The sequence below is a fragment of the Variovorax sp. VNK109 genome (genome assembly GCF_049445855.1).
In the GTDB taxonomy this organism is placed as follows: domain Bacteria; phylum Pseudomonadota; class Gammaproteobacteria; order Burkholderiales; family Burkholderiaceae_C; genus JAGOCV01.
In genome coordinates, this window is the sequence record NZ_JBMSDV010000001.1 from 1233535 (window position 1) to 1344136 (window position 110602).

Annotated in this window: 111 protein-coding genes, 1 tRNA gene and 1 pseudogene (2 of these 113 running past the window's edge); 54 read left to right on the forward strand and 59 right to left on the reverse strand. The window is 65.6% G+C overall.

What is annotated here, in order from left to right; genetic code table 11:
• Nucleotides 1-50 (reverse strand): annotated as a pseudogene (locus ACO2Q9_RS06090) (DUF2917 domain-containing protein); its annotated part reaches 301 nt to the left of the window's first position; the annotation flags it as partial.
• 55 nt (nucleotides 51-105) lie between these two features.
• Between ACO2Q9_RS06090 and ACO2Q9_RS06095 the strand changes: the two are divergent.
• The 5 genes from ACO2Q9_RS06095 (at nucleotide 106) to ACO2Q9_RS06115 (ending at nucleotide 5008) form a co-directional block, all read left to right on the forward strand.
• Entirely contained in the window at nucleotides 106-1089 is a 984-nt protein-coding gene (locus ACO2Q9_RS06095; RefSeq protein ID WP_423309313.1) for a LysR substrate-binding domain-containing protein, read from the forward strand.
• A gap of 14 nt (nucleotides 1090-1103) precedes the next feature.
• Complete coding sequence (locus ACO2Q9_RS06100; protein WP_423309315.1) at nucleotides 1104-2000, forward strand: LysR family transcriptional regulator; 897 nt, start codon at nucleotides 1104-1106, stop codon at nucleotides 1998-2000.
• 97 nt (nucleotides 2001-2097) lie between these two features.
• Nucleotides 2098-2973 carry a transporter substrate-binding domain-containing protein gene (locus ACO2Q9_RS06105; protein WP_423309317.1) on the forward strand — a complete coding sequence of 292 codons (876 nt, stop codon included), beginning with the start codon at nucleotides 2098-2100 and terminating at the stop codon, nucleotides 2971-2973.
• Nucleotides 2970-3776: an aspartate/glutamate racemase family protein gene (locus ACO2Q9_RS06110; RefSeq protein WP_423309319.1), complete on the forward strand. Its 807-nt coding sequence runs from the start codon at nucleotides 2970-2972 to the stop codon at nucleotides 3774-3776. Before ACO2Q9_RS06105 ends, ACO2Q9_RS06110 begins: the two co-directional genes overlap by 4 nt.
• Nucleotides 3773-5008 (forward strand): FAD-dependent oxidoreductase, encoded by a 1236-nt coding sequence (locus ACO2Q9_RS06115; RefSeq protein WP_423309321.1) that lies wholly within the window; start codon nucleotides 3773-3775, stop codon nucleotides 5006-5008. Before ACO2Q9_RS06110 ends, ACO2Q9_RS06115 begins: the two co-directional genes overlap by 4 nt.
• Before the next feature lie 28 nt (nucleotides 5009-5036).
• Here ACO2Q9_RS06115 and ACO2Q9_RS06120 read toward each other — a convergent pair whose 3' ends face one another.
• Nucleotides 5037-5621 carry a 5-formyltetrahydrofolate cyclo-ligase gene (locus tag ACO2Q9_RS06120; RefSeq protein ID WP_423309323.1) on the reverse strand — a complete coding sequence of 195 codons (585 nt, stop codon included), beginning with the start codon at nucleotides 5619-5621 and terminating at the stop codon, nucleotides 5037-5039.
• A 9-nt stretch (nucleotides 5622-5630) separates the two neighbouring features.
• Here ACO2Q9_RS06120 and ACO2Q9_RS06125 point away from each other — a divergent pair, with 9 nt between their 5' ends.
• Nucleotides 5631-7640 (forward strand): transglycosylase SLT domain-containing protein, encoded by a 2010-nt coding sequence (locus ACO2Q9_RS06125; RefSeq protein ID WP_423309325.1) that lies wholly within the window; start codon nucleotides 5631-5633, stop codon nucleotides 7638-7640.
• A gap of 21 nt (nucleotides 7641-7661) precedes the next feature.
• Here ACO2Q9_RS06125 and ACO2Q9_RS06130 read toward each other — a convergent pair whose 3' ends face one another.
• Together ACO2Q9_RS06130 and ACO2Q9_RS06135 are read right to left on the reverse strand one after the other, a co-directional pair.
• Nucleotides 7662-8765 carry a M14 family metallopeptidase gene (locus ACO2Q9_RS06130; protein WP_423309327.1) on the reverse strand — a complete coding sequence of 368 codons (1104 nt, stop codon included), beginning with the start codon at nucleotides 8763-8765 and terminating at the stop codon, nucleotides 7662-7664.
• Entirely contained in the window at nucleotides 8762-10009 is a 1248-nt protein-coding gene (locus ACO2Q9_RS06135; protein WP_423309329.1) for a M20 aminoacylase family protein, read from the reverse strand. Before ACO2Q9_RS06135 ends, ACO2Q9_RS06130 begins: the two co-directional genes overlap by 4 nt.
• 37 nt (nucleotides 10010-10046) lie before the next feature.
• Here ACO2Q9_RS06135 and argE point away from each other — a divergent pair, with 37 nt between their 5' ends.
• A complete protein-coding gene (gene argE, locus ACO2Q9_RS06140) occupies nucleotides 10047-11204 on the forward strand; it encodes an acetylornithine deacetylase (protein ID WP_423309331.1) in 1158 nt (385 codons plus the stop codon).
• Nucleotides 11205-11226: 22 nt separating this feature from the next.
• Here the strand turns inward: argE and ACO2Q9_RS06145 are convergent, their stop codons facing one another.
• The gene (locus ACO2Q9_RS06145; protein WP_423309333.1) at nucleotides 11227-12357 is read right to left on the reverse strand and encodes an ABC transporter substrate-binding protein; all 1131 of its coding nucleotides are present in this window, start codon (nucleotides 12355-12357) and stop codon (nucleotides 11227-11229) included.
• Nucleotides 12358-12414: 57 nt separating this feature from the next.
• Between ACO2Q9_RS06145 and ACO2Q9_RS06150 the strand changes: the two genes are divergently transcribed.
• Genes ACO2Q9_RS06150 through ACO2Q9_RS06165 form a run of 4 tightly spaced genes read left to right on the forward strand, consistent with a single transcriptional unit; the run spans nucleotide 12415 to nucleotide 17225 of the window.
• A complete protein-coding gene (locus tag ACO2Q9_RS06150) occupies nucleotides 12415-14523 on the forward strand; it encodes a molybdopterin-containing oxidoreductase family protein (RefSeq protein ID WP_423309335.1) in 2109 nt (702 codons plus the stop codon).
• Nucleotides 14520-15614 (forward strand): aminopeptidase, encoded by a 1095-nt coding sequence (locus tag ACO2Q9_RS06155; RefSeq protein ID WP_423309337.1) that lies wholly within the window; start codon nucleotides 14520-14522, stop codon nucleotides 15612-15614. Before ACO2Q9_RS06150 ends, ACO2Q9_RS06155 begins: the two co-directional genes overlap by 4 nt.
• 25 nt (nucleotides 15615-15639) lie before the next feature.
• Nucleotides 15640-15951 (forward strand): polyhydroxyalkanoic acid system family protein, encoded by a 312-nt coding sequence (locus ACO2Q9_RS06160; protein WP_423309339.1) that lies wholly within the window; start codon nucleotides 15640-15642, stop codon nucleotides 15949-15951.
• 5 nt (nucleotides 15952-15956) lie between these two features.
• Nucleotides 15957-17225, forward strand: coding sequence for a CaiB/BaiF CoA transferase family protein (locus tag ACO2Q9_RS06165; RefSeq protein ID WP_423309956.1), 1269 nt, complete (start codon nucleotides 15957-15959; stop codon nucleotides 17223-17225).
• Nucleotides 17226-17244: 19 nt separating this feature from the next.
• Here ACO2Q9_RS06165 and ACO2Q9_RS06170 read toward each other — a convergent pair whose 3' ends face one another.
• The 3 genes from ACO2Q9_RS06170 to ACO2Q9_RS06180 form a co-directional block, all read right to left on the reverse strand.
• Nucleotides 17245-17499 (reverse strand): acyl-CoA-binding protein, encoded by a 255-nt coding sequence (locus tag ACO2Q9_RS06170; protein WP_423309341.1) that lies wholly within the window; start codon nucleotides 17497-17499, stop codon nucleotides 17245-17247.
• Nucleotides 17500-17589: 90 nt separating this feature from the next.
• Nucleotides 17590-18354: a type III pantothenate kinase gene (locus ACO2Q9_RS06175; RefSeq protein ID WP_423309343.1), complete on the reverse strand. Its 765-nt coding sequence runs from the start codon at nucleotides 18352-18354 to the stop codon at nucleotides 17590-17592.
• 13 nt (nucleotides 18355-18367) lie between these two features.
• Nucleotides 18368-19036: a helix-turn-helix transcriptional regulator gene (locus ACO2Q9_RS06180; RefSeq protein WP_423309345.1), complete on the reverse strand. Its 669-nt coding sequence runs from the start codon at nucleotides 19034-19036 to the stop codon at nucleotides 18368-18370.
• An 81-nt stretch (nucleotides 19037-19117) separates the two neighbouring features.
• Between ACO2Q9_RS06180 and ACO2Q9_RS06185 the strand changes: the two genes are divergently transcribed.
• On the forward strand, nucleotides 19118-20431 hold the full coding sequence (locus tag ACO2Q9_RS06185; protein ID WP_423309347.1) for a sensor histidine kinase: 1314 nt from the start codon (nucleotides 19118-19120) through the stop codon (nucleotides 20429-20431).
• A 31-nt stretch (nucleotides 20432-20462) separates the two neighbouring features.
• Nucleotides 20463-21440 (forward strand): response regulator, encoded by a 978-nt coding sequence (locus ACO2Q9_RS06190; protein ID WP_423309349.1) that lies wholly within the window; start codon nucleotides 20463-20465, stop codon nucleotides 21438-21440.
• 3 nt (nucleotides 21441-21443) lie between these two features.
• Here the strand turns inward: ACO2Q9_RS06190 and cqsA are convergent, their stop codons facing one another.
• The 3 genes from cqsA to ACO2Q9_RS06205 all read right to left on the reverse strand — a co-directional run bounded on the left by cqsA (nucleotide 21444) and on the right by ACO2Q9_RS06205 (nucleotide 24713).
• On the reverse strand, nucleotides 21444-22685 hold the full coding sequence (gene cqsA / locus ACO2Q9_RS06195; RefSeq protein WP_423309351.1) for an alpha-hydroxyketone-type quorum-sensing autoinducer synthase: 1242 nt from the start codon (nucleotides 22683-22685) through the stop codon (nucleotides 21444-21446).
• Nucleotides 22686-22914: 229 nt separating this feature from the next.
• On the reverse strand, nucleotides 22915-24138 hold the full coding sequence (locus tag ACO2Q9_RS06200) for a GGDEF domain-containing protein (RefSeq protein ID WP_423309353.1): 1224 nt from the start codon (nucleotides 24136-24138) through the stop codon (nucleotides 22915-22917).
• 146 nt (nucleotides 24139-24284) lie between these two features.
• Nucleotides 24285-24713: a rhodanese-like domain-containing protein gene (locus ACO2Q9_RS06205; RefSeq protein WP_423309355.1), complete on the reverse strand. Its 429-nt coding sequence runs from the start codon at nucleotides 24711-24713 to the stop codon at nucleotides 24285-24287.
• Between the two features lie 167 nt (nucleotides 24714-24880).
• Between ACO2Q9_RS06205 and ACO2Q9_RS06210 the strand changes: the two genes are divergently transcribed.
• The 10 genes from ACO2Q9_RS06210 to psrA all read left to right on the forward strand — a co-directional run bounded on the left by ACO2Q9_RS06210 (nucleotide 24881) and on the right by psrA (nucleotide 39175).
• Nucleotides 24881-25990, forward strand: coding sequence for a TRAP transporter substrate-binding protein (locus tag ACO2Q9_RS06210; RefSeq protein ID WP_423309357.1), 1110 nt, complete (start codon nucleotides 24881-24883; stop codon nucleotides 25988-25990).
• 95 nt (nucleotides 25991-26085) lie between these two features.
• Complete coding sequence (locus ACO2Q9_RS06215) at nucleotides 26086-26718, forward strand: TRAP transporter small permease subunit (protein WP_423309359.1); 633 nt, start codon at nucleotides 26086-26088, stop codon at nucleotides 26716-26718.
• A complete protein-coding gene (locus tag ACO2Q9_RS06220; protein WP_423309361.1) occupies nucleotides 26715-28682 on the forward strand; it encodes a TRAP transporter large permease subunit in 1968 nt (655 codons plus the stop codon). The genes ACO2Q9_RS06215 and ACO2Q9_RS06220 overlap by 4 nt, the downstream gene beginning before the upstream one ends.
• Nucleotides 28683-28763: 81 nt before the next feature.
• Nucleotides 28764-32057 carry a fused isobutyryl-CoA mutase/GTPase IcmF gene (gene icmF, locus ACO2Q9_RS06225; RefSeq protein ID WP_423309363.1) on the forward strand — a complete coding sequence of 1098 codons (3294 nt, stop codon included), beginning with the start codon at nucleotides 28764-28766 and terminating at the stop codon, nucleotides 32055-32057.
• Between the two features lie 133 nt (nucleotides 32058-32190).
• Nucleotides 32191-34257 carry a DUF6600 domain-containing protein gene (locus ACO2Q9_RS06230; protein ID WP_423309365.1) on the forward strand — a complete coding sequence of 689 codons (2067 nt, stop codon included), beginning with the start codon at nucleotides 32191-32193 and terminating at the stop codon, nucleotides 34255-34257.
• A gap of 88 nt (nucleotides 34258-34345) precedes the next feature.
• Nucleotides 34346-35269 (forward strand): diacylglycerol/lipid kinase family protein, encoded by a 924-nt coding sequence (locus ACO2Q9_RS06235; RefSeq protein ID WP_423309367.1) that lies wholly within the window; start codon nucleotides 34346-34348, stop codon nucleotides 35267-35269.
• A gap of 101 nt (nucleotides 35270-35370) precedes the next feature.
• Nucleotides 35371-36180 carry a phosphonate ABC transporter ATP-binding protein gene (gene phnC, locus ACO2Q9_RS06240; protein WP_423309369.1) on the forward strand — a complete coding sequence of 270 codons (810 nt, stop codon included), beginning with the start codon at nucleotides 35371-35373 and terminating at the stop codon, nucleotides 36178-36180.
• Between the two features lie 43 nt (nucleotides 36181-36223).
• Nucleotides 36224-37183, forward strand: coding sequence for a phosphonate ABC transporter substrate-binding protein (gene phnD, locus ACO2Q9_RS06245; RefSeq protein ID WP_423309371.1), 960 nt, complete (start codon nucleotides 36224-36226; stop codon nucleotides 37181-37183).
• Nucleotides 37184-37210: 27 nt separating this feature from the next.
• A complete protein-coding gene (phnE, locus tag ACO2Q9_RS06250) occupies nucleotides 37211-38023 on the forward strand; it encodes a phosphonate ABC transporter, permease protein PhnE (RefSeq protein WP_423309373.1) in 813 nt (270 codons plus the stop codon).
• Nucleotides 38024-38047: 24 nt separating this feature from the next.
• Complete coding sequence (psrA, locus tag ACO2Q9_RS06255) at nucleotides 38048-39175, forward strand: iron-containing alcohol dehydrogenase PsrA (RefSeq protein ID WP_423309375.1); 1128 nt, start codon at nucleotides 38048-38050, stop codon at nucleotides 39173-39175.
• A 3-nt stretch (nucleotides 39176-39178) separates the two neighbouring features.
• Here the strand turns inward: psrA and ACO2Q9_RS06260 are convergent, their stop codons facing one another.
• Complete coding sequence (locus ACO2Q9_RS06260) at nucleotides 39179-40180, reverse strand: FHA domain-containing protein (RefSeq protein WP_423309377.1); 1002 nt, start codon at nucleotides 40178-40180, stop codon at nucleotides 39179-39181.
• Between the two features lie 2 nt (nucleotides 40181-40182).
• Nucleotides 40183-41565 (reverse strand): S1 family peptidase, encoded by a 1383-nt coding sequence (locus tag ACO2Q9_RS06265; RefSeq protein WP_423309379.1) that lies wholly within the window; start codon nucleotides 41563-41565, stop codon nucleotides 40183-40185.
• Between the two features lie 107 nt (nucleotides 41566-41672).
• Between ACO2Q9_RS06265 and gorA the strand changes: the two genes are divergently transcribed.
• Nucleotides 41673-43049: a glutathione-disulfide reductase gene (gorA, locus tag ACO2Q9_RS06270; protein ID WP_423309381.1), complete on the forward strand. Its 1377-nt coding sequence runs from the start codon at nucleotides 41673-41675 to the stop codon at nucleotides 43047-43049.
• A 30-nt stretch (nucleotides 43050-43079) separates the two neighbouring features.
• Here the strand turns inward: gorA and ACO2Q9_RS06275 are convergent, their stop codons facing one another.
• Nucleotides 43080-43382 carry a hypothetical protein gene (locus tag ACO2Q9_RS06275; protein WP_423309383.1) on the reverse strand — a complete coding sequence of 101 codons (303 nt, stop codon included), beginning with the start codon at nucleotides 43380-43382 and terminating at the stop codon, nucleotides 43080-43082.
• Between the two features lie 118 nt (nucleotides 43383-43500).
• On the opposite strand from ACO2Q9_RS06275, the gene ACO2Q9_RS06280 reads away from it, so the two are divergent.
• Nucleotides 43501-44994, forward strand: a complete 1494-nt coding sequence (locus ACO2Q9_RS06280; protein ID WP_423309385.1) for an AMP nucleosidase — start codon at nucleotides 43501-43503, stop codon at nucleotides 44992-44994.
• Nucleotides 44995-45001: 7 nt separating this feature from the next.
• On the opposite strand, the gene ACO2Q9_RS06285 is transcribed toward ACO2Q9_RS06280, so the two are convergent.
• The 3 genes from ACO2Q9_RS06285 to purT all read right to left on the reverse strand — a co-directional run bounded on the left by ACO2Q9_RS06285 (nucleotide 45002) and on the right by purT (nucleotide 48686).
• Complete coding sequence (locus tag ACO2Q9_RS06285; protein WP_423309387.1) at nucleotides 45002-46195, reverse strand: hypothetical protein; 1194 nt, start codon at nucleotides 46193-46195, stop codon at nucleotides 45002-45004.
• 45 nt (nucleotides 46196-46240) lie between these two features.
• Nucleotides 46241-47317 carry a hypothetical protein gene (locus ACO2Q9_RS06290; RefSeq protein WP_423309389.1) on the reverse strand — a complete coding sequence of 359 codons (1077 nt, stop codon included), beginning with the start codon at nucleotides 47315-47317 and terminating at the stop codon, nucleotides 46241-46243.
• Nucleotides 47318-47441: 124 nt separating this feature from the next.
• Nucleotides 47442-48686, reverse strand: coding sequence for a formate-dependent phosphoribosylglycinamide formyltransferase (purT, locus tag ACO2Q9_RS06295; RefSeq protein WP_423309391.1), 1245 nt, complete (start codon nucleotides 48684-48686; stop codon nucleotides 47442-47444).
• A 148-nt stretch (nucleotides 48687-48834) separates the two neighbouring features.
• Here purT and ACO2Q9_RS06300 point away from each other — a divergent pair, with 148 nt between their 5' ends.
• The 4 genes from ACO2Q9_RS06300 to ACO2Q9_RS06315 are packed head-to-tail and all read left to right on the forward strand — an operon-like array spanning nucleotide 48835 to nucleotide 52442.
• Nucleotides 48835-49758, forward strand: coding sequence for an ATP-binding cassette domain-containing protein (locus tag ACO2Q9_RS06300; protein ID WP_423309393.1), 924 nt, complete (start codon nucleotides 48835-48837; stop codon nucleotides 49756-49758).
• A 9-nt stretch (nucleotides 49759-49767) separates the two neighbouring features.
• Nucleotides 49768-50595: an ABC transporter permease gene (locus tag ACO2Q9_RS06305; protein WP_423309395.1), complete on the forward strand. Its 828-nt coding sequence runs from the start codon at nucleotides 49768-49770 to the stop codon at nucleotides 50593-50595.
• Nucleotides 50596-50613: 18 nt separating this feature from the next.
• Nucleotides 50614-51105, forward strand: a complete 492-nt coding sequence (locus ACO2Q9_RS06310; protein ID WP_423309397.1) for a hypothetical protein — start codon at nucleotides 50614-50616, stop codon at nucleotides 51103-51105.
• Complete coding sequence (locus ACO2Q9_RS06315; protein ID WP_423309399.1) at nucleotides 51102-52442, forward strand: GAF domain-containing protein; 1341 nt, start codon at nucleotides 51102-51104, stop codon at nucleotides 52440-52442. The genes ACO2Q9_RS06310 and ACO2Q9_RS06315 overlap by 4 nt, the downstream gene beginning before the upstream one ends.
• A 26-nt stretch (nucleotides 52443-52468) precedes the next feature.
• Here ACO2Q9_RS06315 and ACO2Q9_RS06320 read toward each other — a convergent pair whose 3' ends face one another.
• A complete protein-coding gene (locus tag ACO2Q9_RS06320) occupies nucleotides 52469-53248 on the reverse strand; it encodes a hemerythrin domain-containing protein (RefSeq protein WP_423309401.1) in 780 nt (259 codons plus the stop codon).
• 176 nt (nucleotides 53249-53424) lie between these two features.
• Here ACO2Q9_RS06320 and ACO2Q9_RS06325 point away from each other — a divergent pair, with 176 nt between their 5' ends.
• The 4 genes from ACO2Q9_RS06325 to ACO2Q9_RS06340 all read left to right on the forward strand — a co-directional run bounded on the left by ACO2Q9_RS06325 (nucleotide 53425) and on the right by ACO2Q9_RS06340 (nucleotide 56447).
• Nucleotides 53425-54273, forward strand: a complete 849-nt coding sequence (locus ACO2Q9_RS06325; RefSeq protein ID WP_423309403.1) for a 3-hydroxybutyryl-CoA dehydrogenase — start codon at nucleotides 53425-53427, stop codon at nucleotides 54271-54273.
• 142 nt (nucleotides 54274-54415) lie between these two features.
• Nucleotides 54416-54880: a MarR family winged helix-turn-helix transcriptional regulator gene (locus tag ACO2Q9_RS06330; protein WP_423309405.1), complete on the forward strand. Its 465-nt coding sequence runs from the start codon at nucleotides 54416-54418 to the stop codon at nucleotides 54878-54880.
• 43 nt (nucleotides 54881-54923) lie between these two features.
• Nucleotides 54924-55340, forward strand: a complete 417-nt coding sequence (locus tag ACO2Q9_RS06335) for an organic hydroperoxide resistance protein (protein WP_423309407.1) — start codon at nucleotides 54924-54926, stop codon at nucleotides 55338-55340.
• Between the two features lie 90 nt (nucleotides 55341-55430).
• Complete coding sequence (locus ACO2Q9_RS06340; protein ID WP_423309409.1) at nucleotides 55431-56447, forward strand: serine/threonine protein kinase; 1017 nt, start codon at nucleotides 55431-55433, stop codon at nucleotides 56445-56447.
• A 17-nt stretch (nucleotides 56448-56464) separates the two neighbouring features.
• On the opposite strand, the gene ACO2Q9_RS06345 is transcribed toward ACO2Q9_RS06340, so the two are convergent.
• The 8 genes from ACO2Q9_RS06345 to ACO2Q9_RS06380 form a co-directional block, all read right to left on the reverse strand.
• Nucleotides 56465-56863: a hypothetical protein gene (locus ACO2Q9_RS06345; RefSeq protein ID WP_423309411.1), complete on the reverse strand. Its 399-nt coding sequence runs from the start codon at nucleotides 56861-56863 to the stop codon at nucleotides 56465-56467.
• Between the two features lie 10 nt (nucleotides 56864-56873).
• Complete coding sequence (gene htpG / locus ACO2Q9_RS06350; RefSeq protein WP_423309413.1) at nucleotides 56874-58781, reverse strand: molecular chaperone HtpG; 1908 nt, start codon at nucleotides 58779-58781, stop codon at nucleotides 56874-56876.
• A 141-nt stretch (nucleotides 58782-58922) separates the two neighbouring features.
• Entirely contained in the window at nucleotides 58923-59288 is a 366-nt protein-coding gene (locus ACO2Q9_RS06355) for a DUF4148 domain-containing protein (protein ID WP_423309415.1), read from the reverse strand.
• 166 nt (nucleotides 59289-59454) lie between these two features.
• Complete coding sequence (locus tag ACO2Q9_RS06360) at nucleotides 59455-60840, reverse strand: ATP-binding protein (protein WP_423309417.1); 1386 nt, start codon at nucleotides 60838-60840, stop codon at nucleotides 59455-59457.
• Nucleotides 60837-61523, reverse strand: coding sequence for a response regulator (locus ACO2Q9_RS06365; protein ID WP_423309419.1), 687 nt, complete (start codon nucleotides 61521-61523; stop codon nucleotides 60837-60839). Before ACO2Q9_RS06365 ends, ACO2Q9_RS06360 begins: the two co-directional genes overlap by 4 nt.
• Complete coding sequence (locus ACO2Q9_RS06370; protein WP_423309421.1) at nucleotides 61504-61797, reverse strand: hypothetical protein; 294 nt, start codon at nucleotides 61795-61797, stop codon at nucleotides 61504-61506. The genes ACO2Q9_RS06365 and ACO2Q9_RS06370 overlap by 20 nt, the downstream gene beginning before the upstream one ends.
• Nucleotides 61798-61886: 89 nt before the next feature.
• Nucleotides 61887-62663, reverse strand: coding sequence for a pseudouridine synthase (locus ACO2Q9_RS06375; protein WP_423309423.1), 777 nt, complete (start codon nucleotides 62661-62663; stop codon nucleotides 61887-61889).
• 507 nt (nucleotides 62664-63170) lie between these two features.
• Nucleotides 63171-63896 carry a Crp/Fnr family transcriptional regulator gene (locus ACO2Q9_RS06380; RefSeq protein ID WP_423309425.1) on the reverse strand — a complete coding sequence of 242 codons (726 nt, stop codon included), beginning with the start codon at nucleotides 63894-63896 and terminating at the stop codon, nucleotides 63171-63173.
• Nucleotides 63897-63991: 95 nt separating this feature from the next.
• On the opposite strand from ACO2Q9_RS06380, the gene ACO2Q9_RS06385 reads away from it, so the two are divergent.
• From ACO2Q9_RS06385 to ACO2Q9_RS06425, 9 genes are all read left to right on the forward strand, one after another.
• Nucleotides 63992-65938, forward strand: coding sequence for an AMP-dependent synthetase/ligase (locus tag ACO2Q9_RS06385; protein WP_423309427.1), 1947 nt, complete (start codon nucleotides 63992-63994; stop codon nucleotides 65936-65938).
• 5 nt (nucleotides 65939-65943) lie between these two features.
• A complete protein-coding gene (locus tag ACO2Q9_RS06390; RefSeq protein ID WP_423309429.1) occupies nucleotides 65944-66768 on the forward strand; it encodes an ABC transporter ATP-binding protein in 825 nt (274 codons plus the stop codon).
• 12 nt (nucleotides 66769-66780) lie between these two features.
• The gene (locus ACO2Q9_RS06395) at nucleotides 66781-67710 is read left to right on the forward strand and encodes a branched-chain amino acid ABC transporter permease (protein WP_423309431.1); all 930 of its coding nucleotides are present in this window, start codon (nucleotides 66781-66783) and stop codon (nucleotides 67708-67710) included.
• 14 nt (nucleotides 67711-67724) lie between these two features.
• On the forward strand, nucleotides 67725-68789 hold the full coding sequence (locus ACO2Q9_RS06400; RefSeq protein ID WP_423309433.1) for a branched-chain amino acid ABC transporter permease: 1065 nt from the start codon (nucleotides 67725-67727) through the stop codon (nucleotides 68787-68789).
• Between the two features lie 52 nt (nucleotides 68790-68841).
• Complete coding sequence (locus tag ACO2Q9_RS06405; protein ID WP_423309435.1) at nucleotides 68842-70158, forward strand: ABC transporter substrate-binding protein; 1317 nt, start codon at nucleotides 68842-68844, stop codon at nucleotides 70156-70158.
• Nucleotides 70159-70290: 132 nt separating this feature from the next.
• Nucleotides 70291-71106: an ABC transporter ATP-binding protein gene (locus ACO2Q9_RS06410; RefSeq protein WP_423309437.1), complete on the forward strand. Its 816-nt coding sequence runs from the start codon at nucleotides 70291-70293 to the stop codon at nucleotides 71104-71106.
• A gap of 20 nt (nucleotides 71107-71126) precedes the next feature.
• The gene (locus ACO2Q9_RS06415) at nucleotides 71127-72398 is read left to right on the forward strand and encodes a phenylacetate--CoA ligase family protein (protein ID WP_423309958.1); all 1272 of its coding nucleotides are present in this window, start codon (nucleotides 71127-71129) and stop codon (nucleotides 72396-72398) included.
• 140 nt (nucleotides 72399-72538) lie between these two features.
• The gene (locus ACO2Q9_RS06420; RefSeq protein ID WP_423309439.1) at nucleotides 72539-73522 is read left to right on the forward strand and encodes a tripartite tricarboxylate transporter substrate-binding protein; all 984 of its coding nucleotides are present in this window, start codon (nucleotides 72539-72541) and stop codon (nucleotides 73520-73522) included.
• A gap of 307 nt (nucleotides 73523-73829) precedes the next feature.
• On the forward strand, nucleotides 73830-74786 hold the full coding sequence (locus tag ACO2Q9_RS06425) for a Bug family tripartite tricarboxylate transporter substrate binding protein (protein WP_423309960.1): 957 nt from the start codon (nucleotides 73830-73832) through the stop codon (nucleotides 74784-74786).
• A gap of 11 nt (nucleotides 74787-74797) precedes the next feature.
• On the opposite strand, the gene ACO2Q9_RS06430 is transcribed toward ACO2Q9_RS06425, so the two are convergent.
• Both ACO2Q9_RS06430 and ACO2Q9_RS06435 read right to left on the reverse strand, forming a co-directional pair.
• Nucleotides 74798-75124, reverse strand: coding sequence for a DUF1840 domain-containing protein (locus ACO2Q9_RS06430; RefSeq protein ID WP_423309441.1), 327 nt, complete (start codon nucleotides 75122-75124; stop codon nucleotides 74798-74800).
• A gap of 41 nt (nucleotides 75125-75165) precedes the next feature.
• Nucleotides 75166-76434, reverse strand: a complete 1269-nt coding sequence (locus ACO2Q9_RS06435) for a class I SAM-dependent methyltransferase (RefSeq protein ID WP_423309443.1) — start codon at nucleotides 76432-76434, stop codon at nucleotides 75166-75168.
• Between the two features lie 99 nt (nucleotides 76435-76533).
• On the opposite strand from ACO2Q9_RS06435, the gene ACO2Q9_RS06440 reads away from it, so the two are divergent.
• Genes ACO2Q9_RS06440 through ACO2Q9_RS06470 form a run of 7 tightly spaced genes read left to right on the forward strand, consistent with a single transcriptional unit; the run spans nucleotide 76534 to nucleotide 84051 of the window.
• Nucleotides 76534-78882 carry a bifunctional salicylyl-CoA 5-hydroxylase/oxidoreductase gene (locus tag ACO2Q9_RS06440; RefSeq protein ID WP_423309445.1) on the forward strand — a complete coding sequence of 783 codons (2349 nt, stop codon included), beginning with the start codon at nucleotides 76534-76536 and terminating at the stop codon, nucleotides 78880-78882.
• Nucleotides 78882-79358: a MarR family winged helix-turn-helix transcriptional regulator gene (locus ACO2Q9_RS06445; RefSeq protein WP_423309962.1), complete on the forward strand. Its 477-nt coding sequence runs from the start codon at nucleotides 78882-78884 to the stop codon at nucleotides 79356-79358. The genes ACO2Q9_RS06440 and ACO2Q9_RS06445 overlap by 1 nt, the downstream gene beginning before the upstream one ends.
• Nucleotides 79359-79396: 38 nt before the next feature.
• Complete coding sequence (locus ACO2Q9_RS06450; RefSeq protein WP_423309447.1) at nucleotides 79397-80251, forward strand: enoyl-CoA hydratase family protein; 855 nt, start codon at nucleotides 79397-79399, stop codon at nucleotides 80249-80251.
• A 1-nt stretch (nucleotide 80252) separates the two neighbouring features.
• Nucleotides 80253-81437: an acyl-CoA dehydrogenase family protein gene (locus tag ACO2Q9_RS06455; protein WP_423309449.1), complete on the forward strand. Its 1185-nt coding sequence runs from the start codon at nucleotides 80253-80255 to the stop codon at nucleotides 81435-81437.
• Between the two features lie 3 nt (nucleotides 81438-81440).
• Entirely contained in the window at nucleotides 81441-83087 is a 1647-nt protein-coding gene (locus ACO2Q9_RS06460; protein WP_423309451.1) for an AMP-binding protein, read from the forward strand.
• Complete coding sequence (locus ACO2Q9_RS06465) at nucleotides 83084-83479, forward strand: RidA family protein (RefSeq protein ID WP_423309453.1); 396 nt, start codon at nucleotides 83084-83086, stop codon at nucleotides 83477-83479. Before ACO2Q9_RS06460 ends, ACO2Q9_RS06465 begins: the two co-directional genes overlap by 4 nt.
• Nucleotides 83480-83538: 59 nt before the next feature.
• The gene (locus tag ACO2Q9_RS06470; protein WP_423309455.1) at nucleotides 83539-84051 is read left to right on the forward strand and encodes a Crp/Fnr family transcriptional regulator; all 513 of its coding nucleotides are present in this window, start codon (nucleotides 83539-83541) and stop codon (nucleotides 84049-84051) included.
• A gap of 41 nt (nucleotides 84052-84092) precedes the next feature.
• On the opposite strand, the gene ACO2Q9_RS06475 is transcribed toward ACO2Q9_RS06470, so the two are convergent.
• The 21 genes from ACO2Q9_RS06475 to glpK form a co-directional block, all read right to left on the reverse strand.
• Nucleotides 84093-84881, reverse strand: a complete 789-nt coding sequence (locus ACO2Q9_RS06475; RefSeq protein ID WP_423309457.1) for a metallophosphoesterase family protein — start codon at nucleotides 84879-84881, stop codon at nucleotides 84093-84095.
• A gap of 73 nt (nucleotides 84882-84954) precedes the next feature.
• Nucleotides 84955-85031 (reverse strand) — tRNA-Met (locus ACO2Q9_RS06480).
• A gap of 19 nt (nucleotides 85032-85050) precedes the next feature.
• Nucleotides 85051-85440 carry a 50S ribosomal protein L17 gene (gene rplQ, locus ACO2Q9_RS06485; protein WP_423309459.1) on the reverse strand — a complete coding sequence of 130 codons (390 nt, stop codon included), beginning with the start codon at nucleotides 85438-85440 and terminating at the stop codon, nucleotides 85051-85053.
• A gap of 92 nt (nucleotides 85441-85532) precedes the next feature.
• Nucleotides 85533-86522, reverse strand: coding sequence for a DNA-directed RNA polymerase subunit alpha (locus ACO2Q9_RS06490; protein WP_423309463.1), 990 nt, complete (start codon nucleotides 86520-86522; stop codon nucleotides 85533-85535).
• Between the two features lie 106 nt (nucleotides 86523-86628).
• The gene (gene rpsD / locus ACO2Q9_RS06495; protein ID WP_423309465.1) at nucleotides 86629-87252 is read right to left on the reverse strand and encodes a 30S ribosomal protein S4; all 624 of its coding nucleotides are present in this window, start codon (nucleotides 87250-87252) and stop codon (nucleotides 86629-86631) included.
• Between the two features lie 88 nt (nucleotides 87253-87340).
• Nucleotides 87341-87745: a 30S ribosomal protein S11 gene (gene rpsK, locus ACO2Q9_RS06500; RefSeq protein WP_423309467.1), complete on the reverse strand. Its 405-nt coding sequence runs from the start codon at nucleotides 87743-87745 to the stop codon at nucleotides 87341-87343.
• A 28-nt stretch (nucleotides 87746-87773) separates the two neighbouring features.
• A complete protein-coding gene (gene rpsM, locus ACO2Q9_RS06505) occupies nucleotides 87774-88139 on the reverse strand; it encodes a 30S ribosomal protein S13 (protein WP_423309469.1) in 366 nt (121 codons plus the stop codon).
• A 25-nt stretch (nucleotides 88140-88164) separates the two neighbouring features.
• Entirely contained in the window at nucleotides 88165-88278 is a 114-nt protein-coding gene (gene rpmJ, locus ACO2Q9_RS06510) for a 50S ribosomal protein L36 (RefSeq protein ID WP_028820150.1), read from the reverse strand.
• Between the two features lie 48 nt (nucleotides 88279-88326).
• On the reverse strand, nucleotides 88327-89646 hold the full coding sequence (gene secY, locus ACO2Q9_RS06515) for a preprotein translocase subunit SecY (RefSeq protein WP_423309471.1): 1320 nt from the start codon (nucleotides 89644-89646) through the stop codon (nucleotides 88327-88329).
• Nucleotides 89647-89676: 30 nt separating this feature from the next.
• Nucleotides 89677-90108, reverse strand: coding sequence for a 50S ribosomal protein L15 (rplO, locus tag ACO2Q9_RS06520; RefSeq protein ID WP_423309473.1), 432 nt, complete (start codon nucleotides 90106-90108; stop codon nucleotides 89677-89679).
• Nucleotides 90109-90120: 12 nt separating this feature from the next.
• On the reverse strand, nucleotides 90121-90303 hold the full coding sequence (gene rpmD, locus ACO2Q9_RS06525) for a 50S ribosomal protein L30 (RefSeq protein WP_198969227.1): 183 nt from the start codon (nucleotides 90301-90303) through the stop codon (nucleotides 90121-90123).
• Nucleotides 90304-90328: 25 nt separating this feature from the next.
• Nucleotides 90329-90847 carry a 30S ribosomal protein S5 gene (rpsE, locus tag ACO2Q9_RS06530; RefSeq protein ID WP_423309475.1) on the reverse strand — a complete coding sequence of 173 codons (519 nt, stop codon included), beginning with the start codon at nucleotides 90845-90847 and terminating at the stop codon, nucleotides 90329-90331.
• Nucleotides 90848-90864: 17 nt separating this feature from the next.
• The gene (gene rplR / locus ACO2Q9_RS06535; RefSeq protein ID WP_423309477.1) at nucleotides 90865-91230 is read right to left on the reverse strand and encodes a 50S ribosomal protein L18; all 366 of its coding nucleotides are present in this window, start codon (nucleotides 91228-91230) and stop codon (nucleotides 90865-90867) included.
• 11 nt (nucleotides 91231-91241) lie between these two features.
• Nucleotides 91242-91775: a 50S ribosomal protein L6 gene (rplF, locus tag ACO2Q9_RS06540; RefSeq protein WP_423309480.1), complete on the reverse strand. Its 534-nt coding sequence runs from the start codon at nucleotides 91773-91775 to the stop codon at nucleotides 91242-91244.
• A gap of 16 nt (nucleotides 91776-91791) precedes the next feature.
• A complete protein-coding gene (rpsH, locus tag ACO2Q9_RS06545) occupies nucleotides 91792-92187 on the reverse strand; it encodes a 30S ribosomal protein S8 (protein WP_423309482.1) in 396 nt (131 codons plus the stop codon).
• Between the two features lie 21 nt (nucleotides 92188-92208).
• The gene (rpsN, locus tag ACO2Q9_RS06550; protein ID WP_423309485.1) at nucleotides 92209-92514 is read right to left on the reverse strand and encodes a 30S ribosomal protein S14; all 306 of its coding nucleotides are present in this window, start codon (nucleotides 92512-92514) and stop codon (nucleotides 92209-92211) included.
• Between the two features lie 9 nt (nucleotides 92515-92523).
• The gene (gene rplE, locus ACO2Q9_RS06555) at nucleotides 92524-93063 is read right to left on the reverse strand and encodes a 50S ribosomal protein L5 (protein WP_423309487.1); all 540 of its coding nucleotides are present in this window, start codon (nucleotides 93061-93063) and stop codon (nucleotides 92524-92526) included.
• 11 nt (nucleotides 93064-93074) lie between these two features.
• Nucleotides 93075-93395: a 50S ribosomal protein L24 gene (gene rplX / locus ACO2Q9_RS06560; RefSeq protein ID WP_423309489.1), complete on the reverse strand. Its 321-nt coding sequence runs from the start codon at nucleotides 93393-93395 to the stop codon at nucleotides 93075-93077.
• Between the two features lie 13 nt (nucleotides 93396-93408).
• Nucleotides 93409-93777: a 50S ribosomal protein L14 gene (gene rplN, locus ACO2Q9_RS06565; RefSeq protein ID WP_208009698.1), complete on the reverse strand. Its 369-nt coding sequence runs from the start codon at nucleotides 93775-93777 to the stop codon at nucleotides 93409-93411.
• A gap of 175 nt (nucleotides 93778-93952) precedes the next feature.
• Nucleotides 93953-95569, reverse strand: coding sequence for an FAD-dependent oxidoreductase (locus ACO2Q9_RS06570; RefSeq protein ID WP_423309492.1), 1617 nt, complete (start codon nucleotides 95567-95569; stop codon nucleotides 93953-93955).
• A 40-nt stretch (nucleotides 95570-95609) separates the two neighbouring features.
• Nucleotides 95610-97163: a glycerol kinase GlpK gene (gene glpK / locus ACO2Q9_RS06575; protein ID WP_423309494.1), complete on the reverse strand. Its 1554-nt coding sequence runs from the start codon at nucleotides 97161-97163 to the stop codon at nucleotides 95610-95612.
• A gap of 15 nt (nucleotides 97164-97178) precedes the next feature.
• Here glpK and proC point away from each other — a divergent pair, with 15 nt between their 5' ends.
• Nucleotides 97179-98021, forward strand: a complete 843-nt coding sequence (proC, locus tag ACO2Q9_RS06580) for a pyrroline-5-carboxylate reductase (RefSeq protein ID WP_423309496.1) — start codon at nucleotides 97179-97181, stop codon at nucleotides 98019-98021.
• Nucleotides 98022-98042: 21 nt separating this feature from the next.
• On the opposite strand, the gene ubiA is transcribed toward proC, so the two are convergent.
• From ubiA to ACO2Q9_RS06595, 3 genes are read right to left on the reverse strand one after another with little or no spacing between them, the layout of a single operon-like run.
• A complete protein-coding gene (ubiA, locus tag ACO2Q9_RS06585) occupies nucleotides 98043-98918 on the reverse strand; it encodes a 4-hydroxybenzoate octaprenyltransferase (protein ID WP_423309498.1) in 876 nt (291 codons plus the stop codon).
• On the reverse strand, nucleotides 98908-99405 hold the full coding sequence (locus ACO2Q9_RS06590; RefSeq protein WP_423309500.1) for a Dps family protein: 498 nt from the start codon (nucleotides 99403-99405) through the stop codon (nucleotides 98908-98910). The genes ubiA and ACO2Q9_RS06590 overlap by 11 nt, the downstream gene beginning before the upstream one ends.
• Before the next feature lie 55 nt (nucleotides 99406-99460).
• A complete protein-coding gene (locus ACO2Q9_RS06595; RefSeq protein ID WP_423309502.1) occupies nucleotides 99461-100423 on the reverse strand; it encodes a LysR substrate-binding domain-containing protein in 963 nt (320 codons plus the stop codon).
• Between the two features lie 70 nt (nucleotides 100424-100493).
• On the opposite strand from ACO2Q9_RS06595, the gene ACO2Q9_RS06600 reads away from it, so the two are divergent.
• Nucleotides 100494-101228, forward strand: a complete 735-nt coding sequence (locus ACO2Q9_RS06600) for a glycosyltransferase family 2 protein (RefSeq protein WP_423309504.1) — start codon at nucleotides 100494-100496, stop codon at nucleotides 101226-101228.
• On the forward strand, nucleotides 101225-101953 hold the full coding sequence (locus tag ACO2Q9_RS06605; RefSeq protein ID WP_423309506.1) for a glycosyltransferase family 2 protein: 729 nt from the start codon (nucleotides 101225-101227) through the stop codon (nucleotides 101951-101953). The genes ACO2Q9_RS06600 and ACO2Q9_RS06605 overlap by 4 nt, the downstream gene beginning before the upstream one ends.
• A 22-nt stretch (nucleotides 101954-101975) precedes the next feature.
• On the opposite strand, the gene recG is transcribed toward ACO2Q9_RS06605, so the two are convergent.
• Nucleotides 101976-104123: an ATP-dependent DNA helicase RecG gene (gene recG, locus ACO2Q9_RS06610; protein ID WP_423309508.1), complete on the reverse strand. Its 2148-nt coding sequence runs from the start codon at nucleotides 104121-104123 to the stop codon at nucleotides 101976-101978.
• Nucleotides 104124-104167: 44 nt separating this feature from the next.
• On the opposite strand from recG, the gene queA reads away from it, so the two are divergent.
• Nucleotides 104168-105211: a tRNA preQ1(34) S-adenosylmethionine ribosyltransferase-isomerase QueA gene (gene queA / locus ACO2Q9_RS06615; RefSeq protein ID WP_423309510.1), complete on the forward strand. Its 1044-nt coding sequence runs from the start codon at nucleotides 104168-104170 to the stop codon at nucleotides 105209-105211.
• A gap of 11 nt (nucleotides 105212-105222) precedes the next feature.
• Here queA and ACO2Q9_RS06620 read toward each other — a convergent pair whose 3' ends face one another.
• Entirely contained in the window at nucleotides 105223-106146 is a 924-nt protein-coding gene (locus ACO2Q9_RS06620) for a FecR family protein (RefSeq protein ID WP_423309512.1), read from the reverse strand.
• 163 nt (nucleotides 106147-106309) lie between these two features.
• Between ACO2Q9_RS06620 and tgt the strand changes: the two genes are divergently transcribed.
• Nucleotides 106310-107476 carry a tRNA guanosine(34) transglycosylase Tgt gene (gene tgt, locus ACO2Q9_RS06625; RefSeq protein WP_423309514.1) on the forward strand — a complete coding sequence of 389 codons (1167 nt, stop codon included), beginning with the start codon at nucleotides 106310-106312 and terminating at the stop codon, nucleotides 107474-107476.
• An 11-nt stretch (nucleotides 107477-107487) separates the two neighbouring features.
• Here the strand turns inward: tgt and ACO2Q9_RS06630 are convergent, their stop codons facing one another.
• The 5 genes from ACO2Q9_RS06630 to ACO2Q9_RS06650 all read right to left on the reverse strand — a co-directional run.
• Nucleotides 107488-107835 carry a hypothetical protein gene (locus ACO2Q9_RS06630; RefSeq protein ID WP_423309516.1) on the reverse strand — a complete coding sequence of 116 codons (348 nt, stop codon included), beginning with the start codon at nucleotides 107833-107835 and terminating at the stop codon, nucleotides 107488-107490.
• Between the two features lie 126 nt (nucleotides 107836-107961).
• Entirely contained in the window at nucleotides 107962-108771 is an 810-nt protein-coding gene (locus ACO2Q9_RS06635) for a DUF2145 domain-containing protein (protein WP_423309518.1), read from the reverse strand.
• 8 nt (nucleotides 108772-108779) lie between these two features.
• A complete protein-coding gene (locus ACO2Q9_RS06640) occupies nucleotides 108780-109235 on the reverse strand; it encodes a hypothetical protein (protein ID WP_423309520.1) in 456 nt (151 codons plus the stop codon).
• Between the two features lie 12 nt (nucleotides 109236-109247).
• The gene (locus tag ACO2Q9_RS06645) at nucleotides 109248-109745 is read right to left on the reverse strand and encodes a YiaA/YiaB family inner membrane protein (RefSeq protein WP_423309522.1); all 498 of its coding nucleotides are present in this window, start codon (nucleotides 109743-109745) and stop codon (nucleotides 109248-109250) included.
• 142 nt (nucleotides 109746-109887) lie between these two features.
• Nucleotides 109888-110602 carry the end of a glucan biosynthesis protein gene (locus ACO2Q9_RS06650; RefSeq protein ID WP_423309524.1) on the reverse strand. 914 nt of this gene lie beyond the right edge of the window, so 715 of the gene's 1629 nt are visible here — the last part of the coding sequence; its start codon lies beyond the right edge, outside the window; the stop codon is at nucleotides 109888-109890.

Genomic DNA, 110602 nt, shown 5'->3' on the forward strand with positions numbered 1-110602 from the left:
CATTGGCAGTCCAATGAATTCGCGGTAATCTTTTGATGCCGGTTGCGCATCAATGCTCCTGACAGGAACGCGCCACAAGTCCATCCCTACTGCCACATTTCAGCCATGCAGCATTCACAGACGCACCTGCGCACGCGCCCCATTGCAGCCGGCCACCTGCGCGCTTTCGAGGCGGTGGCACGACACCTCAATTTCCGCGCGGCGGCCGAAGAGCTGGCCCTCACGCAGTCCGCCGTGAGCCGGCAGATCCAGTCGCTGGAGGAAGAGGTCGGGGTGCCGCTCTTCCTGCGGCACACGCGGGCGGTCGAACTCACCAGCGCGGGCGCGCAACTGCTCGCGGTGGCCGCGCCGTCGCTGGACCGCATCGACATCGCCGTGCGGCAGATCCGCCAGAGCGCCGGACGGCGCAGCGTGTCGCTCACCACCTTCGCGTCATTCGCGTCGATGTGGCTGATTCCCCGGCTCGAGGCCTTCCAGCGCGACAACCCGGACATCGACATCCGCATCGACGCTTCAGACTCCGCAGTGGATCTCGACGTCGCCGACGTGGATCTGGCGCTGCGCTACGGTCCCGCATCCAGCATGCCGCCCACCGCCATGCGCATGTTCGGCGAACAACTCACCCCGGTGCTCAGCCCCTGGCTGCTCAAGAGCGGGCCCAAGCTCAAGAAGCCGGAAGACCTCGCGCAGTTCGCGCTCATCGAAGCCGGCGACGCGCACCGCACCCACCTCGAATGGCTGACCTGGCGCCGCTGGTTCGACCTGCACGGCGCGCGCAAGCTGAGCCCCAAGCGCTGGCTCTACTTCAACTACGCCTACCAGATGGTGCAGGCCGCGCTCACCGGGCAAGGCGTGGTGCTCGCGCGGCTGCCGCTCGTAGCCGAAAGCCTGGGCAACGGCGACCTGATCGAAGCGCTGCCCCAGCACCGCATGGACTCGCCCATGGCCTACTGGATGATCGTCGGCCCGCGCAGCGCGGCGCGCCCGGAGATCAAGGCCTTCTGCGACTGGCTGATGCAGCAGTCGCGTGAGACGCGCGAGACCGTCGGCGAAGTGCCGGACCCGGACACCATCGACAACATCGACTGAAGGCCATCCAACGCATGCGTCTGCGGCATATCGAGATCTTCAACGCCATCCTCTCGGCTGGCACGGTCAGTGGCGCGGCACGCCTGCTCAGCCTCACGCAACCGGCCGTCAGCCGCACGCTGCAGCATGCCGAGATCCAGCTGGGCCTCACGCTGTTCCATCGCAGCAAGGGCCGACTGGTGCCGACGCCCGAGGCGCTGGCACTCAAGCCGCACATCGAGTCGCTGTTCCTGCAACTTGACGAAGTTCAGCGTCTTGCGGGCAACCTCAAGGCCGGACAGGCCGGGCAGGAGCTGCGCATCCTGGCCGTGCTGACCCTCAGCCACGTCGTGATCCCGCGCGCCATCCTGCTGATGCGAAAAAAGCATCCTGACGTAGCCGTGCGCGTGATGGCCGTGCATTCGTCGGAGCTCATCTCGGGCCTGGCGCTACAGGAGGCCGACGTGGGCCTGCTGCTCAGCCCGCTCTCGCATCCCGCATTGATCAACGAGCCGGTTGCCGAAGGCGAACTGGTCTGCGTCGCGCGCACATCGCTGTGGCCCGCGAAGCTCAAGCGGCGACGCAGCGCGAGCCTGCAGGACCTGGCCGGACTGCCCGTCATTGCGCTGGACGGCAACGATCCGCTGGGCCGCGACCTGATGCAGGTCTGCCGCGAGAACGACGTGCAACTGCGCAGCAGCGTGACGGTGCAGACCTACCACGCAGCGCTGGGCTTTGCGCACCATGGCGCGGGCGTTGCCATCGTCGACAGCTTTACCGCCCTGTCGGCCGATCCGAAAACCGTGACGGTGCTGCCACTGCGCCCGCACATCCCCGTCGGCCTGCACGCGCTGCGACCGGCAAGCAAGCCCCTGCCGCCCCTGGCGCGCCACTTCCTGTCCTGTGTGCGCGAGGTGCTGTCCAGCCCATAACCTGGCGGCATGGGGCGTAGGCAACTATTCATTCGACCCGCGCAATCACGCCCCGCACACTGCGGCTTCCCTTACCTCCGTTTTCAAGGAAGCCCAAATGAAAAAGTCCTGCCTGCTGCTGGCCCTCTGTGCTGCATCGCTGACCGTCCATGCCGACACGCTGAGGAAAGTGTCGGACTCCGGCAAGATCACGCTGGCCTACCGGGAGTCCTCCATCCCGTTCAGCTATGTCGTCGGCACGGGCAAGCCGGTCGGCTTCGCGGTGGAGATCAGCAACGCCGTGGTGGAAGAAGTGCGGCGCCAGACCGGCAAGCCTGTGCTCGAAATCGACTACGTGCCTGTCACCTCGGCCAATCGCATTCCGCTGCTGGTCAACGGCACGATCGACCTGGAGTGCGGCTCCACGACCAACAACACGGCGCGCGGCAAGGATGTGGCCTTCGCCATCAACCACTTCTACACGGGCACACGCCTGCTCGTGAAGAAAGCGTCCGGCGTGAAGAACTATGCGGACCTTGCGGGCAAACCGGTGTCCACCACCACCGGCACGACCAACCTGCAGGTGCTGCGCCGTTACGACCAGGAGAAGAAGCTCAACATGCAGTTCAGCTACGGCCGCGACCATGCGGAATCTTTCCTGCTGGTCGAGAGCAACCGCGCGCTGGCTTTCGGCATGGACGACATCCTGCTGTACGGCCTCAAGGCCAATGCCGCGAACCCGGCGGACTACGAGGTCGTCGGCGATTCGCTCCAGGTCGAGCCCTACGCCTGCATGCTGCGCAAGGACGACCCCAGATTCAAGGCGCTGGTCGACGGCGTGATCACCAGGCTGATGAAGACCGGTGAGTTCGAGAAGCTCTACAAGAAGTGGTTCCTCGACGCCATTCCGCCGAAGAACGCAGCCCTCGGTGTTCCGATGAGCGAAGAACTGCTGGCCAACATCAAGTCGCCGTCGGACAAGCCTGCCCAGTGATCGTCACCGCCGGTCCCTTGCAGCAGTTCGTGAGCCATGTCGAGCCTGTCGGTGTGCTCGGTGGCATGGGCCCGGCGGCCGGCGCGAATTTCATGCGCCTTTTCGTGCAGGCCTGCATGGACCTGATGGCCGAGCGCGGCATCGCCGTGCGCGACCAGAACTTTCCCGAGCACTGGCTGGCGCAAGTGCCGGTGCCCGACCGCAGCGCCCACCTGATGGACAGCGCTGCGCCCGGCGCCCTGCCGCTGGCGCACATGCTGCAGGCCGTCGGCCGGCTCACAGCACTGGGCGTGCGCGCCATTGCCATCGCATGCAACACCGCCCATGCGTGGCATGCGCCGCTCCAGCAGCGCTTTCCACAGGTGGAGATGCTGCACATCGCCGACGAAACGGCGATCGCCCTGCAGCAGGCCGGGATCACGCGGGTGGGCCTGCTGGCGACAGAGGGCACTTACGCATCGGGCATCTACGGGAAAGCCCTGCAAACTGCCGGTCTCGTCTGCCATTTGCCGCAAGCCGACGAGCGGCAGGTGCTGATGGCAGGCATCTACCAGGGCGTGAAAGCCGGACGCATGCGCTGGGCGGGCGAGCAGTTCGCCCAGGTCGCACTCGAGCTGGCACGGCGCCATGAGCTGCAGGCGCTGATCCTCGGCTGCACCGAAATTCCGCTGGCATTGCGCGCGCTGCCCGCCGCATCGCAGGTCCGCCTCGTCGATCCTTCGCGCGAACTGGCCCGCGCGCTTGCCCGGCGCGCGTACCTTCATGCTCAAATCCACACAACAACTCCTCCGGAAACGGCATGAAAGTCTGTGTCATCGGTGCAGGCATCGTCGGCTGCGCCTCGGCCTACGCGCTGGCATCTGCCGGCCATGAGGTCATCCTCGTCGACGAGGCGGAAGGCCCGGCGCGCAAGACCAGCTTCGCCAACGGTGCCCAGCTCTCCTACAGCTATGTCGAGCCGCTGGCCTCACCTTCGACGCTGCGCTCGCTGCCGTCCATGCTGTTGTCCGCGTCATCGCCGCTGACGTTCCGGCTGCGGCCCGATTGGCGCCAATGGCTCTGGGGCCTGGGCTTCCTGGCCGCGAGCACCCGGCGCACGGCATTGCGGGGCGCCGGGGAATTGCTGGCGCTTGCAGCGCTCAGCCGCGAGACGCTGGACGGCTGGCTGGCCGCCGAAGGCTGGGCATGCGATTTCGCCCGAAGGGGCAAGCTGGTGCTGTGCCCCGACGAGGCAAGTCTTGCGCATCAGCGTCGGCAGGTTGAATTCCAGGCGGGGCATGGCCGTGACCAGCAGGTGCTGTCACGTTCGGGCTGCGTGGCGCGCGAGCCTGCGCTCGCCAGCTATGCCGGCCACTTCGCCGGCGGCGTGTGGACGGGCGATGAATGCGTCGCCGACCCTCACGCGCTTGCGGCGGGCATGGCGAAGACGGTTGAAAAGCTCGGCGGCCAGATACGCTTCGGCTGGCGGGCCCGGGATTGGGTCACCCAGGGAACGACCGCACACAAGCTCGTACTCCAGTCGGTCGGCGACGCGCGAATGGAAGACCACATCGAGGCCGATGCCTTTGTCCTCGCCGCGGGGCCTGCTGTCGCATCACTGGCCGCGCAATTGCGAACGTACGTGCCGGTCTATCCCATCAAGGGTTACAGCATCACGTTGCCGATGCGGCCGGGCATCACAGGTCCGCAGGCCAGCGTGACCGACCTGTCGCGCAAGACCGTGTTCGCGCCGCTGGGCGGCAAGCTGCGCATCGCGGCACGTGCCGAAATCGTCGGCCATGACCTGTCGATCCCGCAGCGCTGCGTCGATGAAATGCTGGACGCGGTCGAAGCCGTGTTCCCCGGCGTGGCCGACGTGTCGGCCGATCCGCACGCCTGGGCCGGGTTGCGTCCCGCCACGCCGACGTCCACGCCCATCGTCGGGCGCGCGGGCTCATGGTCCAACGTGTGGCTGAACGCCGGGCATGGAGCCCTGGGGCTCACACTCGCAGCCGGCTCGGCGGCTTTGCTCTCCCGGCAGATCGCGGCCACTTGAGCCCGGCTCGCGCCGGCATCACACCGGATCACACCGGCCAAACCACCCCGTTGTCGTTGAGGATGGCGTCCAGCGGCATGTCGTGCGCCTCGGGCTCGAAGTCCGGCAGGAAGCCCTGCGTGAAACCGAGGCCCACCGTGAATGGCTTGGGTTCCAGGCTCGCGAGCGTTCGGTCGTAGAAGCCACCGCCATAACCCAGGCGATGGCCACCGGGGCCGTAACCCACACACGCCACGAACAGCAGCGTGGGAAAGATCACTTCGGTGTCTTTGGGCTTGGGAATGCCGTAGGCATCCTCCTCCATCGGACAACCGGGATACCAGGCGCGGAAGGTCAGCGTCTTGTGGACGCGGTCCACCACCGGCAGGCCGATGCGGCGGCGAAGCGGTTCGTCCAGCAGTTCGCCGTCTTCCTTCCATCGGTGCAGGGCCGGCAGCGGGTCGAACTCGCCCTTGATGGGCCAGTAGGCGCCGATGACGGTGTCGGGCCGGCCCACGAGCCAGATGCGCATGACCCGCTGTAACAAGTCGGCCTTCTGTAGGCGGTCGGGCATGTCGAGCCGTTGCTCGATCAAGGCTTTACGCAGGGCCTGCTTCTCTTGCGCTTTGTCCATAATCCCTAGATGCTGTTTCGAGCCATTCTGACATCGATTGCCGTTGCCGCCAGCGGCCTCGTCACGCCCTTCGCCATGCCTGTTGCGCTGGCGCAAGCCTCCAATGCCAGCACCGCCGCCGGCGACAGCGTCATCCTCGAGATGAACCAGGCCTACAAGCGCGGCGACAAGAAGCGCCTGTCCGCGTTGTTGCCGCAGGCGCGCGGCCATGCCCTCGAGCCCTGGGCGGCGTACTGGGAATTGCGCGCACGGCTCGATGAAGCTCCCATGGCGGAAGTGCAGGATTTCTTCACGCGCTACGCCGGCAGCTACCAGGAAGACCGCCTGCGCAACGACCTGCTGCTGCTCATGGGCCAGCGCCGCGACTGGACCAACTTCGCCGCGCTGCATCCGTCTTTCCGCATGGGCGACGACCGCGAGGTGCGTTGCTACGCGCTGCTGATCGAGCACATCGGCAAGGTCTCTGATGTCACCGCCGAGGTGCGGCGCCTGTGGCTGTCGATCCGCGAGGCCGACGACGGCTGCACCACCGCTGCGGACCGGCTGATCTCCGAAAAGAAGATGCAGCCTGAAGACGCCTGGCGCAAGGCGCGCCTGGCCATGGAAAACAATCGCCCGCGCGTCGCACGCAAGGCGGTGGAAATGGTCGCGCCGGAAGTCAGCAACCAGATCGACGAGATCAACAGCAATGCGGCACGCTACCTGACCTCGCGCGTCACGGCCGCCGCCAGGGTTCGCAAGGAACTGGTGCTGCTGGCGCTCATCAAGATGGCCGCGAGCGACCCGGGCGCGGCCGCATTGCAGCTCGAGAACAAATGGGGCCCGCAGCTGACCGCCGAGGAACGCAACTGGGGCTGGGGCACTATCGGCAAGCAGGCCGCCAACCGCCTGAGCCCGGACGCGCTGGCGCATTTCGCCAAGGTGAGCAAGGACGCGGACCTCACCGACGACATGCTCGGCTGGAAGGTGCGCGCCGCACTTCGCGCCGGCAGCACGCCGCGCTGGCCGCTGGTGAAGGAAGCCATCCAGGCCATGAGTGCCGAGGCCCGTCAGGACAGCACCTGGATTTACTGGAACGCCCGCGCGCTGCTGGCCACCGCGAAAAACGAGGCTGACAAAGCCGAAGCCACGAAGATGCTCGAGGGCATCGCCGGCATGCGGGGCTTCTACGAACAGCTCGCACAGGAAGACCTGGGCCGCAGGATCACGCTGCCCGCCAAACCCGCCGTCCTCACGGCCGATGAAATGGCCGCTGCACGCCAGAACCTCGGCTTGAACCGCGGCCTGTACGCCATCCTCATCGGCCTGCGCAGCGAAGGCGTGCGCGAGTGGAACTACGCCACCAACCTGCACACACCCGGCGGCATGAACGACCGCGAACTGCTGGCCGCGGCCGACTTCGCCTGCCAGCGCGAAGTGTGGGACCGCTGCATCAACACCAGCGAGCGCACGCGCGGCGTCATCGACGTGGAGCAGCGATTCCCCATGCCTTTCCACGACGCGGTGCTCAAGCGCACGGCCGAGATCGGCCTCGATCCGGCCTACGTGTACGGCCTCATCCGCCAGGAAAGCCGCTTCATCATGGATGCGCGCTCGGGCGTGGGCGCATCGGGCCTGATGCAGGTGATGCCAGCCACTGCGCGCTGGACGGCAAAGAAAATCGGCCTCAACAATTTCACACAGGACCAGATCACCGACCGCGACACCAACATCGCCATCGGCACCGGCTACCTCAAGCTCGTGCTCGACGACTTCCAGGGCTCGATGCCGCTGGCGGCCGCCGCCTACAACGCCGGCCCGGGCCGTCCGCGCAACTGGCGCAACGGCCCGATGCTGGAAGCCGCGATCTGGGCCGAGAACGTGCCGTTCAGTGAAACGCGCGACTACGTGAAGAAGGTGCTGTCCAACACCGTGGTGTATTCGGCGCTCATCACGCGCCAGCCGCAATCGCTCAAGGGCCGGCTGGGCACCATCGGACCGCGCGAGGGCGCAGCACCGGAGAACAAGGACCTGCCCTGACGGGCACGTCCAGGCGCTGCGTCAGGCGCGTCCGGACAGCCCGTCCACCGCCTGGAACATCGACTGCCGCGCCTGGCTGACGATCTGGCCCTTCCAGCTGTCGGTGTCGGTGTAGAACGCGTCCATCATGTCCTGCTTGATCTGCGCGGCCAGCGCAGCGGGCGCATGCGGGTGCTTGTTCAGCCAGTGGTCACCACGCAGCGCCTGCATCACGGCCAGAACCGGCTGCGTGCCGTACTCCATGGCGATGCCGGTGTACTCGGCCTGCGGGCATTCCTCGTACATGCAGTTCCACATCAGGCCTGTCAGGAAGGCCGAGGTGGATGAGCCGTCGTAGATCGACGTGATCGGTGTCGCACCGTTGCCACCCCACCACGCCTTGGCGCGCGCATAGGCAACGTCGTCGTCGCGGCAGGCGAAGATGCGCTCGCCGTGTCCGTTCGGGCCAAGACCGGTGTGAATGTCGATCCACGCCAGGCGCTCGACCTTCTGGCCATGCGCGCGCAGCACTTTGCGGATGGTCTGGTTGCTCCAGGTCGGCGCCTTGCCACCGAAGAACAGGCCATCCTCGAACTCGTACTGACCGCCGGAGATGGCCGACTGGTAGGCTTTCTCGCCGCGCTCGGCAATGAACTTGCCGATGGCCGCGATGTTGGCCTCATCGGGTGGCCACACCTCGGGCAGCAACAGCGAATGGATCTCGCGATAGCCGGCATTCACCGGAAGCGGCTTCGAGAAATCGTGGAAGTTGCGGTTGAGGTCCACGTTCTCTTGCGTCACGCGCCGCACATGCGAGAAACCGTAGGGATTGAGCGCGTGCACATAGAGCACAGCCACGCCTTGATCGAGCGCCTTCCTGCGCCACTCGGCGTCGTGCAGCGCATGCACCTGCACGCCCGTGCCGCAGTAGCCCTCGACACCATGGCAGGCACTCGTGATGACCAGCAGGCTTTTCGCGTCGGCAGGGCCTTCGCGCGCCACGTCCATGGCCAGCACCTCGCCATCACGCCCCTTGAGCGGATGCACATGCGACTCGACCTGCAACCCTGCCGCCGAGGCGGCTTCGAGGAACTTGGTACGGGCTTCGCGGTAGGAAGAGGAGAAGGATTCGACGACGCCGATCATGCCGCCACCCTGGCGGCCATCGATGCGGCGCTGGCTTGCGCGCCCTTGCGCGTCTCGTCGGTGGCGAACCATTGCTCGACCAGTTGCACCCAGTAGGTGGCCCCCAGCGGGATCAGGTCATCATTGAAGTCATAACTCGGGTTGTGCAGCATGCAAGGCCCGCCGCCGTGGCCCATCTCGCGGTGACGGCCGTCGCCGTTGGCGATGAAGCAGTAGGCGCCGGGCCTGGCCTGCAGCATGAAGGAAAAGTCTTCCGCGCCCATCGTGGGCTCCTGAACGGCGACGTTCTCCGCGCCGACGACGGAAGCCATCACCTTGCGGGCGAACTCGGCCTCGTTGTGCGAGTTGACCGTGGGCGGGTAGTTGCGGATGAACTCGAACTCGCAGGTCGCGTCGTGTGCCGCGCACACGTGCTCGGCCACCTGCTGCATGCGTTTCTCGATCAGGTCCAGCACCTCCAGCGTGAAGGTGCGCACCGTGCCCTGCAGCTCGCAGCTATCGGGAACGACGTTGGTGGCCTCGCCCGCATGGATCATCGTTACCGAGATCACGCCGGCGTCGATCGGCTTCTTGTTGCGGCTGATGATGGTCTGGAAGGCCTGCACCATCTGGCAGGCGATCGGCACCGGGTCGATGCCGTTGTGCGGCAGCGCGGCATGGCTGCCCTTGCCGCGGATCGTGATCTTGAACTCGTTGCTCGACGCCATGACCGGGCCCGGGCTCACCGCGAACTTGCCGACCTGCTCGCCCGGCCAGTTGTGCATGCCGAACACGGCTTCGACCGGGAACTGCTCGAACAAGCCGTCCTTGATCATCTCGCGCGCGCCGCCGCCGCCTTCTTCAGCCGGCTGGAAGATCAGGTAGACCGTGCCGTCGAAATTGCGGTGCTTCGCCAGATGCTGCGCGGCCGCCAGCAGCATGGCGGTGTGGCCGTCATGGCCGCAGGCGTGCATCTTGCCCGTGTGCTTGCTCGCGTGGTCGAAAGTATTGAATTCCTGCATGGGCAGCGCATCCATGTCGGCACGCAGGCCGATGGCCCTGTCGCTCGTGCCGTTCTTCACGATGCCCACGACCCCGGTGGTGCCCATGCCGCGGTGGATGGGGATGCCCCACTCCGTCAGCTTGGCCGCCACCAGGTCGGCAGTGCGGTTTTCTTCGAAACAGAGTTCGGGATGGGCGTGGATGTCGCGGCGGATGGCTGCGATCCCGGCCGCCTGGGTGACGAGGGAATCGATGACTTTCATGGTCACAGTCTATTCCCTTTGCAGCAAAATGGCTCTCATGCTTTCTTCTCACAGCCTCGAACTCGTGCAAACCCTCGTGCGCATGAACACGGTGAGCGACCGCTCCAACCTGGAACTGATCCACTTCATCCGCGACGAGCTCGCGAAGCTGGGCGTGAAAAGCCGGCTGACCTTCAACGCCGACAAGACCAAGGCCAACCTGTTCGCCACGCTGGGCGAAGGCAAACCGGCCGGCATCATCCTCTCGGGCCACACCGACACCGTGCCATGGGACGGGCAGGCCTGGACGGTCGACCCGCTGTCGGCCACGGTGAAGGACGGCAAGCTGCTCGGGCGCGGCTCGGCCGACATGAAGAGCTTCATCGCGCTCGCCGTCGCGCACGCGAAGGCGTTCCTCGAAAGCCCCGCGCCTTTTGCCATCCACTACGCATTCACCTATGAGGAAGAGATCGGCTGCTTCGGCGTGAAGGAGCTGATTGCCGACCTTCGCGACACCGGTGTGCAACCGCTGGCCTGCATCGTGGGCGAGCCGACGCTGATGATCCCCGCCATCGCGCACAAGGGCGTGTACCGCTACAAGTGCTGCGTGCGCGGCAAGGAAGCGCATTCGTCGCTCACGCCGCAATCGGTGAACGCCATCGAGATGGCCGCGCGCGTGATCGGCAAGCTGCGGGACATGGCCGAGGGTTTCGAGCGCGATGAACCGCGCTACGACGGTTTCGACGTGCCCTTCTCCACGGCGAGCGTGGGCCAGTTCCATGGCGGCATCGCCGACAACGTGGTGCCGCGCGATGCCGAATTCCGCTACGAATTCCGCGACCTGCCGACAGCAGATGCGCGCGCCATGCAATCCGAGGTGGTCGCCCATGCGCGCTCGCTGGAGCCGGGGATGAAGCGTGTCGCAGCCGATGCGGGCTTCAGCTTCGAGACGATCTGCGAAATCCCGAGTTTCCTCGGCTCGGCCTCGGACCCGGTGACGCGACTGGCGCAGCGTTTGTCTGGCGAGTCGGGCACGACGCTGGTGGCCTTCGGTACCGAGGCCGGGCTGTTCAGGCAGTCCGGAATTCCGACGGTGGTGTGCGGGCCCGGCAGCATCGTGCAGGCCCATCAGCCCGATGAGTTCGTGACGCTGGAGCAGCTCGAACGCTGCGAGAAATTCATGCTGGGGCTGGCCGGGATCCGCGAGATCGGCTGACCCCGCAGCGCGGCTTCGGGCCTCAGGTCCGCACCCGGCCGTCCCCGGTCAGCATCGACAGCTCGACGAAGGTGGATGCCACGTGGTTCTTCGAAGAGAACGACACGTTGAACCCGCCGAACTGCTGGTTCTCGATCGACTCCAGTGCGGAAATCATGCCGTCGGCGGTCGGCTTGCCGCTGGTGCGACGCAACCCTTCGGCAAACACCTTGGCGGCCAGGTAGCCCTCCATGCTCGAGAAGTTGGCCTGCGCCTCGCCGCCCGCCTTCTTCACCGCATCGACAAACTCGCGCGCAATCGCGCGGGCGGGGTTGTAGGGCGACGGCATGACCTGCGACACCACCACGCCCGCGCCGTCCTTGCCCAGCGCATCGGCCAGCGCCTGCGTGCCGACGAACGACACGTTGTGGAACGTCCCGCCATACCCCGCCTTGCGCGCGGCACGGATGAAGGCAGCACACGAGTTGTAGGCGCTGATCTGCACGACGGCATCGGGCGCAGCGGCGATGATCGTCTTCACGGCGGCATCGACGGCCACCGTGTTGCGCTCCACCGTGGCCGTGGCCACCGGCTTGAGGTTGAGGGCCTCGAGCGCGAGCGTCACGCCGTCGAGCCCGGCCTTGCCATAGGCGTCGTTCTGGTGGAAGACCGCGATCTTCTTCAGGCCGAGGTTGGTCAGCTGGCGGACGATGAGCGCCGTCTCGTCGTTGTACGAGGCGCGCAGGTGAAAGGCGTAACGATTGAACGGCTGGCGCAGACCCATCGCGCCGGTGAACGGCGCGAAGAATGGCACCTTGTCCTTGGTGGCCAGCGGCAACGCGGCCAGACTGGTGGGCGTGCCGATGTAACCGAACAGCGAAAACACGTCGTCGGCGATGAACTTGCGCGTGTTTTCGGCGCACCGGTCGGGCTCATAGCCGTCGTCCATGGTGCGGATTTCCACCTGGCGGCGTCCAGTGCCAGCCTGCGCGTTGTACAGGTCGAAGAAGACCTTGGCACCTTGGTGGAACTGGATCCCCAGTTGGGCTGCCGGGCCGGTGAACGGCGCCGATTGCCCCAGGATGATCTTCCCGTCGCCCTGGGCACGGGCCAGCTCGAAGCTGCCCACCAGGGCGGCTGCACCACCCACTGAAAAATGACGTCTGTTCAGCACGATTCCCCCGCTCTGCAATACGAGCCATACTTTGAGACCGAATGTAGACTAAAAACCATGCATCCCGCCACTGCCGATGCGACCGGTACTTCCGTCCGTGAAGTACTGGGCGCCTGCCCCCACGATTGTCCTGACACCTGTTCGTTCATCACCACGGTGAAGGACGGGCGCGCCATGCGCGTGCAAGGCAACCCGGCCCATGCACACACGGCGGGCGCGCTGTGTGCCAAGGTCTCGCGGTACGTGGATCGCACGTATCACCCCGACCGGCTCACCCGGCCGCTCCGGCGCACCGGGCCCAAGGGCTCGGGTCAGTTCGAGCCGGTGGGCTGGGACGAGGCGCTGGACGACATCGCGCAGCGCCTGTCCGCCATCGCACGGCGCGATCCGCAGGCCATCGTGCCCTACAGCTATGCGGGCACGATGGGCCTGGTGCAGGCCGAGGGCATGGCGGCGCGCTTCTTCCACAAGCTTGGCGCGTCGCTGCTGGACCGCACCATCTGCGCGGCGGCCGGCACCGAAGGTGTCACGCAGACGCTGGGCGGCAAGGTCGGCATGCGCGTCGAATACTTCGCCGAGTCCGAACTCATCCTGATCTGGGGCAGCAACTCCATCGCGAGCAACCTGCACTTCTGGCGCTATGCGCAACAGGCCAAGCGCAACGGCGCGCGGCTGGTGTGCATCGACCCGCGCCGCTCGGAAACGGCAGAGAAGTGCCACGAGCACATCGCGCTTCGCCCCGGCACCGACGCGGCGCTCGCACTTGCGCTGATGCACGAGCTCGACGTGAACGGCTGGCTCGACGACGACTACATCGCCAACCACACGCTGGGCTGGGACGGCCTGCGTGAGCGCGCGCGGCGGTGGCCGGTGGAGCGCGCCGCCGGCGTGTGCGGCGTTCCTGACGGGCAGATCCGCGCACTCGCGCGTGCCTGGGGCACCACGAAGCGTGCCGCCATCCGCCTGAACTACGGCATGCAACGCGTGCGCGGCGGTGGCAACGCGGTCCGGGCCATCGCCTGCCTGCCCGCGCTCACGGGTGCCTGGCGGCATCGCGCGGGCGGCCTGCTGCTGTCGAGTTCCGGGCAGTTCCCGGTGAACGGCGCGGCGCTGCAGCGGCGCGACCTGCTCGGCGGCCGCTCGCCGCGCACCATCAACATGAGCACCATCGGGAACGCGCTGCTCGAAAAAGGCTCGCCTGCGTTCGGCCCGAAGATCGAGGCGCTCGTCGTCTACAACAGCAACCCGGTCGCTGTGGCGCCGGAGTCCGGCAAGGTCGTGCAGGGCTTTTCGCGCGACGACCTCTTCACCGTCGTGCTCGAACACTTCCAGACCGACACGGCCGACTATGCGGACTACGTGCTGCCGGCCACGACGCAACTCGAACACTGGGACGTGCACCTGTCCTACGGCCATACCGACGCGCTGCTCAACCGGCCGGCCATCGCACCCGTCGGCGACTCGCGCAGCAACCACGACATCTTCCGCGCGCTGGCCACACGCATGGGTTTCGACGAGCCCTGCTTCGACGACACCGACGAGGCGATGTGCCGGCAGGCATACGGCGACGCGGTGGATTTCGACGTGTTGCTGCGCCAGGGCTTCGCCACCCTGCCACTGCCAGAAGCGCCCTTCGCGCACGGCAATTTCCCCACGCCCTCGGGCAAATGCGAGTTCCACAGCGAGCGGCTGGCGCGTGCGGGCATGGACCCGCTGCCCGACCATCTGCCCAACCATGAACTCGCCGGCACTTCGCCACACTATCCGCTGGCCATGATCTCCCCGCCCGCGCGCAACTTCCTGAATTCGACCTTCGTCAACGTGAAGAGCCTGCGCGACATCGAGCGCGAGCCGCTGCTCGAAATCCATGGGGACGATGCCGCAGCGCGCGGCATCGCCGACGGCTCGGTGGTGCGCGTGTTCAACGACCGCGGCGAATACCACTGCAAGGCACACGTGACCGACCGCGCGCGGCCCGGTGTCGTGCACGGCCTGGGCATCTGGTGGCGCAAGTTCGGACTGGACGGCACCAACGTCAACCAGCTCACGAGCCAGAAGCTCACCGACCTCGGCCGCGGCCCGGTGTTCTACGACTGCCTCGTCGAGGTGGCGCCCGTCGTCGATGCGCCCGTCATGGACGCGCCGGCCGCGAAAGTGACGGCATGACGCGAGGCAAGGGCCGTTGGCTCGTTGCGGCCAGTGCGGCGGGCATGGTCATCCTGGCCTTCTCGCTCAGCGGCTGCGCCAACCTGGGCTACTACTGGCAATCCGCCAGCGGACACATGAAGCTCATGAATGCCGCGCGGCCCGTGCCCGAATGGCTGGCCGACAGCACGACGCCTGAAGCATTGAAAGCGCGCCTCGCACTCAGCCAGCGCATCCGCGATTTCGCCGTGAACGAATTGCACCTGCCCGACAACCCCAGCTACCGCCGCTACGCCGACCTGCATCGCAGCGCCGCCGTCTGGAACGTCGTTGCGGCGCCGCCGTATTCGCTCACGCTCAAGACGTGGTGCTTTCCGGTGACGGGTTGCGTGGGCTATCGCGGCTATTTCGACCAGGCCGCCGCGCAGGCCGAGGCCGACGCACTGCGCGCAGAAGGAATGGAGTCGTCGGTCTACGGCGTGCCCGCGTATTCGACGCTCGGCTGGCTCAACTGGCTCGGCGGCGACCCGCTGCTCAACACCTTCATCGGCTACCCGGAAGGTGAACTTGCGCGCCTCATCTTCCACGAACTCGCGCACCAGGTCGTCTATGCGAAGGACGACACGATGTTCAACGAATCCTTCGCCACGGCCGTGGAGCGGCTGGGCGGCCAGATGTGGCTCGGCACGCGCGCATCCGATGCGGCGCGGCGCGAATACGAGCAGTTCGACACGCGGCGCAAGACCTTCCGCGGTCTGCTGCTGGACACGCGCCGGCAACTCCAGTCGGTCTACGGAGATGAGAGTGCCAGCACGCAGGACAAGGAAGCGCGCAAGCAACGCGCGATGGAAGACTTCCGCGCCCGCTACGCCCGGATCAAGCAGGGCTGGGACGGATTCGCGGGCTACGATCCGTTCGTCGCGCGCACCAACAACGCAACGCTCGGCGCGCAGGCGGTGTACGACGAACTCGTGCCCGGCTTCGAAGCCCTGTTCGAACGCGAAGGCCGCAACTGGCCGCGCTTCTATGATGCGGTGAAGAAGCTGGCGGAGCTGCCGCGCGCCGAACGCCATGAGCGTCTGACGGCCCCGATGAAAACACCCGCATCCTGAAACATCCGAGCACCTGGAGACTTCCTTGCCCGATATCCGAGTTCAACGCACCCACGACCTGGGAATCGACCGCGCACGCGACATTGCAGACCGGTGGGTCGACGAGGCACGCAACAAGTTCGGGCTGGAATGCACCTACGAAAAAGGCGAAGCACGGGACCAGGTGAGCTTTGCGCGGCCCGGCGTGAGCGGCACGCTGGTCGTGGCCGGCGACGAGTTCGCGCTCGACGCGAAGCTCGGCTTCCTGCTCGGCACCTTCAAGGACCGGATCGAGGAAGAGATCTCGCGCAACCTCGACGCACTGCTCGCCGGCGAGCAGCGCAACGGCGCGGCCTGAACATGATGATGAGCGCCGAGGCCACGAGCACCGCTGCAACCGTGAAGGGGCCGCTGGCCGGCCTGCGCGTCGTCGAACTCGGCCAGCTCATCGCCGGCCCCTTCGCGGCCAAGACGCTGGCGGACTTCGGCGCCGACGTGATCAAGATCGAACCGCCCGCGCCCGCCGGCAAGCCTGGCAGCGGCGGCGATCCGCTGCGCAAATGGCGACTCCTGAAGGACGGCACCTCGGTGTGGTGGCAGGTGCAGTCGCGCAACAAACGTTCGCTGGCGCTGGACCTGCGGCAACCCGAAGCACAGGACATCGTTCGCAAGCTGGCGGCCGAGGCCGACGTGCTTGTCGAAAACTTCCGGCCCGGCGCGATGGAAGGCTGGGGCCTCGGACCCGACGAGTTGCACCGCATCAATCCGGCACTCGTCATGCTGCGCATCAGCGGCTACGGCCAGACCGGGCCTTACCGCGACCGGCCGGGCTTCGGCGTGGTGGCCGAGGCCATGGGCGGGTTGCGCCACCTCACGGCGGAACCGGGCCACGTGCCGGTACGCGTGGGTGTTTCCATCGGCGACACGCTTGCCTCGCTGCACGGCGTGATCGGCGTGCTGATGGCGCTGCACCACCGCCAGAAAACCATCGCTGCGGACGCGCCGCGCGGGCGCGGGCAGGTGGTGGATGTGGCGCTGTTCGAAGCCGTGTTCAACTGCATGGAAAGCCTGCTGCCCGAGTACAGCGCATTCGGCGCCGTGCGCGCGCCTGCGGGCTCCGCGTTGCCGGGCATCGCGCCGAGCAACGCGTACCGCTGCGCGGACGGTGGTCATGCGCTGATCGCGGGCAACGGCGACAGCATTTTCCGCCGCCTCATGCAGTGCATCGGTCGGCCCGATCTCGCCGCGGACCCGCAGCTTGCCGACAACACCGGGCGCGTGCAACGCGTGGGCGAACTCGATGCGGCCATCGGCGAGTGGGCCGCAGCGCTCCCCGTCGACGCGGTCCTGGAAGCGCTCGCGGCAGCCGAAGTGCCGAGCGGAAAAATCTACACCGTCGCCGACATTGCCGCCGACCCGCACTATGCAGCGCGCGGCATGCTCCAGAACATCCGCATGGACGACGGCAGCACGCTGGCCGTGCCCGGCTTCGTGCCGAAGCTCTCGGCCACGCCCGGCGGTCACCGGCGCAATGCGCCAGCGCTCGGACAGGACACCGATGCGGTGTTGCGGGAAGTGGGATTGAGCGAAGAACAGATCGCCGCGCTGCGCGAGCGCGGCGTGGTGGGCTGAGTGCCCGCCGGCGACGGGGTCAGCTCAGCGATTCGATGAGATCGATATAGGCCTGCTTGGCATCGTCGGACGACTTGCCCTTGTTGGCATTCCACGCGTCCCATTTGGCGCGGCCCACCAGGTCGCTGAAGCCGGGCTTGGTTTCACCGTTGTCACCGGCAGTGGCCTGCTTGTACAGGCCGTAGATCTTGAGCAGCGTCGGATTGTCCGGGCGCTCGCTGAGGTTCTTGGAATTGGCGACAGCAGCTTCGAAAGCAGCGTTCAGATCGGCCATGTGTGGACTCCTTGGAAAGACGGCAAACAAAAACGTGAACGGCGAGTATGCCTGCGCAGCTACCTGCGGGGACATGCCGGACCTGTCGGTTCAGGCCCAGCGGGCCTGCGCGATGACCAGCAGGCCGTCGAAGATCAGGCTTTCCACCAGCTCGAACTGCACCGACATGCTGGGTGCCATCTTCCAGCCCGCGCCGCCCGTCATGTAGCAAGCCGGCTCCGCACCGCAGTGCGCGCGCACATGCTGCACCATGCGCTCGACCGCGCCGGCGATGGCGTACGTGCCGCCACTGGTGAGCGCGTCGCTGGTGTTGGTGGGAAAGAGCTTCACATCGCCCGTGGGCACATGCAGGCCGGCCGTGCCGGACTCGAGTGCGCGCAGCATGATGCCGTGGCCGGGCAGGATCAGCCCGCCGAGGAATCGGCCCGAGGTGTCGACGGCTTCGACCGTCACGGCCGTGCCCACCATCACCACGACCATCGGACGCGCAGCGCCGCGCGCCAGCATGCGATGGCGCGCACCGATCATCGCGACCCATCGGTCCGCGCCCAGACGTGTGGGATGGTCATAGCCGTTGACGATGCCGGCCTCGTCCGTACTGGGCACGACCCACTGAGGCGCGACATCCCACAGCTCCATCTGCTCCTGCACGCGGCGTTTGATCGCATCACCCGCCACCACGCAGCCCAGCATGCGTTGCGGCGCGGGCAGATCGCGCCAGGGGCCGTCGGCCAGCTTGTCGATGTTCTCCAGGAACTCCGCGCCGTACGACAGCAGCTTCGCGCCGGGCCGTGGCGAGTCGTAGAAAGCCCATTTCAGGCGGGTGTTGCCGATATCGAGCGCCAGGAAACTCATGCGGGCATTATCTTCAGATCGCGCCGATCCAGCAGGCGCGCTGGATGGCAGCTGCCTTGGTGTCCACCTTGAGCTTGGCCATTGCATTGCCCAGGTGCCACGCCACGGTGCGGTCGGTGCAGCCCATGCGCTGCGCGCTCTGGCGTGCGGTGAGTCCTTCGAAGGCCAGCACCAGGCATTCGATCTCGCGCGGGCTGAGCGTGCAGCGCGCGTTGGCCACAGTCCGCTTGATGACCGGCCAGACGTTCATGGCCGACCAGACCAGCGAGGTCGCTTCGGCGCGGTCGTGCAATTCGCGCGGACTGAACATGAAGCATTCGAATGCGCGGCCGGCCGGCAGCGAGAACTCCACCCGGACCACGGTCTGGTAGCCATGGGCCAGCCAGAGCGTGCGCCATCGGCTGGCATGCAGGGCGTCGGACTTGGCGATGTGCTGCCAGGCCACCAGCGGCGCATCGGAATCGCGCCACGACGCACCGAAGTCGCGGCTTTGCGCCAGCCCGCGCGCAGCCTCGGCCAGCATGGGCGGGTGAACGGCGATCACCTTGCGCTCGTCCGCGCCGCCGAACGGGTCGGGCCCGAGCACCACGACCGCATGGACCGCGAACTCGCGCAAGGCCGTGACCCAGTCACTCAGGACCGCATCCAGCGCCGAACTGTAAAAGTTGACAGGGGTGTCCATCGACATGGGCAGGGGGGAAACGGGACAATAGCATGACCTGTCACCCAAACACTTGCCCCTTCCGTGTCGCGACCCCAATCAATGAATGTGCGCCGACTCGCGCGCTCATGGTGGCCCCGCTGGGCCGGGCAACTGCATTGGCTGCGTGAATTGAGGGAAGAGCTTTTCGGTGCGCCGCTCGAACCCATCCTGCATGCCTCGCGCTGGCGGCTGCGCTGGGTCGGCCTGTTCCCCTTCCTCGGCCATCCTTTGTTCTGCTGGATCTGGCTGGTCTGGCTGCCCCAGCCGTGGGAAAGCCCGGCGCTGCGCGCCGCCGTGGCGGCCAGCTGCATTCCCGTGCTGCTGTGGCTGGGCAACACGGACCTCGCCTCGCGCCGTACCAAGATCATCTACAGCCTCTATTGCTGGTTGCAGTTGCCGGTGTTTTTCATCTGGATGTATCTGTGCAATGGTGGCAATACCGTCTGGCTGGCCAGCACCGTCGCCATGCTGCTCATCTACTACCACCTGACCGACTGGCGGCTGGCAACCCTGGGCGTGGCCAGTGCGGGTCTTGTCGCGTGGGTGGCATTCCAGCTGGTCGGGCCCGACACGATGCCGATGCCCACGGTGCAGATCCAGGTGAACGCCGTCGTCATCGCCTTTGCCTGGGCAGTGGCGGTGACGCTGGGCTTCTCGTCGGCGAACCTGCGGCGCGAACACCTGAAACACACGCTGTCCACCGTCGGCATCATGGCGCACGAGCTGCGCACGCCGCTGGCGACCATCGCTCTCGTGGGTGACGCCATGCGCGCCGAGGGCGAGCAGGTCGGTGGCGACACCCGGGCGCGCATGGACAAGCTGGCCCTGCGCGTGCAGACCATGGTGCGCAACATGAACCACCAGATCGACGTGCAGATCGCCAATGCGCGACTGTCACGCCTTCCGGTGAACCGCGAACCGCTGTCGGCCGCGCACGTGGTGCGCGAGGCCGTCATGAACTACCCCTTCCGCACCACCCGCGAAAAGGAATGCGTGGACGTGCTGGTCAGGCGCGACTTCCGTTTCATGGGTTCGCAGGCGCTGTTCCTGCAGGTGCTGGACAACCTGATGAAGAACGCGCTGAAGGCGATGGCCGCGACCAACGCGCCCGCGCGCCCGGGCGACCTGGTGCTGGAGGTGGGCGTACTCAACAACCGCGGCCGCATCTTCGTGAGCGACCAGGGCATCGGCATCGATCCGCAGCTCACGCCGCGCATCTTCGAGCCGTTCTTCTCCACCGACAAGGGCAGCGGCCACGGCCTGGGTCTCGCATTCTGCAAGCGCGTCGTGCACGCGCTGGGAGGCAGCATGCAGGTGCAGTCGGCACCGGGCAAGGGCGCCACGTTCATCATCGAACTGCCGCTGCTCAAATGAACAAGAACGACCGTCATCCGAGACATCCATCATGAGTTTTCCACTCTTTCATACGCCCGGCACCATCATCTTCCTGGACGATGACCCGGACTACCTGGACATGCTGGCGCTGGTGTTGCCGCCGCAATGGCACATCGAGCTGTACGTGCGCCCGCACGACTGCATCGAACGCCTGCACGTGGAGCCGCCGCGCTGGGAGGCCGACGCGTGGACGCAGCAGCAGATCATCGAGCGCTGGCGCGACGGCTCTCCGCTGATCCCGCAGATCCTGCGCTACTGGAACGAACATCCCGGCCGCTACGACCTGACGCGCGTGCTGGTGGTGGATTACTCCATGCCGGCCATGGACGGCCTGCAGGTGCTGGACGGCATCGTCGACTGGCCGGGCTCGCGCGTGCTGCTGACGGGCCAGGCCGATGAACAGATCGCAGTCAACGCGTTCAACCGCGGGCTCATCGACCAGTTCATCGCCAAGCAGATGCCCGACATCTCGCGCCGCCTGGTAGAGGCCGTGCAGCGCCTGCTGGTGAGCACCAGCGAACGGCAGTCGCGCAGCTGGCGCGCCACGCTCACACCCGAGCAGACGGCGCTGCTGCGCAGCCCGGCCGTGGTGCGCGAACTCAACGAAGGCGTGGCGAAGCGCTGGGTGGAGCATGTGGTGATCGGTGAACCCTTCGGCATCCTGGGCATGGATGCGCAAGGCACCGTGGACTGGCTTCAGCTCGAAGATGCCTCGCGCCTGGCTGACCTTGCGGAGCTTGCCGAAGCCGCAGACCTGCCCGGCCAGGCCGTGGCGGACATCCGCCAGGGACGCAAGCTGGCTGATCTGGAGCTGCGCCAGTCGCTGGGCATGCAGGGCCCCGCCGTACTCAGCCCTGCTTTCCCGCTCGGGCGGGAAGGCGCCCTGCTCGGCGCACTGTTCACCATCGACGCGACGCATGCCCCGCGACCGGAGAACTGCTACGCCGCGTGGCTCGCGCAGCAGCCGGAACGCACGGTGCGCGACTGAAGGCTAAGCGAGTGCTGCAGCGCGTTGACGGCGGGCGATGGGCCAGTCCCACGGTCGCACGCGCGGCGCGATCTCGCGCGCCACGTTCTCCACATGCGTCATCTCGGCTTCAGTGAGGGCAGCGCTGAGCGTCAGGCGCACCAGCGCACGGTTGCGGCTGGTGGCCGGTGCGCAGAACACGGCGCCGTAGACGTTGTTCTCCTCCAGCGTATCGCGCAGCGCGATGGTGTCGCGCTCGAGGCCCGCTTCGAGCGCGATGATCTGCTCGCTGCCCTGGCCGATGGGATAACCCAGGTTGTCGAATGCCGCGCGCAGGCGGCGTGTGTTGGCATGCAGGCGCACGCGCGCATCGTCGGCGCGCTTCACCACTTCCAGCGTCGCAGCCAGGCCCGCGATCTCGTGCGGCAACAGGCACGAGCTGAAGATGTTGGGAAAACTCTCGCTGAGCACGAAGTAGCGCATCTCGCGCGGCATGGTGAAGTAGCCCGCGCGCCCCGCAAAGGCCTTGGCCAGGCTTGCGGTGATGAAGTGCACGCGATGCGTCACGCCGAGTCCGGCGCACAGGCCTGCACCTTGCGGGCCGTGCGTGCCGAGCGAGTGCGACTCGTCCACCAGGATCATCGCACCGTGCTTCTCCACGACGTCGAGGGTTTCGACCAGCGGGCACAGCGCGCCGGTGGTGCTGTAGACCGAGTCGACGATCACGAGGCCGGGGCCGTGGCGCTGCAGCATGCGGTCCAGGTGCGCAGGATCGTTGTGGCGGAACGGATGACCCGGCGCATGCGCCGCGCGCACGCCCTCCCACAGCGAGGTGTGCGCCATGGTGTCGACGTACACCGGCGTGCTGGCATCGGCGATCGCCTGGAGCAGGCCCGTGTTCGCGGCGTAGCCCGACTGGCACAGCATGCCGTCTTCCTTGCCGATCCACGCGGCCAGCGATTGCTCCAGCGCATACGAAGGATGGTCGTTCAGCAGGAAAGCGCCCGACTGCACGACATGGCCGTGGTCCATGCGCAGCGCATCGACCTGCGCCTGCACGATCTGCGGATGGCCGCTCACCGCGAGGTAGTCGTTGCCGTCCAGCCGCACGGTCTGCGGTCCGGCGGGCTTGCCGTGCACGATGGGGCGGCTGCCCCATTCGTCGGTCCAGCGGGGAATGAAGTCGCGCGCGATGCGTTGGCGCAAATGAGGAGTCAGCGGCGGCTCGCCGCGTCCCTTGACGGGAGCGATGTCAATGGTCTGCATAAGGCACTTTCAGAGGGAATTGCCTGACCATTGAAGAGCGATTCCGGATTCGGCGCTCGCGACCCCCTGTCAAGATTGACAGGGGGGCTGTGCATAACTTTGACCAAATGGGCCAACGCCGATCGATAAGCGCACTTTCTCAGTACATGCTCATTGACCAATTGGTAGAAAAGCAACACCGGTGACATCAAACGTGCCGACGCCAGAGGCGTCGGGACCGGACGCCGATTCAATCGCGGGGTGACGTCGGGGGCGAGATGGGCAGCGTGCTCGGGCCACCCTGAACTTCGTTCCAGCGCGACGGGTCGTCGTCGAGCACCGGCTGCTTCCTGGCGGCCGGGTCCGAGGTCATCGTCGCCAGTTGCGCGGACGCCTGGAACTGCGACGGCGCCTCGCCCATCGGCTTGTCGCTGAAGTAGAAGTCGAGCATGTCGCGCACGGGTTCGAAGAAGTGCGCGAACGATGCAGTCCGCGCTTCGCTCTCCACCGCATGCACGTTGACGAGGAAGATGAGTTCGAAGCCGTCATCGTCGAGTTCGATCTGCGGCGGATGGCCCAGCTTGTCGCCCACGAAGTACATGGCCTGTTCGTGGCTCGCACCCGGCATGAAGAGCGCAAAGCGCTGGCCACCCAGCCGCGCCACGATGTTCTTGCCGGAACTGAGGGTCTGCAGCGAACGCAGCACCTTGTCGGCGGCCTGGCGGGCAATCTTCCCGCCGTACAAGGCCTTCAGGCGCGGCAGGTCGGGAACATCCAGGAACACCAGCGTGGCGGGCAGGCCCGACTTGCGGCATTCACCCCAGAGCTCTTCGCCGTAATCGACGAAACCGTATTCGTTGAGCATGCCGCTCGAAGCGTCGACGCGACGCGACTCCAGCAGTTCGTCCGTGCGACGCAGCACGGAGCCCATGCGGATGGCGGCAGCGGCAAACACGATGAGGAAGCCGGTGCGCGCAACCACCGAGCCGAATGGCACGTCGAAGCCGGAATAGAACATGGCGCCGAGACTCGCCAGCACGCTGAAGGCCAGCAATCCCCATGCGAGACGCGCCTTGAGCAGGAAAGCGTAGAACACCATGGGGACCGTGATCCAGAAAAAGAGCTGGCTGCCGGAACCACCGACGTCGAGGCCGCCTTGCGTGACGACGAGAAAGCCCAGCAACGCATACAGCACTGCACGGACCATGAGCTCGGACTGCTTGCGCGCAGGGCGGCGCCAACTCCATGCCGCCAGGGCCGCAGCAACCACGACATAGGCCCAGGGAAGAATCTGATCGCGGAAGCTCACCGCCACCAGCCAGGCGGTATAGAACGCAAGGCTGCCGCCGATCCACGGCTCGATCTGGCCGATGTGGCGCGGCACGCTGTCGTGCCCGCGCCTGGACCCGCGCGAAGGCAGCGGCAGCGGCGAGGTGGATGTACCCAGCAGGGAATCACCAAACGCGCTGTTCAAGCTTCTCTCCAATATGGAACGTGGTCATTCTTGTAGTTCCCCCAGCCGTCTAGTCTAGACAACCTGCGCCCCTTTGGCACGCGCGTCACGCGCCGTCGTGCCATCCTTCACGAATAAACATCGCAAACGTGGCTTATTTGGCAAGCTCAACCCTGCCGCCATGGCAGGCCGCGAAAACGCCAGCCGCCCTTGCGGCCGCGATGCCCCTCTTCATCGGCATCGCCTTCGAAGCCTTCGAGCACGTTGTACGCCTGGATGCCGAGCTCGGTGGCGCGCTTCGCCGCAGCGATGGAGCGCACGCCACTGCGGCACAGCAGCACGGCCTTGCCGCCTGCGGGCACCGCTGCACGGATGCCATCGTCGAAACCGGTGTTCATCGCCATGCCCGGCCACTGCTTCCATGCCAGCGCGACCGCGCCGGGCACGAAGCCGACCCACTCGCGCTCTGCGTCGCTGCGCACGTCGACCAGCACGGCTTCGCCGGACTGGACCCACTGCCATGCGAGTTGCGGCGACACATCGCCGGCATAGCCATCGGCGGCGCGCGGCATTTCGGTTGCTGGTGAATTCGTCATGCCTGCGATTCTGCCAGCGGGACGCACGCGGATGTTGCAGCGCGCAATGACCATCAAGGATGCATCGAACTCACCGCTTGGTGAAAACCCTCTTTCTGCGGCGCGCCCCTGCCTCAAAGATGCGTGTGGCTTTTCACACGCGCATCCCAACCAAAGAGGAGACAACCATGACAGAGAAAACTACCCGCCGTCGCAGCCTTCTGAAGGGCGCAGCAGTCGCGGCGGGCGCGATGTCCGCGCCGATGGTGGCGGTGGCCCAGACCACATCGTTCCGCCTGCAGAGCACCTGGCCGGCGAAGGATATCTTCCACGAGTACGCCAACGATTTCGCCAAGAAGGTGAACGACATGGCGGGTGGCCGCCTGAAGATCGAAGTGCTGCCCGCCGGCGCCGTCGTCCCGGCCTTCCAGTTGCTGGACGCCGTGAACAAGGGGACGCTCGATGCAGGCCACGGCGTGGTCGCCTACCACTACGGCAAGAACTCGGCGCTCGCGCTCTGGGGCTCCGGACCTGCTTTCGGCATGGACCCCAACATGGTGCTGTCGTGGCACTACTACGGCGGCGGCAAGGCATTGCTGGAAGACATCTACAAGTCCATCAACATGGATGTTGTGTCCTACCTCTACGGCCCGATGCCCTGCCAGCCGCTGGGCTGGTTCAAGAAGCCGGTGGCCAATGCCGCGCAGGTGAAGGGCCTGAAGTTCCGTACGGTCGGGCTTGCGGTGGACGTGTTCACCGAAATGGGTGCGGCCGTCAATCCGCTGCCCGGCGGGGAAATCGTCCCCGCGCTGGACCGCGGCCTCATTGACGCGGCCGAGTTCAACAATGCGTCGTCCGACCGCGTGCTCGGTTTCCCTGACGTGGCCAAGAACTGCATGCTGCAGAGCTTCCACCAGTCGGGCGAACAGTTCGAAGTGCTGTTCAACAAGACCAAGTACAACGCGCTGCCGGGAGAACTCAAGTCCATCATCGACTACGCGGTGCAGGCCGCGAGCGCGGACATGAGCTGGAAGGCCATCGACCGCAACTCGAAGGACTACATCGAGCTCAAGACCAAGGACAAGGTCAACTTCTACAAGACGCCCGACGCCATCCTGCGCACGCAGCTCGACGCCTGGGACAAGGTGATCGCCAAGAAGGCCGGTGAGAACCCGCTCTTCCAGAAGGTGCTCGATTCGCAGAAGGCCTTCGCCGAGCGCGCCGGCCAGTGGCAGAACGACTACACCGTCGATTTCAAGATGGCCTACAACCGCTACTTCTCGAAGAAGAAGGCCTGACGAAGGCCTCGGCCTGACGGGGGCGGCTGCGCATTCGTACAGCCGCCCTTTTTGTTGTACCTGCTGTAACCCAGTCCCTGGGCGGAAAAAACGACATGCAAAAAGTCCTGCTTGCGGTGGACCGTCTGTCCACATGGCTCGGGCAGCTGTTCTCCTGGGTCATCGTGGCCCTGACGCTGCTGATTTCGTGGGAGGTCTTCTCCCGCTACGTCCTCAATCACCCGCATGCATGGGCGCTGGACGTGCAGATCATGCTGTACGGCACGCTGTTCATGACGGCAGGCGCCTATACGCTTTCCAAGAACGGGCACGTGCGTGGCGACGTGCTCTATGGCTTTTTCCGGCCGCGCACGCAGGCCGCCCTGGACCTGACGCTCTATATCCTGTTCTTCCTGCCGGGCGTGATCGCAATGACCTGGGCAGGCTGGAATTTCTTCGTCGATTCGGTTGCGATCCGTGAGCAGACCTTCTCTGCCGAGGCGCTGCCGATCTATCCGTTCAAGTTCATCATCCCGCTCTCGGCGGCCATCCTGCTGCTGCAGGGTTGCGTCGAGATCGTCCGTTGCGTGCTGTGCCTCAAGCTCGGTGAATGGCCGTCGCGCGAGCAGGACGTGGAAGAAGTCGACGTCGACAAGCTCAAGGCCATGGTCAACGTGAAGGACGAGGACATCGCCGCGCTGGACCGCGTGGTCGGGCAGAAAGAACTGCGCGCGGAGGCACGGTCATGAAGATCCGCAAGGAACTCTGGTTCGGCTTCACGCTGATGGGGCTCATCGTGGCGGCCGCCATCTTCATGCTGGTGAGCGTGCCCCAGATCACCAACGGCCACATCGGCCTGCTGATGCTGTCGCTGGTCGTCGTGGCGATCATGCTGGGCTTTCCCACCGCATTCACGCTGATGGGCATGGGCATGATCTTCACCTGGCTCGCCTATGACCGGGACATCACCAAGACGCTCGACCTGATGGTGCAGTCGGCCTTCAAGGTGATGGGCAACGACGTGCTGATCTCCATCCCGTTGTTCGTCTTCATGGGTTATCTGGTCGAGCGCGCGAACCTCATCGAGTCGCTGTTCAGGAGCATCCATCTTGCGCTGGTGCGCTTGCCGGGCGCACTCGCCGTCGCCACGCTGGTGACCTGCACGATCTTCGCGACGGCCACCGGCATCGTCGGCGCCGTGGTCACGCTGATGGGCCTGCTCGCATTGCCGACCATGCTGCGCGCGGGTTACAGCGTGCAGATGTCGGCGGGCGCCATCACGGCCGGCGGATGCCTGGGCATCCTGATCCCGCCCTCGGTGTTGCTGATCGTCTATGGTGCGACAGCCGGCGTGTCGGTGGTGCAGCTGTATGCAGGCGCGTTCTTCCCGGGCCTCATGCTCGCGGGTCTGTACATCCTCTATGTGATCCTGATCGCGAAACTGCGGCCGTCGACGGCGCCGCCGCTCCCGGAGTCGGAACGTTTCGTGCCGTTGCCACCGCTCACCGAGAAGATCGCGCCGTCGCACAGTGCGCGTGCGCTGCCTGCGCTGCTCTCGGCCATCAAGGGCCGACGCAACCATGAAGTGCCGATGGGTCACCTGTTCAAGCAATTGCTCATCGTGCTGCTGCCAGCCATCGTGTTCGTGCTCATGGCACTCTGGGCCCACTCGGCGTTCACGCACGTAGAGGTCGAGGAAGAAGTGGCGATGGCGCGCATGGGCGAAGAGCCGTCTCCCATGACCGAGCGCAGCAGCGGTGGACTGCAGGAGCCGCCTGCCGGGCAGGACGGCGGACTGGCCGAGCCGCCGTCCGAAGACGCGAAGGATGATGCGCTGAAGGAACCGCCCTCCGACGAGCCGAAGGAAGCCGCCGCGTCCGCCGCCGCGGGCAGCGTGCAGGAGCCCCCCGATGCCGTTCGCGACATGCCGGCTGCGAAAGAAGCGCCTCCTGCCGAGCGCGCCGCGCCCACCGGCTACTGGATCGGTGTCGGTGCCGGGGCGATCTCGCTGCTGGTGTTCTACGCACTCCTGAGCTTCACGCGGCTCGAAGTCTTCAAGATGCTGCTGTCGAGTTTCTTCCCGCTCGTCATCCTGATTGCCGCCGTGCTCGGCTCGATCGTGCTCGGCCTCGCGACACCCACCGAGGCGGCCGCCGTCGGCGCGCTGGGCGGTGCGCTGCTCGCCGCGGCATACCGTCGGCTGAATTTCGCGGTCGTGAAGGAATCGGTTTTCCTCACTGCGAAAACGTCCGCCATGGTGTGCTGGCTGTTCGTCGGCTCCGCGATCTTCTCGGCCGCATTCGCCCTGCTCGGCGGGCAGGATCTGGTGGAGAAGTGGGTGCTGTCGATGGACCTCACGCCGGTGCAGTTCCTCGTCCTCGCGCAGGTCATCATCTTCCTGCTCGGCTGGCCGCTGGAGTGGACCGAGATCATCGTGATCTTCATGCCGATCTTCATCCCGCTGCTGGACAACTTCGGCATCGACCCGCTGTTCTTCGGGCTGCTGGTGGCGCTGAACCTGCAGACGGCCTTCCTCTCGCCACCGGTGGCGATGGCTGCGTTCTACCTGAAGGGGGTGAGCCCGCCGCATGTGACGCTCAACCAGATCTTCCTCGGGATGCTGCCGTTCATGGGCATCCAGATCGTCGCGATCGTGCTGCTTTACATCTTCCCGCAGATCGGACTCTGGCTTCCCCAGGTGCTGTACAAGTAGTAATATTGACGTTTACGTAAACGTCAACCTTCCCCGGCCTGCGCGAGCACTGCAGGCCGGCGGCGGTGCAGGAGACAGGCCATGACCGATCTGGCAGCGGAGTACCAGGCTCTCGCGAACTATCGCCCCACGAACAAGGTGCGCTTCGTCACCGCGGCCAGCCTGTTCGACGGGCACGACGCGGCCATCAACATCATGCGGCGCATCCTGCAGGGCATGGGCGCGGAGGTCATCCACCTCGGGCACAACCGCAGCGTGGACGAAGTGGTCACGGCCGCATTGCAGGAAGATGCGCAGGGCATCGCGATCAGCAGCTACCAGGGCGGGCACGTCGAGTACTTCAAGTACATGGTGGACCTGCTCAAACAACGCGGCGGCGCGCACATCCAGGTGTTCGGCGGTGGCGGCGGGGTGATCGTGCCGCCGGAAATCCGCGAACTGCACGCCTACGGCGTCGCGCGCATCTACAGTCCGGAGGACGGCCAGCGCATGGGCCTGCAGGGCATGATCGGCGAGATGGTGATGCGCTGCGACAAGGACCTGTCGCCGCATGCGCCGACGGACCTGGCCCACATCCGGGGCCATGGCGAATCGAACTGGCGCGCGCTGGCGCAACTCATCACGGTGCTCGAATCGGGCAAGGCCGATGCCGCGCTGGTGGAAAGCCTGCGCAAGGAGGCTTCGGCGCTGCGCACGCCGGTGCTCGGCATCACCGGCACGGGCGGTGCGGGCAAGTCGTCGCTGACCGACGAGCTCATCCGCCGGCTTCGGCTCGACCAGGACGACGCGCTGCGCGTCGCCGTGATCTCCATCGACCCGTCCCGCCGCAAGAGCGGCGGTGCGTTGCTCGGCGACCGCATCCGCATGAATGCCATCTCGCCGTGGAGCGCCGGTCCGCGCGTCTTCATGCGGTCACTCGCCACACGCGACTTCGGCAGCGAGATCAGCGCGGCATTGCCCGACGTGGTGGCCGCCGCCAAGGTCGCGGGTTTCGACCTCGTCATCGTCGAGACGTCCGGCATCGGCCAGGGCGATGCGGCCATCGTGCCGCATGTGGACGTGCCGCTTTATGTGATGACGCCGGAGTTCGGGGCGGCCAGCCAGCTCGAAAAGATCGACATGCTCGACTTCGCGGAGTTCGTGGCCATCAACAAGTTCGACCGCAAGGGCGCATCCGACGCGCTGCGTGACGTGGCCAAACAGGTGCAGCGCAACCGCGAAGCGTTCACGAAGCGCCCCGAAGAGATGCCGGTGTTCGGCACCATGGCCGCACGCTTCAACGACGACGGCGTCACCGCGCTCTACCAGGCGCTGCGCGTGCGACTCGCCGGGCTCGGTCTGAAGCTGTCCGAAGGCCGTCTACCCACGGTGGACGTGCGCCATAGCAGCAACCAGACACCGATCGTCCCGCCTGCGCGCACGCGGTATCTCGCCGAAATCAGCGACACGGTGCGCGGCTACAAGAAGCGTGCTCGCGCGCAGGCGAAGCTCGCACGTGAAATCCAACAGCTCAAGGCGGCCGCCGTGATGCTCAAGGAAGGCAAACCGGATCGCGCCCCCGCCGCCGAAGCCGTACTCGACCTGGCCGCACACCGCAAGGCCCGGCTCGACGCCGATGCGCGCGAACTGCTGGCCAACTGGCCCGACATGCAGAAGGCGTATTCGGGCGATGAGTTCGTCGTGAAGGTGCGCGACAAGGAAATCCGCACCGCGCTCACCACACGTTCGCTCTCGGGCACGGTGATCCGCAAGGTCGCACTGCCGCCCTACGAAGACGACGGCGAAATCCTCAAGTGGCTGATGCTGGACAACGTGCCGGGCAGCTACCCCTACACCGCCGGCACCTTCGCTTTCAAGCGCGAGGGTGAAGACCCCACGCGCATGTTCGCCGGCGAAGGCGATGCGTTCCGCACCAATACGCGCTTCAAGCTGCTGTCCGAAGGCATGGCGGCCAAGCGCCTGTCCACCGCGTTCGATTCGGTCACGCTGTACGGCAACGACCCGGATCTGCGCCCGGACATCTACGGCAAGATCGGCAACTCGGGCGTGTCCATCGCCACGCTGGACGACATGAAGGTGCTCTACAGCGGCTTCGACCTCTGCCAACCGAGCACCAGCGTGTCGATGACGATCAATGGCCCGGCCCCCAGCATCCTCGCGATGTTCATGAACACGGCCATCGACCAGAACCTTGACAGGTTCAGGGCCGAAAAGGGCCGCGAGCCGACGGCCGAAGAAGCCGCCGACATCCGCCAATGGGTCCAGGCCAATGTGCGCGGCACCGTGCAGGCCGACATCCTGAAGGAAGACCAGGGGCAGAACACCTGCATCTTCTCGACCGAGTTCAGCCTGAAGGTGATGGGCGACATCGCGCAGTACTTCGTGCAGCACAACGTGCGCAACTTCTACTCGGTGTCGATCAGCGGCTATCACATCGCCGAGGCGGGCGCGAACCCGATCAGCCAGCTCGCGTTCACACTCTCCAACGGTTTCACGTTCGTCGAGGCGTACCTCGCGCGCGGCATGCACATCGACGACTTCGCGCCGAATCTCTCCTTCTTCTTCAGCAACGGCATGGACCCGGAATACACGGTGATGGGTCGCGTGGCGCGCCGGATCTGGGCCGTGGCGATGAAGGAGAAGTACGGCGCGAACGAACGCAGTCAGAAGCTCAAGTACCACATCCAGACCTCGGGCCGAAGCCTGCATGCGCAGGAGATCCAGTTCAACGACATCCGCACCACGCTGCAGGCGCTGATCGCGATCTACGACAACTGCAATTCACTGCACACCAACGCGTTCGACGAAGCCATCACCACGCCGACCGAAGACAGCGTGCGCCGCGCGATGGCCATCCAGCTCATCATCAACCGCGAATGGGGTCTGGCGAAGAACGAGAACCCCAATCAGGGCGCATTCATCATCGAAGAGCTGACGGAACTGGTGGAGGAAGCGGTGCTGGCCGAGTTCGAGCGCATCGCAGAACGCGGCGGCGTGCTCGGCTCGATGGAGACCGGCTACCAACGCGGCCGCATCCAGGACGAGAGCATGCACTACGAGATGCTCAAGCACACGGGTGAGTTGCCGATCATCGGCGTCAACACCTTCCGCAATCCGCACGGCGACACGGTGGCAGAGAAGCTGGAACTCGCCCGCTCCACCGACGACGAGAAGCAGAGCCAGCTCAAGCGCTTGCACGACTTCCACGCCCGCCACGCCGACGAGGCGCCAGCGATGCTGCAGCGGCTTCAGCAGACCGTCATCGAGAACGGCAATGTGTTCGAGGTGCTGATGGACGCAGTACGCGTGTGCTCGCTCGGCCAGATCACGAATGCGCTGTTCGAGGTCGGCGGACAGTACCGGCGCAACATGTAGGCACACCCGCGTTGCCGCCACCGCTCAAATTACAGGCGGTTGCAAAAATAAGCGGGGACTTCACTTTCTTTGCGTCGCAGCGCGAACCCGGAGGAGGGCTGGTGCGTTCTCATTCACAGTAAGGAGACAAACCATGTCCTCACCGATGAATATCAACCCGTTCCGCCTCACCCGGCTTGCCCTGATGACCGCCATGCTGGGCGTCACCGCGCTCGCCCCGGCCCACGCGCAGGTGGCCACAACGACGGCGACTGCCAACGCCGAAATCGATCCGCCCGGCCGCGTGGCGCGCATCGGCTATTTCGACAACAGCGTGAGCTTCCTGCCCGCCGGCTCGCAGGAATGGGAATCGGCGATGCTGAACCGCCCCATCATCGCGGGTGACCAGCTGTCCACGGACGCCGGCGCGCGCGCAGAGATGCATGTGGGCTCCACGGCGCTGCGCCTGGGCCCGCAGACGCACGCAAGCTTCAGCCGGTTGGACGACAACGAGGCTTTCATCACCGTTCAACAGGGCACACTCAGCTTGCGCGTTCGCCAGCTGTTTCCCGGTGAGCATCTGGAGGTCAACACGCCGAACGTCGCCCTCAGCATCACGCAGCCCGGCGAATACCGTGTCGACGTGAACGCCGCAGGCGGCACCACCCGCGTGACGGTGCCTTCCGGCGGTGGTGTGCTGTATGGTGAAGGCGGGCAGACCGTGACCATCGGCTCACCTCAGCAACTGACGTTCGCCGGACGCGCGCTCGCACAGGTGAGCGCGCAGAACGCTGCGCCACGCGACGCCTTCGACCAGTGGACGATGGTGCGCGACCGCCAGGAAGACCAATCCATTTCCGCGCGCTACGTCTCGCGCGAGGTCGTCGGCTACCAGCAACTCGACGCGTACGGCGACTGGTCGACCGACGCCACCTACGGCAACATCTGGTACCCGCGCGTGACCGTCGCCAACTGGGCGCCGTACCGCTACGGCCAATGGCGCTATGTCGCGCCCTGGGGCTGGACCTGGGTCGACGACGCGCCCTGGGGTTTTGCACCGTCGCACTACGGCCGCTGGACACAGGTCGGTCCGCGCTGGGGCTGGGTGCCGGGCCCCATCGCACCCCGGCCGGTCTATGCGCCCGCCCTCGTGGCCTTCATCGGCGGCTCGAGCGGTGGCGTGAACTGGAATGTGTCGATCGGCGGCGGCGGTGGCCCGGGCGTGGGCTGGTTCCCGCTCGCCCCCGGCGAAGCGTACCGGCCTGCGTACCGTGCGAGCCCGCGCTATGTGACCAACATCAATCGCACGATCGTGGTGAACAACAACGTCACCAACGTGTACCGGTTCAACCGGCCTGAAACCGTGACGGCCGTTCCACGTGACGCGTTCCAGCGCGGCCGGCCCACGGGCGGCCTCTACCAGCGCATCGCACAGGCAGACCTGGATCGCGGACGCGTGGTGGATCGACCCGACGCCCGCCCCGATCCGCGTAACGCGTGGAACGACCGCAATGGCGATGGGCGGCCGGACAACAGACCTGATGGCCGCAACGACGACAGCGTCGCGGAACAGATCCGCCGCCGCCAGCAGGAAGCACTGCGCGGAGACAACCGCGAACGCGACAACATGACCTGGGAACAGCGCCAGCAACTGCAGAACCGCCGCGACCAGGAGCGCAATGCCATCGCAGAGCAACAGCAACGCACCCTGCAGGACGGTGCCCGTCGCCAGCAGCAGGAACAGGAAGAGCGCGTGCGCCGCCAGCAGGTGGAGCAACAGCAGCGTGTGACGCAGCAACAGCGCGAACAACAGGAGCGTGTGCAGCGACAACAGCAGGAGCAGCAGCAACGCGCCCAGCAACAGCAGATGGGCATGCAGGAGCGCATCCAGCGCCAGCAGGCCGAGCAGGCGGAACAGCAACGTCGTGCGCAGCAGCAGCGAGCCCAGCAACAGATGCAGCAACAGCGCGAGGCGCAACAGCGGGACAACCAGCAACGCGAGTTTCAGCAGCGCGCCCAACGCCAGCAGATGGAGCAGCAGGAGCGTGCGCAGCAACAGCAGCGGCAGATGCAGGAGCAGCGCCAGTCCCAGGAACGCCAGCGCCAGCAACAGGCCGAGAACGAGGCACGCGGCCGGGGGCAGTTCAATGGACAACAGGGTGGCCCGCCGCAGAAGCCGATGCGCCCGGGCATGCGCCCTGGAGACAACGACCGTTCCTGACCTGCGCGCATTTGCGCCGGCGTCCCGGGCGACGCATCCGGGATGATGCCGAGGCGGCCAAGTCGTTGCACGTGATCTACTGCGGGCCATGCCCGCGACGCTGCTCGTCCTCAATCCCAACGCCGCCGGTGGGCGTGCCGCGCGTCTCGCGCCGCTGCTGCAGCAGTGGCTGGCGCAGCATTCACCCGACACGGGATTCATTTCCGACGGCACCATCGTCCATGCACGCGAACGCATTGCGGCCCTGCCCCGCGGTTCGCGCATCGCCATCGCCGGGGGTGACGGCACCATCCATCAGTTCCTCCAGGTCCTGCATGACGGGGGGCATGTGCTGGGTGTGGTGCCTGCGGGCAGCGGCAACGACATGGCGCGCGCGCTCGGCGTGTTCGGCATGTCGTGGGAGCCTGCGCTTCAGCATGCCCTGAAGGGCGCAGCCTCGGCCATGGATCTCGGTCAGGCCGACTGGACCCGCACTGACGGCACGCAAGGCCGCGCAATCTTTGCATCCAGCCTCACCGCCGGCTTCGATTCGTCGGTGGTGCTGCGCACACAGCAGGGACCGCAATGGCTGTACGGCCTGCCGCGCTACCTGCTCGCCACGCTGCGCGAGCTGGCGCAGCTGCGCAACTGGCACTTGTGTGTGCAATCCGGCGGGCGCACCCTGCATGACGACCCCGCCCTTTTCTGTTCCACGCTCAACACACCCACTTTCGGCAGCGGCATGCCCGCAGTGCCGCATGCACGCATCGACGACGGCTTGCTCGACCTGCTTGTTGCAGGCCGGTTCGGCCGCCTGCCGACCCTGCTCATGCTTCCACGCCTGCTCGCAGGCTGGCACCTGGGGCATGCACGCGTGCAGACACATGCGCTGCAGGAACTGACGATCGACAGCGTGGACGCGCATGCACCTGTGCCGCTGGCCGCGGACGGCGAGTACCTGGGCGAGGCGCAGCAGGTTCAAATCCGCTGCCTTCCCCGCGCCCTCTCCGTCGTCCGCAAGGGTTTCCCCTGAAGCTTCCGTGACAGTGGCGTGACCCGCCTCATCTGTCACGAAATCGCCATATTGGCCGTCCAGAATCGCGCCCAGTTTCAAAACAGGCAAGAGGGGCTCCGATGGCGATCGCCGCAGTGGAGGTAACAGCGTTGAGCAAGTCGTTCCATGCGCGGCGCAAAGCGCTGGACGACGTATCGCTGCGCATCGCGCCGGGCGAGATGGTCGCATTGATCGGCGCGTCGGGCTCGGGCAAGTCGACGCTGCTGCGGCACCTGTCGGGCTTCGTCGCGGCGGAGCAGGGCGACATCGCCATCTTCGGCCGCACGGTCCAGCGCAACGGCCGCATCTCTTCCGAAGTGCGCGCCATCCGTTCGGACCTCGGCTTCGTCTTCCAGCAGTTCAACCTGGTCGGCCGCCTGCCAGTCATCACCAACGTGCTCACCGGCGCGCTGTTCCGCATGCCGCTGTGGCGCAGCCTGCTGATGCGCTTCGGCGTCGCGGAGACGCAGTCCGCGCTCGACGCGCTCGCATCGGTGGGGCTGCGTGAGCAGGCATGGCAACGCGCGAGCACGCTGTCCGGCGGCCAGCAGCAACGCGTGGCGCTGGCGCGCACGCTGGTGCAGAAGGCCCGCATCATCCTGGCCGACGAGCCCATCGCATCGCTCGACCCCGAGTCCGCGCGCAACGTGATGGACATCCTCGCGCGCATGAACCGCGAAGGCGGCCAGACGGTGCTGGTCTCGCTGCACCAGGTGGAGATGGCGCTTCGCTACTGCCCGCGCACCATCGCGCTGAACGGGGGCCGCGTCGTGTACGACGGCCCATCTTCCGCGCTCACGCCCGCGATGCTGCGCGAGCTCTACGGCACTGCCGTGGACGAGCTGTTCGCATCGCCCGAACCATTGCCGCATCTCGCACTGGCTGCCTGATTCCAGTTTCCGCAACGACCCCGAATCCTCAACAGGAGCACACATGAAACGCAAACTCGCCGCGCTGCTGGGCGCCGTCACGCTCGCGCTGGGCGCCGCACAGGCCATGGCCCAGGAAATCAACTTCGGCATCATCGCCACCGACTCCGCCGCCGCGCAGAAGGACAAGTGGCAACCGCTGTTCGACGACATGCAGAAGCAGACGGGCCTGAAGATCAACGGCTTCTACGCACCCGACTACAACGGCGTGATCGAAGCCATGCGCTTCAACAAGGTGCAGGTCGCGTGGTACGGCAACAAGGCCGCCATCGAAGCCGTGGACCGCAGCAACGGCGAAGTGTTCGCACAGGTGATGTTCGCCGACGGCAGCATGGGCTACAAGTCGCTGCTGATCGCGCACAAGGACAGCCCGGTCAAGTCGCTCGAAGACATGCTGAAGAGCGGCAAGCAGTACACCTTCGGCAACGGCGACCCCAACTCCACGTCCGGCAACCTGGTGCCCAGCTACTACGTGTTCGCGCAGAACAAGATCGACCCGACCGCGCACTTCAAGGCCGTGCGCGCCGGTAGCCACGGCGCCAACATGATGGCCGTCCTGAACCGCCAGCTCGACGTCGCCACCAACAACACCGAAGAGTGGGACCGCCTGAAGGCACGTCAACCCGAAAAGATCAACGACCTGCGCGTCATCTGGACTTCGCCGTTGATTCCCTCGGACCCGCTGGTCTGGCGCAAGGACCTCTCGCCCGAAGTCAAGAACAAGATCAAGACCTTCCTCACCACGTACGGCAAGGACGACCGCGAGAAGGCCGTGCTGAAGAACATCTACAACTACGGCGGCTTCAAGGCGTCGAGCGACCTGCAGCTGATTCCCATCCGCCAGCTGGAACTCTTCCGCGACCGCACCAAGGTTGAAGCCAACGCGAACCTGAACGCCACCGAGAAGACGGCCAAGCTCGCCGAGATCGACGCCGAACTCGCGTCGCTCAAGAAGCAGCAGTGAGCCCGCCGTAGCAGCACCGAAGCCAGCATGATGTCCGCCTCTGCCAATCCGACCCTCACTCCGGCGACGCTGCCCTCGGCACCACCACGCACGACGCTGGTCACGGCCTTCATGTGGGCAGGTGCGCTGGCCCTGCTCGGCTGGTCGTGGCAAGGCGCGGACATGCGGCCGCTGGACCTGTGGCGCGATTCGGCGAACATGCGCACATACCTCGCCGACTTCTTCCCGCCCAACTTCTCGGACTGGCGCATCTACCTGCGCGAGATGATCGTCACGCTGCACGTCGCCGTCTGGGGCACCGTGCTCGCCGTCATCTGCGCCGTGCCGATGGGCCTGCTCTCCTCGCACAACATCGTGCCGGCCTGGGTCTACCAGCCGGTGCGCCGCATGATGGACGCATGCCGCGCCATCAACGAGATGGTGTTCGCGATGCTGTTCATCGTCGCCGTGGGGCTCGGGCCTTTCGCCGGCGTACTCGCACTGTGGGTGCACACCACCGGCACGCTCGCCAAGCTTTTTTCCGAAGCGGTCGAAGCCATCGATCCGCGTCCGGTCGAGGGCGTGCGCGCCACCGGGGCAAATGCACTGGAAGAAATCGTCTACGGCGTCATCCCGCAGGTGTTGCCTCTGTGGATTTCGTACACGCTCTACCGCTTCGAATCGAACGTACGCTCCGCTTCGGTGGTGGGCATGGTCGGTGCGGGTGGCATCGGCGTCGTGCTGTATGAAGTCATCCGCGGCTTCCAGTACGCCGAGACCTGCGCGGTGATGATCATCATCGTCGTCTGCGTGACGCTGCTGGACATGATGTCGGCACGCGTGCGCAAGTGGGCGATCTGAAGCGCAACGTCTGACAAGCCGGACATGCGTATTCCCGGTTATCACAACCCGGTCCACATCCACATGGGAGCGGGCGCTCTCGCGTCGCTGGGAGCGCTCGTGCAGCATCGCACGGCAATGCTCGTCACGTTTCCCGAAGCACGCGGGCTGGGCTTGATCTCGCGCGTCGAAGCAGCACTCGGCAAGCCGCTGGCCGGCGTGATCGACCAAGTGCAGCCCAACCCCGACGTCATGGAACTCGCACCGATGTACGACGCGTTCTGGCGCGATCACGGCGACACGGAGGTCCTGCTCGCGGTGGGTGGTGGCAGTGCGATCGACACCGCCAAGGCGCTGATGACATCCACCGCTGAAGGTGGCTTCGATGCCCTGCTGGCAGGACTGCGCGGGCAACAGCCCTTGCGTGCGGCCCGCGCCAAGACCCTGATCGCGATTCCGACAACGGCGGGCACGGGCAGCGAAGTCACTCCGTGGGCCACGGTATGGGACCGCGCGGAACGACTGAAGTACTCGCTGCACCTGCCCGAGACCTGGCCGGCGCATGCGGTCATCGACGCGGAGCTGATGCTGTCGTTGCCTGCGTCGGTGACGCTGTCGAGCGCACTCGATGCCCTGTCGCATGCACTCGAGGCGATCTGGAACGTGAACGCCAATCCGCTGTCCGACACGTTTGCTGTCGCCGCCGTCCATGACGTGCTCGACGTGCTTCCGTTGCTCATGGAGCAACCACAGCGACTGGAGCTTCGCGAGCGCATGGCACTCGCCGCGCTGCGCGCGGGCATGGCGTTCTCCAACACACGCACGGCCCTCGCGCATTCGATTTCCTACGAGATGACCTTGCACCACGGCCTGCCACACGGCATCGCCTGCTCGTTCACGCTGCCGATGGTGCTGTCACGCGCACTGGGGCATGACGTCGGGCGTGACAGCGTATTGACGCAAGCGCTTGCGCCACTGATCGAGGCAAATGCCACCGGCTCGTCGCGCGACTTGCCCGCGGCCCTGGCAACCTTCATGGAAAGCCTGGGCGTGAAGACACGCTTTGCCGACTACGGCGTGAGCGACGATGACGCGGAACGGATGGTGGCGCACGCGATGCAGGGTGCACGCGGCCGCAACTTCATCGCCGCCGGACCTGTCGCGGCGAATTGACACCTACTCCTCTTCGGCGTCCGCCTCGGGCGCGTTGTCGTCGTCACCGTCCTTCAGCCGCGCATCGAGCTTCTCGCGCAATGCGCGTGCATCGTTCATGAACTCGGGTACCGGGACAGCGGGTGAGGCACGCAGGTCGGGCGGGAACAACGCAGCCATGTAGAGCTCGTTGGACAGGCGCTTGTTCTGCAGCCAGTTGGTGCCCAGCAAAGCGGGGATGCCGATCAGCATCAACCCCGCGACGGAGCTGGCAATCAGCATCCGGCGGCGCGGCGCGATCACGCCGAGATGCGCTGCCACACCGGTCGCAGCCACCAGCGCGGCGCCGATCCATGCAAAGCGCGACAGACTCTCCAGCGAAAACATGAAGGCCAGCAAATAAGCCAGCACCATGAGCACCTGCGTGGCGATGAACGCGACGCTTGCAATGCGCACATGCCGCCAGAAGAACAGCCGGCCGCTGAAGAGCTTGGTTGTCAGGGCCCAGAGCCCCGCCCACAGGGCGGTCGAGCCGAAGATCGCCAGCAGCAGGAACGGCAGTTGCTGCAGGAAGCGGCGCGTCTCGTCCGCTTCGAGCCAGCTCTGGCCGAGCTGCGAGGCCGTGGCCACGCCCAGCAGGCCGACGGTCCATGCCACGGTACCCCACGGAAAGCGCGGCAGCGGCTGCTCGGCAGGAATCGGAACATCGGCCAGGCGCAGCAGCAGGCGCACGCGGCCGATGCTGAGTTCCTGCCCCTGAGGCCACTCGAAACTCTCGCCGCGCGCATGCTGCTTGCCGCGCAGGCGCACGCCGTTGACGGTGTCCATCACCTGCACCGTCACCGCGCCGGGCGAGCCGTCTTCACGCGCAGGCCGGTCGATGCGCAGGTGGCCTTCGGCCACGTGCGGCTCGTCCAGCACCAGGTCGGCCGCGAGGCCGCGCCCCACCGTCACCGGCCATTGCTTGACGGCCAGCCGCCCGAGCAAGGCGCCATTGCGGTCGAACGCTTCGAGAAGGCCGAGCATGTTCATCGCTTGCTGCCCTCCCAGCGGAACGACGAGAGATAGTGCTCGACGATCTTCAATCCATTGTCGAAGCTCACGCCCTGCGCGTCGAGACGACCCTGCACGCCCTTGCGGGGTTCGTTGAGCGTGGCCACCAGCACGGAAACGTCATACAGCCCCGGCAGCTTGCGGTAGGCATTCATGCAGACCACGGCACGCATCGGCAGGCCCGACTGGTCGATGTAGCGTTCGGTGCATTCGGCCGGGGTCTTGCGGCGCGACCCGCGCATGGCGAAAACCTCGTTGCGGAAGCTTTGCGAATACATGGTCGAGAACCGCAGCGGATGGAAGTTCGGCGCGTCATATGCCTCGTAGCGCAGGCGCAGGAAGCCGGTATTGAAATCACCCGCGAAGAGATGGCTGTCGACCTGGCAATCGGTCCGCTCCAGGCTGAAGGCGCGGAAATCCGGGTCACGCCCCTGGCCCCAGCAACGCGCGAATGCGTCGTCGGGCACCGGCACCATGTAGCCGAAATGCGCCTGCCCCTTGAGGGGTTGCGCAAGGAAGCGTTGGGACAGAAGGTCCTGATGGCGCATCAGCTGGCGCGCCACTTCGGCATGCGCCGGCTTCGTGATGGGTTGTGCGTTGACGGCGCGCTCCACCAGCGCTTGCGCCAGCGCGGCAGGAATCAGGAAGCTGACCTGCTCGCCGTCGAGCCGCTTGGCGACGTTGACGCCGATCACGCGGCCCGACTCGTCGAGCGCAGGGCCGCCACTCATGCCGGGGTTGAGCGCCCCACCGAAGAAGATGCGCGGGTAGAAGCTGCGCTGCACCAGCCCGTTGTAGGTGCCCTCGACCACCGCAAAGCCGATGTCCAGCGGATTGCCCAGCGAATAGATACGCTCGCCCTGCGACAGCGGCTCGCTCGCCGGCCGGAAGTCGAGCACCGCGCGCGCCGCGTCGGCCGGCGCGCCTTCGGTGGGCTTGACGCGCAGCACCGCCAGGTCGTGCTGGACGTCGAAGGCCAGCAGTTCGACCTCGCCCTCCTTGCCGTCCACCGGCACATAGACGCCGCGGTGACGTTCCGGGTCCAGCGCGAGCTGGCTCGCCACATGGAAGTTGGTGACGATGACGCCGCGGTCGGACACGTAGAAGCCCGAGCCGACCGTGGATTGCGTGTTGGTGTTGCGCAGCAGCGTGCGGATCTGGACGAGCTTGGCGCGCGAACTCTCGTAGACGCGGCGCGCGTCACGCGAAACTGCGGCGGGAGGTTCGGGAGCGGGCGTTGCCGCCTGCGCACCGGGCAGGGTCGGGGCAGGTGGTGGCGCCTGACCGGTCTGCGCAAGCGCCGGCATGGAAACCAGCAGGGTAAGCAGGAGAGCCGGGGCAGGAAGCTTGAAGAACATAGGTCCGGCCATTCTAGGCGTGGGCACGCGGATCCGTGCCGCGAAGCCCTACCGGAAAGCGGTCCATCGCCTCGTGAGCCCGGCGGCCGGATGGTAATGTGTGCGCCATGAAGAAATCTGATTTCGATCTGTTCGTCATCGGTGGCGGCAGCGGTGGCGTGCGCGCCGCACGGATGGCTGCGCAGCGAGGCGCCCGCGTCGCGCTTGCGGAAGTGGCCGACCTGGGCGGCACTTGCGTCAACGTGGGCTGCATCCCGAAGAAGCTCTACAGCTATGCGGCGCACTACGGCGAAGGCTTTGCGGAGAGCGCGGGCTTCGGCTGGGAGATCAAGCCGCCCGTCTTCAACTGGAACCGGCTCAAGGCGAACCGCGCGCGCGAGATCGGACGCCTCAATGGCGTTTACCAGCAACTGCTGGAAGGCGCAGGCGTCACGTTGCTGCGCGGCTGGGCGCGGGTGACGGGCGCCCACGGCGTACGCGTCGATGACCAGGACTTCAGCGCGGAGCACATCCTGGTGGCCACCGGCGGCACGCCGTTCGTGCCGGACGTGCCCGGCCGGGAACACGTGGTCACATCGGACCAGATGTTCGATCTCGAACCCTTCCCCTCGCGGCTGGTGGTGGTGGGCGGTGGCTACATCGCCTGCGAGGCGGCGTCGATCTTCAACGGGCTGGGCGCGGAAGTCACGCTGGTGCAGCGCGGCGCCCGCCTGCTCAACGGCTTCGATGACGACATCAGCACGTTCGTCGCGAGCGAGATGGGCAAGGCAGGCGTCGATGTGCGGCTGAACGCAGGCGTGGCAAACATCGCTGCACGAAGAAGCAAGACATCGCCCCTGCTCGTCACCTTGTCCGGCGGCGCGCAGATCAAGGCCGACGCCGTCCTCTACGCCACCGGACGCAAGCCGAACACGCAGGGCTTCGGACTGGAAGAGGCTGGCGTGAAGCTCGACGAGCGCGGCATGGTCGTCGTCGACAAGGATTTCCGCAGCAGCGTGCGCAGCATCCACGCGCTGGGCGATGTGTCCACGCACAAGGCCCTGACGCCCGTGGCGCTGGCCGAGGGCATGGTGCTGGTGGATCGCCTGTTCGGCCCGGCGAAAGGCAAGCGCGAACGACAGATGGATTACGACTTCATCCCCACGGCTGTCTTCACGCATCCGAATGTCGGCACCGTGGGATTCACCGAAGCGCAGGCGCGGGAGCGGTTCGGCAAGGTGACGATCTACCGCAGCGAATTCCGCGCGTTGCGCCATACGCTCAGCGACAGCACCGAACGCACGCTCATGAAGCTGATCGTCGATGACGCGACCGATCGCGTGGTCGGCCTGCACATGGTGGGTGACGAGGCCGGCGAGATCGTGCAGGGCTTCGCTGTGGCGCTGAAGGCCGGTGCAACCAAGGCCACGTTCGACGCAACCATCGGCATCCACCCGACGGCTGCGGAAGAATTCGTGACGATGCGCGAACCCTCGCGGGACTGACTCCGCCGGATGAGTGCGGCGGACGTGTCTTCAGTTGAAGATGCGCGGGAAGCTCTGGTAGGTGTGCGAGCCGTCGATCGACTCGGACACGGGCATGTCTTCCGGCTCGAGGGTCTCTTCGGGTGCTTCGTCCAGCTCGGCATCGAACAGGGCCATCTCCGCATTGCTGGCGGGTGCGGTGGGCCGGTCCAGCAGCAGGTATTGCTGCTGGCGCAGACCACGCAAGGTGCGCGAACCCTGGACGGCGTCCAGGACCTGCTGGGGTTCGAGCATCAGCGCGAACGGGTTGCTGGCAATGGCGGGATTGACGGCGGTGATCGGGTTGGCGTTCATGATGCGAATCCTTTCTTGTCGGTGTGAACAAACTGTAAGGAAGGCATCACGGCGTGATCGTCAGGCCAGGGCGCAACGCCATGTAGGACGCAGTCCGACGACAGGCACAATAAAGCCTATGCCTTACGTTCCCCCATTCATCGCACCAGCCCGTTTCACCAATGCAGAAGCCGCCCTGGCGCAGGTGCAGGCCATCTACAACAACAGCCTCGAACACCTGCGCGCCGCCATGCAGCGCTTCGTTGCCGGCGAGACCCTGCCGGGGCATGTGAGGGCTTGCTATCCGTTCATCCGCATACATACGGAAACCGTGGCGCGCTTCGATGTCCACGAGGGCGCGGGGCTGAGCTACGGCTTCGTCGCGGGTCCGGGTCGCTTCGAGACCACGCTCACGCGACCGGACCTGTATGCCGACTACTACCTCGACCAGTTCCGTCTGCTGCTCGAAAACCACCACACGGAACTCGAAGTCGGCACCAGCACGTCACCCATCCCCATCCACTTCTCGTTCGCACAGCACGATCACATCGAAGGCACGCTCACCGCCGACCGGCGCATGCTGATGCGCGATGTGTTCGACCTGCCCGACCTGGGCGCCATGGACGACGGCATCGCCAATGGCACGTTCGAACCCGGACCGGGCGAGGCACAGCCCCTGTCGCTCTTCACCGCGTCGCGTGTGGACTATTCGCTGCACCGCCTGCGCCACTACACCGGCACCGCACCCGACTGGTTCCAGAATTTCGTGCTGTTCACCAACTACCAGTTCTACATCGACGAGTTCGTGCGGCTGGGACACGAAGCCATGGCCGACGAGAACAGCGAGTTCGTCGCGTTCGTCGAGCCGGGCAACGTCGTCACGCGCCGCAAGGACCTGCCGCCGCAGCCAGGCGATGAGCTGGGCCTGGCCCCGCCCCGTCTGCCGCAGATGCCGGCCTACCACCTGATGCGCGCGGACCGCAGCGGCATCACCATGGTCAACATCGGCGTTGGCCCGTCGAATGCGAAGACCATCACCGACCACATCGCCGTGCTGCGCCCGCATGCGTGGATGATGCTGGGCCACTGCGCCGGCCTGCGCAACAGCCAGCAACTGGGCGACTACGTGCTGGCCCACGCCTACGTGCGCGAAGACCACGTGCTGGATGAAGAGCTTCCGCTGTGGGTGCCGATCCCCGCGCTCGCGGAAATCCAGCTCGCGCTGGAACAGGCCGTCGAAGACGTGACCCAGGTGCGCGGCGCGGCGCTCAAGCGCATCATGCGCACCGGCACCGTCGCCAGCACCGACAACCGCAACTGGGAACTGCTGCCCAACAACGAACCGCAGCGCCGCTTCAGCCAGAGCCGCGCCGTCGCACTCGACATGGAAAGCGCCACCATCGCCGCCAACGGCTTCCGCTTCCGCGTGCCCTACGGCACGCTGCTGTGCGTGTCGGACAAACCGCTGCACGGCGAGATCAAGCTGCCCGGCATGGCCAACCATTTCTACCGGGAACGTGTGGACCAGCACCTTCGCATCGGCATGCAGGCCATCGAGATCCTGCGGCGCGAGGGCTCAGGAAGATTGCACAGCCGCAAGCTGCGGAGTTTTGCGGAGGTGGCGTTTCAGTAGAGCTGGCTCAGTTGCGGCCGATCTGCGCCAACTCCAGTGTTTCGTCCACGGCGAACGAACCACCACCGGCTCCGCCGCCTGTGCGGGTGGCCGCCGTGAAACGAACAACGCGCTGAAGTTCGTGCGAGTACCAGACAGTGGCCCTGTAGCGCGCCATTACCGGAGAACTGGCCACGCTGGATGCAATACGCGATGTCCAGCCTTCGATGTCGATCCGCACGGCATTCACCTGCCCGACCGGGATCGTGATACGCCCTTCCACGCTGGTGGTCGCCAGGAATTCGAAGCGGTACTCATTGCCGCCAGCACGTTTCATGAATTTGTACTCGGTCACGCCCTGCTGCACCTTGCCGTTGCGTGTCCAGCCACCGGGCGGCGTCGCCGCATCGAGTTCCAGCGCGATCGGTGCCGATGCCTCGACCAGATCGCCATTGGCGCGCGTCACCAGCGCACCGGCATTGAACTGGATCCGGTCGTCGGACACGCGATCGACCTTGTAGGTGATGGTCTGGCGCTTGCCTGTCATGTGGTCGACCTGGAGATAGTCGAACGCGTCGCCGGGTCGCATCGGCAGCGTCCACGCACCTGCGCGCGTTTCTTTGACGGCGGCGTCAGGCGCAGACGTTGCAACACGCAGCCCCTCGGTCACGCCTGCACCGGGTACCCCAACGGCGGCGGCAGGCGGACTCGACGCCATCACCAGTGTCGATGCAGGGGCTGCTGGCACCGCATTGATCTTCGTGGCTGACCCCGGCTTCGCGGCCATGGCATAACCATCCTTCTCCTCCTTTCGATCGAACACCGCGTATTCGCCAAACACCAGTCGCACCCATGACGGATACGTGTAAGCCGAGCCTGTGTTGTGATCCACAAGTGCCCCGATGCCGCCACCGATGATGATGTTGCCCGCCAGCCCCGCATTGGCACGCGACACCAGCTTCGCGCTGGCAGGCGGTTGCCCCGGACTCGTGCAGGTGATTTCCAGATCGCGCCCGGAGCGCTTCACCTGCGTGCCCTGGCCCGACAGCACGCGGATCGTGCCCAGCTCGGTGATCAGGTCGCACGGCGCACCGGCGATCACGTCGCCCTTGTCGGTTTCCGTGTCAATCCTCAGCGAGTGTGTGCTGCCTTGCGTCACCGACGCACAACCCACGCTGAAACAACAGGCAATCGCCATTACTACCCATACCAGGCATCTCATCAGTTTCTCCCTCTAGCTATTCAGTTATCCAGTCCGAACGCTGCCTCACCGGCGGCTCAATTCCGAAAGTTCCAGCGTCTCGTCGACCGCAAAACCACCCGAACTGCGCGAGCTTCTCGTCGTCACATTGAACTTGACGACCCGCTTGAGTTCGGGCGAGTACCAGATCGTTGCGCTATAGGGCGCACCGACCCTGAAATTGGTGGACGCCGCCGAGGAACGAGTGGTCCAGCCGCGCAAATCCAGCCGCACGGCATTCACCGGACCGACGGGCAGATTGATGACACCGGGTGGGCCGATGTATACGGTCAACTCGTACTGGAAATTCGTCTCCCCGAGTTTCTTCGTGAAATTCAGGCTGGACATCCCGGTCGACACGCTGCCGTTCTGCGTCCATCCACCTGGCGGCGTGACCGCATCGAGCTCCATGGCAACTGGCGCGGACAGTTCGAGCAGATCACCGTTCGCACGGATGGCCTGGGCCCCCGAATTGAAAACCACGCGGTCGGCAGACACGCGATCCACGCGATACGTGATGGTCTGGCGCAATCCAGTCATGTGATCGACGCTGACATAGTCGTAGGCATCTCCCACTCGCGCGCTCGACGCAAATTCCGTGGGAGAAGTTGCCGATGTCGGAACGGCAGGCGGAGATAGTGCCGCTGATTCGATATTTGACGCAGGCAGCGATGCAGGCGCAGGCATGGTGGGCACCACTGTGCCGGACGCGGCTGCTGCGGAGAGCTTTGTGGCAGAGCCGGCTTTCGCGGTCATGGCGAAGCCCTCCTTCTCTTCCTTGCGGTCGAACACCGCGTACTCCCCGAACACGAGCTTGACCCAACTGGGGTAGGTGTACGCAGAGCCCGTGTTGTGATCGATGACAGCGCCGATCGCCCCGCCAATGATGATGTTGCCCGCCATACCCGCATTCGCGCGCGACACCAGCTTCGCGCTGGCGGGCGCTTGGCCCGGAGTATTGCAATTGATCTCCAGATCACGCCCCGAGCGCTTGACCTGCGTGCCCTGCCCTGACAGAACGCGGATGGTGCCTAGCTCCGTGATCAAGTCGCATGGGGCACCCGTAATCACTTCACCCTTGCTGGTTTCGGTATCAATCCGCAAGGAATGTGTACTGCCTTGCGTCACCGACGCACAGCCCACACTCAAACCGCACGCAAGAACGAGCAATGCCCGCGCTAGGAGCCTCATCCCAACCTCCGACACGTAATATTTTGTTATTCAAATTCTAGCCATCCGACCTGGGTTTGACCAGCGAAGCCGCCTTCTTCGCCTGCCCCCGCGCCTTCTCCACATCTGAATCGTGCACCAGCGCCACACCCATGCGGCGCTTCACGAAGCTCTCGGGCTTGCCGAACAGGCGGATGTCGCAATTGGGCACGCGCATGGCTTCATCGACGCCGTCGAACACGATGCCCTTGGCTTCCACGCCGCCGTAGATCACGGCGCTGGCGCCCGGACTCTTGAGCGTCGTATCCACCGGCAGGCCGAGGATGGCTCGGGCGTGCAGTTCGAATTCGTTCTGCCACTGGGTGATCATGGTGACCATGCCGGTGTCGTGCGGACGGGGGCTCACTTCGCTGAACCACACGTCCTCGCCTTTCACGAACAGCTCGACGCCGAAGAGGCCGAGGCCCGACGATTCGCCATCCAGGCCGATGCCGAGGTTGTCCGTCACGGCCTTGGCGATCTGGCGCGATTTCTCCAGCGCAGCGGGATGCATCGGGTGCGGCTGCCAGCTTTCGACATAGTCACCCCCCACCTGCACGTGGCCGATGGGGTCGCAGAAACGGGTTTCCACCTGCCCGCCCGCACCGAGCGCGCGCACGGTGAGTTGCGTGATCTCGTAGTCGAAGTCGATGAAGCCTTCGACGATGACGCGGCCATGGCTCACGCGGCCGCCTGCCATGGCGTAGTCCCACGCTTTCTTCACGTCGGCGGGGCCGTCGATCTTGCTCTGGCCCTTGCCGGAGCTGCTCATCACGGGCTTCACGATGCAGGGGTAGCCGATGGCCTTGCGTCCACCGGTGCCGTCGATGGCAGCCTGCAACTCTTCCAGCGAGTCGCAGAAAAGATAGGGACTGGTCGGAAGCGCCAGCGTCTCGGCCGCCAGGCGGCGGATGCCTTCGCGGTCCATCGTCAGGCGCGCGGCACGAGCCGTGGGGATGACGCGCACCACGCCTGCAGCCTCCAGCTCTTGCAACACCGGCGTGGCGATGGCCTCGATCTCGGGCACCACCAGGTGTGGGCGCTCGGCTTCGATCAGCGCCTTGAGTTGCGCGGGGTCGCTCATGGTGATGGTGCGCGCATGGTGCGCGACCTGCTGCCCGGGCGCGTTCTCGTAGCGGTCGACCGCGATGGTTTCCACGCCCAGGCGCTGCAGTGCGATCAGCACTTCCTTGCCGAGCTCGCCGGAGCCCAGAAGCATGACTTTCGTGGCGTTGGGGGACAGGGGGGTTCCGAGGCGGGTCACGGCGATCTCCGGGATGTTCTGACGGTGGGCAAATGGGCAGCCAGAACTGTACTTCACACCGCGTTCATCGCGTCTCACGCCATGTTGTCAGCAGTTCGCCCCCGCGCGGTGGACACGCCACCCGGCCCGCAGCGAGAATCCCGGGCTCATGTCCGAAAAACTCTTCGAAGTCACACACCTCTCCAAACGATACGGCGACACCACCGTGGTGGACGACCTGTCGTTCGACATCGCACCCGGCGAATGCCTGGGCGTCATCGGCCCCAACGGCGCGGGCAAGACCACCACCATCCGCATGTGCCTGGGCCTGACGGCGCCAGGCGGCGGCCGCATCCAGGCGCTGGGGCTGGACATGCCGCAGGACGCGCTGGCGATCAAGGCGCAGCTCGGCGTGGTGAGCCAGTTCGACACGCTGGACCCCGATTTCACCTGCGCCGAAAACCTCATGGTCTATGGCCGCTACTTCCGCCTGCCCGACGCGCTGATCCGCGAACGCGTGCCGAAGTTGCTGGAGTTCGCCGCGCTGTCGCACAAGGCCAACGCCAAGCCGGGCGAGCTCTCCGGCGGCATGAAACGCCGTCTGTCGCTGGCGCGTTCGCTGGTCAACGACCCGAAGCTGCTGCTGCTCGACGAGCCCACCACGGGCCTGGACCCGCAGGCCCGCCACCTGATGTGGGAGCGGCTGCAACTGCTGCTGCAACAGGGCAAGTCCATCCTGCTGACCACGCACTTCATGGACGAGGCCGAACGCCTGTGCCACCGGCTGCTGGTGCTCGACCATGGCCGCAAGATCGCCGAGGGCAAGCCGCGCGAGCTGATCGCCGGGTATCTGGAGCCCGACGTCGTCGAGGTCTACGGCACAGGCGCACTTGCGCTGGCCGACTCGCCGGTGAAGGCACTGGCGTCGCGCACCGAGGTCAGCGGCGAAACCATCTTCTTCTACACGCAGCAGGCCAGGCCGCTGCTCGAAGCACTGTCGGCCTACCCGGCACTGCGCACGCTGCACCGGCCGGCCAACCTGGAAGACCTGTTCCTCAAACTCACCGGGCGGCAGATCCGCGCGGACGGCTGAAAGCGAATCATGGAGACGACTGCAACTTCCCCGGCATCGCAGACCCCATCGGTCTGGGCGCCGCCGCGCCTGTCGATGCGCTGGTGGCCCGTGTTCCAGCGGAACCTGCTGGTGTGGCGCAAGCTCGCCATCCCGAGCCTCATCGGCAACATCGCCGAGCCGCTGATGTGGCTCGTGGCCTTCGGCTACGGCATGGGTGCGCTGGTCGGACAGGTGAACTACGGTGGCACGCAGGTGCCCTACATCCTGTTCCTGGCCAGCGGCTCGATCTGCATGAGCGCGATGAATGCGGCGTCGTTCGAGGCGTTGTATTCGGCGTTCTCGCGCATGCACGTGCAGCGCACGTGGGACGGCATCATGAACGCGCCGATCGGGCTCGACGACATCGTGCTGTCCGAGATGCTGTGGGCCGGCTTCAAGTCGCTCTTCACCGTCACGGCCATCCTGTGCGTGATGCTGGCGCTGGGCATCAGCCACAGCCCCAAGCTCGTCGTCGCCTGGTTCGTGCTCGCCGGCGCGGGCGTGATGTTCTCCTGCATCGCGCTCATCTTCAATGCGCTGGCCAAGGGTTACGACTTCTTCACCTACTATTTCACGCTGGTGCTCACGCCGATGATGTTCCTCTCGGGTGTGTTCTTCCCGCTGGAGCAATTGCCCGAGGCCGTGCGCGCCGTCACCGCGTGGCTGCCGCTGACCAATGCGGTCGACCTGGTTCGGCCCCTGTTCATGGACCAGTGGCCGCGTGATGCGCTGCGCCACGGGCTCGTTCTGCTGGTCTACACCGTCGGTTCATTCTGGGTGGCGCTCGCGCTCACGCGGCGTCGCTTCAACAGCTGAGCCTGCAGCGCATACGCCATGACCGCCACGCTGCTCACACCGGAATTCATCGCGATCATCGATCGCGGTGTGTCGTCCATCGTGGCGTCGCGCAGCCTGGACATGAAGCCGAGCATCATGCGCGCAGTCGGTGCACGCATCACGCCCGACGGTACGCATGTGACGGTGTTCGTCTCGCGGCCGGCATCGCGCCAGCTATTGCAGGACATCGCCACCACCGGCACGGTGTCGGTGGTGTTCAGCGTGCCGTTCACGCACCAGACGGTGCAGGTCAAGGCCAGCCGGGGCGTTGAAATCCGTCCCGCTGGCGAGCAGGACCGGCCGGTGCTCGCGCGCTATCTCAAGTCGATGGAATTCGAGATCGGCCGCGTGGGCTATGGCCCGGCGTTCACGCGCAAGATGCTGTCGCACGACCTCGCGCAAACGGTTGCGATCGGCTTCACGCCCGAGCAGGCCTTCGACCAGACACCCGGTCCGCGCGCGGGGCGGCGCATGGAGCCGTCGGCATGACGCTCGCGCTCGAATCGATCCGCGAATGCTTCGAGGGTGCGCTGCCCGGCGTCATGGCCACCTGCAGCGCAGACGGCACGCCCAATGTCGCCTACATCTCGCAGGTGTACTACGCAGACCCGCAGCACGTCGCGCTGTCGTTCCAGTTCTTCAACCGCACGCGCGAGAACATCCTCGCCAACCCCTATGCGTCTGTACTGGTGCTGCATCCGGTCACGGTGCAGTTCTACCGGCTGCACATCCGGTACCTGCGTACCGAGACGTCGGGTCCGCTGTTCGAGCAGATGAAGGCACAGCTCGCGGGCATCGCGTCGTACAGCGGCATGGCCGATGTGTTCAGGCTGCTGGGCTCGGACATCTACGAGGTCCAGCAGATCGAGTTGGTGGAAGGCGACACCCTGCCGGCTGCGGCGCCGCACGGCAACCGGCTCTCCGCATTGCGCCTGTGCAGCGAGCGGCTCGCCCGCTGCACCACGCTGGACGAGTTGCTGCGCACCGCGCTCGCGTCGCTGGCCGACTTCATGGGCGTGCGTCATGCCATGGTGCTGATGCGGGACACGGCCACCGGCCACTTCTACACAGTGGCCAGCTGCGGCTACGCGGTGTCGGGCATCGGGTCGGAAATCGAACCCGGCGAAGGCGTGATCGGCGTTGCCGCGCGCGAGGCCACGCCCGTGCGCATCGGCCACATGGCCAATGCGTACAACTACCACCTGGCCGTGCGGCGCAGCTTCCGGGTGGAGACGCCCGGGTTGGCGCTGGCCACCGACATTCCCTACCCGGGCCTCGCAGCGCCGCACAGCCAGCTGGCGGCACCGATCATTTCATCCGGCGAAGTGCTCGGCGTGCTGTTTGTCGAGAGCCCGCAGGATCTGGCGTTCGGCTACGACGAGGAAGACATGCTGGTCACCATTGCCAGCCAACTGGGCGCGCGCATGGTCATGCTGCAGGCCGACGCCGACGCACCCGAGGCGCAGGTGGTGCCGACGCCGGAGCCTGCCACACAGGGTGCGCCGCTGGCCGTGCGGCGCTATTGCGTCAACGACAGCGTGTTCATCAACGACATGTACCTCATCAAGGGCGTGGCGGGTGCCATCTTCTGGAAACTGCTGTGCGACTACACGCAGCATGGCCGCACCGACTTCACGAACCGCGAGCTGCGGCTCGACCCATCGCTGCGCCTGCCCGATGTTTCCGACAACCTCGAAGCGCGCCTGCTGCTGCTCCAGCGCCGGCTGCAGGAAGCGGGCACCGGCGTGCTGATCGAGAAGACGGGGCGCGGTCGCTTCCGTCTCGCCGTCGCGCGGCCTGTCATGCTGGAAGACATCGGACGCTGAAGTCCGCTGCCGGCAGCCCCTGCGGCTCAGACCGTCACCAGGCCGGGCACAGGCGGCAGGCCGAGACCGCGCATGAGCTTGCCCCATTCGATGTCGCTCAGATGCGGGCGCGCGATCTCCAGCGCTGCCTCGAACGCGGGCGGCGGCGCGTGGCGCTGCATGTCGGCCATCATTTCCAGGCGCTCCGCCGGGTTCATGAACGGCACGAGCCAGCGCAGGACGAACATCATCTCCGCCGGGGGAATCGATGCGACCAGCCGGTTGTGGATGTCGACGAGTTCGGCATCGGTGTAGCGTGACCAGAGCACGGCGTTGTGCGCGGTTTCCTCGACGTGCATGTGCTCGAAGTTGTGCGCGATGAAGAGGGCCAGTTCCCGGTAGAGCGCCAGCGCCGGCACCGCACGTGCGTCGCCCGGCAGCTGCAGCAGACCCGTGGCAGCCCGCGCGATGCGGGAGATTTCCTTTTCGTGACCCTCATGATCCCGCGCGATCACGCCGCTGGCGCCGGACGCGCGGGCTTCGATGGCCGTGTGGATGAACTCGTTCTCGTGGCCAAGGTGGGCGATGCAGAAGTCCATGAGTTCCAGCACGCGGTGCGTGATCTGCGCGGTGTCCAAGTCGTCCGCCGTGTCCATGCGGCCGACCGCCACCAGCGTGTCCGTCATGAGCGCGCGCAACGCCTTGTGGATGCCGACGTACAGGTCCACGCGTGGCGCATGGGCGGGAACGGTGGCCGAGGTGGCTGAAATGGCGGGGGCGTTGGCCGCAGCGGCGACGCTGCGGGTTTCGTTGGAGTCGATTTTCATGAGGTGTCCTTGGGTGTTTCGTCATCCGCACCGGTCTTTGCGGCGCGTGCTTCGAAGTCTGTCGGAGCGCCCCATTCCGCACCTTTAAGAATTGCTTAGCGACTTCCTAAAAAAACCTTAATGGACGCACAGGCCTGCCGTAACATCGAATTTTTCACACTTCGAGCGAGGGCATCGTGAGCATTCAGACCGTCGGAATCATTGGCGCGGGGACCATGGGCAACGGCATTGCGCAGGCATGCGCCGTGTCGGGCCTGCAGGTGGTGATGGTGGACATTTCCGACGCGGCGGTCGCCAAGGGCGTGGCCACGGTCTCGGGCAGCCTGGACCGGCTGATCAAGAAGGAAAAGATCACGGAGGCCGACAAGACCGCCGCGCTCGCACGCATCAAGGGCTCCAGCAGCTACGACGACCTCAAGACCGCGCAGATCGTCATCGAGGCCGCCACCGAGAATTACGAACTCAAGCTCAAGATCCTCAAACAGGTGGACGCGCTGGTGGCGCCCGAGGTCATCCTCGCGTCCAACACCTCATCGATCTCCATCACCAAGCTCGCCGCCGCAACGACGCGCGCGGACCGTTTCATCGGCATGCATTTCTTCAATCCGGTACCGATGATGGCGCTGGTGGAGATCATCCGCGGCCTGCAGACCAGCGATGCCACGCACGACGCGGTGAAGACACTGGCAGAAGCGCTGGGCAAGTCGCCCATCACCGTGAAGAACGCGCCCGGCTTCGTGGTCAACCGCATTCTGGTGCCGATGATCAACGAGGCTTTCTTCGTGCTGGCCGAAGGCATCGCGACGCCGGAAGATATCGACGCCGGCATGAAGCTCGGCTGCAACCAGCCGATCGGTCCGCTCGCGCTGGCCGACATGATTGGCCTGGACGTCTGCCTGGCGGTGATGGATGTCTACCTCGCCGAGTTCGGCGACAGCAAGTACCGCCCCTGCCCGCTGCTCAAGGAGATGGTGGCTGCAGGCCGGCTGGGCCGCAAGACAGGGCGAGGTGTCTACAGCTATTGAGGCACGAGCGGAACTCTGGCGCTCCTGCCACAGCCTGCAAACGCCTGCAAGGCCGCACACGCTGCGGCCTTTTTCTTTTTCTTTTTCTTTTTCTTCCAAAATTAAATTGCACACAATTCAATTGCTCGCTACAATTCAACCCATGCCAAAAACCAGCGCCACCCATCACCCCGCGACGCCGGACGCCGCGCTGCTCCTGGACAACCAGGTCTGCTTCGCGCTGTACTCCGCCTCGCTGGCCATGACGCGGCTGTACAAGCCGTTGCTGGACGAGCTCGACCTCACCTACCCGCAATATCTCGCGCTGCTGGTGCTGTGGGAACAGGACGGTGTCACCGTGTCGCAACTTGGGGAGCGCCTCTCACTCGACTCCGGCACGCTCACACCACTGCTCAAGCGCATGGAAACGCAAGGCCTCGTCTCCCGCATCCGCGACGTTCAGGACGAACGCCGTGTGCTCATCACCCTGACTTCCGCAGGCCGCAAGCTCAAGACGCGTGCCGCGAAAATCCCGGGCTGCGTGCTGGCCGCCAGCCAGTGCTCCATCCCCGAACTGGTTTCCCTCACCCGCCAGATCCAGACGCTGCGCTCGCGCATCGCTGCCTGACGTTCATTCAACCGTTTCCACTTCAACCCCAAAGGAAAACACCATGGCCTCCCTCGAAAAAGTCCTCTACACCGCCAAGGCCCACACCACCGGCGGCCGTGACGGCGCCTCGCGCACCGACGACGGCCGTCTGGACGTGAAGCTGTCCTCGCCCGGCACGTCCGGCACCGGCACCAACCCCGAGCAACTGTTCGCCGCCGGTTACTCCGCCTGCTTCATCGGTGCCATGAAGGCCGTCGCCGGCATGCAGAAGATCAGCCTGCCGGCCGATCTGGCCATCGACGCCGAAGTGGACCTGGGCAAGGTCGGCCAGGGCTACGGCGTCGCCGCCCGCCTGAACGTGAGCCTGCCCGGCATGGACCGTGCCGCCGCACAAGCGCTGGTGGACGCCGCCCACCAGGTCTGCCCCTACTCCAACGCCACGCGCGGCAACATCGACGTGACCATCAACCTGGTCTGATCGCCGATCGGCGCGTTCTTCCGACCGCGTCATGAAGGCCTCCGGCGAATTGCCGGGGGCCTTTCCTTTTGCGATACCCGACAATCCGGCATGCCTGCGCAGACTCCTTCCACCGACGCCCGACATCCATACGACTCGCTCACACCCGATGTGGTGATGGACGCGCTGGCCACCGTCGGCCTCTTCGGCGACGGGCGTCTCATGGCCCTCAGCTCGTACGAGAACCGCGTTTACCTTGCGCATCTGGAAGACGGTAGCGCGGTGGTCGCCAAGTTCTACCGACCCGGCCGCTGGAGCGATGACGCGATCCGCGAAGAACACGCATTCGCGGCCGAGCTGATTGCCAGCGAAGTGCCCATCGCCGCGCCGCTCGTTCTCGATGGCCGCACCCTGCACCACCATGCGGGGTTCTCGTTCAGCGTGAGCCCACGGCGCGGCGGACGCCGGCCCGAACTCGACGACTTCGAAGTGCTGGAATGGACCGGCCGCTTCCTCGCGCGCATCCACAGCGTGGGCGCCGCGCGGCCGTTCGTGCATCGCCCTGTGCTGGGCCTGGACACGTTCGTGCGTGAACCCTACGACTGGCTGGTCGAACACGACAGCGTTGCGCCCGAAGTGCGCACCGAATGGAAGGCCGTGTTCAAGGACACGCTTGCGCTGCTGCAGGATGCCGTCCGCTGGGACGGTGCAGACGTCGAAAGTCCGCGACTGCTGCGCCTGCATGGCGATTGCCATCCCGGCAACATCCTCTGGACGCCGGACGAAGGCCCGCACTTCGTCGACCTGGACGATGCGCGCACAGGCCCTGCCGTGCAGGACCTGTGGATGCTGCTGGACGGCGAACGCGCGCAGCGCACGCAACAACTCGGTGCGCTGCTCGACGGCTACGAGCAATTCAGGAATTTCGACCGGCGTGAACTGGCCCTGATCGAGCCGCTGCGCACGCTGCGTCTGATCCACTACAGCGCATGGCTCGCGCGCCGCTGGGACGACCCGACGTTCCCGATGAATTTTCCGTGGTTCGGCAGCGCCGACTACTGGTCAGGCCAGGTGTTGATGCTCAGGGAGCAGATCGAGGCGATGCAGGAAGAACCGCTGTACGCCTGAGCGGGGTGCGTGCAAGATCAGGGCGCTTCCTGCTGGGCAGGCACCACGACGCCTTGTCGCACGCCGGCGGACGGCGCGGCGCGTTGTGCGTCCGGACGATTCGGGTCATAGAGCACGGTGCCGGTGCCGACACCCACGCCGACTCGCGCGCCACTGTTGCCCACCGGGGTCGACGCGCCGACACCGACATTACCCGTCACCTGGCCGCGCTGGTTGACGCCGACGCCTGCGCCGACCGGGCCGGCCCCCACACCGGCACCGACCGACACGCCGGTGTTGCTGACGCCCACACCCACCGACACGCCCGGGAAGATCGGCACGCCGATGCCCACACCCACGGAACTGCAGCCCGCCAGCAAGAGGGCCGCGGCAGCGAGGGCGAAGGACGCAAAGGGAAGGCGTTGTGTCATGGGCATCACCAACGCATTACAGCAGAAGCGCGTTGACCCTGCGCACGTAGGCAGCAGGGTCCTCCGGCATGCCGCCCTCGGCCAGCAGCGCCTGGTCGAACAGGATGTGCGCGAGATCGTTGAAATGCACCGAGCCGTCGAGCTTCTTCACCAGCGCATGGTCGGCGTTCACTTCGAGAATGGGTTTGGTCATCGGCACGTCCTGCCCGGCCTGCTTCAACATGCGCGCGAGCTGGGTGCTCATGCCATCATCGGCCACCACCAGGCAGGCCGGCGAATCCACCAGCCGCGTGGTCACACGCACGTCCTGTGCCTTGTCCTTCAGCGCCTCCTTCAGTTTCGCGAGCAGCGGTTTGAAGGCTTCGGCTGCGTCTTCAGCCGCCTTCTTTTCCGCTTCATCCTGCAGTTTGCCCAGATCCACCGCGCCGCGCGCGACGGACTGCAACGGCGTGCCGTCGAACTCCGTCAGGTAGTTCAGCGCCCACTCGTCCACACGGTCCGTCATCAGCAGCACCTCGATGCCCTTCTTGCGGAAGACTTCGAGCTGCGGGCTGTTCTTCGCGGCGGCCAGCGTGTCGGCGGTGATGTAGTAGATGGCGTCCTGGCCGTCTTTCATGCGGGCCTTGTAGTCGGCCAGCGACACGTTCGCCGCATCGCTGGAGGTCGATGCGAAGCGCAACAACTTCGCCAGGCGTTCGCGATTGGCCGAATCTTCGGCCAGGCCTTCCTTGAGCACGGCCCCGAAGGCGGCGTAGAACTTGGCGTATTTCGCCTTGTCGTCGGCCGAAGCGCCTTCGTCCTTCTCGGCCTTCGCCATGTCCTCCAGCATCGACAGCACGCGCTTGGTCGAGCCCTCTCGGATGGCGCGCACGTCGCGGCTTTCCTGCAGCAGTTCGCGGCTCACATTCAGCGGCAGGTCGGCCGAGTCGATCACGCCCTTCACGAAGCGCAGGTACACCGGCATCAGCGCCTCGGCGTCGTCCATGATGAACACGCGCTTGACGTACAGCTTCACGCCGGCCTTCTTGTCGCGGTTCCACAGGTCCATGGGCGCACGGGCGGGCACGTACAGCAATTGCGTGTATTCGGTGCTGCCTTCCACGCGGTTGTGGCTCCAGGCCAGAGGCGCCTCGAAGTCGTGACCAACCGTCTTGTAGAACTCGATGTACTGCTCGTCGGTGACGTCCTTCTTCGGCCGCGTCCACAAGGCGCTCGCCTGGTTGACGGTTTCCCATTCGTCGGTGACCACCATTTCACCGCCCTGGTTGTCCTCGCCTTCTTTCCACTCTTCCTTGCGCATGAGGATGGGCAGCGAGATGTGGTCGGAATACTTCGCGATGACCGACTTGAGCTTCCAGGTGGACAGGTATTCGGTGGCATCGTCGCGCAGGTGCAGCGTCACGCTGGTGCCTCGCTGCGCACGCTCGATGACCTCGACTTCGAAGTCCCCCGTGCCACCGCTCACCCAGCGCACGCCTTCGCTGGCGGGCAGCCCTGCACGGCGAGACTCGACCGTGATCTTCTCCGCCACGATGAAGCCGGAATAGAAACCCACGCCGAACTGGCCGATGAGTTGCGCGTCCGACTTCTGGTCGCCGGAGAGCTTGCTCATGAAGTCGCGCGTGCCGCTCTTGGCGATGGTGCCCAGGTTGTCGATGGCTTCCTGCTGCGACAGGCCGATGCCGTTGTCGGAGATCGTCAGCGTCTTTGCGTCCTTGTCGTAGCTCACGCGCACCTCGAGGTTGGGCGCATCTTCGTACAGGGCGTTGTTGTTCAGTGCCTCGAAGCGCAGCTTGTCGCATGCGTCGGACGCGTTGGAGATCAACTCACGCAGGAAGATTTCCTGGTTGGAGTACAGCGAATGCGTGACGAGGTGCAGCAGCTGCGCGACTTCGGCCTGGAAGGAAAGGGTTTGCTTGCTCATGTCGATGGAATGCCCGGACTTTGAAAGATGGAAACACAAACGCCCCGGATTTCGGGGCGTTCGGGCCGTTTTCAAGGCCGGATTATCGCGCGGAGCAGGCGGCGCTCCACGAAGGGAGCATCGACTGGCAATGCCAGGCGATCAGCCGCGCGTCTGGCTTTGCACCTGCAGTTGCGCGCGCACGGCGTCGCGGGTCAGGCCGGACTTGACCATGGGTGCCACCACCGATGCCGAAGGGATGCTCTTGTCCACCCGGGCGTAATCGACAGCTTCGGCATGCACGGCTTCGCGGCTGCGGCCGTTGCGCACCGGCTCGGTCACACGCGAGCCCGAGGGAATGCTCCTGTCGGTGCGTGCGTACTGCACGGCTTCAGCGTTCACTTCGGCGCGCGCGCGCTGACCCTGGATTTGCAGTGCGAACTGCGAACCGTCTGCTTCGTCGGCAGCGGCCACGCCGGCCAGGCCCGAAAGGACAACGGCAGCGATGAGGGCGGAGGTCTTGTTCATGTCAGTTCCTTCTTCAGTGGTTGGTGTCCTTCTGCAGGCATTGCATCCGGACGGTTGCCGGTTGCCCATTGCCGACTGGCAATGTCTTCAAGCAACCGTGTGCCCACTGTAGGAAATGCAAATTAGCCAACCATTAGCGGAAACTTAGCTGGCGATTAGATCGAGCTCAGCTGGCGGCCAGCTTCAGTTGCGCGATGAGTCCCGTCCCGTCGGCACGATTGGCCAGCAGGAGCTCCGCCTTGTTGCGGCGCGCCGCCGCCAGTGCGATGGCCAGCCCCAGGCCACTGCCGCGCGTGTCGTTGCCCGGCACGCGGAAGAACCTGTCGAACACGCGCTCCAGCATCTCCGGGGGAACGCCGGGTCCGTGGTCGCCCACCTCGATGACGATGCGGCCGTCGCGCTGCGCAAGCAGCACATCCACCGCACTGCCCTCGGGCGCATGACGCAGCGCGTTGTCGATCAGGTTGTCCAGGATGCTGCGCAGGTCCTGCGGCGCAAAGCACACGTGCGCCTTCACGGTCGCCGGCAGCTCGTCGACGAGACCGAGGTCGATGCCGCGCTGGTCGGCCAGCGCGATGAGCGTGTTGATGCTCTCCCGCGCCTGCTGCCTCAGGTCGACCGTCTCGGCCTGCACGGCCTGCGCTTCCTGACGCGACAGCCGCAGCATCTGGTCCACGAGGCGCTGCGCGCGTTGAACACCGGCTTCCAGCTGCTCGAACTGCGCATCGCATCGGGCATCGGCTGGCAAGCCCGCCAGTTGCGCACGCAGGTTCACGAGCTGCAGGCCGATGGCGGCCATCGGCGTGCGCAGCTCGTGCGCGGCGTCCTGCATGAAGCGGCGTTGTGCGCCGAAGGCATCGCGCAATCGTGCCAGCAGGCTGTTGAACGATTCGACCAGCGGCCGGATCTCCAGCGGCACGCGATCGAGCGGCAGTTCCTGGATGCTGTGCTCGTCCTGCCGCGCGGCGCTCTGGCTGATCTCGCGCACCGCACGCGTGACCATCGCGACGATGCCCCAGATCACCAGCAGTGACAGCGGCAGCAGGATGGCCACCGGCAGGATCGCCGCACCCGCACGGCCGAGCAACTGCACGGTGCGGAATTTCTGGCTCTGCGACACCTGCACACGCCGGCCGGTCGCGTCGGGCGACACCGCCAGGTACACACGCCACTTCTCACCGCCCGCCTCGACGTCGTGAAAGCCCGGGCCGGCCTGCAGCGGCAGCACATGCGCCGGGTAGTTGGAGAGCTTCAGATGCCCCTGGCCGTCGTACACCTGCACGGCATACGTGCCCCATTCACGCACGCGCTCACGCGTGAGCACGGGCAGGTGCACGCTGAGTTCCTCGACCTTTTCATGCTGCGTATTCCTCACCATCAGCGAGTTGCCCAGCATGCTCATCTGGTCGTCCATGAAGGTATTGACCATGGTGGAATAGCTCCACCAGCTGGCCGCGCCCGCCAGTGCAGCCACCAGTGCGAACAGCGGCAGCAGCCAGGCCAGCAGCACGCCGCGCAGCGAACAGCCCGGACCTTTCGGAAAGACGTTCATGCGCCCGCCCCCGGTGCCGTGGCGGTCACGGCGACCACACGCCAGCCGAGCCCGCGCACGTTGCGGATCAGGTCCGCACCCAGCTTGCGGCGCATGCCGTGGATCAGCACGTCCACCGCGTTGCTGGACACTTCCTCGCCCCAGCCGTAGATGCGTTCCTCGAGCTGATCGCGCGAAAGGATGGCACCCGGCCGCTCCAGCAGGGCGTGCAGCAGCGCGAACTCGCGCGCCGAAAGCTCGATGCGCCCGGAAGACATCAGTACTTCGCGCGTGGTGAGGTCCAGCTGGAACCCGGCCTGCCCGATGAGCGAGTGCGCCGCACCGTCGCGACGGCGGATCACCGCGCGCATGCGAGCGAGCAGTTCGCGGAATTCATAGGGCTTGAGCAGGTAGTCGTCGGCGCCCAGGTCCAGGCCCCGGATGCGGTCGTCCAGCCCGTCGCGCGCGGTGAGCACGAGCACGGGGGTGAGGTCGCCGCGCGTGCGGCAGTGGCGCAGCACTTCCACGCCGTCGAGTTTGGGCAGGCCGAGGTCGAGCAGCACGCAGGCGTAACCGCCGTCGTCGATGGCGCTGCGTGCCAGCATGCCGTCCCGCACCCAGTCCACCGACCAGCCCTCACGGCCCAACGCCTGCGCCAGGCCCTGGCCGATCATGGTGTCGTCTTCAACGAGGAGTACGCGCATCCCCGCCCGCATTCACGCCGATCCGCAGGGACTGGCACTGGACTGTTTCGCCCGCATCCCACGCCGCTTCGCGTCGCAGGCTCATCCACCGGCGCAGGAACACGACCGCCATGAACGTGAGCAGGCCGAGCATCAGTGCGTGGAACAACAGGCCATTGCCGATGGAAGTCTGCCGCAGCAGGAAGAAGCCGTGGGCGACGACCAGGAAGGCGAGCAGCAGCAGGGCCAGGGCAGCCCGGTCGGTGGAAGACAGCGAGTTCGCAGGACGGTTCATGGCAACTCCGGAGGCGGTCGAAGGGAAGCGCCGATGCTGCCGGTCGAGAATTAGCTGGGGATTAGCCGGGCATCCACCGGGTTCGACGGTCAGAACTTCTCGTGCGGGCCGAGGTAGCGCCATTGTCCCACCGGCAGGTTGCCCAGCACGACGCGCCCGATGCGGATGCGCTTGAGGCCGACGACCTTGAGGCCGACCAGTTCGCACATGCGACGGATCTGGCGCTTCTTGCCCTCGGTGAGCACGAAGCGCAATTGCTCGGGGTTCTGCCAGTCGACCTGCGCAGGCTTGAGCGGCTTGCCGTCCAGCGACAGGCCGTGTCGCAGGCGCGCGAGTTGCTGGGGCGGAAACGATGCCTGCGGATTGCTCGCGATATCGCCGAACTGCACGCGCACGAGGTATTCCTTCTCCATGCCCGAGTCTTCGCCGATGAGCTGGCGCGCCACGCGTCCGTCCTGCGTGAGCACGAGCAGGCCGACCGAGTCGATGTCCAGCCGGCCGGCCGGTGCGAGACCGCGCAGTTGCTGCGGGCTGAAGCGCATGCGGCTCGGGTCGTCGCGCCAGTGGGTGCGCGCGCCGATGAGCGTGGCCGCGGGTGCGTGCCCGTCTTCGGCCTGGCCGCTGACGTAGCCCATGGGTTTGTGCAGGAGGATGGTGACCTGCGTGGCCTGCTGGCCCTGCGCCTTCTTGTCGACCTCGATGCGATCCTGCGGCAAGACCTTGAGACCCATCGGCGCGACCTGGCCGTTGACCTTGACCCAGCCCCGCTCGATCCAGTCGTCCGCCTCGCGCCTCGAACACAGGCCGAGTTCGGCCATGCGTTTGTTGAGGCGGCTGGGTTCGTTGGCTGGGCTGGCGTCTGTCATGTCGTTGCGATTTTATGGCCCTCTCTTACTGGGTGGCTGGCTGCGCGTGGGCTGGCCTGTGGCAGGGCGGAGTCACTGGCCGCTGAAGCGGCTCCCCTGCGCTGCTCGCTCCAGGCGGGGTCCGCAGAACTCGCTTCGCTCAAACAACTGCGGCCCTGATCCGCCTTACGCTGTGCTGCTCGGCAGTGCCAGACGCCCTGCCACAGGCCAGCCCACGCTCCGCTGTATCGATTCTGCAAGTCAGACAACAAGAAGCCGCGTGCCAGCAAAGTCCCATTGCGGCAGCGCTGACCGAGCGAAGCTCCTTCAACCTCCACCAAGCCTGATGGGCCGCTGTGGCCATGGCCCTTGTGCGCGGCTGAGCAGCGGAGGGCGGCGGGGAAAGAGAAGCGAAGTTGTTTGAGCGAAGCGAGTTCTTCGCTTCCCCCGCTGACCGAGCAGCGCAAGGGAGTCCGAAGGGCCCGCGAACCTGGGCCACGGCCACAGCGGCCCATCAGGCGCTCTCCCCTACTTCGACAACCAGCTCGACCGCAAGGCCTGCAGATCCAGCACACGCAACCCGCCGTATTCGACGCGGATCGCGCCCTGATCCTGCAGGGTGATCAGCGCCTTGTTCACCCGCTGCCGCGACAGGCCGACGAGATAGGCCAGCTCCTGCTGCGTGATGCGCAGCACCTCACCCACGCCCGGGTACAGCACCGGGTTGAACAGCGACGCAAGGCCGCGCGCCACGCGCACGTCGGGGTTGTTCAGCCGGTCGATCTCGCGCGCCGCGATGAACTGCCCCAGCCGCTCGTTCAGCTGGTTCATGATGAAACGGTTGAAGCCGATCGAGTGGTCCAGCAGCCAGTGGAAGGTGTCCACCGGCACGCCGGCGATCACGCTTTTGCGCAGCGCCTGGATGTTGTAGCGGTAGGGCTCGCGCTTGAGCGCCGTGCCTTCGCCGAACCAGCCGCCCGGCGGGATGCCGGTGAAGGTGGTCGTCGCGCCCTGGGCGTTGTCGCTGCTCATCTTGAACAGGCCGTCGACCACGCCGAACCAGTAAGTCACCGGCCGGCCCACGCGGCAGACGAACTCGCCGGGCCCGGCATCGCTGACGCGCAGTTCGGCCACGGCAAGCCGGCGCTCTTCATCCTTCAGAAGCGCGAGCCACGGGATGCCTGCCAGCTCCTGCGGCGTTGCGGCGCGGCGGCGCTGGTGCAATGTGGAGTCGTGGGTGGTCGTCGACGGCATGGAAACTCCGGATAGGGAAAGTCCGCCCCGGTATCACCCTTAAATTGTCGTCCGAACGACAACTTGGCGTCAAACCGGCTCCTACATTGGGCCCCATGGAGACAACCTTTCCCCGCCTGCTGCTCAGGCATGCCGCCGAACGCCCCGACGCGCCGGCCATGCGCGAGAAGGAATACGGCATCTGGCAGACCCACACCTGGGCCGGCATGGCGCAGATGGTCGAGCACGCGGCCTGCGGCCTGCACCAGGCCGGCCTCACGCGCGGTGAGCACGTGGTGGTGATCGGCGCGAACCGCCCCCGCCTCTATGCCGTCACGCTGGCCGTCCAGGCGCTCGGTGCGATCCCCGTGCCGCTGTATCAGGACGCCGTGGGCGCGGAGTACCTGTTCCCCATCACCAATGCCGAAGTGCGTTTCTGCGTCGCAGAAGACCAGGAGCAGGTGGACAAGCTGCTGGAAATCCGCGCGCAGTGCCCGCTGATCTCCCACATCTTCTACGACGACCCCCGCGGCCTGCGCAACTACAGCGAGGCAGGACTTGCGTCGCTCGAAAGCCTGCTGGAAAGCGGTGCGGCATTTGCGCAGCAGCACCCGCAGTTCTTCACAACCGCGGTCGACAAAGTTGAGCCCGGTGACGTGGCGGCGATGTTCTTCACCTCCGGCACCACAGGCAACCCGAAGGGCGTCGTGCACACGCATGCGTCGCTGCTCAACCGCGCGCAGGCCGGCGCGGACTTCGACAGGCTGACCGCCAACGAGGAAGTCCTGGCGTACCTGCCACCCGCGTGGGTGGGCCAGAACATCTTCAGCTACGCGCAGTGGCTGGCCTGCGGCTACATCGTGAACTGCCCCGAGTCGGGCAGCACGGTGATGATCGACCTGAAGGAAGTCGGGCCGACCTACTACTTCGCGCCGCCGCGCGTGTTCGAAGCCCTTCTCACCAGCGTGATGATCCGCATGGAAGACGCTGGCGCAATCAAACGCAGCATGTTCCACCACTTCATGAACGTGGCGCGACGCGTGGGTCCGGCGCGCATGGATGGCAAGGCGCTGTCGCTGGGTGATCGCGTTTCGTATGCGCTGGGCAACCTGTTCGTCTACGGCCCGCTGCGCAACAACCTGGGCCTGTCGCGCGTGCGCGTGGCCTACACCGCCGGCGAAGCCATCGGCCCCGACCTGTTCACGTTCTACCGCTCCATCGGGGTCAACCTCAAGCAACTTTACGGTTCCACCGAGACGGCCGTGTTCGTGTGCCTGCAGCCGGACAACCAGGTGCGCGCCGACACCGTGGGCATCCCGATCCAGGGTGTGGAGATCAAGGTGGCCGACAACGGCGAGATCCTGGTGCGCTCGGCGGGCCTGCTCAAGGGCTACTACAAGAACGAAGCTGCGACGGCCGAAGTGCTGACGGCCGATGGCTGGTACCACACGAGCGATGCGGGCTTCCTGGATGCGAGCGGGCATCTGAAGATCATCGACCGCGTGAAGGACGTGGGCCGCATCCGCGGCGGTGCGAACGACGGCGCGATGTTCGCGCCCAAGTACGTGGAGAACAAGCTCAAGTTCTTCCCGCACATCAAGGAAGCGGTGGCGCTGGGCGACGGGCGCGACCGCGTGTGCGTGATGATCAACATCGACTTCGACGCCGTGGGCAACTGGGCCGAGCGCCGCAACCTGCCCTATGCCGGCTACACCGACCTCGCGCAAAAGCCCGAGGTGTACGAGCTCATCCGTGAATGCGTGGAGAAGGTCAACGCCGACTTGGCCAACGACGCGTTGCTCGCGGGCAGCCAGATCAGCCGTTTCCTCGTGCTGCACAAGGAGCTGGATGCCGACGACGGCGAGCTCACGCGGACCAACAAGGTCCGCCGCGGCTTCATCGGCGAGAAGTACGCGGTGCTGGTCGATGCGCTTTACAGCGGTCGCCTCGTGCAATTCATCGAGACGCAGGTGAAATTCGAGGACGGGCGCACCGGCAGCGTGAGCGCCACGCTGAAGATCCAGGACGCGAAAACCTTCTCCGCCGTGAAGGCAGCTGCATGATGGACATGTCACCTCCTCCCCTCCTCGACGAAGCCGCGCCGGCCAGGGCCGGCCGCAAGATCGGCGACGTCATCCTCGAAGTGAAGGACATCTCGCTCGCGTTCGGCGGCGTGAAGGCGCTCACCGATATCTCGTTCGATGTTCGCGAGCACGAGATCCGCGCCATCATCGGCCCCAACGGCGCGGGCAAGAGCTCCATGCTCAACTGCATCAACGGCGTGTACCAGCCGCAGCAGGGTGCCATCAGCCTGCGCGGCCAGCAGTTCCGCCACATGAACTCGCGGCAGGTCGCCGAGATGGGCGTGGCCCGCACCTTCCAGAACCTCGCGCTGTTCAAGGGCATGAGCGTGCTCGACAACATCATGACCGGGCGCAACCTCAAGATCCGCAGCAACATCCTGCTGCAGGCCTTGCGCATCGGCCCCGCGCAGCGCGAGGAAATCCGCCAGCGCGAATTCGTCGAACGCATCATCGACTTCCTGGAAATCCAGGCCTGGCGCAAGACGCCGGTCGGCCAGTTGCCCTACGGCCTGCAAAAACGCGTGGACCTGGGCCGCGCCCTCGCGATGGAGCCGCAGGTGCTGCTGCTGGACGAGCCGATGGCCGGCATGAACGTGGAAGAGAAGCAGGACATGTGCCGCTTCATCCTCGACGTGAACGACGAGTTCGGCACGACCGTGGTGCTCATCGAGCACGACATGGGCGTGGTGATGGACATCTCCGACCGCGTGGTGGTGCTCGACTACGGCCGCAAGATCGGCGACGGCACGCCCGACGAAGTGCGCAACAACCCCGAAGTGATCAAAGCCTATCTGGGCACATCGCATTGAGCAGGACGCGACATGGGCTTCTTCCTTGAAACTCTCTTCGGCGGCCTGATGGCCGGCATGCTGTATTCGCTGGTGGCGCTCGGCTTCGTGTTGATCTACAAGGCGTCGGGCGTCTTCAATTTCTCGCAGGGCGCGATGGTGCTGTTCGCCGCGCTCGCGATGGCGCGCTTCGCCGAGTGGTACCCGAAGTGGTTCGGCTTCGAGAGCCTGATCCTTGCGAACCTGCTGGCCTTCGTCACGGCCATGGCACTGATGGTGGTTGTGGCCTGGCTGATCCAGCGGCTGTGCCTGTCCAGGCTGGTCAACCAGGAGGGCATCACGCTGCTCATGGCGACGCTGGGCATCGCCTACTTCCTCGACGGCCTGGGCCAGACGCTGTTCGGCAACGACATCTACAAGATCGATGTAGGCATGCCGAAGGACCCGGCCATGATCCTGGAAAACACCTTCCAGGGCGGGCTGCTGATCAACAAGGAAGACCTCGTCGCCGCGCTCGTGGCTGCCGCGCTCGTGGTGGCACTCGCCATCTTTTTCCAGAAGACGTCCACCGGCCGCGCGCTGCGCGCGGTGGCGGACGATCACCAGGCTGCGCAGTCCATCGGCATTCCGCTGGACCGCATCTGGGTGATCGTCTGGTCGGTGGCCGGCTTCTCCGCGCTCGTGGCCGGGATCATCTGGGGATCCAAGCTCGGCGTGCAGTTTTCGCTGTCACTCGTCGCCCTCAAGGCGCTGCCCGTCGTGATCCTGGGAGGGCTCACATCCGTGCCGGGCGCGATCATCGGGGGGCTCATCATCGGTGTGGGAGAAAAGCTCTCCGAGATCTACATCGGGCCGCTGCTGGGAGGCGGCATCGAGATCTGGTTCGCCTACGTGCTGGCGCTTCTGTTCCTTCTCGTGCGGCCGCAGGGCCTGTTCGGCGAGAAGATCATCGACCGCGTGTGAAGGAGGCCTGAACCATGCTCTACCGCGAAAACGGCCAGTTCAAGACCACCTACCGCTCGGACCTGCAGATCTTCCCGATCCTGCAGGACCGCATCGCCATCGGCCTGCTGCTCGCCGCGGTGTTCCTCATCGTCCCCCTGGTGGCGTCGGACTATCTCATCCGCGCGATCCTGATCCCGTTCCTCATCCTCTCGCTCGCAGCGCTGGGGCTGAACATCCTCGTGGGCTACTGCGGGCAGATTTCGCTGGGCACCGGCGCGTTCATGGCGGTCGGGGCGTACGCGGCCTACAACTTCCTCGTGCGCATCGACGGCATGCCGCTCGTCGTGGCGCTGCTGCTGGGTGGTTTCTGTTCGATGGTGGTGGGCGTGCTGTTCGGTATCCCCTCGCTGCGCATCAAGGGGCTCTACCTGGCGGTCGCGACGCTGGCCGCGCAGTTCTTCACCGACTGGGCGTTCCTGCGCATCAGCTGGTTCACCAACAACTCGCCCTCGGGTTCGGTCAGCGTCGCAGGCCTGAACGTGCTGGGCATGCCGATCGAGTCGCCCGTCTCCAAGTACCTGCTGTGCCTTTCGTTCGTGGCGGTGTTCGCGCTGCTGGCCAAGAACCTGGTGCGCGGCGCCATCGGCCGCGAATGGATGGCCATGCGCGACATGGACGTGGCCGCCGCCGTCATCGGCATCCGTCCGGTCTACGCCAAGCTCACGGCCTTCGCGGTCAGCTCGTTCATCGTCGGCGTGGCCGGCGCGCTGTGGGCCTTCATCCACCTCGGTGCGTGGGAGCCGGCGGCGTTCAACATCGACCGCTCGTTCCAGCTGCTGTTCATGGTGATCATCGGCGGGCTCGGCTCGATCATGGGTGCGTTCTTCGGCGCGGCCTTCATCGTGATCCTGCCGCTGCTGCTCGACCAGATTCCCTACTGGTTCGGCATCCCGATCTCGACGGCGCTCGCCTCGCACCTGACTTTCATGATCTTCGGCGCGCTGATCGTGTTCTTCCTCATCGTCGAGCCGCATGGCCTGGCCAAGCTGTGGAGCATCGGAAAACAGAAGCTCCGCCTGTGGCCATTTCCTCATTGATTGCAGATTGATTGTTCCGTCAGTGTCAGTTCATTCCAGAAGGAGACAACGCATGAAGTTCAAATCACTCTTGGTGGCGGCCGCTGTCGGCGCGTCCACGCTGCTTTCCGCCCCCGCTTTCGCGCAGGCCAAGGAGCAGTTCTTCCCGCTGCTGGTGTACCGCACCGGCCCCTACGCGCCCAACGGCACGCCGTGGGCCAACGCCAAGCAGGACTACATCAAGCTCGTCAACGCGCGCGGCGGCATCAACGGCGTGAAGATCACGTTCGAGGAATGCGAAACCGGCTACCAGACCGACAAGGGCGTCGAATGCTACGAGCGCCTGAAGGGCCGCGGCGCCACGGTGTTCGACCCGCAGGCCACCGGCATCACCTTCGCGCTGACCGACAAGGTGCCGCAGGACAAGATTCCGCTGATCACGCTGGGCTATGGCCTGGCCGCGTCGCAGGACGGCGGCGTGTTCAAGTGGAACTTCCCGCTGCTCGGTTCTTACTGGACGGCGGCCGACATCCTGATCCAGCACCTGGGCAAGAAGGAAGGCGGCCTGGACAAGCTCAAGGGCAAGAAGATCGCGCTGGTCTACCACGATTCGCCCTTCGGCAAGGAACCCATCCCCCTGCTGCAGGAGCGCGCGAAGATGAGCGGCTTCGACCTCTCGCTGATCCCCGTGACGGCGCCCGGCATCGAGCAGAAGTCGGCCTGGCTGCAGGTGCGCCAGCAGCGTCCCGACTACGTGCTGCTGTGGGGCTGGGGTGTGATGAACTCCGCTGCACTGAAGGAAGCGATCGCCACCGGCTATCCGCGCGAGAAGATGTACGGCGTGTGGTGGTCGGGCGCAGAGCCCGACGTGAAGGACGTGGGCGCCGCTGCCAAGGGCTACAACGCGCTGACCATCCAGTACGGCGCGGGCCAGCCGAAGATCGTGAAGGACATCCTGTCTGAAGTGCACGGCAAGGGCCAGGGCACCGGCCCCAAGGACGAAGTCGGCACCGTGCTCTACAACCGCGGCCTGATCATCCAGATGCTGTCGGTCGAAGCCGTGAAGCGTGCGCAGGAACGCTTCGGCAAGGGCAAGGTCATGACGGGCGAGCAGGTGCGCTGGGGCTTCGAGAACCTCGCGCTCGACCAGAAGAAGCTGGACGCGCTGGGCTTTGCCGGCGTGATGCGCCCTGTCAGCACTTCGTGCCAGGACCACATGGGTTCCACCTGGGCGCGTGTGCACACCTGGGACGGCGCGAAGTGGGACTTCTCTTCCGACTGGCTGGAAGCGGACGAACAGATCATCAAGCCGATGGTCAAGCAGGCCGCCGACAAGTACGCGTCGGACAAGAAGCTGACCCGCCGCACGCCCCAGGATTGCCAGAGCTGAAGGCCCACCCCCAGGCTGCGCACTTCGTGCTCCGCCTCCCCCCTGCGAGGGGGCGACACCTGCGGCCCGGCAAAGCCGGTTCCGCGGTGTCCCCGGCCTGGGGCGGTGTCACTCGAACATTGTTTGATTTCTATGACTGACGAGACCCGCAAGATTGTTCTGAACGTCAACGGCATCGAGGTGATCTACAACCATGTGATCCTCGTGCTCAAGGGCGTGTCGCTGCAGGTGCCGGAAGGCGGCATCGTGGCGCTGCTGGGTGGCAACGGCGCGGGCAAGACGACGACGCTGCGCGCAGTGTCGAACCTGCTGCGCGGCGAGCGCGGCGAGGTGACGAAGGGCTCGATCGAGTTGCGCGGCGAGCGCATCGAAAACCTGTCGCCCGCCGACCTCGTGCAGCGCGGTGTGGTGCAGGTGATGGAAGGCAGGCACTGCTTCGCGCACCTGACGATCGAAGAAAACCTCATGACCGGCGCCTACACGCGCAGCAGCCGCGCAGAAGTGGCTGCGAACCTCGAGAAGGTCTACAACTACTTTCCGCGCCTGAAGACGCGACGCACTTCGCAGGCAGCCTATACCTCGGGCGGCGAGCAGCAGATGTGCGCCATTGGCCGAGCGCTGATGGCCAGCCCGACGATGGTGCTGCTGGACGAACCGTCCATGGGCCTTGCGCCGCAGATCGTGGAAGAAGTCTTCAACATCGTGCGCGACCTGAACGGCAAGGAGAAGGTGACCTTCCTCCTCGCGGAGCAGAACACCAACATGGCGCTGCGCTACGCAGACTACGGCTACATCATGGAGTCCGGCCGCGTGGTGATGGACGGCAAGGCCGCCGACCTCGCGGACAACGAGGACGTGAAGGAGTTCTACCTGGGCATGGGCGGCAGCGGCCGCAAGAACTTCAAGGACGTGAAGAGCTACAAGCGGCGCAAGAGGTGGCTGGCATGAACGCAAGCACCGACGCCGGCATCCGCCGCTTCTACGACACGCAGGAAATCCGCTCGCCGGCAGAGCGCGAAGCCGCGCTCATGGCGGCGCTGCCCAAGCAGGTGGCGCACGCGCAATCGGCGTCGCCCGCATTCGCGCAGCTGCTGGCCGGTATGGATGCCGGCAGCGTGAACAGCCGGGACGCGCTGGCTCGCCTGCCCGTGACACGCAAGCACGAACTGCTGGAGCGGCAGAAAAAGGAGCGCGCCCCGGGCAAGGGCAATGGCGATGTCTTCGGTGGCTTCTCTGCCATCCGCTGGGGGGCGCAGACGCCGCGCGTGTTCGCCAGCCCCGGCACCATCTACGAACCCGAGGGCACGGCGCGCGATTACTGGCGCGTGGCCCGCGCGATCTTCGCCGCCGGCTTCCGCACGGGCGAACTCATCCACAACAGTTTCAGCTACCACTTCGTGCCGGCCGGCTCGATGATGGAAACCGGCGCGCATGCGCTGGGCTGCACCGTGTTCGCAGGCGGCACGGGCCAGACCGAGCAGCAGGTGCAGGCCATGGCAGAGCTGCGGCCGGCCGGCTACATCGGCACGCCGAGCTTCCTGAAGATCATCATGGAGAAGGCGGCAGACATGGGTGTCGCATTGCCCAGCGTCACCAAGGCACTGGTCTCGGGTGAGGCGTTCCCGCCGTCGCTGCGCGACTGGCTGGCCGAACGCGGCATCCAGGGCTACCAGTGCTACGCCACGGCAGACCTGGGCCTCATCGCCTACGAAACCGAAGCACGCGAAGGCCTGGTGCTCGACGAAGGCGTGATCCTGGAGATCGTGCGTCCCGGCACCGGCGACCCGGTTCCCGAAGGCGAAGTCGGCGAAGTCGTCATCACCACGCTCAACCCGGACTACCCGCTCATCCGTTTCGGCACCGGTGACCTGTCCGCCGTGCTGCCGGGTTCGTGTCCCACGGGCCGCACCAACACCCGCATCAAGGGCTGGATGGGCCGGGCTGATCAGACCACCAAGATCCGCGGCATGTTCGTGCACCCGGGCCAGGTGGCGGACATCGCGCGGCGCTTTCCCGAAGTGCTGCGCGCGCGACTGGTGGTCAGTGGCGAGATGGCCAGCGATCTCATGACGCTCAAGGTCGAGGCACAGGGGTTTCAAGGCGGCGGCGCAGACCTGCAGGCCCGCATCGGCGAAGCGATCCGCGACGTGACCAAGCTGCGCGGCGACGTGGAACTGCACGCACCGGGCACGCTGCCCAACGACGGCAAGGTCATCGAGGACGCGCGCAGCTACAAGTGACGGCGGGTCTTCTGATGCCTGTCAAATTGCTTGCAGACAGGCTCATCTCCCCGCGGCACCCAGGCCATTTCTAGGGTAAGTCGGGATTCGGCACACGGAGGCCAGACCTACAATCGCGGCCTTCTTTACCCGGAGTGAACATGAAAAAACTGCTGTTGTCCGCCGTTGTTGCGGGCCTCTCTGCATTCGGCGCGAACGCCCAGGAATTCCCTGCCAAGGACAAGACCATCACCATCGTGGTGCCCTTCGCCGCCGGGGGCCCGACCGACAGGGTGGCCCGCGATCTGGCCGAAGCCCTGCGCAAGCCGCTGGGTGGCTCGACGATCGTGATCGACAACGCAGCCGGCGCCGGCAGCACCATCGGCAACGCCAAGGTGGCGCGCGCGACGCCGGACGGCTACACGCTGCTGGTCACGCACGTGGGCATGGGCACCACGCCCGTGCTGTACCGCAAGCTGCCGTACAACTACGAAACCGACTTCGAATACCTGGGCATGATCAACGACGTGCCGATGACCCTGATCGGCAAGCCCCAGCTCGAAGCCAAGAACTTCGCCGAACTGCGCGCCTGGATCGCCAAGAACTCCGGCAAGGTCAACCTGGGCAATGCCGGCATCGGTTCCGCCTCGCACCTGTGCGGCCTGCTGTTCCAGAGCGAACTCAAGACCGAAATGACCACCGTGCCGTACAAGGGCACCGCACCGGCCATCGCCGACCTGATCGGCGGCCAGATCGACCTGCTGTGCGACCAGACCACCAACACCACCGGCCAGATCGAAGGCAAGAAGGTCATTCCTTACGCCGTGACGACGCTCAAGCGCCTGAATACGCCCGCGCTCAAGGACATCCCGACGCTGGACGAGTCGGGCCTGAAGAACTTCCAGGTCACCATCTGGCACGGCATGTACGCCCCCAAGGGCACGCCTGCCCCGGTGCTCAAGAAGCTGAATGACGCCCTGAAGGCCGCCCTCAAAGATCCTGAATTCGTGAAGAAGCAGGAAGGCCTGGGCGCCGTGGTCGTGACCGACAAGCGCGTCGAGCCCGCCGAACACAAGAAGTTCGTGCAGGCCGAAGTGGCGCGTTTCGGCCCCGTCATCAAGGCTGCCGGCGCATACGCCGATTGATGGCCGGCTGACTGATCAGAAAATGAGGCCGTGAGCGCCGGCCTTCAAAACTGCGTTCATTTCATTTCCTTTCTTCGGGCCGCCAGGTGCAAGCTTGGCGGCCTTTCTTTTTGTCGCGCGGGCTTGTCACGTGCGCGGCAGCGTCTGCGGGTAATCCATCTGCGCGAGTCGCGCACCGTGCCGTACAACGAGCGCACAACAGAGACGCAAGGAGACAGGCATGAACGGAAAAAACGCATCCGGCAACGACAACTTCCAGCCACGCCGCCGCCGGCTGATCGGCGCGGGGCTTTCGATCAGCGCGGGCATGGCGCTCGGCACACCGGCCGCATTCGCGCAGGGCGCATGGCCCAACAAGCCGGTGCGCATCGTCGTGCCGTTCGCGCCGGGCGGCACGACCGACATCCTCGCGCGGGCCGTGGCGCCCGAGCTCTCGCGTGCATTCGGACAACAGTTCGTGGTCGACAACCGCGCGGGCGCGGGCGGCAACGTCGGCGCGGAGATCGTCGCGAAGGCAGCGCCCGACGGCTACACGCTGCTCATGGGCACGGTGGGTACGCACGGCATCAACCGCGCGCTCTACGACAAGCTGCCGTATGACCCGATCAAGGATTTCGTGCCGGTCACGCTCGTCGCCGGCGTGCCCAACGTGATGGAAATGCCGGCCGAGAAGGCCAGGGCGATGGGTATCCACACGGTGGCGGACTTCGTCCGTTACGCCAAGGCCAACCCCGGCAAGCTGAACATGGCTTCCAGCGGCAACGGCACATCCATCCACATGGCGGGCGAACTGTTCAAGAGCATGACCGGTACCTACATGGTCCATTTCCCGTACCGCGGCTCGGGTCCGGCGCTGCTCGACCTCGTGGCCGGGAACATGGATGTCATGTTCGACAACCTGCCCTCTTCGATGGCGCAGATCAGGGCCGGCAAGCTCAAGGCGCTGGCGGTGACGAGCTCGACGCGCTCGGCTGCGCTACCGGATGTGCCGACGGTGGAAGAGGCCGGTGGCCCGATGCTCAAGGGCTTCGAGGCAAGCTCCTGGTTCGGACTGCTCGCACCCGCCGGAACGCCGATGGACATCGCCAACCGCATCCAGCAGGAAGTGGCGAAGTCGCTCGGCACGGCAGCCATCAAGGAGAAGATGCTCGCACAAGGCGCGATTCCCAGCGGCAATACGCCGGCCGAGTTCGCCCGGCTCATCGAGAGCGAGCACCGGAAGTGGGCGGAGGTGGTGAAGGTGTCGGGCGCGAAGGTGGACTGAAGAAGGCGGGGTCAGACGCCCCAGACCACTTCCTTGCCGGCAGCCTGCGACTGGCGCAGCATGTCGGCGAAGGGGGCGACGCGCTGGCGCAGCGAGACGCCATCGCCCTTCGCCTTGCCGTCCTCGTCGCCGTCGCTGGCGACGTCGTCCTTCGCGCGGGGCTTCGCTTCGTCTTCCTTCACGGCGGCTTCCAGGGCCGACAGGGCGGCGGGCATCTGCTCGGGCGTGATGATGCCGGTCGGGCCTGTGCCCTTGCCGATGATCTCCAGCACGCGGCGGCCGTTGACTTCGAGCATGATGAGATCGCTGGTGGCGCGTGACTTGAATTTGTAGAGCATGTGTGTTCCTTCAGGCGGGTCTTGTGGCGTGGTCCTGTGCCTCAAGGGTACATGTACGAGCGATTGAACGGGTAACACGCCTGTGCACCGGGCATCGGGCCGGTGGTCATGTCGTCGTCCGGGCGCGTGGCCAGCATCTGGTGCAGCGAGATCCAGCCACGCTCGAAACTCATCGCGCTGCCCGACAGGTAGAGGCGGTAGGCGCGCAGCACGCGCTCGGCGCGCACCGGGTCGCCGGTGGCGGCCAGCACGGCGTGCGCCTCGGGCAGCTGCGCTTCCAGCGCGTCCGACCAGGCCCAGAGCGTGCGTGCGTAGTGCGGGCGCAGGTTCTCGGTGTCCACCATCTCGAGGCCACTGCGTGACATCTCGCGCAGCACATGGCTCACGTGCAGCAGTTCGCCGCCGGGGAAGATGTACTTCTCGATGAAATCGCCCATGCCTGCGCCGAGCTGGTCGTTGTCCAGCCCGCCGGCGGTGATGCCGTGGTTGAGCACGAGGCCGCCCGGTTTCAGCAGGCGGCGGATCTGCCCGAAGTACGCGGGCATGTTGGCCTGGCCCACATGCTCGAACATGCCGACGGAAGAAATCTTGTCGAAGCCGCCGTCCGCCGGGAGTTCCATGTCGCGGTAGTCGCGCAGCTCCATGCGTACCCGTCCGGAAAGGCCCTTTTCCCCGATGAGCCGCTGCACGTGCGCGTGCTGGTTCTTCGAGAGCGTGATGCCGGTGGCATCCACGCCGTAATGTTCGGCGGCCCACAGCAGCAGGCCGCCCCAGCCCGCGCCGATATCGAGGAAGCGCTCGCCGGGCTTGAGCATGAGCTTCCTGCAGATGTGGTCCAGCTTGGCCTCCTGCGCCTGCGCGATGCTCATGTCCGGCGCGCGGAAGTAGGCACACGAGTAGACGCGCCGCGGGTCCAGCCACAGGGCATAGAAGTCGTCGGAAACGTCGTAGTGGAACTGGATCTGCACCGCGTCGCGCTCGCGTGAGTGCGAGGCGAGCGACTTGGCACGCCGCAGCATCTGCGTCCACCAGGCGGTGTTGCTGGCGGCCGGGTTGCCCGGCAGCAGGCTGGCAGCCACAGCCATCAGGTCGCGCATGGTTCCGCTGATGTCCAGCCGCCCCTCGACGTAGTCCTCGCCGATGGAGCCGATCTGCGCCGCCGCCAGCGTGGCGAGGCTGCGCCATTCACGGAAGGCCAGCCGGACAGGGGCATCGGGCGGTCCGAGCCATTGGTTGTCGGGCAGGCGCAACGCGAGGGGGAGGGCCAGCCGCTCCAACCGCTCTTCCAGAGTCGGGATCAGTCCTTTCATGCCAAATATTCTTGTGATTTGGCTGATCGCCGTCAACCGCCAGCACGGGCAGGGCTGACACCATTGACATCCGTTTGTTTAAACCTAAACTATTTGATCATGAATATCCTGTGCATTGGCGGCGGTCCCGCCGGGTTGTACTTCGCCCTGCTCATGAAGCTGCAGGACCCCATCCACCGCGTGACGGTGGTGGAGCGCAACCGCCCGTTCGACACCTTCGGCTGGGGCGTCGTGCTGTCCGACCAGACGCTGGAAAACCTGCGCGCGGCCGACCCGGTCTCGGCTCGCCTGATCGGTGACGCGTTCAACCACTGGGACGACATCGAGGTGTTCTTCAAGGGCCGCAGCGTGCGCTCGGGCGGTCACGGCTTCTGCGGCATCGGCCGCAAGCGCCTGCTCAATATCCTGCAGGAACGCTGCATCGAACTCGGCGTGGACCTCGTCTTCGAGACCGACGTGACAGACGACCAGAACCTGGCCCGCCAGTACCAGGCCGACCTCGTCATCGCTGCGGACGGGCTGAACAGCCGCATCCGCAACCGCTACGCCGACAGCTTCAGGCCCGACGTGGACACGCGCCTGTGCCGCTTCGTCTGGCTGGGCACGCACAAGACCTTCGATGCTTTTACGTTTGCTTTCGAAAAGACCGAGCACGGCTGGTTCCAGGCGCACGCCTACAAGTTCGACGCCGACACCTCCACCTTCATCGTCGAGACCCCCGAGGAAGTCTGGAAGGCGCACGGCCTTGACACGATGAGCCAGGAAGACGGCATTGCCTTCTGCGAAAAGCTGTTCGGCAAGTACCTCGACGGACATCGCCTCATCAGCAATGCGGGGCACCTGCGCGGCTCGGCCATCTGGATCCGCTTTCCGCGTGTGGTGTGCAACACCTGGGTGCACCACAACGACATCGACGGCCGCGACGTGCCGGTGGTGCTCATGGGCGACGCGGCGCACACGGCGCACTTTTCCATCGGCTCGGGCTCCAAGCTGGCGCTGGAAGATGCGATCGACTTGGCCAACGAATTCGCCACGGGCCATGCCATCGACGACGTGCTCAAAGGCTACGAAGCGCGCCGCAGCGTGGAGGTGCTCAAGATCCAGAACGCGGCGCGCAACTCCACCGAATGGTTCGAGAATGTGCAGCGCTACAGCGGGATGGAGATCGAGCAGTTCGCCTATTCGCTGCTCACGCGCAGCCAGCGCATCAGCCACGAGAACCTGCGCCTCCGCGATGCGAAGTGGCTTGAAGGCTACGAGGCCTGGCTGGCGGGCGGCAAGGCCGTGCCGCCGATGCTCACGCCGATCACCGTGCGCGGGATCACGCTCAAGAACCGCATCGTCGTCTCACCCATGGCTACCTACAGCGCGGTGGACGGCGTGCCGCAGGACTTCCACCTGGTGCACCTGGGCGCGCGTGCGCTCGGCGGCGCGGCGCTCGTGTTCGTGGAGATGACGAGCCCCAACGCAGAAGGCCGCATCACCCCCGGCTGCCCGGGCCTGTGGAATGACGCGCAGGCCACGGCCTTCAGGCGCATCGTCGATTTCGTGCATGCGCAGACCAGCGCGAAGATCGGCATCCAGCTCGGCCACAGCGGCGCGAAGGGCTCCACGCAACTCGGCTGGGATGCGATCGACGAGCCCCTGCCCGACGCTGCCGCCAACTGGCCGCTGATCTCCGCCAGCGCCGTTCCCTACGGCGAGCAGAACCAGACGCCGAGCGCGATGACCCGTGCCGACATGGATCGCGTGAAGGACGAGTTCGTCGCGGCCACGAAGCGAGCGGCCGATTGCGGCTTCGACTGGCTCGAACTGCATTGCGCGCACGGCTACCTGCTGTCGGCCTTCATCACGCCGCTGACGAACCTGCGCACCGACGAGTACGGCGGCTCGCTGGAGAACCGCTGCCGCTATCCGCTGGAAGTGTTCCGCGCGATGCGTGAAGCGTGGCCGGCAGACCGGCCGATGAGCGTGCGCATCTCCGCGCACGACTGGACGCCCGGCGGGCACACCGCCGACGATGCGGTGGCCGTGGCGCGCCTGTTCAAGGACGCGGGTTGCGACTTCATCGACGTATCGTCGGGCCAGACCTCGCGGGCCGCCAAGCCGGTGTACGGCCGCATGTACCAGACGCCGTTCTCCGACCGCATCCGCAACGAGGCAGGCATCCGCACCATCGCGGTGGGCGCGATCAGCGAGGCCGACCATGCCAACAGCATCATCGCTGCGGGCCGCGCCGACCTGTGCGCCGTGGCCCGTCCGCACCTGGCCGATCCGGCCTGGACGCTGCACGAAACCGCGAAGCTGCAGAGCCGCGCCATCGAATGGCCACGCCAGTACCTGAGCGGCCGCGACCAGATGTACCGCGAGATCGCGCGCCAGCAGCAGATGACCGCTGCGGCAGCATCCGCAGCCGCTGGCAAGCGCAACGAAGAGGAGACGCAATGATGGACATGGAAGCCCGCGTTCACAGCGAACACCCCGAGGCGCTGCGCCTCTGGTTGCGCCTGCTGACCTGCACACAACTGGTGGAGAAGGAAGTGCGCAGCCGCCTGCGCGAGCAGTTCGACACCACGCTGCCGCGTTTCGACCTCATGGCGCAACTCGAACGTGCGCCAGACGGCCTGAAGATGAACGAGCTCTCGCGCCGCATGATGGTGACGGGCGGCAACGTCACCGGCATCACCGACCAGCTGGTGGCCGAAGGACTGGTCGAGCGCATGGACGTGGAAGGCGACCGCCGTGCCTATCGCGTGCGACTGACCGCGCGTGGCCGCCGGCAGTTCGCCGAGATGGCACAGGAACATGAGCAGTGGATCGTCGATGCCTTCTCGGGTCTTGCCGAACGCGACATCGCCACGCTGCACCGCCTGCTGGGCAAGGTGAAGGCCCACGCGCAGCAGGGTCAGGCCGAAAGCGTCTGACCCGCAAGCACCGAACACGAATCGAAACCGGAGACGACATGAAGCACTACATCGGGTCCAGCAACCCCATGCGCGGACAGTTCAGCCCGCGCGCGCCCTACAGCGCGCAGCATTTTGCGTGGACCTTCGCCGACGGCGTGGGCACCATCACGCTCAACCGGCCCGACCGCAAGAACCCGCTGACCTTCGATTCGTACGCCGAGTTGCGTGACCTGTTCAACAGCCTGAAGTACGCGAGCGACGTGAAAGCCGTCGTGGTCGCCGGCGAGGGCGGCAACTTCTGCTCCGGCGGCGACGTGCACGACATCATCGGCCCGCTCACGCGCATGACCATGCCCGAGCTGCTCGAGTTCACGCGCATGACGGGCGATCTGGTGAAGGCGATGCGCGGTTGCCCGCAGCCCGTCATCGGCGCGATCGACGGCGTGTGCGCCGGTGCCGGCGCCATGATGGCGCTCGCCTGCGACATCCGCTACGGCACGAGCGCGACCAAGACCGCCTTCCTGTTCACGCGCGTGGGTCTGGCCGGTGCGGACATGGGCGCCTGCGCGCTGCTGCCGCGCGTGATCGGTCAGGGCCGCGCCTCGGAACTGCTGTTCACCGGCCGCTCGATGAGCGCGGACGAAGGCCTCGCCTGGGGCTTCTTCAACGCACTGCACACCTCTGCCGAGCTGCTGGGCAAAGCGCAGGCACTCGCGCGTGATCTGGCACAAGGGCCCACCTTCGCGCACGGCATGACCAAGACGATGCTCTCTCAGGAATGGGCCATGACGATCGAGCAAGCCATCGAGGCCGAAGCGCAGGCGCAGGCCATCTGCATGCAGACGCAGGACTTCCGCCGCGCCTACGAAGCCTTTGCCGCAAAGCAGAAGCCGGTCTTCCAGGGCGACTGAAATGAGCGGCACGATCACTTCCCTGCTGGACGCGACGGCACCGCAGTCGCACGTCGCGCTGCCTTTCTTCAGCGATGCGCACCGCGCACTGTCCGAAGGCCTCGCCGCGTGGACACCGTCGCAGCATGTCGACGAGTCCGACGATCGCGCCGCCTGTCGCGAATGGGTGAAGCGCCTGGGCGATGCAGGCTGGCTGCGCTACTGCGTGCCCGCCGCGCACGGCGGCGCACTGGAGAAGCTCGATTCCCGCGCACTCGTCATCCTGCGCGAGACGCTGGCCTTCCATTCGCCGCTGGCCGACTTCGCATTTGCAATGCAGGGCCTGGGCAGCGGCGCGATCACGCTGGCAGGCTCGCCTGCGCAGCAGGTGGCCTATCTGCCTGCCGTCGCGAGCGGCAGCAAGATCGCCGCCTTCGCGCTGAGCGAGCCTGATGCAGGCTCCGACGCGGGCGCGATGGCCATGCGCGCGGTGGACAACGGCAGTGGCTTCACGCTCGACGGCAGCAAGACCTGGATCAGCAACGGAGGCCTTGCCGATTTCTATTGCACCTTCGCCAAGACCGACCCGCAAGCAGGCACACGCGGCATCACCGCCTTCATCGTCGATGCGACGACGCCGGGTCTGGATGACTCGGCGCACATCGAGGTGATGGCGCCGCATCCACTCGCCGCGCTGGGCTTCAGCGGCTGCAAGGTCGGCGCGGATGCGCAGCTCGGAGCGCTCAACGGCGGCTTCAAGCTCGCGATGCAGACGCTCGACATCTTCCGTGCCTCCGTCGCCGGGGCCGCGCTCGGCATGGCGCGCCGCGCGCTGGCCGAAGCCACCGCGTATGCGAAGCAGCGCCCGATGTTCGGCGGAAAACTGGCTGACCTGCAGCTCACGCAGGCCAAGCTCGGCGAGATGGCCGCATTGATCGACAGTGCCGCCCTGCTCACCTACCGCGCCGCGTGGATGCGCGACGTTCAGGGCACACGCACCACCGCCGAGGCCGCAATGGCCAAGCTCACTGCCACCGAAAACGCGCAGCGCGTGATCGACATGGCGCTGCAGATGCACGGCGGCCTCGGCGTGAAAGTCGGCACGAAAGTTGAAAGCCTGTACCGCGACATCCGCGCGCTGCGCATCTATGAAGGCGCGACGGAGGTCCAGCAATTGATCATCGGCAAATCCGTCCTGCAGGGGTAAGACATGTCTGCAACAACGTCTGCATATCCATCGGCACATCCATCGGCACAAAGCGACCGCTTCGTCCACGACCGGCTGCCACCGGCCGACCAGTTGCCCATCTTCCGCTACGACCTGCCCGAACTGCAGATCGCGGACCAGGCCAACCTTGTCGAGGAGCTCCTCGACAAGGCCGCCGCCAAGGGCCATGCCGACAGGCCGATGCTGCGTTCGCCGACGCAGACGCTGACCTACGCGCAGGCCGCCGCCGAAGTGAACCGCATCGCGCAGGTGCTCACCGAAGACCTCGGCCTCGAGCCAGGCAACCGCGTGCTGCTGCGCGGCGGCAACTCGATCATGATGGCGCTGTCGTGGCTGGCCGTGGTGAAGGCCGGGCTCATCGCGGTGGCGACCATGCCGCTGCTGCGTGCGAAGGAGCTGGGCGACATCATCGAGAAGTCGCAGCCCGTCGCGGCGCTGTGCGACGGCCGCTTGCTGTCCGAACTCGAAGCGGCGCAAGCCGCATTCCCGGTGCTGAAGACCATCATCGCGTTCCACCAGCCGGACGGCGCGAACTCGCTGGAAACACGTGCTGCAAGGAAGAGCGGCGTGTTCACCGCCTGCCCCACCGCCGCCGACGACGTGGCCCTGCTCGCCTTCACCTCCGGCACCACCGGCAAGCCGAAGGCGCCCGTCACCACACACCGCGACGTGCTGGCGATGTGCGAGACCTGGCCGCGCCATGTCCTCAAGGCCACGCCGGACGACATCGTCATCGGCTCGCCGCCGCTGGCCTTCACCTTCGGCCTGGGCGGCCTGCTGATCTACCCGATGTGGGCCGGCGCCTCCGTGTACTTCAACGACGGCCCCTACACGCCCGAAGGCATGGTGAAGACGATCAACGAGATCGGCGCGACCATCTCCTACACCGCGCCGACCTTCTACCGCCAGATGGCACCGTTCGCGAAGCAGCACGGCGTGCCGACGCTGCGCATCAGCGTGAGTGCGGGCGAGGCGCTGCCCGATGCGACGCGCCAGCTCTGGAAAGAGAGCACCGGCATCGAGATGCTGGACGGCATCGGAGGCACCGAGGTGTTCCACATCTACATCTCGTCCGCCGGCGCCGACGTGCGGCGCGGCGCGATCGGCAAGGCCGTGCCCGGCTTCACGGCGAAGATCGTGGACGAGAATGGCGACGAGCTTCCGCGCGGCAGTGTCGGCAAGCTCGCGATGATCGGTCCCGTGGGTTGCCGCTATCTCGACGACGAACGCCAGAAGAACTACGTGAAGAACGGCTGGAACTACCCCGGCGACGCCTTCATGCAGGACGAAGACGGCTACTTCTTCTACCAGGCGCGCACCGACGACATGATCATCACCGCCGGCTATAACGTCGGCGGTCCGGAAGTGGAAGATGCGCTGCTCAAGCATCCGGCTGTGGCCGAGTGCGGCGTGATCGGCAAACCTGACGACGCACGCGGCATGATCATCAAGGCGTTCTGCGTGCTCAAGCCCGGCAACACCGGCGACGAAGTGCTCGTCAAGGCATTGCAGGACCACGTGAAAGCCACCATCGCGCCGTTCAAGTACCCGCGCGAGATCGAATTCGTCACCGCGCTGCCCCGCACCGAGACCGGCAAGCTGCAGCGCTTCAAGCTGAGACAGACATGATGAAATTCCTGCAACCGCCCGGCTGGGCAGCACCCAAGGGCTACGCCAACGGCATCGCCGCACGCGGCACCACCGTCTACGTCGGCGGCCAGATCGGCTGGAACGCGCAACAGCAGTTCGAGTCCGACGACTTCATCGCGCAGACCGCGCAGGCGCTGCGCAACATCGCCGATGTGCTCAGGGAAGCCGGCGCCGGCCCCGAACACATGGTGCGCATGACGTGGTACATCACCGACCGCGACGAATACAACAGCCGCCTGCCCGAACTGGGCGCCGCCTACCGCGAAGTGATGGGCCGCAATTTCCCCGCGATGACCTGCGTGCAGGTGGCTGCGCTGGTGGAAGCGCGTGCGAAGGTGGAAATCGAAGTCACGGCGGTGTTGCCGGACTGAGTGCAGCCACTCGGCGTCCGGGGCTGGTGCACGTTTGTCGTTCGGTGTATGGTCTCCGCATGGAGTCCACCGCCGCCACGCACCCCGTCCTCTCGCTTTGCGCGCGCCTGCCCGCCATCGATGTTGCGCCAGGAGAGGTGTTCGTCCAGGAAGGCGTCCATACGGGGCGCCTCTACGTGCTCGAATCAGGCACCGCCGAAGTGGTGAGTGCGGGCGTGCGCGTCGTTGCGGTCAGCGAGCCGGGATCGTTCCTCGGGGAAATTTCCGCATTGCTCGGCTCGCCGCCGACAGCGAGTGTGGCAGCAGTAGGCGCATGCCGGTTACGCGTGCTCGAGAACGCCGACGCCGTGGTGCAAAGCGACGCGGCATTCACGCACGCCATCGCCATGCTACTCGCACGTCGCCTGCAGGCGGTAACAGCGTACCTTGTCGACATCAAACGGCAATACGGTGAGGGCGATACGCATCTCGCCCTGATGGACCAGGTGCTTGCGAATCTGATGACGCTGCAGGCCCGCAAGGGGCTGGCGCTGGCGCCGGGCTCCGAGCGGGCTGACGTACCAGACTATTGAGCCAGGGTCTGGCCGCGCATAGGTTCGTGCGCCTGTCGCTCTCAAAGGGCGAGCGACTGCGCTTCAGTACCTTCCATCGTGATCCACCGTGCGATGCCCGCGTTGAAGTCGATCTCGATACGCGCCGGCACGTCACCGATCTGATGGCCTGCGTTGAATAGCCAGGTATCCCCGACCCTCTCGATCCATGAGCCGCCCTGGCGGAACGGTGCTTCGTGGATGTGGCCGCAGAACACCGCCGTCGGTTTGTGCCGCGCAAGCAGTTGGGGCACCAGGGGATCGCCGAAGTGGCGCTTGCCGGTCCAGCTGAGCTTTCCTTCGGGCGGCGCGTGGTAGAGCCACACCCAGCGTTCGCCCTCGATGCGATGGGCCGAAGCAGCGATCAGCAATTGCTCGACGGCGTCTTTCGATTTCGGGCCATCCCACCAGGGGCACACGGTGAACAAGGTGTCCGCGATGCGCACAGTGTCCCCATCGATCGTCACACCGAAGGCACGCAGGCGCTGGAGCCACGACGCCGTCTTCTCGCCATCGCCGCTGCGTGCATCGAGATCGTGGTTGCCCGAGCAGACGAGCAGCCTTGTCTTCCGCGCCAGCGCAGCGAAGCTTGCAGAGAGTGCAGCGATCTGCACGTCACCGGAAACAGCCGCCGAGATGTCCAGATGATCGCCCGCCACCACGACCACGTCGAATGCGGATGCCGCGCCGATCAGCCAGTCGTACTGGCGCAATCTGTAGTGCAGGTCGGAGGTGAGAAGGATGCGCACACGCGCACTGTAGGTGATCGCGACGCCGCGCACCATACGCCGCTTGGCGAGGCTGCGGGGCATCGAAGGCGCATGCAGAAACAAAAACGCCCACTGTCTCAAGTGGGCGTTTCGTCGGGAATTTTCACTCCCAGATTGGTTGCGCGAGCAAGATTTGAACTTGCGACCTTTGGGTTATGAGCCCAACGAGCTACCAGGCTGCTCCATCGCGCGGCAAGAGGTAAATTATAGCTTATTCAGCTGCGCTTTGCTCGTCGGTCGGCTCGGGACGATCCACCAGTTCGACGAGCGCCATCGGTGCGTTGTCGCCCACGCGGAAGCCCATCTTCAGGATGCGCGTGTAGCCGCCCGGACGTGCCTTGTAGCGCGGACCGAGTTCAGCGAAGAGCTTGACCACGTTGTCGCGGTCACGCAGGCGGTTGAAGGCCAGGCGCTTGTTCGACAGCGTCGGTTCCTTGGCCAGGGTGATCATGGGCTCGACAACGCGACGCAGTTCCTTGGCCTTGGGAACGGTTGTCTTGATGACCTCGTGCTCGATGAGCGAGTTCATCATGTTGCGGAGCATCGCGAGGCGGTGCTCGCTGGTGCGATTGAGTTTGCGAAGGCCGTGACCGTGACGCATGGTGCTTTCCTTTACTTTATTAAAAGGGCGGCCGTATCAGGTACCGCCCGTGCACTGCCCCGCAGATTGCCGGGGCACGGGATTCTCGAATATCAGCGCTTGTCCAGGCCGGCGGGCGGCCAGCTTTCCAGCTTCATGCCGAGCGTGAGGCCGCGCGAAGCCAGGACTTCCTTGATTTCGTTGAGCGACTTGCGACCCAGGTTCGGGGTCTTGAGTAGTTCGTTCTCGGTGCGCTGGATCAGGTCGCCGATGTAATAGATGTTCTCGGCCTTCAGGCAGTTCGCCGAACGCACGGTGAGTTCGAGCTCGTCCACGGGGCGCAGCAGGATCGGGTCGAACTGCTGAGAGCTGCGCGGAGCGGGCGAATCGAACGCAGCGAGTTCGCCGCCTTCGAGTTGTGCGAACACGGCGAGTTGCTCGACGAGGATCTTGGCGGAAGCGCGCACGGCGTCTTCAGCGGTGATCGCGCCGTTGGTTTCGATTTCGACAACCAGCTTGTCCAGGTCGGTGCGCTGCTCGACGCGGGCGCTTTCGACGGTATAGCTCACGCGCTTGACGGGCGAGAACGAAGCGTCCAGCACGATGCGGCCGATGGACTTCGTGGGCTCGTCGCCGTAGCGGCGCATGGTGCCGGGCACATAGCCACGGCCCTTTTCGACCTTGATCTGCATGTCGATCTTGCCGCCTTGCGACAGGTGGGCGATGACATGGTCAGGGTTGATGATCTCGACGTCGTGCGGGGTCTGGATGTCGGCAGCCGTGACCGGGCCTTCTCCGTCCTTGCGCAGCGACAGCGTCACTTCGTCGCGGTTGTGGAGCTTGAACACCACGCCCTTGAGGTTCAGCAGGATGTTGACCACGTCTTCCTGCACGCCGTCGATCGACGAGTACTCGTGCAGGACACCGGCGATGGTCACTTCGGTTGCCGCATACCCGACCATGGAAGACAGCAGGACGCGGCGCAGGGCGTTGCCCAGCGTATGGCCGTAGCCACGCTCGAAAGGCTCCAGCGTGACCTTGGCGCGGTTGGCGCTCAGCTGCTCGACATTGATGGTTTTGGGTTTCAGCAGATTGGTTTGCATGCAGACTTCCTCTCAATACCCCCGGCTCGTTACACCGGTAAGGCTGGTGAAGCACCTGAGCCGCAGTGCCCTGCGGCTCAGGAACGGGATCGAATGACGAAGCGGATCAGCGCGAGTACAACTCGACGATCAGCGATTCGTTGATGTCGGCAGCGAACTCGTCGCGGTCCGGCACCTTCTTGAACGTACCTTCCACCTTGTCGGCGTTCACTTCCACCCAGGCGGGGATGCCCACTTGCTGGGCCAGTTGCAGCGCTTCGGCAATGCGGTTCTGCTTCTTGGACTTGTCGCGCACGGCAACGATGTCACCGGTCTTGACCATGTACGACGGGATGTTGACCGGCTGGCCGTTCACCGTGATCGCCTTGTGCGACACGAGCTGGCGGGCTTCTGCACGCGTCGAGCCGAAGCCCATGCGGTACACCACGTTGTCCAGGCGCGATTCCAGGATGAACAGCAGGTTGGCGCCAGTGTTGCCCTTGCGGCGATCGGCTTCCTCGAAGTAGCGGCGGAATTGCTTTTCGAGCACGCCGTACATGCGCTTGACCTTCTGCTTCTCGCGCAGCTGCAGGCCGAAGTCGGAGGTGCGCTGACCGGAAGTACGGCCATGCTGGCCGGGCTTGGAGTCGAACTTGGCCTTGTCCTGGATGGAGCGGCGTGCGCTCTTCAGGAACAGGTCGGTGCCTTCACGGCGGGAGAGTTTGGCCTTGGGGCCGAGGTAACGTGCCACTTGCTTTCCTTTGATTCATCTGCCGCGGCCATTTACCGCGGGAGCCGGATTCTTCAAGAAGATTCCGGCGGTGGGCTTGGTTGAAAACTCAGATACGGCGGCGCTTCTGCGGGCGGCAGCCGTTGTGGGGAACCGGCGTCACATCGGCGATCGACGTGATGCGGATACCCAGCGCGGCGAGCGCACGCACCGACGATTCACGACCCGGGCCGGGGCCCTTGATCTCGACGTCCAGGTTCTTGATGCCCTGCTCGATGGCAGCGCGGCCAGCCACTTCCGAAGCAACCTGTGCTGCGAACGGGGTGGACTTGCGGGAACCCTTGAAGCCCTGGCCACCCGAAGACGCCCACGACAGTGCGTTGCCCTGGCGGTCCGTGATGGTGATGATCGTGTTGTTGAACGACGCGTGCACGTGCGCGATACCGTCCGAGACGTTCTTGCGAACCTTCTTGCGGACGCGTTGTGCTGCGTTATTAGCGGGAGCTTTTGCCATGGTGATCTCTCTGCTCTAGCTGGAGCGATTATTTCTTCAGCGCCTGCGCACCCTTGCGCGGACCCTTGCGGGTACGGGCATTGGTACGGGTACGCTGACCGCGCATGGGCAGGCCACGGCGATGACGGAAACCGCGATAGCAGCCGATATCCATCAGCCGCTTGATGTTCATGGTCGTCTCGCGGCGCAGGTCACCTTCGATGGTGAACTGGGCGATCTGGTCGCGGATTTTTTCCAGGTCGCCGTCGGTCAGATCCTTGACCTTCTTGGAATATGCAATGCCACAGGCTTCACAGATCTTGCGAGCGCGGGTGCGACCGATGCCGTAAATGGCGGTCAGGCCGATTTCAGCGTGTTGGTGCGGCGGAATGTTGATGCCAGCGATACGTGCCATGTCGTCTTTCCTAAAACTCTTGCAATCAGCCCTGGCGCTGCTTGTGACGCGGATCCGTGCAGATCACGCGGACAACGCCCTTGCGGCGGATGACCTTGCAGTTACGGCAAATTTTCTTGACCGAAGCCGAAACTCTCATGTTTCACTCTCCTAAAACTCTAAATGTGGCCTGTTCAGATCACCGGGCTCAGCCGCCCGGCGAAGTCTTGAAGTTGGCCTTCTTCAGCAGCGATTCATATTGCTGCGACATCATGTAATTCTCGACCTGGGCACGGAAGTCCATCGTGACCACCACGATGATCAGCAGTGACGTGCCACCGAAATAGAACGGCACGTTGTACTTCAGGATCAGGAACTCGGGCAGCAGACACACGAAGGTGATGTACACAGCACCCGCCAACGTCAGCCGAACCAGGATCTTGTCGATGTAACGAGCCGTCTGGTCGCCGGGGCGGATACCAGGAACAAATGCGCCGCTCTTCTTCAGGTTGTCTGCCGTTTCACGGCTGTTGAACACCAGCGCCGTATAGAAGAAGCAGAAGAACACGATCGCAGCGGCGTAGAACATCGTGTACACCGGCTGGCCGGGGGCCATGGCAGAGGCGATGTCCTTGAGCCAGCGCATGCTGTCGCCCGCGCTGAACCAGTTCACCACGGTGGCCGGCAGCAGGATGATCGACGAAGCGAAGATCGGCGGGATCACACCGGCCATGTTCAGCTTCAGCGGCAGATGCGACGCCTGACCACCATAGACCTTGTTGCCCACCTGACGTCGCGCATAGTTCACGAGAATCTTGCGCTGGCCACGTTCGACGAACACCACGAACCAGGTCACCAGCGCCACGACCACCACGATCAGCAGCGCCACGATGATGCTCATCGCGCCAGTGCGGACCAGTTCGAGCAGACCTGCGATCGCCGTGGGCAGGCCGGCTGCGATGCCCGCAAAGATCAGGATCGAGATGCCGTTGCCGAGACCCCGTTCGGTGATCTGCTCGCCCAGCCACATCAGGAACATCGTGCCCGCTGTCAGGCTGATCACAGCCGTCATGCGGAAGCCGAAACCCGGAGCGATCACCAGGCCGGCCTGGGCCTCCAGCGCGACGGCAATACCGAACGACTGGAAGAGGGCCAGACCCAGCGTCGCGTAGCGCGTCCACTGCGTGATCTTGCGACGACCGGCTTCGCCTTCCTTCTTGATCTGCTCGAACGCCGGAACGACGTAAGTCAGCAACTGGAGAATGATCGATGCCGAGATGTAGGGCATGATGCCCAGCGCAAACACGGTGAAACGCGAGAGCGCACCGCCCGAGAACATGTTGAAGAGACTCAGGATACCGCCCTGTTGTCCCTTGAACATTTCTTCCAGCACGACCGGGTCGATGCCGGGCACGGGAATGTGCGCCCCGATGCGGTACACCACCAGGGCAAGCAGCAAGAAGACGAGCCGGCGACGGAGGTCGCCGAACTTGCCTGTCTTTGCAATTTGAGCCGGGCTGGTTGCCACTACTTCTACTTTCTGGACAGTGAGGGCCTATCAGGCCACGGAGCCGCCGGCCGCCTCGATGGCTGCCTTGGCACCTGCGGTCGCACCGATGCCGGTGAGCTTGACCGCCTTGGTCAGGCTGCCGGACTTGATGACCTTGACCACCTTCGCGATTTCGCCGACCAGGCCGGCCTGCTTGAGCGCCAGCACGTCGACTTCAGCAGCACCCAGCTTTTCCAGCGTGGTCAGCGTGATTTCGGCGTTGAACTTCAGCAGGTGCGACTTGAAGCCGCGCTTGGGCAGACGGCGCTGCAAGGGCATCTGGCCGCCTTCGAAGCCGACCTTGTGATAGCCGCCCGAGCGGGACTTCTGACCCTTGTGGCCACGACCAGCGGTCTTGCCCAGGCCGGAGCCGATGCCACGGCCGACACGGCGCTTGGCATGCTTGGCGCCCGGTGCGGGCTTGAGGTTGTTGAGTTCCATTTTGCGAACCTTTTACAGCACTTTGACCAGGTAGCTGATCTTGTTGATCATGCCGCGCACGGCAGGGGTGTCCTGCAGTTCGCTCACGCTGTTGAGCTTGCGCAGGCCCAGGCCACGAACGGTCGCGCGGTGCGATTCCTTCGTGCCGATCGGGCTGCGAACCAGCTGGACTTTGACGGTTTGTTGCGTTGTCATTTCAAGCTCCTAAAGCCAGCGGCTTTCAGGCGAAGATTTCTTCGACGCTCTTGCCACGCTTGGCAGCCACTTCAGCGGCCGTCGTGGAATTCTTGAGCGCGTCCAGCGTAGCGCGGACCATGTTGTAGGGGTTCGACGAACCATGGCTCTTGGCCACGACGTCGGTGATGCCCATGACTTCGAAGACGGCGCGCATCGGGCCGCCGGCGATGATGCCGGTACCCTTGGGGGCCGGCGCCATCATCACGGTGGCGGCACCATGGTGGCCCGTCACGTTGTGATGCAGCGTGCCATTGCGCAGCGAAACCTTCAGCATGTTGCGGCGGGCTTCGTCCATGGCCTTCTGCACGGCAGCCGGCACTTCCTTGGACTTGCCCTTGCCCATGCCGACGCGGCCATCGCCGTCACCCACGACGGTCAGCGCGGCGAAACCGAGGATACGGCCACCCTTGACCACCTTGGTCACGCGGTTCACCGCGATCATTTTCTCGCGCAGGCCGTCTTCCGGACCGTCACCTTGCGTCTTTGCCTGAATCTTTGCCATTGTCTTGTCCGTTTCCGTTAGAACTGCAGACCCGCTTCACGGGCAGCGTCGGCCAGGGCCTTGACGCGGCCGTGGTAGGCGAAGCCAGAACGGTCGAAAGCCACCTTCTCGACGCCAGCGGCCTTCGCCTTTTCGGCGATCAGCTTGCCGATGGCCGTGGCAGCGGCGGCATTGCCACCCTTGCCCGAACCGCCGAGCGACTTGCGCACGTCGGCTTCCATCGTCGAGGCCGCAGCCAGCACCTTGGTGCCGTCGCTGGAGACCACGCTTGCATAGATGTGCAGGTTGGTACGGTTCACCATCAGGCGAGCGACGCCCTGGTTGGCGATGCGAATCCGGGTCTGACGAGCCCGGCGAAGACGCTGCTGTTTCTTGGTCAACATGTGGCAGCTCCTTACTTCTTCTTCGTTTCTTTGATCGTGATCTTCTCATCCGAATAACGGATGCCCTTGCCCTTGTAAGGCTCGGGAGGACGGATCGCGCGGATCTCGGCAGCCACCTGGCCAACGCGCTGGCGGTCAGCGCCCTTGATCACGATTTCGGTCGGGGCCGGCGTCGCAACGGTGATGCCTGCAGGCATGTCCTTGTTGACCGGATGCGAGAAGCCGACCGACAGGTTCAGCTTGGCACCTTGCGCCTGGGCCTTGTAGCCCACGCCCACCAGGGTCAGCTTCTTTTCGAAGCCCTTGGTCACACCGACGACCATGTTGTTCACCAGCTGGCGCATGGTGCCGCTCATGGCGTTGGCTTCACGGGACTCGTCGGCCGGCTCGAAGCTGAGCTTGCCATCCTTGCTCGACACCTTGACCAGTGCGTTCTGGGCCAGCGACAGAGTGCCGCCCGTACCCTTCACGGAGATCTGGTCTTCCTTGATCGACACGTCCACGCCTTGCGGAACGGCAACCGGTGATTTTCCTACTCGGGACATTCTGTTTCCTCCCCGTTCAGGCCACGTAGCAAAGCACTTCGCCGCCGACACCGGTAGCGCGCGCCTTGCGATCGGTCATCACTCCCTGGGGCGTGGTGACGATGGCAACACCCAGGCCGTTCTGGACCTGGGGAATGGAATTGCGGCCCTTGTACACGCGCAGGCCGGGACGGCTCACACGCTCGATGTGCTCGATGACCGGACGACCGGCGTAGTACTTCAGGGCGATTTCGATTTCGGACTTGCCGGCTTCGGTCTTGACCTGGAAGCCGTCGATGTAGCCCTCGTCCTTCAGCACCTGGGCGATGGCAACCTTCACCTTGGAATAAGGTGCGGAAACCGTGGCCTTGGCGACCATCTGCGCATTGCGGATGCGCGTCAGCAGGTCGGCGATGGGATCACTCATGCTCATGTTGAATCTCTCCTGCTGCGCTTACCAGCTGGCCTTGGTCACGCCGGGGATGTCACCGGCGAAGGACAGCTCACGGATCTTGGCGCGGCCAAGACCGAATTGACGGAACGTGCCGCGGGGGCGGCCCGTGATTTCGCAACGGTTGCGCTGACGCGTCGGGTTGGAATTGCGCGGCAGCTTCTGCAGGCCCAGGCGGGCGGCTGCGCGCTCTTCGTCGCTGCGCTTCACATCGGTGGAAATTGCCTTCAGTTCCGCGTGTTTCTTCGCGTACTTGGCTGCCAGTTTCTCGCGCTTGAGTTCGCGCTGGATCAAAGCTACTTTAGCCACGATGTACCTTCAGTTCTTGAACGGGAAACGGAAGCCGGCGAGCAGTGCCTTGCACTCTTCGTCATTCTTGGCCGTCGTCGTGATGCTGATATTCAGACCGCGCAGCGCATCCACCTTGTCGTACTCGATTTCGGGGAAGATGATCTGTTCCTTGACGCCGATGTTGTAGTTGCCACGGCCGTCGAATGCGCGACCGGAGATACCACGGAAGTCACGCACACGGGGCAGGGCCACGGTGACGAAACGGTCCAGGAATTCATACATCTGCACGCCACGCAGCGTGACCATGCAACCGATGGCCTGGCCTTCGCGGATCTTGAAACCGGCGATGGCCTTCTTGGCCTTGGTGACCACGGGCTTCTGGCCAGCGATCTTGGTCAGGTCGCCCACGGCGTTGTCCATGACCTTCTTGTCTGCGACGGCCTCGCTCACGCCCATGTTCAGCGTGATCTTGGTGATGCGGGGCACCTGCATCGGAGACTTGTAGCCGAACTTTTCCGTCAGCTGGGGAACCACTTTTTCGCGGTAGTGTTGTTGGAGTCGAGCCATGATGTTGATCCTCAGGCGGCCTTGATTTCGTCGCCGCTGGACTTGAACACGCGCACGCGCTTGCCGTCAGCCAGCAGCTTGATGCCGACGCGGTCGGCCTTGCCGGTCGCGGCGTTGAAGATCGCCACGTTGGATTGGTGAATGGGCATCGACTTCTCGACGATGCCACCGGTCGTGCCCTTCATCGGGTTGGGCTTGGTGTGCTTCTTCACCAGGTTGATGCCCTCGACCACCAGATGGGTCTCGTCCTTGCGCAGCGTGACCGTGCCACGCTTGCCCTTGTCACGGCCAGCCAGCACGATGACTTCGTCGCCCTTGCGGATCTTGTTCATGGCGCGTCCTTTATCAGAGAACTTCAGGAGCCAGGGACACGATCTTCATGAACTTCTCGGTACGCAGTTCACGCGTCACGGGGCCGAAGATGCGGGTGCCGATGGGCTCCAGCTTGTTGTTGAGCAGCACGGCGGCGTTGCCGTCGAACTTGACCAGCGAGCCGTCGCCGCGGCGGATGCCCTTGGCGGTACGCACGACCACTGCACTGTAGATCTCGCCCTTCTTGACGCGACCACGCGGAGCAGCTTCTTTGATGCTGACCTTGATGATGTCGCCCACGCTGGCATAGCGACGCTTGGAACCGCCAAGCACCTTGATGCACAGCACGGACTTCGCGCCGGTGTTGTCGGCGACCTCTAACCGGGATTCTGTCTGGATCATTTCAAATATTCCCAACTTGGATCAGAAACCAGGCAGCGCCTGCAATCCGACCAGTCTTGGTCCCGTCGTCCTCGCCACAAACCACTTGTGGCAACTCCGCTGGGTTAGAAAACCTCGCCCTTTTCAAGGCGAAGCCCGTGATTATGGCAAACCCGCAAAACGGTGTCAAGCAGGGTCAGGCCGGAAGCGCCAGATAGTGTGCGGCCAGCGCCTCGAAATCGCCTTGCTTCGGGTCAGCGCCCGATTCCGCGCCGAGCTCGTCCCGGATCAGCCCGGCAACCACAGGCGCCAGTTCGCCAGCCTTCTTCGCATCAAGGAACAGCCACCGGGAACGCCGCGCCAACACATCCTCGACCGTGCGGGCATATTCATTGCGCACCGCAAAGCGGACCATGGCTTCCGACAGCCCATCTGCCAGCAGATTCGCCGAGCCCGGCAGCGAGCGCACACTATCGGTCTCACTGCCATAGCTGTGCCAGCCGGCGGCAGCGCCGATGCCCGGGTGCGCCGGCAGATTGCCGGTGCCGCCCACCAGGCGGAAGTCTGTCGTCACTCCGGGTGCCGAAGCCGGCAGCAAGCCGGCTTCGGCGCACTTGGCGAGCACGTCTTCGGCCATCGCCCGGTAGGTGGTCCATTTGCCACCGGTCACCGTCACCAGGCCGCTGCGACTGAGCAACACGGTGTGCTCACGACTCAGGCCCTTGGTGTTCCCCCCGTCATCGTCCTGGGGCCTCACCAGCGGACGCAAGCCGACCCAGATGCTGCGGACATCGGCCCGGGTCGGCGCACGGCTCAAGTAACGGGCCGACTCGCCGAGGATGAAGTCGAGTTCCGACCTGAAGGCGTCGGGCTCGCGGGAGAGGTCGTGACGGGGTGTGTCGGTGGTGCCCAGGATGGTCTTTCCCAGCCACGGCACCGCGAAGAGCACCCGGCCATCTGCGGTCTTCGGCACGAGCAGCGCGTGGTCGGTCGGCAGGAAGTCGCGATCGACCACCACATGCACGCCCTGGCTGGGCGCGACCATCGGCCGCACAGGACGGTGCACCGCATCGCCATCCTTCTGGCGGAATTCGTCCACCCAGACGCCGGTGGCGTTGACCACGCAGCGCGCGGCAATGCGGAATGTCCGCCCGGTTTCGCGGTCTTCGCAGGTCAGTCCGGTGATCTTTCCGTCTTCATGCACCAGTCCGGTGGCCGCGCAATAGTTGACCAGCAGTGCGCCCTGGGCGGCTGCCGTGCGCGCGATCGCGAGGGCAAGGCGTGCATCGTCGAACTGCCCGTCCCAGTACTTCACACCACCCTTCAGACCGTCGGCACGTGCGGTCGGCAACAAGCGCAGCGTCTCGGAGCGCCCGAGGAACTCCGTACTGCCGAGGCCGGCCTCGCCGGCCAGCGCGTCGTACATCTTGAGGCCCACGCCGTAGAACGGGGTTTCCCACCACTGATACGAAGGCATCACGAAAGGCAGCGGCCGCGCCAGATGCGGCGCGTTGTGCAGCAACGTGGCACGTTCATGCAGCGCTTCACGCACCAGGCCGATGTTGCCCTGCGCGAGGTAACGCACACCGCCGTGGACCAGCTTGGTGGCACGCGACGACGTGCCTTTGGCGAAGTCGTGCGACTCGACCAGCACGACCGACAGGCCGCGCAATGCGGCATCCAGCGCCACGCCCAGACCCGTGGCGCCACCGCCGATGATGGCAAGGTCGTACGTGCGGGGTTCGGCCAGCCGGGCCAGGAGCGCGGGCCGCCGCGTGGGCAACGGCGCAGCGGCGGGGGAAGCGGAAGTCATGCCCTCCATTGTGCCGGGCCCGGCAAAGGGTCGGGGACGCTCAGTCCTTCGCCCAGGCCCGGGCCCGGTCTATCGCTTCATGCCAGCGGGCGAGGCGCACGCCCCGCTGCGACGCGTCCATGGCCGGCTCGAAGCGACGGTCCACCTGCCACTGGCCGGAGATTTCCTGCGCGTCCCGCCAGAAGCCGCTGGCCAGCCCGGCGAGGTACGCCGCGCCGAGTGCGGTGGTCTCGGTCACCTGCGGCCGGACCACCGGAACGCCGAGGAAATCGGCCTGCATCTGCATCAGCAGGTCATTGCGGCTGGCCCCGCCGTCGACACGCAATTCGCGCAGCGGCAGGCCCGCGTCGCGCGCCATGGCGCCGAATACGTCGGCCACCTGCAAGGCAATCGCTTCCAGCGCCGCCCGCGCGATGTGCGCCCGCGTCGTGCCACGCGTCAGGCCGACGAGCGTGCCGCGCGCATGGCCGTCCCATTCGGGCGCGCCGAGGCCGGTGAACGCCGGCACCAGATAGACATCGCCCGTGTCCGGCACGCTGGCGGCCAGCGCCTGCACCTCGGGCGCGCTGCGGATGATCTCCAGCCCGTCGCGCAGCCACTGGATGGTGGCGCCCGCCATGAAGACGCCTCCTTCCAGCGCATAGCAAGGCTGCCCCTGCGGCCCTTGCCACGCCACGGTCGTCAGGAGCCGGTTGCGGCTCGGCACTGCGACTGTGCCGGTGTTCATCAGCATGAAGCAGCCCGTGCCGTAGGTGTTCTTGGCCATGCCCGGCGCGAAGCAGGCCTGTCCGAAGGTTGCGGCCTGCTGGTCCCCCGCCACGCCGGAGATCGGCAACGACGCGCCGAGCAGGGCGGCGTCCGTGCGGGCAATCTCGCAGCTGGACGGCAGAACCTCTGGCAGCACCGCACGCGGGATATTGAGCAGCGCCAGCAACGCATCGTCCCAGTCCAGGGTGTGGATGTTGAACAGCATCGTTCGGGACGCATTGCTTGCATCCGTCGCGTGTACACCGCCGGAGGGACCGCCGGTCAGGTTCCAGATCAGCCAGGCGTCGACCGTGCCGAATGCGAGTTCGCCCTTTTCCGCGCGGGCCCGCGCCCCGGGCACGTGGTCCAGCATCCATTCGAGCTTGGTGCCGGAGAAGTAGGAATCGATGACCAGGCCCGTCTTCTTCTGGATCAACGAAGCCTTTCCTTGCGCGCGCAGTTCGTCGCAGCGCGTGGCGGTGCGGCGGTCCTGCCAGACGATGGCGTTGGTGATCGGCTGGCCGGTCTTTCGGTCCCACAGCACCGTGGTCTCGCGCTGGTTGGTGATGCCCACGGCCGCAATGCGGCTGGCTGGCACGTTCTCGCGGCGCAGCACCTCGCGCGCCACGTCCAGCTGGGTCTGCCAGATCTCCGACGCGTCGTGCTCCACCCACCCCGGCTGGGGAAAGATCTGGCGGAATTCCTTTTGCGCGGTGCCGGCGACGCGGCCCGCGCGGTCGAAGAGGATGGCACGCGAGCTGGTCGTGCCCTGGTCAAGCGCGAGGATGTAGTCCATGCAGAGAGCGTAGCGCAAGGCGCGCCGATTGGGCGACAATGCCCTCTTCATTTCGCCGACACGACCATGAGCAGTACAGCCGCCACGGAAAAGCGCCATTTCCACATTGCCTTCATCGGAGGCGGCAACATGGCCAGCGCCATCATCGGCGGACTCATCCGGCAAGGGCTGCCGGCCAGCTACATCGACGTCGTCGAGCCCTATGCGGAAACGCGCGAAAAACTGCAACGCCAGTTCAGCCTGCAGCCGATGGAAGTCCCCGGCCTCGGCCTCAACCGCGCCGAACTCGTCGTGTGGGCCATCAAGCCGCAGACCTTCAAGGACGCGGCGCTGCAGGCGCGCTTCCACACCCGCAACGCCATCCACCTGAGCGTGGCAGCGGGCATCCGCTCCGACAGCATCGCGCACTGGCTCGGCTCGGAGCATGTGGTGCGCTGCATGCCCAACACGCCGGCGCTCGTGGGCAAGGGCATGACGGCCATGTTCGCGCGTGAAGCCGTGACGCCGCAGGACCGGCAACTCGTCGAGCGCGTCATCGGCACGACCGGCGAATCCCTCTGGGTCGACCGGGAAGAGCATCTCGACGCGGTCACCGCGTTGTCGGGTTCCGGCCCGGCCTACGTGTTCTATTTTCTCGAAGCGATGTCCGAGGCCGGGGCTGCCATGGGCCTCTCCCGCGAACAGGCCTACAAGCTGGCCGTGGGCACGTTCATGGGCGCGTCAGCGCTGGCGCAAGCGTCGGACGAGCCGCCGGAAATCCTGCGTCAGCGTGTCACATCCAAGGGCGGCACGACTTACGCCGCCATCACGTCGCTGGAGCAGGACAACGTGAAGCAGCTGTTCGAGCGCGCGCTGCACGCCGCGCGCCATCGCGCGAAGGAACTCGGGGACGAGTTCGGCAGCAACTGACCGTCGCCCGGACTGGCCGCGTCAGTTGATGCCCGTCCACATCAGGTAGTCGACCACGATGCCGCCGAACACCGCGAACCCTACCCAGTGGTTCAGCCGGAAAGCCTTGAAGCAGCCATCGCGCGTGCGTGTGCGGATGAGCATGAAATGCCAGGCCGCCTGCAGCAGGGCAGCCAGCAGGCCGAGGTAGAACCACGGCCCCATCGCCCGGCCGGCAAAGTCGAGCGCGAGCGTCCAGACCATCAGGAACGCCACATAGCAAAGCATGATCACCGGCACATCCGCGTTGCCCAGCGTGATGGCCGAGGTCTTCATGCCGATGCGCAGGTCGTCGTCCCGGTCGACCATCGCGTATTCGGTGTCGTAGGCAATCACCCAGAACAGGTTGCCCAGCAGCAGGACCCAGGCGAGCAGGGGCACGTTCGATTGCACCGCAGCAAACGCCATCGGAATGCCGAAGCTGAACGCCACGCCCAGCACCGCCTGCGGCATGGACACGAAGCGTTTGGCGAATGGATAGATCAGCGCGACAGCCAGCGCGGCGAACGACCACATCACCGTCACGAAGTTGGTGGTGAGCACGAGCAGGAAGGCCGCGAACGCGAGCACGGCGCCAACGACGAGCGCCTCCTTCGGTGACACCGCGCCGCTGGTGACCGGCCGGTTGGCCGTGCGCTTCACATGGCGATCGAAGTCACGGTCGGCGACGTCGTTCACGCAGCAGCCTGCGCTGCGCATGAGGATGGTTCCGAGCGTGAACACGGCGATCAGGTGCCAGCCCGGAAAGCCCTGCTTCGCGATCCACAGCGCGGACAGCGAAGGCCAGAGCAGCAGCAACCAGCCCGCCGGACGGTTCCAGCGGATCAGGTCGAGGTAGAGCGCGAGCTTATTCTTCAAGCAGCGAACGCAGCATCCAGGCGGTCTGCTCGTGCACCGTGAGGCGCTGGGTGAGCAGGTCGGCAGTCGGCTCGTCGCCGGCCTTGTCGGCGATGGGGAAGAGCTCGCGCGCGGTCCGCGCCACGGCTTCGTGGCCCTTCACCAGGATGGCCACCATCTCGAGCGCCTTCGGCGGAGTGACCGGAACATCGGGAATGGACGCCAGTTTGCTGAATTGCGCGTATGAACCCGGCGCCGCATGCCCCAGCGAACGGATGCGCTCGGCCACCGGGTCGACCGCTGCCCACAGTTCGGTGTACTGCGTCATGAACATCTGGTGCAGCGTGTTGAACATCGGGCCCGTCACGTTCCAGTGGAAATTGTGGGTCGTGAGGTAGAGCGTGTACGTGTCGGCCAGCAGGCGGCTCAGGCCCTTGGCGATGGCGGCGCGGTCTTTCTCGCTGATGCCGATGTTGATGGTGGGGGCGGCTGTGGGCTTTTTGGCCATGAGGGTCACTCCTTGTTTTAGGGAATAGAGGGAAAGCCTGATTCTTGACGGCGCTTCACGACAGGCGCTTGACGCCGGGCAACTCGCACGCATAGATCGCGTTGCGCAACGCGGCGATGGCCTCGTAGCGCGTGAAGCTGCGGCGCCAGGCCAGCACGACACGGCGCGACGGTTCGTCGCCACTGAACGGAAGATACTTCACATACGAATCGCCGTCGTCCTTCTTTTTCCTGGTCTTCGGACGGGGTTTGAGGGCCTCCTTCGGCACACCCAGACGGGGCACCAGGGTGACGCCCATGCCGGCCGCCACCATGTGCTTGATGGTCTCCAGGGACGACCCCTCGAAACTCTTGCGGATGCCTTCGGCATCGCTGGAAAAGCGCGCGAACTCGGGACAGACCTCGAGCACGTGATCGCGGAAGCAATGACCTGTGCCCAGCAACAGCATGGTCTCGGCCTTGAGTTCGTCGGCGGTGATGCTGTCCTGTTTCGCCAGCGGGTGCGAACTCGGCACCGCCGCCATGAAGGGCTCGTCGTACAGCGGTGCGAGTGCGAGGCCGGTGTCGGGAAACGGCTCGGCCATGATGGCGCAGTCGATCTCGCCGGTGCGCAGCATTTCCAGCAGCTTCACGGTGAAGTTCTCCTGTAGCATCAGCGGCATTTGCGGCGTGCGCGCGATCGCCTGCCGAACCAGGTCTGGCAGCAGGTAGGGGCCGATGGTGTAGATCACGCCCAGACGCAGCGGGCCAGCCAGCGGGTCCTTGCCGCGCTTGGCAATCTCCTTGATGCTGGCGGCTTGCTCCAGCACGCTCTGCGCCTGGCGCACGATGTCTTCGCCCAACGGGGTGACGGTCACCTCGTTGGCACTGCGCTCGAACAGCTTGACCTCGAGCTCGTCCTCGAGCTTCTTGATCGCCACAGACAGCGTGGGCTGCGACACGAAACAGGCCTCGGCGGCCTTGCCGAAGTGCTTTTCGCGCGCCACAGCCACGATGTATTTGAGTTCGGTGAGCGTCATGTCGTCGATTGGAACGGTTCACTCATCATAATTGCGCTCTATCGCCCTTGCCATGACAGTTGTAAATTCCATGGAAACAGAAGCGTTGATTTCCTGCCTGTGCGTCACCGAGCGACGTGTGCCGCTGTTGCGCAGGGCGGTTGCCTGCTTCCTCGCGCAGACCTGGCCCGCGCGCGAACTGGTCGTGGTGCACGACACGGCCGACACGGCCACGGTCGAATGGCTGGCGCACAACCCGCACCCGCTCATCCGCCCCGTGCCATTGCCAGCAGGCCCGCGTCTCACGCTGGGCGAACGAAGGCAATGGAGCGTCGACGCGGCTCGCGGCACGTTCATTGCGACATGGGACGACGATGACTGGTCCGCGCCCCATCGGCTCACCGAGCAGATGAAAGTCGTCCATCGCAGCGGCCGCGCTGCCTGCGTGCTGCGGCAGTGGATCGTCTATGACGAGGCGCTGGCGCAGGCCTGGCTCTCACAGATCCGCACGTGGGAAGCCAGCCTCGTTGCAAGAAAGCAGGCGATGCCGGCTTATCAGGCCGTGGAGCGCGGCGAAGACCTGCTGGTCGTCGGCCAGCTCGCCGAAGCGGAACAACTCGTCGCGCTGCACGATGCGCACCTCTACATCTACGTGTACCACGGCCGCAACGTCGGCGGTCGCAGCCACTTCAAACGGCACATCTTCGGCAAGGCGGCTGCGAGCCTCTCACCGGCATTCACCCGACGTGTGGAGCAACTGCTGCGGGAGCCCCTCGGTCCGCCGATCCATCCGTCCGAACTTGCACAGGCCGTGCAGTCGCCATGAACCCCGACCGGCTGGTGTCCTGCCTGTGCATCACGCACCGACGCGTGCCCATGCTGCGCCGCGCGGTGACGTGCTTCCTCAACCAGACCTGGCCCGACAGGGAACTGCTGGTCGTGCACGAAGACATCGACGCGGACACGCCCGCCTATGTCGTAGCGTTGAATCATCCGCAGGTCCGCACGCTCGAAGTGCCGGCGTCGCCGCACATCGCGCTGGGCGAGAAGCGCAACATGGCCATCACGGCGGCGCGCGGTCGGTTCATCGCCACGTGGGACGACGACGACTGGTCGGCGCCGGCGCGCATCGCCAGCCAGATGCATGTGATCGCGCAGAGCGGCGTTCCAGTCTGCACGCTGGCGCAGTGGGTCGCCTACGACCAGTTGCTCGGCCAGGCCTGGCTGACCCGGCAACGCCCCTGGGAAGCGAGCCTCGTGGCCGAACGCGCAGAGATGCTGCCTTACCCTGCGCTCGACCGCGGCTCGGACCGCGTGGTCGTCGAAGCCTTATCGCGGGCCGGGAAGCTCGCAGTTGCGGACGGCCCGCACCTGTATGTCTATCTCTACCACGGCGCCAATGTCGGCAGCCGCGTCCACTTCAAACGGAACGTCTTTGCGCAGGCACAGCCCATGAACCCAGCCTTTGCCCGGCGCGTGGCCGAACTTCTCGCATCACCCGACCAAGCACCACTGCGTAGGGACGAGGTCTTCGCTGCCATCGTCCGCTGACCCGCCCGCCCGACCTGCTCCATCAGGCCTTGAGGTATTCCGCCCGTGTTGCGAGCCAGCGTGCCACGTGACGTTGCGCCAGATCGGGATGGGCATCGAGCATCAATGGCGCGAGTTCACGCGCCCATTGCAGGAGTGACGCATCTTCCGTCAGGTCGGCAAAGCGAAGCAACGGCGCGCCGGACTGGCGCGCACCGAGGAATTCACCCGGGCCGCGGATTTCCAGGTCGCGCCGTGCAATCTCGAAGCCGTCCTGCGTCTCGGCCATCGCGCGAAGGCGCGCACGCGCGGTCTCGCCGAGGCGCCCGCCCTCGCCCGTCGCATACATGAGCACGCAGGCCGACGCGGCCGCGCCGCGTCCCACGCGTCCACGCAGCTGGTGCAACTGCGACAGGCCGAAGCGCTCCGCGTGCTCGATGACCATGAGCGAGGCATTCGGCACATCCACGCCGACTTCGATGACCGTCGTCGACACCAGCACGCCCATCTGCCCGCCGGTGAAAAGCGCCATCACCGCCTTCTTTTCGGCAACAGGCATGCGCGAATGCAACAGGCCGACGAGCACCGGTTCGCCCGACGGGCCGCGCAGGCCGCGCAGGCCGTGCAGCGCCGCCGACAGCGCCTCGTGCGTGGCCGTCGCATTCGTCAGGTCCAGCGCCTCGCTTTCCTCGATCAGCGGGCAGACCCAGTACACCTGCCGCCCTTGCCCGATCTGCGCACGGATGCGCTCGACGACTTCGTCGCGCCGCGAGTCGGCGACGACCCTGGTGACGATCGGCGTGCGTCCAGGCGGCAACTCGTCGATGTTGGAAACATCCAGATCGGCGTAGTAGCTCATCGCGAGCGTGCGCGGGATCGGCGTCGCACTCATCATCAGCATGTGCGGCTCCTGCCCTGACGACGCCATCTTCGCGCGCAGGGCCAGCCGCTGCGCCACGCCGAAGCGGTGCTGCTCGTCGATCACGGCGAGCGCAAGCCGCTGGAACTGCACCTGCTCCTGGATCACCGCGTGCGTGCCCACCACCAGCGCGGCTTCGCCGCTGGCGATCAGCGCCAGCATCTCGTTGCGCTCTTTCTTCTTCTGGCTGCCGGTGAGCCACGCCACGCGCTTGCCCAGCGGCGCGAGCAGTGGCTCCAGCCAGCCGATGAGCTTGCGGAAATGCTGCTCGGCGAGGATTTCCGTCGGTGCCATCAACGCGCACTGCCAGTCCTCATCGATCGCCAGGCACGCAGCCAACGCGGCCACGATGGTCTTCCCCGAGCCCACATCGCCTTGCAGCAGGCGGTGCATCGGCACGGTGCGCGCAAGATCGTTCGCGATCTCCTCGCCCACGCGACGCTGCGCGTTGGTAAGCATGAAAGGCAACGCGGCCAGCAACCGCTCGTGCAAGCCATCGCGCTTCGCCACGAGCGCGGGCGCGCGCAAGGCATCGCGATCGCGGCGCGACTGCAGTTGCGACAACTGCTGCGCCAGCAACTCCTCCGCCTTCAGCCGCTGCCACGCGGGATGGCTCCTGTCTTCCAGCGTGGCGAGCGAGACATCAGGCGTCGGGTGATGCAGGAATTGCAGCGACTCGCGCAACGGCCACGCCTTGGGCGGCAGATGCCCGGCGGGAATGGTCTCGTCCAGCGCGGCATGCGGCAGTGCGCCCAATACAGCGCGCCGCAGATACGGTTGCGGCAGACCGGCGACCGTCGAATACACCGGCGTCAGCGCCGTCGGCAGATCGGTGGCGGCCGATTTGCAGGTCGGATGCAGCATCTGCCAGCCGAGAAAGCCGCCGCGCAGTTCGCCGCGTGCGCGCACGTGCATGCCCACGGCCAGCGCTTTCTGCTGCGACGGATAGAAATTGAAGAAGCGCAGCACGCAGACATCGGTACCGTCGTTCAGCGTCACCACCAACTGGCGGCGCGGACGGTAGGCCACTTCGCAGGCCGTCACCTCGCCTTCGATCTGCACCGTGTCGCCCTCTCGCGCATCGGCCAGGCGCGTGACGCGCGTCTCGTCCTCGTAGCGCATGGGCAGGTGCAGCGCGATGTCGATGTCGCGCACGAGGCCGAGTTTGGCCATGGCCTTCTGTGCGGCACTTGCAGCACTTGCGGCATCGCTTCTGCCCGTCGCCTTGGACGGACTTTTCTCTTTCACGGGCGCGGCACCGGTCTTGGGCATGGGAGAATTCTGCCTCGGAACGGGCCTGTCCGGCCCTCAGGATCATGCGCACCTTCTCCCTTGGCGACTTCGATTTCGAGTTGCCCGAAACCCTGATTGCCCAGTACCCCATGGCCGAGCGCAGCAGCTCGCGCCTGCTCGACGGTACCGGCACACACGCGGTCAACCGCGTGTTCCGCGAACTGCCCGGCCTGCTGTCCCCCGGCGACCTGCTGGTGTTCAACGACACCAAGGTCGTGAAGGCGCGGCTCTTCGGCGAGAAGCCCACGGGTGGCAAGCTCGAGTTGCTGATCGAACGCGTGCTCCACGGCAACGAAGTCGCCGCACACATGAAGGTGAGCAAGAAGCCGCCCGTCGGCACGGTGCTGGCGATGGTGGGCGGCTTCACCGCCACACTGCTCGGCCGCTGGCCCGATGCTGATGGCCCGCTGTTCCGCTTCGCACTGAGCGATGAACCGCACGCCTTGATGGCCGCGCACGGCCACGTGCCGCTGCCGCCCTACATCACGCACGAAGACACGGCGGAAGACGAGACGCGCTACCAGACCGTCTTCGCGCGCGCCCCCGGCGCGGTGGCCGCACCGACGGCCGCGCTGCATTTCGACGAAGGCTTGCTCGCGATGATGGACTCGCGCGGCATCCACCGTGCCAGCGTCACGCTGCACGTCGGCGCCGGGACTTTCCAGCCGGTGAAGACCGACAACCTGGCCGAGCACCGCATGCACAGCGAGTGGTATGAAGTGCCGGAGGCCACGCGCCACGCCATCCACGAGGCCAAGGCACGCGGCGCGCGCGTGGTGGCCGTCGGCACGACGACCGTGCGCACGCTCGAGTCATGGGCCGCGAGCGGCGTCGACAAAGGCGACACCGACATCTTCATCACGCCGGGCTTCGGGTTCCGTGTGGTGGACCGGCTCATCACCAACTTCCACCTGCCCAAAAGCACATTGATGATGCTCGTGAGCGCCTTTTCAGGCTACGAGCATGTGATGGCGCTGTATCGCCACGCGATTGCGCAGCAGTACCGCTTCTTCAGCTATGGGGATGCGATGCTGCTGGACCGCGCACAGCGATCCAGCGTGCTTTGAAGCACGGCCGATCAGGCGCGGCTGACCGTGCCCTGGACGCCCTGCACGGAGGCGATGCGCTCCAGCACGAACTGCGCATCTTCCTGCGTGGCCAGTTGCTCGATCACCACAAGGCTCGAACCCGTGCCGGCACCGCGCAGGCGCGCGGGGTAACCGGCGGCGCGCAAGCGCCCTGCCACCTGCAGCGCCTCGCGCGAATTGGCCGTGCGCAGCGCCACGACGCGCCATGCACCGTCGGTGATCGCCACGCCACCGCCCGGTTTGATCTCGGTCGAGTTCAGGAAGGTCGCGAGCTGGTCCGGCGTGGCATTGCCGACGGGTTGCACCGGTTTCTCGAAAAAGCGCGCCCAGAAGGCCGTCGGCTTGTCCAGAGACAGCTCGCCCTGGTCCTGCGACGCCACGGCCACCTTGCCTTCGAAGATGCAGACGGCGTCATGGGCCGCGTCGGTCATGCTCCAGAAGTCGGTACCGCGGATGCCCACGGTTGCGGTGCGCAGCGACACTTCGATCTCGCGTGCGCCGGCGGCCTTGGCCACCGAACTCGTCGCAAAACGGAAGAAGCCTTCGAGCAGCTTGAGCTGCGAACGCACGGCGGTACGGCCGGTTGCGGTGTCCACTTCAAGGCGCTGGACGGACAGCAGGGTCTTTTCGCCCAGACGGATGATGCTGCCTTCGGGCATGCGCAGCACCAGCGCGGCGCCGGCTGCGGTGTGCACTTCCTGCGAGCGGCTGACCGCGTCGCCGGGGGCGAGCGGCTCCCGTGCATCGTCGGTGCCGGTCCAGGCCGGCATCTGCACGGCTTCGACGGCCATGCGGGCCAGCGGTCCGCGGCTGGCGGAACGGGGGGCAGCGGCCTGCGCCGCGGGCAGTGTGGCCGCCGTGGCTCCGGCAACCATCGTGGCGCCGGTACGGGCGATCCAGTTTCTGCGGTTCATCTTCATTCGTCCTGACTTGGGGTTAACACTGATTTCTGTACGAAACCGGCATTTTGTTACCGGCCAGTACAAAATGTTCCTGATCCGTTTTCATGCGGATGGCGATCCCGTCCACTAAGTCACGCAGGCGCAGCCTGTTACAGCCTTCGCCGACAATCGCCGGATGCTCGATTTCCAGATCCATAAGAAAGAAGGCCTCGCACGGCGCGGCACCCTCACGCTGAACCACGGCGTGGTCCAGACCCCCATCTTCATGCCCGTGGGCACCTACGGAACGGTCAAGGGCGTCATGCCCCGGTCGCTCCACGAAATGGGCGCGCAAATCATCCTGGGCAACACCTTCCACCTCTGGATGCGCCCGGGGCTGGACATCATGAAAAGCTTCGGCGGCCTGCACGGCTTCGAGCAGTGGGACAAGCCCATCCTCACCGACTCCGGCGGCTTCCAGGTCTGGAGCCTGGGCGCGATGCGCAAGATCACCGAGGAAGGCGTTCATTTCGCTTCGCCGGTGAACGGCGACAAGCTGTTCATGTCGCCCGAAGTGAGCATGCAGATCCAGACCGTGCTCAATTCCGACATCGTCATGCAGCTGGACGAATGCACGCCCTACGAAACCAACGGCCACCTCACGACCGAGGCCGAAGCCCGCAAGTCGATGGAGATGAGCCTGCGCTGGGCACGCCGCAGCCAGGATGAATTCGCGCGGCTGGGCAACCCCAACGCGCTGTTCGGCATCGTGCAGGGCGGCATGTTCGAGAACCTGCGCGCCGAATCGCTCGATGCGCTGGTGAAGATGGACTTCCCCGGTTACGCCATCGGCGGCGTGAGCGTGGGAGAGCCCAAGGACGAGATGCTGCGCATCATGGCGCACACGCCGCATCTGCTGCCCGAGAACAAGCCGCGTTACCTGATGGGCGTGGGCACACCGGAAGACCTGGTGGAGGGCGTGATGCAGGGCGTGGACATGTTCGACTGCGTGATGCCCACGCGCAATGCGCGCAACGGCACGATCTTCACGCGTTACGGCGACCTCAAGCTGCGCAATGCGCGCCACAAGTCGGACCACCAGCCGCTTGACCCCACCTGCACCTGCCACGCCTGCGCGGGCGCGTCAGGCATACCGTGGAGCGAAGGGGGACGCGGTGGCTTCAGCCGCGCCTACATGCATCACCTGGACCGCTGCGGCGAAATGCTCGGCCCGATGCTGACCACCGTGCACAACCTGCACTACTACCTGAACCTGATGCGCGAGATCCGCGAGGCGCTGGACGCCGGCCGCTTCGCGGACTTCAGGCGGCAGTTCGCCGCAGACCGCGCACGCGGCGTCTGAACGGGCCGGCCTCAGCCCGCCCGTTTCTCGCCGGCCCGGTGCTTCATGCTCGCCGCGTTCGCGCTCGGGTTGACCGAGGGAACGTCTGCGCGGCGACGTGCCGTCTCGACGGCAGCCTCCAGCGCGTCGACCGACGACATCGCAACGCCCCGGCGCTGCGCTTCGGCGCGCAGCAGCTGGGTGGCCTGCAGTTCGGTGTCGGTGAATTCGCGCAGCTCTGCCGTGAGTTCACGGCGGCGTTTCACCAGCTGGACGGTCGGCGACTCCGTCGGTCGGGCGCGGCGCAACAAAAGGAATGCGGCCAGCACCACCAGTGCAGCGACGACGGCAACGATGATCTGGAAAATCGGGATGTCCATGTCTGTTTCCTTGAGACGGAATCTAGGCATGGTGTTCCGCGATACGGCCTGCTTTAACGTTTGGTCCGACGAAGTTACAAGCGCATGCGTTCCTGATGCGCGCGACCGAATTCTTTCCTATTCACTTCACGGCAGACGCAGTGTCTGCACCGGGTCAGCAAGCCCCGCACGCGGCATCCAGGCAAACACCGAATCCACCGTCACCGTCTCGATCCGATCGGAAAAGCGCTTCTCGTTCGGATGGTCGTCGAACGCGACGTTGGCCGAGCCCACGCGTCCACCCAGGCGGGTGAGCGGGCCCAGCCGCAGCGTGGTCGGCTCGTAGCCCTTGAACTGCAGCCAGGCCTGCGCCTGCTCGCGCGTGCGGATGCTGTCTTCCATCGCCATCGCGAGCTGCTCGACGACCCACTGGTTGGACTGCTGGTACTTGCGGCCCCAAACGTAGCTGACCATGTTGTACTCACGCACATGCAGAGCCGAGCGGCGCTGCGCGTCAGTCACCTGCGCCAGCAGCCGCTGCTGTACCAGCGGCTGCGGCACCACCCATGCGGCCTCGTAGCGCCAGAGGTCGTCGAGGAAGAATTCACCGAGCCCCTGGTTCCAGATGGCCGACACCGCCGTGCCGCACTGGTTCAGCTTGTGCAGAACGCGCCATGGGCCTTCGCCCTTCTTGTAGGCCATGCCCAGATGCGAATAGCGCAGGCCGTACTTGCCCAGGTCCTGCCCGGCGCGCGCCAGCACCACGACGCGCGTGCCGTTCTTCGCATGCTCGGCATCGAGCGCTTCCGAGGTGCGTTGCGCGAGCGTCATGCCGCGCTCGATGGTCTGCGGCGTGGGCTGGCGCGACTCGCACGAGCGGCCGGCATGCGCCGCCGGTGCGAACGCGGTGAACGCTACGAGTGCCGCAAGCGTGGTCCGGATCAGAACTTGCTTCATCGCCGACCTCACCACGTCACGCGCTCGTTGTGCAGCAAGGCACGCCCGAGCTCGTTGGGAATGTAGGCCAGCACTTCGCTCGCCGCCGAGAGCACGATGCCCGTGCCGATGACGCTCACCGTCACGACCGTGCCGACACCCGCGACCGACGCGCCCACGCCCCGCCCCACGGTCTCGATGCTGATGCGCGCGCCGTCCGACGCACGCTCCAGCACATACACCGAGCCGCGCGCCGAGCTCCCGATGGCCTTCACCGTGAGCATCGTGCCGGCCGCACTGAGCACGACAGGCGCCGCACTCAGCGCCGCACCGCCGACAGACGCTGCGCCCACGACGGAAGCGACGGGCAGCATCGACAGCGCCACCGATGCTTCGCTCTGCGCACGCGCCGGTGCAGCAACGCCAACCACCAGGCTGGCGACCAGTGCGGCACGCACAACGAGTTTCTTCAAGGTCTTGTTCATGGTTCTTTCCTCTTACTCGGACACCGCAGCCGGATGACGTTCGGCCTGTGCCTGCATGCGGCCTTGCAGGCGCGCTTCGGCCATGTCGGCTTCGTAGCGGTCACGCAGCGTCTTGGCCAGCGTGAACGCCGAGGTCACCAGGTACAGCCAGCTCACACCGAGGTAGGCCTTGTAGGTGATGTTGATTTCCATGCGTGCGAGGCCCCAGGCCGTGAGACCCATCGCAATCGCAAAGCCGCCCCACACCACCAGGTTCCACATCGGCACGCTGCTGCTCCTGTCGAGTTCGGCAGCCTGCTGGTCGCGCACGGCCTTGGACAGCACGAACACGGTGGACAGGCAGAACACATAACCCATCACCATGAAGGCGCGGTCGAGATCCTGGCCCGGGAGGTACGCCAGTCCCGTTCCGCACAGGAACAGGGCGAGCCCGAAAGACACCCAGACCTGGAGCTGCCAGGCGCGCGTGTCGCGTTGAACGATGAGGGGATGACGATTCGCGTTGGACATGTAGCCTTCCTTGGGGCTGTTGAACACGGAGCGGATGGTCCGCGTTCAACACCTCGGGAGGGCCGGATTTCCATGCCGGTAGCGCCGGCAACGCCAGAAAGTCTCGCGGCGCGATACTTCCAGGCGCTGCTCAAGGCGCGCATCAGCTCTGCGCGCTGTTGCGGAACGGGTGGTACTGGTAGAGCCAGGTCTCGGACAGCGTCTGGTCGCCCACACGCAGGAAAAGCCGCATTTCCACCGCATCCGTGCCTTCGGTGGTCAGGTCGAACTGGGCGCGCCAGTGACCGGCCACGCCGTTGGGCACGGCCTCGGTGAACACATACGAAAAGCTGCCACGCGACGCGGACAGTACCGCCTCGGGCTTCACGCCGAAAGGCAGCGATGCGAGCGAGCCGCCCGAGAACTCCACCATGAACTTGCGCACACCCGCCGGACGCGGCTGGCCGGGCTGGCCGCCATTGCCCAGCCGCGTGGCGACGCAGCGCGCCAGTTGCGCGGGCGGATACGGTTCATCGGCCGCCCAATGCAACCGGTAGCGCATGTTGAGGCTGTCGCCCGCGCGCGCGGGTGCAGCCGGCACCCACATCGCGACGATGTTGTCGTGGATCTCGTCGTCGGTGGGAATCTCCACCAGTTGCACCGAGCCCGCGCCCCAGTCGCCCTGCGGCTCGACCCACAGGCTCGGCCGCTTCTCGTAGGCCACGCCATCCAGGTAGTGGTCGAAGTTGCGGTCGCGCTGCATGAGGCCGAAGCCGCGCGGGCGGTTGTCCCCGAACGCGGACGCCATGGTGCGTGGCGGGTTGTTCAGCGGGCGCCAGATGTGCTCGTCGCTGCCCGTCCAGATGGCCAGGCCATCG

What these genes read in the sequence shown, in the direction of transcription:
- cqsA (WP_423309351.1), bottom strand. Translation starts at nt 22,685, where the DNA reads ATGCAGACCATTGACATCGCTCCCGTCAAGGGACGCGGCGAGCCGCCG.
- ACO2Q9_RS06165 (WP_423309956.1), top strand. Translation starts at nt 15,957, where the DNA reads ATGATGAGCGCCGAGGCCACGAGCACCGCTGCAACCGTGAAGGGGCCG.
- ACO2Q9_RS06420 (WP_423309439.1), top strand. Translation starts at nt 72,539, where the DNA reads ATGAAAAAACTGCTGTTGTCCGCCGTTGTTGCGGGCCTCTCTGCATTC.
- ACO2Q9_RS06400 (WP_423309433.1), top strand. Translation starts at nt 67,725, where the DNA reads ATGCTCTACCGCGAAAACGGCCAGTTCAAGACCACCTACCGCTCGGAC.
- ACO2Q9_RS06390 (WP_423309429.1), top strand. Translation starts at nt 65,944, where the DNA reads ATGTCACCTCCTCCCCTCCTCGACGAAGCCGCGCCGGCCAGGGCCGGC.
- ACO2Q9_RS06120 (WP_423309323.1), bottom strand. Translation starts at nt 5,621, where the DNA reads ATGGACAAAGCGCAAGAGAAGCAGGCCCTGCGTAAAGCCTTGATCGAG.
- ACO2Q9_RS06460 (WP_423309451.1), top strand. Translation starts at nt 81,441, where the DNA reads ATGTCTGCAACAACGTCTGCATATCCATCGGCACATCCATCGGCACAA.
- ACO2Q9_RS06130 (WP_423309327.1), bottom strand. Translation starts at nt 8,765, where the DNA reads ATGATCGGCGTCGTCGAATCCTTCTCCTCTTCCTACCGCGAAGCCCGT.
- rpsM (WP_423309469.1), bottom strand. Translation starts at nt 88,139, where the DNA reads ATGGCACGTATCGCTGGCATCAACATTCCGCCGCACCAACACGCTGAA.
- ACO2Q9_RS06635 (WP_423309518.1), bottom strand. Translation starts at nt 108,771, where the DNA reads ATGAAGCAAGTTCTGATCCGGACCACGCTTGCGGCACTCGTAGCGTTC.
- ACO2Q9_RS06385 (WP_423309427.1), top strand. Translation starts at nt 63,992, where the DNA reads ATGGAGACAACCTTTCCCCGCCTGCTGCTCAGGCATGCCGCCGAACGC.
- phnE (WP_423309373.1), top strand. Translation starts at nt 37,211, where the DNA reads ATGATGTCCGCCTCTGCCAATCCGACCCTCACTCCGGCGACGCTGCCC.
- ACO2Q9_RS06155 (WP_423309337.1), top strand. Translation starts at nt 14,520, where the DNA reads ATGACGCGAGGCAAGGGCCGTTGGCTCGTTGCGGCCAGTGCGGCGGGC.
- ACO2Q9_RS06305 (WP_423309395.1), top strand. Translation starts at nt 49,768, where the DNA reads ATGGAGACGACTGCAACTTCCCCGGCATCGCAGACCCCATCGGTCTGG.
- ACO2Q9_RS06375 (WP_423309423.1), bottom strand. Translation starts at nt 62,663, where the DNA reads ATGACAGACGCCAGCCCAGCCAACGAACCCAGCCGCCTCAACAAACGC.
- ACO2Q9_RS06220 (WP_423309361.1), top strand. Translation starts at nt 26,715, where the DNA reads ATGAAGATCCGCAAGGAACTCTGGTTCGGCTTCACGCTGATGGGGCTC.
- rplN (WP_208009698.1), bottom strand. Translation starts at nt 93,777, where the DNA reads ATGATCCAGACAGAATCCCGGTTAGAGGTCGCCGACAACACCGGCGCG.
- ACO2Q9_RS06215 (WP_423309359.1), top strand. Translation starts at nt 26,086, where the DNA reads ATGCAAAAAGTCCTGCTTGCGGTGGACCGTCTGTCCACATGGCTCGGG.
- ACO2Q9_RS06205 (WP_423309355.1), bottom strand. Translation starts at nt 24,713, where the DNA reads ATGACGAATTCACCAGCAACCGAAATGCCGCGCGCCGCCGATGGCTAT.
- ACO2Q9_RS06630 (WP_423309516.1), bottom strand. Translation starts at nt 107,835, where the DNA reads ATGGACATCCCGATTTTCCAGATCATCGTTGCCGTCGTCGCTGCACTG.
- rplO (WP_423309473.1), bottom strand. Translation starts at nt 90,108, where the DNA reads ATGGAACTCAACAACCTCAAGCCCGCACCGGGCGCCAAGCATGCCAAG.
- rpsH (WP_423309482.1), bottom strand. Translation starts at nt 92,187, where the DNA reads ATGAGCATGAGTGATCCCATCGCCGACCTGCTGACGCGCATCCGCAAT.
- ACO2Q9_RS06180 (WP_423309345.1), bottom strand. Translation starts at nt 19,036, where the DNA reads ATGGACACCCCTGTCAACTTTTACAGTTCGGCGCTGGATGCGGTCCTG.
- ACO2Q9_RS06405 (WP_423309435.1), top strand. Translation starts at nt 68,842, where the DNA reads ATGAAGTTCAAATCACTCTTGGTGGCGGCCGCTGTCGGCGCGTCCACG.
- ACO2Q9_RS06285 (WP_423309387.1), bottom strand. Translation starts at nt 46,195, where the DNA reads ATGAGATGCCTGGTATGGGTAGTAATGGCGATTGCCTGTTGTTTCAGC.
- ACO2Q9_RS06370 (WP_423309421.1), bottom strand. Translation starts at nt 61,797, where the DNA reads ATGAACCGTCCTGCGAACTCGCTGTCTTCCACCGACCGGGCTGCCCTG.
- ACO2Q9_RS06490 (WP_423309463.1), bottom strand. Translation starts at nt 86,522, where the DNA reads ATGCAAACCAATCTGCTGAAACCCAAAACCATCAATGTCGAGCAGCTG.
- gorA (WP_423309381.1), top strand. Translation starts at nt 41,673, where the DNA reads ATGAAGAAATCTGATTTCGATCTGTTCGTCATCGGTGGCGGCAGCGGT.
- ACO2Q9_RS06330 (WP_423309405.1), top strand. Translation starts at nt 54,416, where the DNA reads ATGCCAAAAACCAGCGCCACCCATCACCCCGCGACGCCGGACGCCGCG.
- rplE (WP_423309487.1), bottom strand. Translation starts at nt 93,063, where the DNA reads ATGGCTCGACTCCAACAACACTACCGCGAAAAAGTGGTTCCCCAGCTG.
- rpsK (WP_423309467.1), bottom strand. Translation starts at nt 87,745, where the DNA reads ATGGCAAAAGCTCCCGCTAATAACGCAGCACAACGCGTCCGCAAGAAG.
- queA (WP_423309510.1), top strand. Translation starts at nt 104,168, where the DNA reads ATGCGCACCTTCTCCCTTGGCGACTTCGATTTCGAGTTGCCCGAAACC.
- htpG (WP_423309413.1), bottom strand. Translation starts at nt 58,781, where the DNA reads ATGAGCAAGCAAACCCTTTCCTTCCAGGCCGAAGTCGCGCAGCTGCTG.
- ACO2Q9_RS06410 (WP_423309437.1), top strand. Translation starts at nt 70,291, where the DNA reads ATGACTGACGAGACCCGCAAGATTGTTCTGAACGTCAACGGCATCGAG.
- rplR (WP_423309477.1), bottom strand. Translation starts at nt 91,230, where the DNA reads ATGTTGACCAAGAAACAGCAGCGTCTTCGCCGGGCTCGTCAGACCCGG.
- ACO2Q9_RS06395 (WP_423309431.1), top strand. Translation starts at nt 66,781, where the DNA reads ATGGGCTTCTTCCTTGAAACTCTCTTCGGCGGCCTGATGGCCGGCATG.
- ACO2Q9_RS06620 (WP_423309512.1), bottom strand. Translation starts at nt 106,146, where the DNA reads ATGAACCGCAGAAACTGGATCGCCCGTACCGGCGCCACGATGGTTGCC.
- ACO2Q9_RS06380 (WP_423309425.1), bottom strand. Translation starts at nt 63,896, where the DNA reads ATGCCGTCGACGACCACCCACGACTCCACATTGCACCAGCGCCGCCGC.
- ACO2Q9_RS06435 (WP_423309443.1), bottom strand. Translation starts at nt 76,434, where the DNA reads ATGAAAGGACTGATCCCGACTCTGGAAGAGCGGTTGGAGCGGCTGGCC.
- ACO2Q9_RS06645 (WP_423309522.1), bottom strand. Translation starts at nt 109,745, where the DNA reads ATGTCCAACGCGAATCGTCATCCCCTCATCGTTCAACGCGACACGCGC.
- ACO2Q9_RS06105 (WP_423309317.1), top strand. Translation starts at nt 2,098, where the DNA reads ATGAAAAAGTCCTGCCTGCTGCTGGCCCTCTGTGCTGCATCGCTGACC.
- rpsE (WP_423309475.1), bottom strand. Translation starts at nt 90,847, where the DNA reads ATGGCAAAGATTCAGGCAAAGACGCAAGGTGACGGTCCGGAAGACGGC.
- ACO2Q9_RS06360 (WP_423309417.1), bottom strand. Translation starts at nt 60,840, where the DNA reads ATGAACGTCTTTCCGAAAGGTCCGGGCTGTTCGCTGCGCGGCGTGCTG.
- ACO2Q9_RS06345 (WP_423309411.1), bottom strand. Translation starts at nt 56,863, where the DNA reads ATGCCCATGACACAACGCCTTCCCTTTGCGTCCTTCGCCCTCGCTGCC.
- rpmJ (WP_028820150.1), bottom strand. Translation starts at nt 88,278, where the DNA reads ATGAGAGTTTCGGCTTCGGTCAAGAAAATTTGCCGTAACTGCAAGGTC.
- ACO2Q9_RS06175 (WP_423309343.1), bottom strand. Translation starts at nt 18,354, where the DNA reads ATGAGTTTCCTGGCGCTCGATATCGGCAACACCCGCCTGAAATGGGCT.
- proC (WP_423309496.1), top strand. Translation starts at nt 97,179, where the DNA reads ATGAGCAGTACAGCCGCCACGGAAAAGCGCCATTTCCACATTGCCTTC.
- ACO2Q9_RS06230 (WP_423309365.1), top strand. Translation starts at nt 32,191, where the DNA reads ATGTCCTCACCGATGAATATCAACCCGTTCCGCCTCACCCGGCTTGCC.
- ACO2Q9_RS06365 (WP_423309419.1), bottom strand. Translation starts at nt 61,523, where the DNA reads ATGCGCGTACTCCTCGTTGAAGACGACACCATGATCGGCCAGGGCCTG.
- ACO2Q9_RS06590 (WP_423309500.1), bottom strand. Translation starts at nt 99,405, where the DNA reads ATGGCCAAAAAGCCCACAGCCGCCCCCACCATCAACATCGGCATCAGC.
- ACO2Q9_RS06355 (WP_423309415.1), bottom strand. Translation starts at nt 59,288, where the DNA reads ATGAACAAGACCTCCGCCCTCATCGCTGCCGTTGTCCTTTCGGGCCTG.
- ACO2Q9_RS06450 (WP_423309447.1), top strand. Translation starts at nt 79,397, where the DNA reads ATGAAGCACTACATCGGGTCCAGCAACCCCATGCGCGGACAGTTCAGC.
- phnD (WP_423309371.1), top strand. Translation starts at nt 36,224, where the DNA reads ATGAAACGCAAACTCGCCGCGCTGCTGGGCGCCGTCACGCTCGCGCTG.
- ACO2Q9_RS06440 (WP_423309445.1), top strand. Translation starts at nt 76,534, where the DNA reads ATGAATATCCTGTGCATTGGCGGCGGTCCCGCCGGGTTGTACTTCGCC.
- rplF (WP_423309480.1), bottom strand. Translation starts at nt 91,775, where the DNA reads ATGTCCCGAGTAGGAAAATCACCGGTTGCCGTTCCGCAAGGCGTGGAC.
- icmF (WP_423309363.1), top strand. Translation starts at nt 28,764, where the DNA reads ATGACCGATCTGGCAGCGGAGTACCAGGCTCTCGCGAACTATCGCCCC.
- phnC (WP_423309369.1), top strand. Translation starts at nt 35,371, where the DNA reads ATGGCGATCGCCGCAGTGGAGGTAACAGCGTTGAGCAAGTCGTTCCAT.
- ACO2Q9_RS06150 (WP_423309335.1), top strand. Translation starts at nt 12,415, where the DNA reads ATGCATCCCGCCACTGCCGATGCGACCGGTACTTCCGTCCGTGAAGTA.
- recG (WP_423309508.1), bottom strand. Translation starts at nt 104,123, where the DNA reads ATGCCCAAGACCGGTGCCGCGCCCGTGAAAGAGAAAAGTCCGTCCAAG.
- ACO2Q9_RS06275 (WP_423309383.1), bottom strand. Translation starts at nt 43,382, where the DNA reads ATGAACGCCAACCCGATCACCGCCGTCAATCCCGCCATTGCCAGCAAC.
- ACO2Q9_RS06265 (WP_423309379.1), bottom strand. Translation starts at nt 41,565, where the DNA reads ATGTTCTTCAAGCTTCCTGCCCCGGCTCTCCTGCTTACCCTGCTGGTT.
- ACO2Q9_RS06310 (WP_423309397.1), top strand. Translation starts at nt 50,614, where the DNA reads ATGACCGCCACGCTGCTCACACCGGAATTCATCGCGATCATCGATCGC.
- ACO2Q9_RS06455 (WP_423309449.1), top strand. Translation starts at nt 80,253, where the DNA reads ATGAGCGGCACGATCACTTCCCTGCTGGACGCGACGGCACCGCAGTCG.
- rplX (WP_423309489.1), bottom strand. Translation starts at nt 93,395, where the DNA reads ATGAACAAGATCCGCAAGGGCGACGAAGTCATCGTGCTGGCTGGCCGT.
- ACO2Q9_RS06185 (WP_423309347.1), top strand. Translation starts at nt 19,118, where the DNA reads ATGAATGTGCGCCGACTCGCGCGCTCATGGTGGCCCCGCTGGGCCGGG.
- ACO2Q9_RS06335 (WP_423309407.1), top strand. Translation starts at nt 54,924, where the DNA reads ATGGCCTCCCTCGAAAAAGTCCTCTACACCGCCAAGGCCCACACCACC.
- ACO2Q9_RS06640 (WP_423309520.1), bottom strand. Translation starts at nt 109,235, where the DNA reads ATGAACAAGACCTTGAAGAAACTCGTTGTGCGTGCCGCACTGGTCGCC.
- ACO2Q9_RS06340 (WP_423309409.1), top strand. Translation starts at nt 55,431, where the DNA reads ATGCCTGCGCAGACTCCTTCCACCGACGCCCGACATCCATACGACTCG.
- ACO2Q9_RS06445 (WP_423309962.1), top strand. Translation starts at nt 78,882, where the DNA reads ATGGACATGGAAGCCCGCGTTCACAGCGAACACCCCGAGGCGCTGCGC.
- ACO2Q9_RS06315 (WP_423309399.1), top strand. Translation starts at nt 51,102, where the DNA reads ATGACGCTCGCGCTCGAATCGATCCGCGAATGCTTCGAGGGTGCGCTG.
- ACO2Q9_RS06605 (WP_423309506.1), top strand. Translation starts at nt 101,225, where the DNA reads ATGAACCCCGACCGGCTGGTGTCCTGCCTGTGCATCACGCACCGACGC.
- ACO2Q9_RS06300 (WP_423309393.1), top strand. Translation starts at nt 48,835, where the DNA reads ATGTCCGAAAAACTCTTCGAAGTCACACACCTCTCCAAACGATACGGC.
- ACO2Q9_RS06475 (WP_423309457.1), bottom strand. Translation starts at nt 84,881, where the DNA reads ATGCCCCGCAGCCTCGCCAAGCGGCGTATGGTGCGCGGCGTCGCGATC.
- ACO2Q9_RS06100 (WP_423309315.1), top strand. Translation starts at nt 1,104, where the DNA reads ATGCGTCTGCGGCATATCGAGATCTTCAACGCCATCCTCTCGGCTGGC.
- ACO2Q9_RS06570 (WP_423309492.1), bottom strand. Translation starts at nt 95,569, where the DNA reads ATGACTTCCGCTTCCCCCGCCGCTGCGCCGTTGCCCACGCGGCGGCCC.
- ACO2Q9_RS06210 (WP_423309357.1), top strand. Translation starts at nt 24,881, where the DNA reads ATGACAGAGAAAACTACCCGCCGTCGCAGCCTTCTGAAGGGCGCAGCA.
- rpmD (WP_198969227.1), bottom strand. Translation starts at nt 90,303, where the DNA reads ATGACAACGCAACAAACCGTCAAAGTCCAGCTGGTTCGCAGCCCGATC.
- ACO2Q9_RS06470 (WP_423309455.1), top strand. Translation starts at nt 83,539, where the DNA reads ATGGAGTCCACCGCCGCCACGCACCCCGTCCTCTCGCTTTGCGCGCGC.
- tgt (WP_423309514.1), top strand. Translation starts at nt 106,310, where the DNA reads ATGCTCGATTTCCAGATCCATAAGAAAGAAGGCCTCGCACGGCGCGGC.
- ACO2Q9_RS06430 (WP_423309441.1), bottom strand. Translation starts at nt 75,124, where the DNA reads ATGCTCTACAAATTCAAGTCACGCGCCACCAGCGATCTCATCATGCTC.
- psrA (WP_423309375.1), top strand. Translation starts at nt 38,048, where the DNA reads ATGCGTATTCCCGGTTATCACAACCCGGTCCACATCCACATGGGAGCG.
- ACO2Q9_RS06125 (WP_423309325.1), top strand. Translation starts at nt 5,631, where the DNA reads ATGCTGTTTCGAGCCATTCTGACATCGATTGCCGTTGCCGCCAGCGGC.
- ACO2Q9_RS06170 (WP_423309341.1), bottom strand. Translation starts at nt 17,499, where the DNA reads ATGGCCGATCTGAACGCTGCTTTCGAAGCTGCTGTCGCCAATTCCAAG.
- rplQ (WP_423309459.1), bottom strand. Translation starts at nt 85,440, where the DNA reads ATGCGTCACGGTCACGGCCTTCGCAAACTCAATCGCACCAGCGAGCAC.
- ACO2Q9_RS06425 (WP_423309960.1), top strand. Translation starts at nt 73,830, where the DNA reads ATGGCGCTCGGCACACCGGCCGCATTCGCGCAGGGCGCATGGCCCAAC.
- ACO2Q9_RS06095 (WP_423309313.1), top strand. Translation starts at nt 106, where the DNA reads ATGCAGCATTCACAGACGCACCTGCGCACGCGCCCCATTGCAGCCGGC.
- ACO2Q9_RS06115 (WP_423309321.1), top strand. Translation starts at nt 3,773, where the DNA reads ATGAAAGTCTGTGTCATCGGTGCAGGCATCGTCGGCTGCGCCTCGGCC.
- ACO2Q9_RS06190 (WP_423309349.1), top strand. Translation starts at nt 20,463, where the DNA reads ATGAGTTTTCCACTCTTTCATACGCCCGGCACCATCATCTTCCTGGAC.
- ACO2Q9_RS06135 (WP_423309329.1), bottom strand. Translation starts at nt 10,009, where the DNA reads ATGAAAGTCATCGATTCCCTCGTCACCCAGGCGGCCGGGATCGCAGCC.
- ACO2Q9_RS06280 (WP_423309385.1), top strand. Translation starts at nt 43,501, where the DNA reads ATGCCTTACGTTCCCCCATTCATCGCACCAGCCCGTTTCACCAATGCA.
- glpK (WP_423309494.1), bottom strand. Translation starts at nt 97,163, where the DNA reads ATGAAGAGGGCATTGTCGCCCAATCGGCGCGCCTTGCGCTACGCTCTC.
- ACO2Q9_RS06465 (WP_423309453.1), top strand. Translation starts at nt 83,084, where the DNA reads ATGATGAAATTCCTGCAACCGCCCGGCTGGGCAGCACCCAAGGGCTAC.
- ACO2Q9_RS06320 (WP_423309401.1), bottom strand. Translation starts at nt 53,248, where the DNA reads ATGAAAATCGACTCCAACGAAACCCGCAGCGTCGCCGCTGCGGCCAAC.
- ACO2Q9_RS06235 (WP_423309367.1), top strand. Translation starts at nt 34,346, where the DNA reads ATGCCCGCGACGCTGCTCGTCCTCAATCCCAACGCCGCCGGTGGGCGT.
- argE (WP_423309331.1), top strand. Translation starts at nt 10,047, where the DNA reads ATGCTTTCTTCTCACAGCCTCGAACTCGTGCAAACCCTCGTGCGCATG.
- ACO2Q9_RS06595 (WP_423309502.1), bottom strand. Translation starts at nt 100,423, where the DNA reads ATGACGCTCACCGAACTCAAATACATCGTGGCTGTGGCGCGCGAAAAG.
- ACO2Q9_RS06600 (WP_423309504.1), top strand. Translation starts at nt 100,494, where the DNA reads ATGGAAACAGAAGCGTTGATTTCCTGCCTGTGCGTCACCGAGCGACGT.
- ACO2Q9_RS06260 (WP_423309377.1), bottom strand. Translation starts at nt 40,180, where the DNA reads ATGCTCGGCCTTCTCGAAGCGTTCGACCGCAATGGCGCCTTGCTCGGG.